Raw genomic sequence first — 113,699 nt, 5'->3', positions numbered from 1 at the left:
GTCACGCGCACCTTCGACGTGTCCCATCTGGAGCGGACCTGCGACCGCTGTGGCGAGTTCGCACGGTTCGTCCACGACGGCGTCTTCGAGCAGTTCCGGGCCTTCGAGGAGTCGCCACCGGACGGACTGGACTGGGACCGACTGGATCGTTTGGAGAAATTCTACGTCTGCAACGGTCTCGTCCGCGAAGGCAAGGAGATCGCCGATTTCGACGTACAGGATTGACATCCTCCCCGCGCTGAAGCGCGAGGATTCCAACGCGGGACAGCGGGCCGACCCCGTGTCCCCGCTGGCAACTTCTCGCCTGCCGAATGGGGTCCGGCGAGGCGATACCGGGTTCGTGCGCGATGCGTCGGCCCCGCGAGGGGTGTGGCGTGTTCGGCGTCCATTCGGACGCGGTATCCGCTTGCACCGTGCATCCCGTTCGCCTCGGAAAGACGGCGGGGATGCTCCCGGTCGCAGGTTGCCCCGCGTCCGGGCACGGGCCGTGCCATCGGCCTGCCTGCCCTTCGTGCCACGGTGGGCAGGCACAAGCGGGCGAGGGTCGCTTTTTGCTTGCCGTGTCACCACAGCCTCGGAGACGCCCTCTCGGGAACGGTGTGATGGCCTTCGTCGTCCGGGCGGACCCCAATCCAACCGCCAGTTTTTGCCCGTTGTGCTTACCGCGACATACGCTGTCAGGGAGCTTAATAGATCGTGTTTAGTTTGGAGCATTGTGCCAGCAGGCGAAGGCTTGGAGCCACGATTCGGCTGTGTCGGGTTCGACGTGGCTGAAGCAGTTCGAAAACGACGAGGTTCGGCGCTTCAGTTCTCGGAAAATCCGTTCGACAGCATTCCGATTTCCAGCGCGACACATCTGAAATCGGAGGCCAGCTCGTTGAAGCGCAGTTTGGAGATGTTGCGCGCCATCGACGAGAAATTCGGCGGTTTCGACATCGTGTTTTTGCTGGAGTTCGCGCAGGAAGATTTCGGTGAGGGCAGTCGTCGTTGTCGAGAAGAGGCGAACGTGAAGCAGGTCGTTTGTGGCGGGATCTGCGGCGGCATACAGCCAGAATTGCTGGTCGTTGATTCGAATCACTGTCTCGTCAAGCGCGATCTGATTCGGCGATCGACCTGATTCTGGCTGTAGATCGGCTTTTTGTACCCAATCGTGGATCGCTTTCCGACTGCGTTGGACACCCAGATCTTCGAGTAAATCAGCGGTATTCGACAGCGACAGCCCCGCAATATGCCATTGAATACCCTGCGCCATTATCCACTCGGGTGTCCGCTCGCGCTCCACAAAATCCAAATCAATCCACTCTCTATGACCACTGAGGCGGGTGATTTCTGCCATAGACCAGCAAGAAATTCTCCCGCCTCACTTTTCACGCTTAACTAAACACGATCGCTTAATACCGGCGGTTGTCGCCCTGTTGTCGGATTCATCCTCGCCCTGAAGAGCGGGGCTTTCTCCTCGAACTTCCGTAATCCCGGAGACTGCGGGGCGACAGACGAAATCGAACGCGAGCGAGACCATCGGCTATAGCATCTCGGCGGCGTCCTCGACGCTCAGGTCGCCCCGGTCGAGGGCGTTGAGGATGTCGAGTGTGGCCTGATCGGGACCGTCGTCGCTGCCGCCGATCTCGTCCAGTGTCACTTTCTCGCTGTGGCCGACGAACTCGTCGAAGTCCGTGCCGTCAGCGATAGCTTTCTCTTTTTTGACCCGGTAGTTGCCACCATCGGTCGTGTACAGATCGCCCGGATGAAAGAAAAACCAGTCCTCGCGGTCGAAGCGCACGCCGATGCGGGGCTTGGCCCCGAAGTTCCGCGAGAAAAAGAGCAGTGCTTCGATCTCTTCGCCGTCGAGATAGATGGGATCGCCGGCGCTCGATTTGGCTTCGATGGCGTAGAACGTTTCACCGTCGCCGGCCAGTACGTCCGGTAACTCCCGTTCGGTCGCCGACCCGCTGGCCGGTGCGCGCATCACGGCGAACCCGGCCTCGTCGAGCGCGTTGACCAGTTCGCGCTCGCGGCGGTCGCCCTTCTCGTTCGAGACTACCATTACTCGTCCGGTCGGTCTCGGGATATTTAAGGCCACGTTCGTGCGAGAGCGGCGGTCAGCGCGGTCGAGGGAGATTATTTCACGCCGTTCGGGGAGCGACAGTTTCTTTGTCGCTGACTGGATAGTCAGTCAACAATGACCACCGACGACGACATCATGGATGCGACGTTTGCGGCCCTCTGCAAGCACGGCTATGCGGATCTGACGATGCAGTCGATCGCCGACGAGTTTCCCAAGAGCAAGTCGCTGTTGCACTACCACTACGACTCGAAAGAGGACCTGATCGTCACGTTCATGGAGCACTTGCTGGAGAACTTCCTCGAAGAGTTCGACGAGGACAGCGACGACGATCCACTGGAACAGCTCCTGTGGATGGCCGAAATCGTCGTCGGCGCGGACGACGAAGACGGCCCAGACGACGTGCACATGGCGCTGCTCGGCCTGCGCGCACAGGCACCCTACGACGAGGCGCTGCGCGAACAGTTGGTGCGCAACGACCAGCACATCCGCGAGCGCATCGCCGACATCGTCCGGGCGGGGATCGAACAGGGACAGTTCCGTTCGGATGTCGATCCCGAACAGTTCGCCGCCCTCTTTCGCTCGGCCATCGAGGGCGCACAGTCCCACGACGTGATTCTCGGCGAGGACGCGCCGACCGAGATGGCACTGGCGGGGATCACGGACCTCCTGCTGGAGCGACTGGTCGTCGACGACGAGACTGTGGGGCAAACAGCGTGAGCGAGAAGCGGGCAGAACGCGATCTTACAGAGGGGTCACTGCTGCGCCCGCTGCTGGCGCTTGCGGCCCCGATCGTGTTCACACAGCTCCTGCAGGTGCTGTACAACCTCGTCGACACCTTCTGGGTCGGCCGCCTCGGACAGGACGCCGTCAGCGCGCTGTCCTTTTCGTGGCCGCCCGTGTTCGTCCTGATCAGTCTCGGCGGCGGCCTGACACTGGCGGGCAGTGTGCTGGTCGCCCAGAACAAGGGCGCAGACAGGCTCGATCGGGTCAACGAGGTCGCCGGCCAGACGCTGGCGTTCGTGACGCTGTTCTCGCTCGTCCTGGGTGCGATCGGCTACGTCATGACGCCGACCTTCCTGCGCCTGATCGGGGCCGAACCGGGCTCGTCGGTGTTTGCCTACTCCGTCGACTACATGCGCGTGATCTTCGTCGGCGTCTGGTTCATGTTCGGCTTCTTCGTCTTCCAGTCGCTGCTTCGCGGGTGGGGCGACACCAAGACGCCGATGTACCTGATGGCGGTCAGCGTCGCCGTCAACATCGTTCTCGATCCCATCTTCATCTTCGGCTTTCAGGACAATCTCCTCTTTTCGCTCCTCTCGCTGGAGGGCGTCGAGGCGTCGCTGCTGGCCGAAACCGGCTTTACCGGCATGGGCGTCCAGGGCGCGGCGGTCGCGACGATCATCTCGCGGGCGCTGGCGACGATTCCGGGGGTCGCTCTGCTCTTTTCTGGCTATCTGGGGCTGAATCTCTCACTCGGTGACCTGCGGATCGAGATGGAGACGATCCGGAAGATCGTCTCCGTGGGCTATCCCGCCAGCATCGAGCAGAGTTCCGGCGCGCTCTCCTACACGGCGATGACGGCCGTCGTCGCCATCATCGGCTCGACCGCCGTCGCCGCCTTCGGCATCACGGCCCGCTTGACCTCCTTCGTCTTCCTGCCGGCGGTCGGGATGGGGATGGCCGTCGAGACTGCCGTCGGCCAGAACCTCGGTGCGGACCGGGCCGGTCGGGCGCGCAAGAGCGTCCATCTCGCGCTGGCGATGCTGATCACCGTCTACGTCGTCGTCAGCGGCCTCGCCATCTACTTCGCCCGCCCCATCGTCGGTGCGTTCATCCAGGGTGAGGGGGCTGCCCAAGTCGTCGACATCGGCGCGGAGTACATGTGGATCGTCGCCCCCACCTTCGCGCTGATGGGCGTGTTCCACGTCATCAAGGGCGCGTTCAACGGCGCTGGCTCGACGCGGGCGGCGATGATCTTCTCGATGACCTCCGTCTGGGGGATGCAGGTAGTACCGGCCTACGTCCTCGTGCAGTACTTCGACATGCAGACGACCGGCGTCTGGTGGGCGATTGCACTGATGCACGTCGGCTCCGCCCTGCTCGTGGCCGCGTGGTTCCGCTGGGGCACCTGGACCGAGAACGTCGTCGACGAGGACGACGATCTGGTGGTCGAGGAAGCGCCCGATAGCAGCGTGGAATCGGCGGGTGAAGCGGCCGACGGCGGGGCAGTCGAACGCGAGTGTAGTGAGTGTGACTGTCGGCCGTCGGACGACTGATCCCGCCGGCGCATCCGACGACCGCTCGTCGGTCGTCGACTCCAGAGCCGGCGTGGGCGAGTGAGTACCGTGGTCAGGCGTCGTACGCGTGGGCTTCCAGCGTCTCCAGTTCGACCGAGTCAAGCACCGCTTCGTTCGTCGCCGCCAGCACGACCGGCGGCACCGTGGTCTCGGGCAGTCTGTCCCGGCGGGTCGCCTCCAGTGCCTCGACCCAGCGGCCAAGACAGAGACACCAGCGGTCGCCCGGTTCGAGTCCCGGAAACTGAAAGTCGGGTCGTGGCGTCACCAGATCGTTCCCGCGTTCCTTGCTAAACTGCAGGAACTCCTCGGTCATCACGGCACACAGTTCGTGGCGGCCACGGTCCCGGGGATGGGTCCCACAGCAGCCGTCCCGCTCGAAGCCGGTTTCGGGGTCGGTGCTACACGGTTCGAGGTCCGCCCCGAGGACGTTCTGATCGGTCATGGCGGATCGAGGGTGTGCGAGGACAAAGGGCTGGCGTCGTCACGCCGGCACGGCGACGAATCGAAGCCGTCGGTAGTCCGCGGTCCACGTCTCCGTGTCGGGATCGTACAGGTCCCCTCGAAGGCGATCTTCGACGGCTGCGACGACTGTTTCGCGTTCGTCGTCGGCCAGCGGCGCGAAGAGCGAATCCCCGAACACGTCGAGCCAGTTCGCCAGTCCGTCGGGACCGTCGAGGGCGGTCGGCCGGTCGAACAGCGTCGCGTGGCGAACCTCGAAGCCGTGCGTTTCGAGCAGGCTGGCGTGCTCGCCGACAGTCGGAAAGTACCACGGATTGTCGGCGTCGTAGCCACGGTCGTGCAGTTCGACCAGCACCGCCGCGACGATGGTCGCAACGTTGCCCGCGCCGCCCAGTTCCGCGACGAAGCGGCCGCCGGGACCGAGCGCGTCGGCGACCCACCCGGTGACGGCGTGCTGGTCCGTGATCCAGTGCAGCGCCGCGTTCGAGAACACGGCATCGAAGTGCTTGCCGTCGTCGAGCAGTCGGGCGGGGTCGAAGCCGGTGGCGTCGGCCTGTTCGAACCGAACGTCGGGATGGGAATCGCGGGCCTGCTCGACCATCGCCGCCGACTGGTCGATGCCCACGACGGTCCCGTTCTCGCCGACGCGGTCGGCGATGTCGGCCGTCAACTGTCCGGTGCCACAGCCCAGATCGAGGACGGTCTCGCCGGGAGCAGGTGTGAGCAAAGAGACGACCGACTCGCCGTAGTCGGCGACGAAACCGGTCTCGTCGTCGTATCGCTCCGAGTCCCACGTGTTGTCGACGCTGTCGGTCACGAACGCGTCTTCGCGGGGCGAGCGGAAGGTCTTTGGGTCAGACAGGCGTCGGTATCGACCGAATGGCGTCCCTGAAGTCTCAGCACCGGTCTCGCGTTCGCACGTGGGCCGAAGATTACGGCCTGCTCGTCGTCGCCCTCTCGTTCGTCGCGCTCGCGGTCGCCGGCATCACCCTGTTCGTCGTCGGCGACGAAGAACTGGCCCGGCAGTTGATCGACGACTACGGGCTGGCGGCGTTGCTGGTGATCTTCGTCCTCGAAGGCGCGATGTTGCTGTATTTCGCCCCCAGCGAAGTCCTCGTCCCGGCCGCCATCGGCACGCTGGCGACCGGCGGCGGCGGGTACGACTGGGGGATGATCGCCGCCATCTTCGCCATCGCCGTCGTCGGCGCGACCGCCGGCCAGACGACCCTCTTCGTGCTGGCACAGCGTGGCGGGCGCGAGTGGCTCCTCCAGAAGCCGTGGTTCCGTGTCAGCGAGGACAAACTGGACCGCTTCGACAGCTGGTTCGACCGCTGGGGGCAGGCTGCCGTCCCGATCAGCAACGCCTTGCTCTTTACCCGCGGGATGCTGACGGTGCCCGCCGGCGTCGCCGAGATGAACGCGCGCCGCTTCGCCGCGCTGTCGGCACTGGGCACCCTCGTCTTCGAGGGGTGGCTCGCGGTGTCGTTTTACTACCTCAACGAGGCCGGGCTATTCGAGTTTCTGTAGCTACTCCGGCTCGTCGACACGCCGTCGCACCCACTCGGCAGCCCCAGCCACCTCGTCCGGGTCCGTCCCCGTCACTTTCACCCGGCCCGGCTCGCCGCCGTGGACGGGATAGCTGCCGACGGCCACGTCGAACCGCTCCCGGACGCCTGCGAGCACGTCCTTCAATGCACCCTCGGGGGTCACGGTCGGCACGGACTCCGAGACGGCATCACCGCCGAAATCGTCGGCCACCGACTCGAACATCACGCGCAGTTCCTCGGGAAAGCCCGGGAAAACGTAGACGTTTGCCAGCACACAGCCGGGGTTGAAGCTGGTCTCGGTCTGGAGCGGGCGCGCACCCTCGGGCAGCGCCGCAGTCTCGTCCAGATTCAGGTCGAAGTCGTGGGTCTCGTAGCGCTCGGGATTGGCTTCGCGGTACTGTCTGGCCTTCTCGGCGACGTACTCGCGGACGGCGGGCTGGACGGCCATCTCGCGGTCGAACGCGTCGGCCACCGCTTCGAGGGTCACGTCGTCGGGCGTATCGCCCAGCCCGCCCGTGACGATGACGGCGTCGAAGGCTGACGCCCAGTCGCGGACGTACTCGGCGATCAGATCGCGCTCGTCCGGGATCGTCAGCGAGCGCGTGACCGTCACGCCACGCTCTGCCAGCTGGCGGGCCAGCCACGTCGCGTTCGTGTTCTCGGTCTCGCCCGCGAGCAGTTCGTCGCCCACCGTGATGATCGCGACCTCCATCGGCGCTTGGTTGGCGCGTCGTCGTGGTAATACTGCCGGCTGTCCGTCTGTCAAGAATATCGCGACAATGGGGTCGCAACTCTCTCGAAACAGTGACAGCCGGCAGTAGAAGTCTTCGTCCCGGTCGTGATGATCCAGAACGCATACGGGGGCGCGCGCCGACCACTCTGGTATGTCCGACTTTCACCACAGCGTGCAGGCAGCGTTCGAAGCGGCAGGCGCGGACGAAGCGACGGCGGCCGACGCCGCAGAGAAGCTTTCGGCCTTCCGCGAGGACCACGACGAGGCACTGACGGCCGACGATGTCGAAGCGCGCCTCGGCGAGGCGCCGCACGACGATTTCACACACGCCTACGACTGGCTCGTGGGCGACCTCGCGGCGGCCACCGAGGACTGCACTGACTCCCGTGAGTATCGGCTGGCGGGCTACGACGAGTTCGCGGCCGACCCACAGCGCGCGTGATCGTGGTGGGTCGGCGGTCACGATGAGCGACGACGACGGCGGTGAGCGAGCAGACGGCTCGCGATCCTCGTCGGACGGCCGCGCCGACGGCGGGACGTACACGCTCCTGATCGAGCGCACCGGCGACGGGCGGATCGAGGTGGGCGCGCTCGGGTCGCTGGCGTTCCCGCAGGGCTGGTACGCCTACACCGGGAGCGCGCTGGGTCCCGGCGGCTTCAGCCGGGTCGAGCGCCACGAGCGCGTCGCCGCCGGCGAGCACGACGCGCGCCACTGGCACGTCGACTATCTACTGGGCGCGCCCGACACCCGGATCGATCAGGTGGTGCAGTCGCCCGGCGTCGACATCGAGTGTGCCGTCGCAGACGAACTGGCCGGCAGTCGCATCCGTGACTTTGGCAGTTCCGACTGTGGCTGTGACGCACATCTTTCCTTCCACCCAGACCGGGCGACGCTACTGGGATCGGCGGATCGGGCACACAGAGAACACCGCGGCGACTGACAGCCCCACGGCCCAGAGATTACCGACCGGCAGCGTCCTCGGTGTCCGTCGCAGCATCGTTCAGCGCGGCGTCGCGCAGTTCCCGCTCGGCGTCGGTCTCGACGGTTAGCTCGGGGACCGGCGTCGGTTCGCCGTCGGCGAGCGCGACGAAGACGAAGTGGCCCTCCGTCGTGACCTCCGTCTCACCGGTCGTGGGGTTCTCGCGTTCGGCCCGGACACGGACTCGGACGCTCGTCCGGCCAGCGTCGTAGACGTAGGCCTCCGTCAGCGCCGTCTCGCCGACGGGGATCGGCCGCCGGAAGTTCAGGCCGTCCATCCGGGCCGTGACGCAGGGATTGCCCGCAAAGCGCATCGCCGACATCGCACCGATCTCGTCGAGCCACTTCATCACGATCCCGCCGTGGGCGGTCTCGTAGTTGTTGGCGTGATTGGGCTGGACCCGGTAGCGATTGGTGAAGTGCGTCTCAGCGAGGCGAGGCATGGCTGTGGCTTCGACGGACGATCATAAAAGGTCGTGGGCGATCAGGCGTCGACGCGCTCGACGCCGGGTTCGACGTCTTCGGTCTCGAAGGACTCGTCCCCACTCCCGCGGCGCTTGGCGACCTGACGGGCGACGACAGCGAGGGCGGCAGCAGCGAACAGGAGACCGACGACGCGCCGGCCGCGGCCGCCGGACGAACTGTCGTCCGCCGATTCCTCGGTGACCTCGATGGACTCGGTGTCGCTGTCTGGGGCCGTCTCGCCGCCGAAGGGGAGTTCTCGGAGGTTGATCTCGAACAGGGTGACGTTGTCGAATGCCATAGTAGCCGATACGCTCGCCACGAACTTATAGGTGCAACAACAGATGGTGGGCGAAACCGCCACGGTGCGGAGGCGGGACACAGACGGTCTGAAACGCGCTAGCTGATGTGGATAGCGGGCTTGTTCGGCCGGGCCGTCCGGGCGTGCTCGCCGTCGGGATCGGCCTGCCGGACGGTCACGTCGGCCCCGAACTCGTCGGTGAAGAGCCACGTCGCCTGTTCGAGGACGGTCCGCTCGCGCTCGGGCGAGAGCACTGGCTCGAATCCACCGGACCGGTCGGCCAGATCGGCGGCGTAGTCGGCGGCCGCCTCGGTCCCGGGCACGTCGTCGTCTTCCATGACAGTCCCGACGACGGGGCCGTCGGGGCTCGCGGCTTCACCGCTCGCTCGTTCCGAGGCCTCCCGCTGGTCGGCCTCGCCGGCGACCTCGCTCCCGAGTTCGTAGGCCCGGTAGCTCCACGCGGGCGCGACGACCAGTTCGATCTCGTCGGGATCGGTGATGTCGACCACGTCGGTGATCTCGCGCACGTCCGCGAGCGTCGTCCGCACGAGTTCGCGCTCGACGCGGTACTCCGGGATCGACTGGAGTGGCACGGGCCAGTCGGCGGCAGCGATCAGCCCCTCGCCGTCGAGGGCCGACCAGAGTTCTTCGGCGAGATAGGGAGCGAGGGGGGCAAGCAGTTTCGAGAGGACACGCAGCCCTCGGCTGTAGGCGAAGCGATAGGGCGTCTCGTACTCGCGATAGCGCCGGAGCAACTGGGCGAACTGCTGGATCTCGGTGACGACGCGATGGAAGCGAAAGCGCTCGTACTCGTCGGTGACGGCGGCGATGGTGCGGTCGATCTCGCGTTCGAGGTAGGCGTCGTGGGGCGTGCTCTCGGTGCGGCTCGCGGGTCGTGCCTCCCCGCTCGCTCGTCCCGAGGACTCACTGCGTTCGCCCTCGTGGCTCGCGTGTCGCTCCGCTCGCGCTCGCTCGTTCCGGGACGCTCCCTGTGGTCGCGTCCCCTGCCCCCCGTCAGCAAAGTCGGCGACCATCCCGTACACCTCCTGCTGGAACTCGTAGGCGTTGCTTACGTCGGTGGCGGTCCACTCGAAGTCCTGCCCGGGATGCGCGGCCGAGAGGACGAACAGCCGCGTGGTCTCCGCGCCGTACTCGTGGGGGGCCACGTCGTTGCCCTTCGATTTCGACATCTTCTCGCCGCTGTGCAGCACCGTGCCCTGATTGACCAGTCGCTCGACCGGTTCGCGCTGGTCGAGGAGTCCGAGGTCGGCCAGCGCGCGAGTGAAAAAGCGGATATAGAGGAGGTGGAGGACAGCATGCTCGTCGCCGCCGACGTACACGTCGACGGGGAGCCAGTCGTCGGCCACGTCGCTGTCGAAGGGTGCGTCGGCGAGGTCGGGGTTCAGATAGCGCAGGAAGTACCACGAGGAGTCGACGAAGGTGTCCATCGTGTCCGTCTCACGTTCCGCTGGCTGTCCGCAGTCGGGACAGGTCGTCTCGACGAACTCGTCGCTGGCAGCGATGGGATTTCCCGTGGTCTTGACGTACTCGGGGAGTTCGACCGGTAAGTCCTCGTCGGGAACGGGGACGTGTCCGCAGTCGTCGCAGTGGACGATGGGGATCGGGGTGCCCCAGTAGCGCTGGCGGGAGATGAGCCAGTCCCGGAGCCGATAGGTCGTCGCTGACTCGACGGCGTCGTGATCGAGCAGGCGCTCGCGGGCCGCAGAACTGGCGAGACCCTCGTACTCGCCGTCGGCGGTGACCATCCCGTCGTCGGTGACGGGTAGTTCCGTCTCACCAGCGCTGTCCAGCGGTGCGACGACCTGCTCAACTGGCAAGTCCTGGGCTTCAGCGAAGGCGTGATCGCGCTCGTTGTGGGCGGGCACGCCCATGACCGCGCCCGTCGCCACGTCGTCGAGGACGTAGCTGGCGACGTAGATCGGGATCTCCGTGCCGGTGAGGGGGTTGGTCGCCGTGAGACCGGTGTCGACGCCGGCCGTGCCGTCGGCGTCCTCGGGCAGTGCCACGTCGGCCACTCGGGCGAGGCGGTGTCCGGGCGCGACTGCGAGGTAGGTCGCGCCGAAGACAGTGTCCGGCCGGGTCGTGAACACGTCGACCGTCTCGTCCGCACCGACGGCGTCGCCTTCGATCGCGAAGGTGATCTCGGCCCCCTCCTGACGGCCGATCCAGTTGCGCTGGATCTCGCGGACGCTGTCGGGCCACTCCGTCAGCTCGTCCAGTCCGTCGACCAGTTCGTCGGCGTAGTCCGTGATCGTGAAGAACCACTGGTCGAGTTCGCGCGTCTCGACGCCCGTGCCACAGCGCCAGCAGGACCCCTCGCCGCTGGCGTGGCCGGGTGCGTCGTTACGCTGGCCGGTGTCGATGGTCTCACCGGGCTGTTCGACCTGTGCGTCGGCCAGCACCGTCTCGCAGTCGGGACACCAGTTGACCTGTGCGCCGGTGTACTCGACCAGTCCTTCCTCGTAGAAGCGCGTAAAGAGCCACTGATTCCAGCGGTAGTAGTCGGGATTGCAGGTCGTGATCTCTCGGGACCAGTCGTAGCCAAAGCCCATCCGTTCGAGTTCGTCACGCATCTGCTCGATGCAGGTGCGAGTCCACGACTCGGGATCGGTGTCGCGGTCGTAGGCCGCGTTCTCGGCGGGCAGGCCGAACGCGTCCCACCCCATCGGATGGAGCACGTCTTCGCCCGACATCCGCCGGTAACGGGCGATTGCATCCGTGATCGCGTAGTTGCGGATGTGGCCCATGTGCAGCGAACCCGAGGTGTAGGGAAACATCCCCAGCACGTAGGTCCCCGCGCCGCCCTCGATCGCGTCGTCGTCGAGTTCGTACACGCCCTCGCGGTCCCAGACGTGTTGCCAGTACTCCTGGACGCGGGCGTGGTTGTAGCGGTTCGACATCCTTGCTCCGGAGATGGGAGTGGGGCACACATCACTGTTCTGCTGGCCGGCCCGGCCGCATCATACACAATCATTCATTATATATTCGGCATCGATCACGTCGTCGTCGGCCAGATCGAGACCACGGCTGATCGGTGTCTCGTTGGGCGGTGTTTTTTGTACACTGAGCCGGAGTATACTGACAATGACCGGAGTGCCGCAGCAGGCGACGCTGGCTGATGACCGGAGTTGGGCGTTCGACGCCGTCCAGTCGGTCTCCCGGACGTTCGCGCTGAGTGTCGAGCTACTCGACGAGCCGATGACGGAGTGGGTCTGTACCGGCTACCTGCTCTGTCGGACCGCGGATACGATCGAAGACGAACCGACCATCCCGATGCAACGGCGGGCTGAACTACTGGAGACGTTCGACGCGATGCTGGCGGCGGACGACGAGACGGATGTCGAGGAGTTCCTCGCTGCCGTCGAATCGGACACGCCGGCCGACGGCGGCGACGACTGGGCCGTACTGGGCCAGACCGACCGCATCGTCCGTCTCTGGCAGTCGTTCCCGGGTCCCGTCCAGAACGGGATGCGCTCGATCACCCGGGAGATGGCGACCGGGATGGCCGACATCCTGCGCCGCCACCAGCAACACGAGGGACTGCGCCTCGAATCGCTTGACGAACTCGAAGAGTACTGCTGGTACGTCGCCGGCACGGTCGGACAGCTGTTCATGCACCTGCAGGCCGTGCAGGCCGACCCCGACGACCCGACACCCGATCCCGAGGACGCCCGCGCCTTCGCACTGCTGCTCCAGCTCGTCAACATCGCCAAGGACGTCCGAGCCGACTGGGCCGAAGAGAACAACGTCTATCTCCCGGGCGAGTGGCTCGACGAGGAAGGACTCGACCACGAGGCCGTCGCCGACCCCGAGGCGTCGACGACGGTCGCCCGCGTCGTCAATCGCGTCGTCGATCAGGCCGCAGGCTACGCCAGCGGTGCCCAGCGCTACCTCGCGACCGTCCCCGAGGAGGACAGCGGCGGGCTACTCGAAGCGACGGCGTTGCCCTACCTGCTCGCGCTCGGGACGATCCGCGAACTCCGCGAGCGAACGGTCGACGCCGTCGAACAGCCCGACGCCGTCAAACTCGAACGCGAAGAAGTCGAACAGCTGTTCGCCGAAGCAAACGACGGCTTCACACGCGAGCAGGTTCGCGACCTCGCCGAGACTGTCCGGGAAGCCCCGTACCACGAGCAGTAGTCGTCGCAGCGTCGTTTCTACGCGTCCCCGTTCTCGGGCAGCCGCGCCTCGATGGTCGCCGCCGTGACGTACTCGCTTGGGTCGCGTTCGGGGTCCCACTCGCGGATGAACTGCTCGCTGTCGTCGTCCGGTTCGATCTCGATGTCCACGAAGCCCGCATCGGCGAGTAGCGTCTCAAGCCGGTCGATCGTCGCCGCGCCGGCGATACAGGCCGACACCGAATCCGGGTCCGCTCGCACGTCCGCGGGCATCGGCGCGGTCTCGACGACGTCCGAGATGGCGACGCGCCCGCCGGGGGCGAGGACGCGAGCGACCTCGGCGAACACCTGCGCCTTGTCCGGCGAGAGATTGACGACGCAGTTCGAGATGACGGCGTCGACGCTGTTGTCGGCCACGGGGAGGTGTTCGATCTCACCGAGTCGGAATTCGACGGTGTCAAAGTCGCTGTCGGCGGCGTTCTCGCGGGCGCGCTCGATCATCTCGGGAGTCATGTCGACGCCGATCACCCGCCCCTCGGGACCGACCTCGCGGGCCGCGAGAAAGCAGTCGAACCCGCCGCCCGACCCCAGATCAAGCACGCGCTCGCCCGGTGAGAGGTCGGCGATCGCACCGGGATTCCCACAGCCAAGGCTCAGGTCGGCGGCGTCGATGGTCGCCGCGTCCTCGTCGTAGCCCAGCTGTGCCACGTCGGCGGCGACCGGATCGTCGGTCGCTTCGTCGGCCGACCCGTCACAGCAGTCACTCGCAGCCGCGTCGTCGCCACAGCAGTCGTCGGTGCTGTCGGCGATGTCTGCGTACCGCTCGCGGACGAGACTGCGCTGGTCGTCCGCGTCCAGTTCCTCGACCGTCGTCCCATCGTCGGAGTTGCTCATCACCCTATCGTTTGAACAACTATTCAGATAAGTCTACGGTCCGGAGAGTCCAGATGCGGGGAACGTTTTTCCTGACCGGCGACGAACGGCCGACAATGGATCGGCATCGATGACCGGCGTCGGATTCTGGGCACTGGTCGTGCTGGCGACGCTGACGGGACTAATCACCGCGTGGGCGCTGGGTGCCAACAGTAACTCCCCGCCCTTTGCGCCGGCGATCGGTGCCAACGCCATCTCGACGATGCGGGCGGCCTTCCTGATCGGGATTCTGGCCGCCGCCGGGGCGCTGACACAGGGCGGCGCTATCTCCGAGACCGTCGGGGCCGGCCTCATCGACGGCGTCGCGATCACGTCGCTCGCGGCGACCGCGGGGCTGCTGACGGCGACGACGTTCATGGCCTTCGGGGTCTACTCGGGCTATCCTGTCCCCGCCGCCTTCGCGACGACCGGCGCGATGATCGGCGTCGGGCTTTCGCTGGGAGGCGATCCCGCGACCGCAACGTACCAGCGCATCGCGACGTTCTGGGTGCTGGTCCCGCCCGTTTCGGGTGGACTCGCCTATCTGACGGCGACAGTGTTGCGCCGGGACGACATCCCCGAGACCGTCGGCGTCCCGCTGCTTGCGGCCGTCGTCGGCGGGATCGTCGCCAACGTCCAGCTCAGCATCGTTCCGACGCCGCCGGGTGTCGATCAGGGGTCGATCGCCAGCTTCGTCGCGCGACTCCTGTCTGTCCCCTCTGTTGGAGGGATCGATCTGGGCGTCGTCGTCACGACACTCGCCGTCGCCGCCCTCAGCTTCCAGTGGATCCGCCGTCGCACACAGGCCTCCGTCGATCGAGGCATCAAGACCTTCCTCGTGGTGCTTGGCAGCGTCGTCGCCTTCTCCTCGGGCGGGAGTCAGGTCGGACTGGCGACCGGGCCACTGGAGAACCTCTACAGCGCCGAACTCGGCCTGCCCGGCATCCTCCTGCTGGGTATCGGCGCGGTCGGCATCCTCGGGGGCGCGTGGATGGGCGCACCGCGACTCCTGCAGGCCACCTCCCGGGAGTACGCCCAACTGGGAATTCGCCGCTCTATCGCCGCGCTCGTCCCGGGCTTCATCATCGCACAGACCGCTATCGCGCTGGGTATCCCCATCTCCTTCAACAACATCATCATCTCGGGCGTCATCGGCGGCGGACTGGCCGGCGGCTCGGCGGGCGTCTCCCGGCGGAAGATCGGGGTGACGCTCGGGTTCTGGGTGATCACGCTCGTGACCAGCATCGCGATGGGCTTTGGTCTCTACCGACTGCTCTCGACGGTACTGGGGATCAGTTGAGGGAGTCCGCAGAGATGCGGCCGACGGTATCAAGCCGAAGACAGTGAAAGCCCTCGGCTCGCTAACGCGTTCTGTGGCGGATATTCTCCCTGCGGTCGAATAGTGCCGCCACAGAACGCGTTACCGCGCCTCGCCCTTTCATCCGCCAGGACGCAGCTTGGAGGACTGTCCACGAGCCTGGTGGATGAAAGGGCGAGCGTCGTTCGATCCGTCCCGGGCGACGTAAGCACCGCAGGCCGAAGGCCAAGGAGCGAAGCGAGCCCCGGACGGTCGAACGATGCGAGGGCTTTCGATGATTCGTCTCTGTGTCTGCAGAAGCGTTACAGACTCACAAAGAGCCGCCTCCAGATCACCGAACGACAGTCACCGTCACCGGCGCTTCTCGAACGACCGCCGTCGCGACCGTCCCGAGCAGCCGCTGGGTCAGGTCGCTGGCGTCGCCTCCGTGACCGCCCATCACGATCTGATCCACGTCGCTGCCCTCGGCGTAGTCGACGATGGTCTCGGCAGGATCACCCTCCTCGACGACGGTGTCGACCGGCTGGTCGTGCTCGGTCGCGCGCTGCTCGGCTTCGTCAATTACCTCGTCGGCGTACTCGCGGGCCTCGGCCTCGCGCTCGTCTCGCTCGATGACGCCGCTCTCGCTCATCGCGGCGTCGATGGGTGTGACCACGTTCAGGACCGTCACCCGACAGTCGAAGACATCCAGCGCGTGGGCCAGTGCCGCCTCCGACAGCGGCGAGCCATCCAGCGGGACGAGGACGTGGGTCGGTTGCATACCTGCCGCATCGAGTGCCGGCGGTAAAGATGGTCTGGTAGCTCAGACCGTCGACGATGTCTCGACGACACCCAGTCGATCGTAGAGGAATCCCCACTGGTCGAGTTGCTCCGAGACGACCTGTGAGACCGGCTTTCCGACACCGTGGCCGATGTTCTCGTAGGTCCGCAAGAGCGGCGGTTCCGACCCGGTCTGGCGGGCTTGCAGTCTGGCGACCATCTTCCGTGCGTGGAAGGGGTCGACGCGGGTGTCGCTCTCGGCGGTCACCAGCAGTGTCGCGGGATACGCGCGTTCTGAGACGTTGTGGTACGGCGAATACTCGCGGATGTAGCTGAAGGCCTCGGGGTCCTCCTCCGGGTTACCGTACTCGCTAGTCCAGGAGCGCCCGATCAGCGACCGATGGAAGCGGAGCATATCGAGCAGCGGCACCTTGCACAGCACAGCGGCAAACAGGTCCGGGCGCTGTGTGAGTGCCGCGCCGACAGTGAGGCCGCCGTTCGATCCGCCGAGACAGGCGAGTCGATCAGCGTCGGCGTATCCTCGCTCGATCAGATGCTCACCGGCGGCGTGGAAGTCGTCGAAGGTACGTTGTTTGGTCTCGCGCTGGGCGGCCTCGTGCCACGCCGGGCCGAACTCCCCGCCGCCACGGATGTTCGGGATGGCGAGCACGCCGCCGTCTTCGATGAAGGGGACAGTGTAGCGAAAGAACTCCGGCCGCATGCTGATCTCGAAGCCACCGTAGCCGTTGAGGATCGCGGGATTCGTCCCGTCACGCTCGACACCGGCACGGCGCACGATGAACATCGGGACCGACGTGCCGTCGCTGGACTCGAACCACTCTTGGTCGACGGCGATGTCGGCCTCGATGCCCACGTCTGGCTCGGCGACGGTCGACACGTCGTTGGACTCCCCATCGTACCGCATCACCGCCTGTGGGTGCTCGAACGATTCGTAGCTGAAGAACACCTCGTCGGACTGTGGACTGCCGTGCATCTGGTCGACCGCGCCGGTGCCGGGCAACGAGACGGTCGCGAGGTGCGTCCCGTCGTGGTCGAACGCGGCCAGTTCGGAGACGACGTCCCGGTCGTGTGTGACAAGCAGTCGCTCCGGAGTGACGGCGAATCCGCTGAGGGTGGCGTTTTGGTCCTCCGGTACGACCGTCTCGATATCGGCCGGTTCCTCGACGGTCGGTGGATCGGGGATGTCCAGTCGCGCGAGCCGATACTGCTCGGCCCCGAAACTCGTCCTGAGATAGCAGTCCGTCCCGCGAAGCTCTGGCTCGAAGATGGCGTCGTGCCCTTCGATCAACGGTTCGATCTCGCACTCCCCGTGTTGCAGCCGGTAGAGATCGGTCCGCTCCCACCCCTCGGAGAATCCGACGACGACGTGGTCGCTTTCGGGCGAAGTCCGGAGAATCGGCCACGTCTGTGGATCGAAATCGTCGTGAATCACGCGGTCGCCCTCGACATCGCTCCCCAGAGGATGGTAGCGCAGCTCCTTCTCTAGCTGGCCCTCGCCACCGACGGCACCCGTGCGGACGTAGTAGAACCCGTCATCGAACCACGCCATCATTTGCGGGCCCGTCCGACCGGCATCGGGGATCACGTCGATGTCATCACCAGTCGTCACATCCATGACGTGGATGTCGTACTGCTCGGCGCCGTCCTCGTCGACGCCGTACGCGATCCGTTCGCCATCCGGCGCCGGCACGTACCAGTTGACCGCTGTCGTCCCATCGTCGCTCAGTTCGTTCGGGTCGACCAGTGGCCGTTTCTCCTGATCGAGTTCCTCGAAGTGGTACAGCACGGGGTGGTCCTGTTCCGGATCCCGGATGCGCTGAAAGTAGCCGGATGGCATCGGCTGGATCGGATGATACTCACGAAAATCAGCCAGATCCTCGATCCGCGGCCGAAGGTGCTCTCGGATGGACTCGTCGGAAAGGTGGTCGTCCGCGTACTGATTCTGGGCCGCAATCCACGTGCGGACGGCGTCATCGTCTCCGTCTTCGAGCCACAAGTACGGGTCCTCGATGTGCTCTCCGTGGTACTCGTAGCCGGAATCTCGTCGTTCTGTCGCGGGAGGGCCACGCATGGCACCGCGTTCCCGACCCACATACAAGAATCTTGTATCCCGACGGGCGACGTTCACTTCCACCGTGGCGAGCACACGCGGTGCTCGCCGTTCGAGTCGTCGAAAGGTCCATCCTGGATTCGAAGGTGAAACAGACGTGCTCGCTGACGCTGCGCGCGACTGCTAAGGGTTCGAATCCACTCCGTCGACGATTCTGTCGCTCACGGGTTCGTTCGCGACAAGAATAGTCCATCCTGGATTCGAACCAGGGTCGAAGCCCCCAGAAGGCTTCAGGATTGGCCACTACCCCAATGGACTGGACACTTATTGGTACCCGTGTGCCGTATATCAGTGTTACGGAGACAGGAGTGCTGTGTGAGGTGTTGACAGTCGATCCGGGCGAGTCAGTCCGAGCCAGCGTCGGTCAGCGACACCGTTTCGAGTGACTCCGAGATTTCGCGGACGTGGTCGTTGAAGGCATCGACGAACTCGGGCACGTCGTCGACGTGGGCGCGCAGGTCGTGCGCAGACGGTGGCTGGTACTGCGAGAGCAGATAGATGCCGCCCTCGCCGCCGACGCGGAGGTAGCTGGCGCGGCCGTCTTCCCACTTGAGTTCCCAGCGCGAGCTATTGACCCGCGTGGAAAAACTGCCGTAGTTGTCGCCGGCGTAGCGGTGCAGTTGCCCGGCCATCTCGTCACAGACCTCGCGCAGGTCGTCCAGAATCGACTGGCGAGCGGCGACGACGGATTCGGTCGACGTGATCTCGGGGAAGTCGGTCGAGACCTCGTCCAGCACCCCGTCGAGCGAGCGGACGTGGTCGTTGAACGCCGCGACGAAGGCGTCGTAGTCGCGCATCGCCGTCGCGAGTTCGCTCGGCTCGGGCGGTTGCTGTGTCGAGACGACGTAGGTCTCGCGCCCGCCCCGTTCGAAGCGCAGATACTGTACGTCGCCGCCCTCGTACTTGAGCGTCCACGACCCGGCGTCGGTGTCGAACGTCGCCTGCCCGTAGTCGCCCCCCTCCAGCATGGAGAGTTCGCGAGCGATCTGGCCGGCGTGGTCGGTGACGCGGGCAACCACCTCGTCCCGTCGCTGCGCGGCCCCGTCGGTGCCGACGATATCGGCGTCCAGCCCCTCTATCATCGTCTACCTGGAGGGACCGAACCGATATAACGGCGGCGCTCCGGCCGGAAAGATCGACTTACTTGCCCGGGCAGTCACGTACGGTCGGCTTTCGGGACTGAACGATCGGACGCTATACCACGATGGCCGCCTTCGAATCGGCTATGGCATCCGAGACGCCCAGTCCGAGCGCCGCCCGCACCGAGACGCCGGCGGTCTCACCGACGTGGCTCCGGGGAACTGCGGCCGGACTGCTGGGCGGTCTCGGGATGGGGACCTTTCTCGCGCTGACCGCGCCGGCCGTCATCGAGGGGACCGTCCCGTCGCTGGTCGGTCTCTCGGGCCTGCTCGTCGGCTGGACAGTCCACATGCTCCTCAGCGCGCTCTTCGGTATCGGGTTCACAGCGGCCGTCGAGCGACGGCCCGATCCGCGTCCCCTTCAGGCGACGGCCGTCGTCGGCATCGCCTACGGAATCGCGCTGTGGCTCGCGTCCGGCGTCGTGATCCCGACGTGGCTCGACCTGCTGGGCGCGAACGGCCTGCCCGTCCCGTGGCTCGACCCGTCGGTGCTGGCGGGACTGCTGATCTACGGCATCGTCCTCGGAGTCGCCCACTGGCTCTTCGGGTAGAGCGGCGAATCGACACCGCCTTACTTCGAGCGCCGAACCCTCGTGTATGTACGTTGGACGGTTCGTCGTCGTCGGCCCACAGGTCGGCGCGTACCGCGTCTCGTCGCGATCGTTCCCGAACAGAGCGGCCGTCGCCCGGGACGGCACCATCACCGTCGGTCCGACCGACGATGCACCCGAGACCGACAATCCCTACATCTCCTACAACGCCGTCAGGGAGACCGACCGGGGCGTCGTCGTCGGCAACGGTTCGCACGTCGATCCCATCGCAGAGAAACTCGCACTGGGTTACCCCGCCCGCGACGCGCTCGCGGAGCCACTGCTTTCGCTCGACTTCGAGAAGGATGACTACGACACGCCCCGGATCGCCGGTATCGTCGGCGTCGATCCCGAGGACCCGACCACCCGAGCCGAGGGCCACGGTGCCGTCATCGGGACGGTCCGCCGGGACGCGCTGCTCGTCGAGGAAGTCACCGAGCCGACACTGGTGGCGACCTACGAGAAAGACAGTCCCGAGGCGTTCGCGCTGGACAGCGACGACGCCGCGAGCGTCGCTCGCGAGGTGTACGACCACGAGTTCGAACACGCCGTCTGTGCCGCTGGCGTCACCGTCGACGACGACGGCGTCGAGACGGCGATCCACAACGGGTAGGGGCGCGATTATTCCGATCACCCGGGTGCTGAAAGTCGACAGTGGGAACTAAACCCGTGCCGTCGTAGGACCCGACAATGAGGATCGGAGTCATTTCTGACCTCCACGGGAACGAGATCGCCCTCCAGGCCGTGCTCGACGATATGCCCGCCGTCGATGGGCTGGTGTGTGCCGGCGACGTGGTCGGGTACAACCCCTGGCACGCGGCGTGTGTCGAGGCGCTGCGCACCCCCGAGACGGGACCGGTGGGCAACAGCGACGCCGCCCTGCTCGATGGCACGGTGCCGACGGTCGAGGGGAACCACGACCGCGCGGTCGTGAGCGGTCACGCACCACATTTCAATCACATGGCCGAGGCCGGCGTCGAGCACGCCCGCGAGCAACTCGACGACGAGCAGTTGGCGTGGCTGGACGCCCTCCCCGAGCAGCGCCACGTCTGTGACGGTCGAGTGAAGATCGTCCACGGCCACCCCGACGACCCCGACCACTACACCCGGCCGAGCGAGTTCGGTCCCGACCTCCTCGACGGCGAGGCGGTGCTGATCATGGGCCACACGCACATGCAGCACCACGAAGTGTACGACGAGGGCATCGTCCTGAACCCCGGCAGCGTCGGCCAGCCACGCGACGGCGATCCGAAAGCGGCCTACGCCGTCGTCGACCTCGACGAGCGGAGCGTCGACGAGCGCCGCGTCGACTACGACACCGAAGCCGTCATCCACGCCGTCGAGGAGGCCGGTCTCCCTCGTCAGATCGGCTTTCGGTTGACGCAGGGACGGTAGCGACACTTAGGGGGCGGAACCGCTGGCATCCGAGCGCTTCGCGCTCGGCCTTTTTCTCCCACGTTTTTGCAAGCGAGGTGCGCGGAGCGCACCCCCCGCTGGAACAAGGTGGGTCCTAGAACACGTTCTGGACGAGTTCGAGCGCCTGTTCGCGGTCGTCCCACGGGACGAACACCGACACCGACGTGGCCGAAGTGATCACGTCGTAGAGATTGATGTGGGCGTCGGAGATCGGATCGATGACGCGCTTGACGATGCCGGGCTGGTTCGGCAGTTCGCCACCGGTCACCCGGACGACGGCGATGTCGTCCTCGACGGTGACACTGGAGAGTTCGTCGGTGTCGACGACGTGATCGTGCAGGAGTGCTTCGGCGTCGTCGGCGTCGTCGGCGTTGACGTAGAAGGTCAGTGAGTCCATCCCCGAGGAGTTGGCGTCGATGTTGATCCCCGCCTCTCCGAGCGCGGTCGAGAGTGTCCCGAGGATACCGGGACTGTTGCGGATGGCACGACCCGCGACGGTGACACAGGCGAGTCGATCCTCCTGTAAGTCGATGAGGTTCTGGAACTCACCTTCGATGGAGGTGCCGCCGGTCAGCAGGTCGCCGTGCTGGTAGTGGACGACTCTGACACCGAGGTTCCTGTCTTTGTACGACAGCGCGGAGGGCGCGACGACCTCCGCGCCCCGGAAGGAAAGCGAGCGCAGTTCGTCGACGCTGATCTCGCCGACGTTGCGCGCGCCCTCGACGACGCGGGGGTCGCCGGTCATGACGCCTTCCACGTCGGTGACGATGACGACCTCGTCTGCGTCCATGTACTTGCCCAGCATGACGGCGGAGGTGTCCGAGCCACCGCGACCGAGCGTCGTCACGTTGCCCTGCAGGTCCTGTGCGAGGAAGCCGGTGATGACCGGCACCACGTCCTTGAGCTGGCCGGCCAGCGCGTGAGCGCGCTTGACCGTCTCGTCGACGTCGACTTCGCCGTGCTCGTCGGTGATGATCGGCCACTCCTCGCTGCCGGGTTCGAGGAACATTGCCTCGACACCCCGAGCGGCGAGGGCACCCTTGAGCATTCGGACCGAGGTTCGCTCGCCCATGCTGACGATCTGTGCCCGGTCCTCGGGTTCGACCTCGTACTCGATCTCGTCCAGCAGTTCGTCGGTGGTGTTGCCCATCGCGCTGGCGACGACGGCGATCTCGTGGCCGTTCTCGACGGCCGAGGCGATGGAGTCGGCGGCGCGGTTGATCCGCTCGCCGTTGCCCAGACTCGTCCCACCGAACTTCGCGACTACGCGCATGCTACCACCCTGATCGTGCGTACGTGACTCATTATCCGACCCGTACCCCGTGGGTCGGGATAACTGTGTTCATCTGCTACGAGCCGCGACGGCAGCCGACCGCTCTCCCGCGGCCCGATGCCGCCACGGCCCACAGTATAGAAACGCCTTTGACGACACGGCACCCGGCTGTTGACGTGTCACCGAGCGCCGACGGGGAGCGCGCCGTGGCGGTCGCGGACGTGCTCCCGGACTTCGCCGACGCCTTTCCGTTCGATGAGTTCAACCGGATGCAATCGGAGACGCTGCCGGCGCTCTTAGAGCGCGACGACAACGTCGTCGTCAGCGCACCCACTGCCAGCGGGAAGACCGCGCTGGCCGAGATCGCGATCTGCAAGACCCTGCAGGCGGGCGGGACCGCACTCTTTCTGGCCCCGCTGCGCGCGCTGACCAACGAGAAAGAGAGCGAGTGGGAGCGCTTCGAGGAACTGGGCTACTCGGTGTACGTCGTCACGGGCGAGCGCGACCTCAACCCCCGTCGCGCCGAGCGGGCGGACGTGCTCGTGATGACGCCGGAAAAGGCCGATTCGGCGACCCGGAAGCACGACTCCCGGCGGTACGACTTCATCACCGACGTGGACTGCTGTATCATCGACGAGGTCCACCTGCTGGATTCGGACCGGCGCGGGTCGGTTCTCGAAGTGACCATCTCGCGGATGCGCCGCCTGTGTGACCCGCGCGTGGTCGCGCTGTCGGCGACGATGGAGAACGTCGGGGACGTGGCCGCGTGGCTCGACGCCCCGAGCGAGACCACCTTCCAGTTTGGCGACGACTACCGACCGGTGCCGCTCAACGCCGACGTGAAGACCTACAGCCACGGCGAGAACGCCTTCGCGGACAAGTACCGACGGCTGTATCGGGCGCTGGACCTCTCCGAGCCACACATCCGCGAGGAGGGACAGGCACTCGTGTTCGTCTCCTCACGACAGGACACGGTGCAGGCCGCCAAGAAGGCCAGAGACGAGATCGTCGAGCGCGACGTGCCGATGGGCGCTCGCGGCGAGTACGACTTCCACACCGACGCGGCCGAACTGGACAACGACACGCTGCGCCAGTCCGTGCTGGACGGCGTGGGCTTCCACCACGCTGGTCTCTCACGTGCGGACAAGGACCGCGTCGAGGAGTGGTTCAAAGAGGGGCTGATCCAGCTTCTCTTCTCGACCTCGACGCTGGCGTGGGGGGTGAACCTCCCCGCTCGCTGTGTCGTCATTCGCGATACGAAGCTTCACGACCCGCTGGAAGGCGAGGTCGACATGAGTCCACTGGACGTGCTCCAGATGCTCGGCCGTGCGGGTCGGCCGGGCTACGACGACATGGGGTACGCGTGGATCGTCTGCGACCGGGCGGACGCCGACAAGTATCGACGGCTCCTTCGCGACGGCAAAGAGATCGAGTCCCGACTGGCCGACGACCTCGACGCCCACCTCAACGCCGAGATCGCACTGGGCACCCTCGGTGACGTGGAGGACGTGATGGGCTGGCTCGAAACGACGTTCTACTACCAGCGCGCCCAGTCAGCGCCCGACCGCTACGCCGCCGGCAGCGACCTCCGCGAACAGGTGAGTGCGACACTCGCCGACCTCGTCGACGACGGCTTCGTCGAGATGGACGACCTCAGGGTCGACGGAACGGCGCTTGGCAGGCTTGCCTCGAAGTTCTACCTCCGATTGGCGACCGCCCGCGGCTTCAAGGACTGTGCCGACCGGGCCGCAGAGGCCCCGGATCAGTTCGACGAGCGCGCGATCCTCCGGGCGGTCGCCGGTGCGAAAGAGTTCGACAGCGTCAGCGCTCGCAGCGACGAGGAAGACGCCGTCGCCGCCGTCATCGGCTCCCGAGGCGAGGATCTCTCGGCCGGCCAGCGCAAGGTGCTGGCGATCCTGCACTCGTCGATGTCCGGCACCACGCCCTCGGAACTCCAGAGCGACGCGTGGGTCATCAAGCAGAACGCCCTGCGGATGCTCGCAGCCTTGCGGGCCTTCCTCGACCGCTTTGCCGGTGCTCGCGCGGCAAATCTGGCTCGGCGCGTCGAAGCCCGCGTCGAGAACGGCGTCAGCGAGGACGCTGCCGGCCTGACCGCCATCGACGGCGTCGGGCCGGGTCGGGCACGGACACTCGCGGCCGAGGGCTTTCGAACCCCCGCCGACGTGACCGACGCCGGCGTCTCGGGCGTGGTCGCCGCGGGTCTCTCCGAGAGCGTCGCCGAGCGCGTCGTCGACAACGCTGCCGACTTGCCCGCCGTCGTCGTCGAGTGGGGCGACTTCCCCGACCGGATCGGGCAGGGCGAGCGGGAACTCCACGAGGTGACCGTCAGATCAGTGGCCGGCAGCGCCCGCACCGGCATCCGGGTGACGGTCAACGGCCACGAGATGACGGCCAAGCCGTCGTATCTCGGGACGGCGACGGTGCCGGTCGCGGCCTTCGGCGGCGACGCCGACGAACTCGATTTCACCATCGAAGTCTCGTTCCCCGAACTCCCGATCCCGCCGGTCAGCGACACCAGATCAGTCAGCGTCGAGTAGTCGCGAGGGGTGTGTTTACATCGGCTGACAGAGTGTACACGGGGCGAACGATCGCCGAGATGTACCCTACAGTACCCGAGAGCGAACGATCTCGACCAACTCTTCGGGCGAGTCGGCCAGCAGATCCGCCCGCTCGTCCTCGCCCTCGGCAGCACCGACGCCGAAGCTGACGACAGTCATACCCGCGCGTAGCGCGGCGGACGTGCCGTGGTGTGAATCCTCGACGGCGAGTGCGTTCGCGGGGTCGACACCCAGTTCGCTGGCCGCGCGCTCGTAGATCGCCGGCTCCGGCTTGCCTGGGCCGTCGAGGTCGGCGGCGCTGACGACGGTGTCGAACAGGTCCGCGAGGTCGAACCGGTCGAGGACGATCCGGTACCACTCGGGCGGCGAGGCGGTCACCACCGCGACCGGGACGCTTGCGGCCCGCAGTTCCTCGATCAGTTCGCGGGCACCGGGCGTGAGTTCGACCTGCTCGCCGTACACCGTCTCGGCGGCCCCCTCGTACAGACTGACGAACTCGTCGTAGGAAACCGCCACGTCGTACTTCGCGGCGAGGATGTCGTACAGCTCCTCGTAGAAGATGCCGGTCACTTCGTCGATCGGTACGTCGTCGTCGGGGACGACCGTCGGAAGGACGTGCTCGCGTTCGAGTTCGATCCAGTAGTCTTCGGAGTCGACGAGCACTCCGTCCATATCGAAACAGACCGCGTCCATACCTGCACCACCCTTGCGAGAGTGATAGCTGTAGTGATCGACTACGGCGACGAACGCCCCGACTACTGCAAGGATCACCACAGCGAAACCCACGAATGGTCATGTGTTACGGTACCATACACCACCATTAAATAATTGGCTATCCAATATATTCACGCCCTCGATGCTGGGGATGGAGACCACGATCGAGCGGGGTGTGTCCCGCTCACGTGCAGCGGTCGAACGACTCCGCGCGATCCCGGCCGCCGTCGGGACCGTCCTGCGAGCGACAGCGTTCTGGCTGGCAGTCGTGTTACCGGTCGTCTACCTCCCGCTGTTGCTCGTCGAGAGCGCGTGGGCCGTCTCGGTCGTCTCGGCGCTGCTTTTCGTCCACATCCTCGCCGTCGTCGTCGGTTCCGGTCACGAGCCGGGATCACTGATACAGCGTTAGATGCCTCGATAAATTTTATCGCTCGCTCTTAGGCGCTCGAAAAACGACTGAATCGTCAGTGAATGGTGATAAAATACCGGCTACGTGGGCTGAAACGAGCTGAATTTTCCCCAACGGTTCTCCCGTTATATGGGGGTATGGGTCGTGGCAGAGAGTGAGGAGAACGCATCCATGTCCATCGCACGGCCCTTCACTTCCGACTCGCCCGCCATCGATGCACAGTCCATCCGAACGCTCGCGTTCCGACCGATCGAGACGACCGCGTTCTGGACCGCAGTCGCGCTCCCGGTCGCCTACCCCGCGCTCATGTTCGGCGGTCTCGATGGACAGGACCTGTTCCTCCTCGTCGCGACGCTCGCGCTCCACGTCACCGCACTGGGACTCGGCCGAGGCTACGGCCGCGACGAGTAACCCCGCGCTCCCGCAAACCCGGTCGATCCCCGCCTTCCGCTCCCCACCCTCCTCTCCTCGGTCCCCCACACGTCCCGCGACGACCGGCCACAGCTTCAAGTACCGAGACCCGACCAGCGGGGTCCATGCACGACGGCACGCACGTCATGGCCGGCGACTGTACGACGATGTTCGACACGGCAGGTGGACAGGCACAGCGGACACGCGAGCAGCGAGGCGACGTTGTCGTGATCGTCAAGCCAGACAACACCGTGTTGGTCCACGACGCCGACGGCTACCAGCCAGTCGCGTGGCTCACCCGCCCCGAGAGCGTCCAGATCGAGGACGGCACCGTCGTCGCCCGTGACGGCGACGACCTCCTGCGCGTGGTCACCCACGAGGAGCACGGCAACGCTCGCTATCCGGTCTCGGAGGCCGGCGTCCCCGTCGGTGACTGCCCGGACTGTACTGGCACGCTACTCCGTAGCGGCGGCGCGGTCCGGTGTACCGGGTGTCGAGAGCGCTACGGGCTACCCAGCGACGCGACGATCACCGGCGGGCGCTGTCGCGACTGTCGGTTACCGACGATCCGAACCGAGCGCGGGCAGGCGTTCGAACTCTGTCTCGACCGGGCGTGTGACTCGCTGGACGACCACGTCACCGACGCCTTCGACCGGGAGTGGGACTGTCCCGACTGTGACGGCGACCTGCGGATCGTCCGCAAGGGCGGCCTCTTTGCCGGCTGTGAGCACCACCCCGACTGTGAGGCCGCGTTCGCCATCCCGACCGGCGTCGTCGTCGACACCTGCCCCTGTGGCCTGCCGCTGTTCGAGACCGCGAGCGGCCACCGGTGTCTGGACGCGACCTGCGAGGCGCGCCGAAAGCGAGAGTCCGCAGGACTCTCCGAAGACGAACGGCGGAGCCGTGAGTCAGGCGGGCCTCGAAAGCGAGCGGGGAACGTCAGTGACCCGTGAGCAGCGAGAGCCCGAGCGTAGCGAGGGGTCTCGGAAATGCGAACGGCGAAGCCGTGAGCAGCGAGCACGATCGGCCGACAGTCGACAGGCCGACGCCCCAGCGCGCTGACCGGCCTGCCGATCCGCAGGGGCTTTACTCGCCGATGCCCAGCCACGGGTATGGATGCGACGCTTTCGGAGGGAGTCGTCCGGGCCGGCCAGCAGGCACGCGAGCGGTTCTACGATTCGAGTGGTTACGGCCGACCGGTCGACGGTGGCGACCTCGAACTCGCGCCGGTCGAGGCGGCCCACTTGCTGTACCGTGGCGACCTCGACAGCGTCGACGGGATGGATCTCAGGGAGCTTCTGGCTTCGGCGGTCGTCTCGGAGGTCGACTTCTTCGTCTACAAGGACCTGCGTGGCCGGGGGTTCTATCTCTCGCCGGCACTCCCCGGTCGGGTCGACGACCCCGGCGGCTGTGACTTCGTGGTCTACCCCCGCGGCAAGGGACCGTGGGACGACGCCGTCGCCTACCGGGTTCGGGTCGTCAGCGAGCGCGAGACCGTCGCCGCCGACGCACTGGGCGACTGCGCGCTGGCGGTCGTCGACGAGGAGAGCGAGATCAGTTACTTCCAGACCCGGCGGCCAGACGTGACCGGGACGAGTCGGACCGACGTACCCACGACCGAGGGGGACCTGCTCGCCGACCGCGTGGTCTGCTGGGATCCGCCGGCTGCACTGTACGAACAGGCGTTCTACGGCCAGCCACTCGACGAGCAGGACGCCGACGCGATCCAGCTTTCGCTCGTCGAAGCCGCCTCGCTCGCAGAGACCGGGATACTCCGGTTCGACGGCGATAGTGATGCCGAGGCCGTCGTCGAGCGCGGCCGGTCGGTCGAGGGCGAGCGCTTCGACCGTCGGCTGGCGGTCTACGAGACCCTCCGAGAGCACGGCGTCGTCCCCAAGACCGGCTTCAAGTTCGGCGCGGACTTTCGGACCTACGCGGATGTCGAGAGCGTCGACGATCTGGGCCACTCCGAGTATCTCCTGCGCGTGTTCGACACCGGGCACGTCTTCGAACCGCGGGATCTGGCGCTGGACGTACGGCTTGCCCACGGCGTTCGCAAGACGATGGTGTATGCGTTCGTCGGGGCCAGCGGGGGCGAGCGGAAGGACAGCGAAGCGATCGAGTGGCTCGCCGTCGAACGACTGACGCCCTGAGGGCGCGGAAGCGAACCCTTTTTGCGCCGACGCATACCTACGGATGAATAGATTGGCTCGCGCCAGTCAGTTCGACCATGACACGTGACGAACCTACCCACGACGAGGGATCGCTCGACGACCACAGCGTAGCGTCGGGCGCGGACTGGCGTGAGCGTGACGTGCTCCCCGATGGCGGGACAGAGGCCGAAGGGGCGGACGACGTGGCCCTCGACCCGTGGGGGTCCTCGACGGTCTCGGACTACCGCAAACTGTTCGAGCAGTTCGGCATCGAGGAGTTCGACGAGGTCCTGCCCGAAGTCCCCAGCCCACACTATCTGATGCGACGTGGCGTGATCTTCGGCCACCGGGACTACCGGCCGGTGGCCCGCGCGATGCGCGAGGGCGAGGACTTTGCCGCGCTGTCGGGCTTTATGCCGACGGGCGATCCCCACATCGGCCACAAACTCGTCTTCGACGAGATCATCTGGCATCAACAGCAGGGCGGGGACGCCTACGGCCTGATCGCCGATCTGGAGGCCCACAGCGCCCGCGAACTGCCGTGGGACGAGATCGACGAGCACGCGACGAACTACGTCCTCTCCTTGCTCGCGCTGGGCTTTGACCCCGAGGCGGGCGAACTGTACCGCCAGTCCGACAACCGCGAGGTGCAGGATCTGGCCTTCGAACTCGGCGCGGAGGCGAACTTCTCGGAGCTACAGGCCATCTACGACTTCGACGGCGAGACCGACATCTCTCACATGCAGTCGGTCGTCACCCAGATGGCCGACATCCTCTACCCCCAGCTAGAGGACCCCAAGCCGACGGTCATCCCCGTCGGACCGGATCAGGACCCACACATGCGACTGGCGCGGGACCTCGCGGCGCGGATGCGCTACTTCGGCGTCACCCGGGCCTACGCGAGCTTCGCGGCGACCGAGGACGAGCGGGAACTGCTCGGGGCGGCCTACGAGGCACTCACCGCAAACCTCGACGCCGACGAGCGAGTCCGCTGTGAGGACGCCGCCGACTGGATCGAAACCGAGATGGCCCCCGACGAGGTGCGCCAGACCGTCATCGAGAAACTTCGGACTGCAGGCAAAGAACCGCTCCGGCCCCGAACGCGCTTCCTCGACCGCAACGCCACCGACGAGGCGTTCGAGGCACTGATCGAGGCCGTATCCGGTGAGAAGCGCGTCTTCGACGAGCACATCGACGCCTTCGAGATGGACAGGGCGGACGCGTCCAATCTCGCTCGCGAGGTCGAGATCGAGCACGGTGGCTACGGCTTCCTGCCGCCGTCGTCGATCTACCACCGCTTCATGACCGGACTGACCGGCGGCAAGATGTCCTCCTCGATCCCGGCGAGTCACATCAGCCTGCTGGACGACCCCGAGGAGGGGTACGACAAGGTCAAATCCGCCACGACGGGCGGGCGCTCGACCGCCGAGGAACAGCGCGAGAAGGGCGGGAAAGCCGACGAATGCCCGGTGTACGAACTGTACGCCTACCTGCTTGCCGGCGACGACGACGAGATCGCGAAGGAAGTGTACGACGAGTGTGTCGGCGGCGAACGGCTCTGCGGTGGCTGCAAGGAACAGGCCGCAGAGATGATGGAAGCGTTCCTCGAAGACCACCAGGAGAAACGCGCGGAGTGGGCGGACAAACTCGACGAACTCGACATCGATCTGGACAGCGACCGCAAGCGGTAGGTCGCGAGCAGTCACGCTCGGCGGCGTGTGGGAGACTGCTCGCTCACCGGCACACCGTTTATTTGGGTTCGCGCCGACCATCCGGTATGGAGATCCGGGATGCCGTCGAGGCCGACGCCGAGCGTATGGGCGAGCTATCGGGGAGTCCGCCCGACGTGATGCGCAATCTCGTCCACGACCGGACAGTCCGCGTCGCCGAGGAGTCCGATGACGGCGCGGACGAGCCGTCGGTGATCGGGTTCGTCAGTTTCGACGCACGAGACAGCACCGTCCACGTGACACAGATCGGCGGCACCGAAGCGGCGTGTGCGGCCCTGATCGAGGAACCGATCGGGTTCGCCCGAGGTGAGGGAATGACCGTCGAGGTGTTGCTGCCCGAAGACGAGGCTGCGGCCCGGCGTGCGATCGTGGACGCCGGCTTCGAAGACCACGGTGCCGGCCCGCAGTTCGACGGGCAACCGACGACCCGGTACCGCCTCGAACCCGACCGCATCCAGCAGTAACGGCGACAGACAACCCCACAGCGTCACGCGCCAGACAGTTCCTTACGGCAGTCATCGACCGAGCAGCGAGAAGTTCGGTGTCAGCGACAGATATAAACGGGTGTGTAAAGTACACTTTACTGTAAAGCGTCCTTTACACTATGGGCGCGTGACACACCATGACGATGGCCGCCAGCGACCACGCCGAACACGAACAGCTCACGAAACGACGCCGGTATCGATGGCTCTTCGTCGGGAGCTTGCTGGCCGGCATGGCCGGACTGTTCGTCGCCATCGCGGCCGGCTATCCACTGGTCGGCATCGGCCTGTACTGGCTCGGTGCGCTGGGCATGCTGGCCGTGCTGTGGGGCAGTCCCATCGAACTGTTCGACGAGCGCGAGCAGGCCCTCGAACGACGTGCGAGTTTGACCACACTGAATCTGTTCGCGGGCGTGTTGATCGTCGCCGCCCCGGGTCTGGTCGCACTCGAAACGGCCGGCCTGTACCGGATCCCGCAAGCGGTATCGGGCGCCATCTGGGGATACGTCCTCCTCTACCTCGTCTTCGGCGTCGTCTACACCGGCTTCTACTATCGGTCATGAAGAGCAAGCTTCGAGCGCGCAGAACGGACGCCGGCCTGAGTCAGGCCGACCTCGCAGCGGCCGTCGGCGTCACACGCCAGACGATCAACGCCATCGAACGGGACCGCTACGACCCCTCGCTCGAACTCGCCTTCAAGCTGGCGGCGTTCTTCGAGTGTCCGATCGAAGCCCTGTTCGAACCGGAGTTCGACCGCGATCAGTTCCGCCCGCAGTGACCACGCCACCACCCCACGATCCGTCCACAGTAGACGCCCCCCGTTGCCACCCATGTCCGACACGCACGCCACCGACAGCCCCCTCGCACCGCTCGATCGAACACACCTGCGCACGGCCGCCGTCGCGACGGTCGCCTGGGTCGCCCTGGAGTTCGCCCTCCGGCGGGGTCTCGGCCCACACCTCACCGATATCACCGGCACCGGCGTCGCAGCCGAAGGACTGGTGATGCTGCTGGCGCTCCCGCTGGTCGCCGCCGCCATTGCCTGGTGGGGCGTGCGAAACGGTATCACCCCGGCCGACTGGGAGTACGACCTGTCGCTGCGAGCCGTCGGGGCAGGCGTCGCCGGGTTCGTCGCCTACTACGTCGTCTTCCTGCTCCTGATCGGTGTGCTCGTCGTCGCGTTGGGCTATCAGCTCCCCAGCCTCGATAGCACGTCGCCCGGTGGGAGCACCCCGACGTGGGCGCTCGCGCTGTTCGTGCTGGGCAACGGCGTCGCCGTCCCGCTCGCCGAAGAACTCGCCTGGCGGGGCGTGATCCAGACAGCGCTGGCCGAGTCCTACGGGACCACGATCGCCATCGTGGTCACTGCCGTCACCTTCGTCGGCAAGCACCTCGTGGTCGATCTGGCCGCGGCCCCGTTCCGCGTCGTCTCGCTTGCCGTCCTCGCCGTCGTGCTGGGCGTGCTACGCGCTCGCTACGGGACGGCCGCCAGCACCGTCGCCCACCTCGTCGGGAATCTCACCGCGACGGCGAGTCTCGCCACGATGCTGTGACTGGCGGCAGGTCTGAGCCAACGACGGCTACTCTCTGTCCCTGATCGTGACCGTCGAGATGCGTGCGCCATCGACGTCGCCGACGGTCAGCCGGTAGCCGTCGACCTCGATCTGATCGTCGATCTCAGGGGCGCGATTGAGCCGGTCGAGGACCAGACCCCCGATCGTGTCGAATTCGGGATTGACGAAGTCGGTGCCCAGTTCCATGTTGACCACCGACAGCGCGACCCCGCCGTCGACGACATAGGAGCCGTCGGCCTGTTCGTCGATCGACGGCTCACGGGCCGCCTCGTCGAAGTCGTCGCGGATGTCGCCGACCAGTTGCTCGACCACGTCCTCGACCGTGGCGATCCCCTCGAAAGTGCCCCACTCGTCGATGACGACGGCCATCTGTCGCTGCTGGCTCTGAAACTCCGTCAGGAGGTCGTTCAGCCGCGTCGACTCGGGAACGTGTGGCACCGCTCGTGCGATGTCGGCTGCCGTCGCCTCGGCGGTGTCGCCAGCATCGAGGACGCGCAACACGTCCTTGGCGTCGACGAACCCGACCACCTGCTCGTCCTCGCCGACATCGACGACGGGATAGCGCGTGTGCTTGGCGTCGAGGATGACCGACTGAAGTTCCGAGACCGGCATCGACGCCGGCACGCTCACCACGTCCGGCCGCGGGACCATCACCTCGCGCACGGGCGTGTCGTCGAACGCGAACACCCGCTTTATCATGGCCACCTCGGCCTTGTCGACGTGACCCTCGCGGCCCGAGCGATTCAGCACACGGACGAGTTCCTCCTCTTCGAGCGTCTCCTCGCTCTCTGAGGCCGGCTCGACACCGATCGCCTGCGTGAAGAGGTTCGCGGCCCCGTTGAACACGACGATACCGGGGTAGAAGATATAGAAGAAGAACTTCATCGGCGGCGCGACCAGCAGGGAGATGCGCTCGGCGTCGGCGATCGCCAGCGTCTTGGGTGCGAGTTCGCCGAAGACCACGTGGAGGAACGTGATCGAGGTAAAGCCGATCGCGAAGGCGACGAGATGGAGTGCACTCTCCGGGAGGACCGGTGCCAGCACCGGCTCCAGTAACGCCGCGACCGCCGGCTCCCCGATCCAGCCAAGCCCCAGCGAGGCGACCGTGATCCCCAGCTGGGTCGTCGCGAGATAGTCGTCCAGATGGGTCATCACGTCCTGCAACGTCCCCGCACCCGCCCGACCATCGGCCGCGAGCTGTTCGACTGACGTGGCCCTGATCCGAACGAAGGCGAACTCAGACGCCACGAAGAAGCCGTTCAGGACCACCAGGAAGAGCGCGCCGACCAACCGCGCGAGCGAGAGTACGACATCGACCATGTGGGTCGGTCCACTCCGGCCACGGTTAAACTGTCGGGGTGAAGGCACCGCGGTGTTCAGATAAGCAACCTCAGTCTCAGACTTACAGACACCGAAAGCCCTCGCGTCGTTGCGGTCCCGCGACTCGCTGTCGACCGAAAGAGCCGCAGGCTCTTTCGTGATGACGAAAGATCTCCGATCTTTCGATCCACGCGCGCTTCGCGTGCTTGCATCGTCGGGGTTCCCGCAACGACGCTCGCCCTTTCATCCACCAGGGTATAGACGGCTGAACAGCCGACTCCTGGCGGATGAAAGGGCGAGGCGCGGTAGGCGGATCTGCGGCGGCACTATTCGACCGCAGAGAGAATATCCGCCGCAGATCCGGCTAGCGTGCCGAGGGCTTTCGGTGGCTTGTTGCGACCACTCCTGGTCTCTTATCTGAACACTACCGAAGGCACAGCGCCTACGGTCCCGCGCCGTGCCGTGTGGACATGGACACTGTCTGGCGACTCCCCTCCGAGCACGACCGGCCGCTGCCCGACGTGCTCGCCTCGGACGTTCGGATGCCGCCCGCCCTCACCGAGCGACTCGTCGAGACGTTCACCGACCCCGGCGACGCCGTTCTCGACCCCTTCGCCGGGTTCGGCACGACGCTCCGGGTCGCCGCCGACTGTGGCCGCGCGGCCTACGGCGTCGAGTACGAACCGGAACGGGCCGAGTACATCCGAGCCGAAATCGACTTCGAGGGGCGACTGGTCCACGGCGACGCCCGACGCCTCGACGAGTACGACCTGCCCCAGTGCGAGACCGTCGTCACCTCACCGCCGTTCATGACCGCAGAGATGGAGCGAGATCCCCTGCAGAACTACGCCGGCGAGAGCGAGTACGGGAGCTACCTCGATGGCATGGCCGAGATCTTCGAGCAGGTCCGGGACTGCCTCGCTCCCGGCGGCACCGCCGCGCTCAACGTCTCGAACATGAAGGACGAGGGCGACGTGACGACGCTGGCCTGGGACATCGCCGACGCCGTCGGCGACGTACTCCACTTCGACGGCGAGATCGTCGTCGACTGGCGACCCAGCGAGGACCGGAGTGAAACGACCGACGGCCCCGCGGGAACGTTCGGCTACGGCTACGACCACAGCTACGTGCTGGTGTTCTCGAACTGTGATCACTGAGATGGCTTCTCGCGTGAAACAGCCGCGAAGTAGGATTGCGAATGGAGCGGGTGGTTCGGTTTGTTCGATGATGGAACGAAGTCGCTGCTGTGACCGCGAGACTGACTGACAACTGAACGCCCTCGGCCCGCTCGACGGTATCTGTGCGGGATATTCTCGCTTCGCTCGAATAGTGCCCGCGCAGATACCGCGAGGCGACCCTCGCCCGTTCATTCCGCCAGGAGAGCAAGCTCCCCGAGCCTGCGTTTACTTCGTTCACGCAGACGTCAGGACCGCACTGCACAGCACTGCAGCCACATCCCTCCCCAGCCGACTCATTCGCTTCGCTCACTCGTCCCTCGCACAGTTCCGTCGCACCACAAGGGCGCGACAGCGCGCGCCACTGCTGTCCGGTTGTGGTTCGGTTGTACTGACCGACAAGCATCCGGGCGACCGAGCGGTCCGGAGGACCCGGCAGGTCGCCCGGTCACCGTCAGAGCAAGCTCTGACGAGGAGTGCGTTCGCGTTGCTCACGCACCACACCGGAATCGCCGCCGGCGATTCCGGCCTTTTTCACCGACGTTTTTGCGCGAGGGTTCCCACAGCGAGCCGAAGGCTCGCGAGGAAACCTGAAGCGGAAAAAGGTCGAATTACATGAAATCGGCAATCCCGCTCTGTTTGTTCTTGTCGTTCTCGAACACGCGCTTGATCGACTTGTCGAGGATTTCGAGGCGCTGTTTGGTGTACTCGCGGCAGTCGAACTCCTCGGCGACCATGGTGGCGGTGTCGATGTACTTGTTCACGGAGCCTTCGTGGACGGTCAGATTCACGCGGCCGTCACACTCCCGGCAGTCACCGGAGAGGGGCATCCGGCGGTACTTCTCGCCACAGTCGAGACAGCGAACTTCCTGTCGCGAGAAGGCACGCAAATTGCCGATAAGATCGGGCAGGAAGTGGTACTCGATGATCCGCTCGGCCACGTCGGTCTCGTCGACGGCCCGGAGTTTCCGCGAGAGATCCAGTTGTGCGTCCATCTTGTCGGTCATCGACCCCAGCGTCTTGTACGCCGACAGGTCCGGTCCGAGCGCGAGGTCGGCGGTGTCGTGGGTGTGGGCAAAGTCGGTGTACTCCCGCTCGGTCCCCAGCGTCTCCTCGGCGATGGTCATGATCTCCTCGACCTCGCCGGGATCGGCCATCTCGCGGGTGGCCTCGTAGAACGCCGCTGGGTACTCCCACATGATGTCCATGTTGTGGGCCTCGTCGTCGATCTCGCTGGGGTCGATCCGGGAGGACATCACCAAGGGCGCGTCCATCTTCCCACCGCGCTGGTTCGGGAGGAAGGTTTTGGAGAAGTTGAGCAGGCCGTCCAAGAGGAGCATCACGCAGTCCTCGTCGCCGTCGCACTGCTTCGTATATATTCCTTCGAGGGCAAGGGAATGGGTGTCGGCAACAGTCAGACAGTAGACGTGATCGGTGTTGCTCTCGACGTACTCGACCGATTCCACTTCGTCGAACGGAACGCCCCCGTCGGCCGCTGTCTCGCTCGCCGTCATCGTGGTCGTCTCGCCGCCGTCGTAGGCCGGCAGTTCGTCGCCGGCCGAAAGCTCGCTAGCTGTAATCTCCTCGATACCGTCACCGCCCCGGTGCAGCATCGTGTGATCGGGCGTCACCTGCAGCGAGCGGTCGCCGACCTCGATGCGGACCATGTGGTCCGGTGCGGGGTGTTTCGACACTGCTTCGACCGGCTTCCGACACGGGCGACCATCGGCGTCGACCGAAGGGACCACCAGATCGCCGTCCAGTTCTTCGACGAGCGTCCCGAAATCGTCCTCGCGTGGGTCGTCCAGACGCTCCTCGACGAGGTCGGCGATCCGACCGTAGTGCCACTCCCCACCCTCGTCCGCGTACCAGAGCTGGGAATCGGGATGGAAACAGTTCCGTCGTTTCGCGGCGTGGAAGTACGGATGGGCGTACCCCACAGCCGCCGAGGTAAAGCCGATGACGCGGCCGACCGTCGCGGCGCTGGTGTGGGGGGCCATCCCGAAGACGAGTTCGCCGACGAGGTCCTCTCGATCCTCCAGTTCGTAGAACCGATCGAGTCCGTAGTACTGTTCGAGGAGGTCGTCGACGAACGCGGCGGTCTTGAGCATGTGCTCGGCCGCGCCGTTCGAGAGGACCACGTCCTGAACTTTGAGTTCGACGAGCTGGTCGTCGTGGCGCAGCGGATCGCCGTGCACGTCTTCCTCGTAGCCAAGCCCCCGTAGCTGTTCGACCGTGATGTCCAGTTCCGAGGCCCGGACCGACGTGACCGGCAGGTCAGTCATGTCGTAGCGGACGGTGCCGTCTTTGAACGCCGACACGTCGTGTTTGGCCCGGAGAATCCCTTTCTCCATCGGTTCGGGAATCTTCTCTTTGGAGGTGAGTCCCTCGACGCCTTTCACGAGGTCGAAAGCGGTCTCGCGTTCGCCGACCGACTGGAGCGCACCGCGGTACTCGTCGTTGAGGTCGATGGCCTCGTACTGAGTGGGATAGGCCATCGTCTCGCAGTGGGAACACTCCGCGCGGCCCGACTCGTCGGGGTCGACCTCCGAGTCACAATCCGGGCAGACGTAGACGGCGTCGGTGACGCCGTTGCAGTCGGGACAGCGTCCGCGGAAGGTGTCGCTCCCGCAGTCACGGCAGCGCCGGCGGCTGACTTCGACCTCGACCAGTCCCTGCTGGTCGTTCATCTCTTCTGCGTGTTTCGTGGCGTCGCCGACCGAGCGCTGGGCACCGCCGGCCTCGTCGATGGGAAAGAGGGTGTGGACGGCCGGGGAGAGTTCGCGCTCCTCGGATTTCTCCGGGCGGCCCATCCGGTTGCCGATCCGGGTGGGGGCGCGCTCGCGGACCCGAAATGGTGCGATCTCGTTGATGGCTTCGATGGCGTTGTCGCCCGGCTGTGGGGCGTCCTCGTCGGCCTGTTTGGCCCAGTTGGATTCCCCGTCCGTGTAGGTCCGGGCGTGCTCGGAAAGGTCGTCGACGGTCCAGTCGCGTTCGAGCGTGTCCAGATCGAATCCCAGCGTCGCGACGAGTGGCCGCCAGTCCGGGACGACCAGATCGTCCTCGCGCTGGGAGTGTTCGACCAGCAGGCCTTCGAGCGTCTCCCGCACCGTCGCCGAGCGCGGGAGGACGAGGTCGCCGGCCGTACTCGACGACGGATCGGCGGCGACTGCGCCGTCTGTGTGTGCCACACGCCCGTGCTCGATGGCACTCGCCAGCGCCGCGACGGCGTCGACGGTCACGTCGTGCCAGCAGTAGGTGTATTTCGGGTGTAGCGGCGCGTCGTATTCGCTGGCCCAATCGAGTGCTTCGTCGGCACTCGGATCGGCGAGGTCCACGTGCACGTCGTCGTCGAGCGCTTGCACGTCGCCGCCGGCGTCGGCGAACTCCTGCCGCCACCACTCGACGGTGTAGGACGCCGGGGCCAGCGGGTGGTTGTTCTCGACGAACTCGCCGTAGTTGACGAGGTACTCGCCCAGATCGAGGATCTTCTCGACGCCGTTGCGGACTTCCAGAGCCTCGGCGGGGTCGTCGATCCGGCGCACGTCGCCGTTTGCCAGCCTGACGGTCGGGCCTTCGATACTGTCGACCGGGACGACGCCGGCCGCTTTGCCGGGCCGTTCGGTCTTGATCTGGGTCCCGGTCGCGAGGAAGTCGTCGACCAGATGCATGGTCGCCGGGTGGACACCCGCCGTCGCGAAGCCGTGATTTCTCGCACGGCCGTAGCGCAGGCGAAAGCCCCCGGCGTTCGAGGGATGTGAGAAGACCGGCCGGCCGGCGATCAGGTCCCGGAGGTACTTCGTGGCCGGGTCGACGCGGGGCGGGCCGGTCGGTTCGTCGGCGTCGTCCGGGTCGTCCTCGGCCTCCTCGTCCTCGTCGCTCGCTGCCTCGTCGTCATCGCCGTCGCCCTCGGCCGTCTCGTCGTCGCTGTCCTTGCCGATGGTGCCGTCGATGAGGTCCTGCAACCACGGCCAGTCGACCTCGTCGAGATTGCGGGTGTAGCGCTGGATCTTCGGCGCTTTCAGCGCGATCCCTTCGGCGGCGACGAGACACATCCCCCCGCGGGCGGAGTTGGTGTCGACTCGTTCGAGGTCGCGAAAGCCCGACACCTCCTCGTCGCCGGTGGCCTCGCCGTCCAGCATGATCGGCATGTGCTCGGCGATGAATTTCGACTCTTTCTCTTTGGGGGAGTACTGCAGGCCGGTCTCCTTGTCGTAGAGGTCGATCTCCTCGGCGTAGCGGTTGATCTCCTCGTCTCTGGCCTTGTACTCGTCGATGCCAAGCAGCGCGCGGGCGTAGTCGGCCACGAGCACGGACAGCGCCTGTGCGGTCCCACCGGCAGAGCGGATCGGGCCGGCGTAGTAGACGTTGACGAACTGCGTGCCGTCGTCGTTGTCCAGAATCTCGACGCGGTCGATCCCCTCGATTGGCGCGGCGACGACCCCCTCGGTGAGGAGCGCGACGGCCGTCCGAACGGCCCCTTCGACCTTGCCCGCCTTCGAGTCGTAGTCACCGACCTCCCCCTCGACGAAGTCAGAGACCAGTTCGAGCGCCGCTTCCTCGCGGCTCATCTCGCCTTCGAGTTCGCGCACCCGTTCGGCGACGCCATCGATCCCGAGGATGTTCTCGACCCGGTCGGCCATGTCGCGGGCAGTCGGAATCTCGACCTCGGGAACGGGGTCGCCACCGCGCTGTTTGGCGCGCTCGGCCACGTCGAAGGCGTCTTCGAGCTGGGATTCCAGTCGTTCGAAGTACTGTTCGTCTGCCTCGCGCATCTATAGCTCCCACAGATCGAGGTCCGTCGGCTCGTCGTGTTCCCGGACGAGATCGGTGTCGAACGCCCGAACGTGGAGTTCGCCGGCGAAGACGGTGGCGCTGTTGAGATGGCCCGCGATGGCGGTGCCGTCGGGCTTCGAGAGTACAGCGTGGGTGTGGGCGAAGCGCTCGCCGTTCAGGTGCGAGACGTTCCCGATGCAGGCCGCCACCTCCAGCGGTTCGGGGAAGGTCACGGCGTCGTACGCCTGCCGTTCCTGATCGTAGAAGTAGATCTCTGCGTCCTCGACCGCCCCAAGCCCCTGAAAGAAGGCCGCGTCGATCCCCTGCTCGTCGGCGAAGTCCTCGATCTGGGCGCGCCAGTCTCGCCCGTGGTCGAGCCGACAGACGTACTCGCTCGTGGTCTCGACTTCGCGGTAGTCCATACTGGATTGGGATGGCAGGCGAGGGCAAAAGGATTGTTACCCGGTCAGCGAAACCCGCCCCGACTCTAGGTGGCGCTCGGCGTCGTAGAAGGCCAGTTCGTCGACGATCCACTCGACTGGCTCGACATCCCGGTCGAGGAGTCGCCGCGCCACGTCCGGGTCGCCCCCGCGGGCGATGGTCACGTGTGGCGTGTACTCGTCGCCCTCGACGTGCGGAACGGGATCGAACGTCTCGCACAGGTGCGCGTGAAGCTCCATCAGCCCCGGACTCTCGACGGTGAGATAGACGACCGGTCCCGGCCCGGACGTAGGCTCGGCGAACCAGTCGACATCGGCGATTCGGACGGCAACGGGTGGCTGCTCGCTCAGCACCTCCCGGGCGCGGGCCTCGACGACGGCCGGTGAGCTGTCGTCGGTCGCGAGCCGTTTGAGCACGAGCGTGTGCTCGCCGCGCTGTCGAGGCGTGGCACTGGGCACTGCACGGGCGAGATCCGTCGCCAGCCGCGCCACATCGCCCGGCAGCGGAACGTTCAGGCTGAACACGTCTCCGGGAAGGACGCCGACGCCGAAAAGGAGCGCGGTCCTGCCCGGTTCCACATTCGGCCTCAAACCATATACCGTGGGACGGCAAACACTCGGTGAGAATGAGGTCAGGCTCCGCGGCGCGCGTCGTGATCGTCGGCTGTCTGCTTGGATCGCTCGTCGCACCGGTCGCCGGGGCGGGGTTCGGTGGACTGGCCCAGGAACAGGTCGATCCCGACACGGTCGTCCTGCAGGTGGATCTGCAGGCCGACGGGGACGCCCAGTGGGCGATGATCTACCGGACGCGACTGGACGACGACAACACGACGGCGGCCTTCGAGAGCCTGCAAGCGGACATCGAGAACGACTCGACGGCGTACACCAGCGATTTCGGCGACCGGATGAACCGGACCCTGCGGACGGCCGAGAACGCGACCGACCGAGAGATGGCGCTGCGGAACCTCACCGTCACGGCCGAGCAGTCGGCGCTCCCCCAGAGCTACGGCGTCGTCACCTACCGCTTCGAGTGGACGAACTTCGCCGTCGTCGACGGCGAGCAACTGCGGGCCGGCGACGCGCTGGCCGGACTCTTCCTCGACGCCGAGAGCACGCTTCGACTGGGCTGGCCCGAGGGGTACGAGCGGGCGAGCGTCGCCCCGCAGCCGGACCGCAACGGCACCCGACAGGTCGCGTGGGACGGTCGCCGTGACTTCGGCCCCGAAGAACCGGCACTGGTCGTGACAGCAGCGAGCGGGGACCAGCAACAGAGCCAGAGCGGTGACGGGAACGCCTGGCTACTACTGGTCGCGACGGTAGCGGCGGCCGGCGGTGTCGCCACGCTCCTGCTGGTCAATCGCCGGTACGGTCTCACCGGCGGGACTGGGGCGACCGCCGAGGAGGGTGCGACGGACGACGACAGCGCTGCCGAGTCCCCGCCAGCAAGCGAAGGGGACAGTGACGACGGCCCGGCGACAGACAGCGACACGAACACGCCGCCGCCGGAACTGCTGAGCAACGAGGAACAGGTGTTGCGACTGCTCGACGACAACGGCGGCCGGGTCAAACAGCAACAGATCGCCGAACAACTGGACTGGACCGCAGCCAAGACGAGTCAGGTGATCAGCGGCCTGCGCGAAGACGACGAACTGGCGACGTTCCGCATCGGCCGGGAGAACGTCGTGACGCTCCCCGACATCGACATCGCCGACGACATCGGCGACGACGAAGACGAATCGTGACGAGGTATATATAACTATCGTCGCTTCACACGTTACCGATCCAGTTTTTCGATTTCGGAGGGGTGCAGTACTGCGGTTTTGCCCGAGTTTTAATTGGGATTGATCGGCCCCAATCCAGCCCCAACGTCGCCTCTTTATATGGAGATACTGCACCAAGGGGAGAGTACAGATGCGACGCACTACCACCGCACTGGTCGCAGTGATGCTGGTCGTCGGGAGCCTCGCGGCGTTCCCGATGGCCGGCCTCGCAGCCCAGGCGACCGACACGCAGACCGAGCGGAACAGTACCCAATCGAACGCGACCGTCTCACCCGGCGAGCAACTCGCCGGCGTGGTCGGCGTGCAGGAAGCCGAACTCGAAGGCGAAGTCGACTCGCGTGCCTACGGGATCAGGGTCGCACAGGCGGCCGGTAACGACTCGCGAGCCGCCGTCGTCGCCGAGCAACTCGGCGACGTCGAGGCGCGACTCGACAGCCTCGAACAGCGCCGACAGAACCTCGAGACCGCTCGCGAGAACGGATCGATGAGCGAGGGCCAGTACCGCGCCCGGATGGCCCGGCTGGCTGCCGAGACCCGAACCGTCGACCGATTGGCCAACCAGAGCAACGAGACCGCACAGGAACTGCCCGCCGAGACGCTCGAAGCGAACGGCATCAACGCAACCGCGATCCAGACGCTTCGAGACCGAGCGCAGAACCTGAGCGGGCCGGAAGTCGCCGAGATCGCCCGTTCGATCGCCGGTGAGAACACCGGCAACGGGTTCGGTCCCGCACAGGCCGGCGAGCGCGGCCCCGACCGCAGCAACGAGACCGAGGAACGGGAGCGTGGCACTGACGCCCGCAACATGACCGACGGGCAGGACCGGAGCAGCGAGACCGACAGCCGAGACGCCCGTGCCGGCGGACAGAACGAGACGACTGCAACTGACGGCGAAGGAGACACGACGGCAGACGACCAGCGGAATGCCGGGAGCGAGCAGGCGGCCGACGACGGAACCACGTCGACCGAGACAGTGACCGAAACCCGGCAGGACGGCAGTGAAGCAAGCGACGGTCAGGGTCGATAACGGATGAGTGGCAAAACAGCCGTCGCCACGATCGGGGTCGCGACACTGCTCCTGATCGGGAGCGTCGGCCCCGTTTCGGCGTCACACCAGCCCAGCTTCGTCGTCGACCTCGACGAGACCGGCGACGCGACGGTGACGGTCACGTACACGTACGATCTCGACGACGACTCGGAGCAGGCGGCCTTCGAAGCGCTCCGGAACAACGAGACTGCACAGGCGGTCTTCGAGCAGCGAGCCAGTGACCGGTTCGAGAGTATCGCCCGGGCCAGCGAAAACAGGACCGGGCGAACGATGCACATCGATTCGACGACTGTCGCGCTCACGCGCGAATCCGCGACCGGCGTCGTCGAGCTGTCGGTCCAGTGGAAGGGTCTCGCGGCCACGACCGACGACGGGCTGGTCCTCACAGAGCCATTCGTCAGTGGGTTCGAACCCGACCGACAGTTCGTGGTCGTCGTTCCCGACGGACACGAGGCGAGCGTGACGCCCGAACCCGACGAACGGGTCGACGGGCGACTGTCGTGGGCTGGCGGGTCCAGTCTCGACGGCTTCGAGCTGACGACGACGGCCGACGGTTCGCCGACCGCCAGTGGCGACAGTAAATCGACCGCCACCGACGGCGACGGCGAGACTGCCGGTCAGTCGGACGGCGACACGACGAGCGGGAGCGGTCCCGGCCTCGGTATGGGAATCGCGGTCGTCGCACTGCTCTCGGCAGCCGTCCTCGCACTGGCGCGACCGTAACACCTGTCAACGCCACCCACACCGCGTGTGACTCGGAACCTATTAGTACCGAAGCGTGGATATTGCCGAGTACATGCACGAGACCTCGATCGCTGGGGCACGCGAAACCACCAGCGGCGAGTCCGTCTCCCTTCTCCGACGCCGACCGCGACGACGGGGCCGTTTCTAGGCCCACACTACTCACTTCCTCGATTTACGGTTCGCTCGTCACCAAGTCACCGACCACTGTCTGTTGGTCGCATTGCAGTTCCGATCGGTCGAAATCGACAGACACACCACCCGAGAACGTAACATCCACCCATGCCAACCGAATCCGCATCAGGTACCGTCGCACTCGCCTTCTCCGGCGGGCTCGACACGACAGTCTGCGTATCGCTGCTGAAAGAAGAGTACGGCTACGACGAGGTCATCGGCGTCACCGTCGACGTCGGCCAGCCAGAGTACGAGTTCGAAGAGGCAAAAGAGACCGCCGAGGCACTCGGCGTCGAGCAGTACGTCGTCGACGCCAAGGAGGACTTCGCGGACCTCTGTCTCAAAGCCGTCAAGGCCAACGCCGACTATCAGGGCTACCCGCTCGGGACCGCCCTTGCGCGCCCGGTCATCGCCAAGGCAATCCTCGAAGTCGCAGAGGAGAAAGGCTGTGCCGGCGTCGCCCACGGCTGTACCGGCAAAGGCAACGACCAGCTTCGTTTCGAGTCGGTCTGGCGCGACTCCGATCTGGACGTGATCGCCCCTGTGCGCGAACTCGGCCTGACCCGCGAGTGGGAAAACGAGTACGCCGCAGAGAAGGGCCTGCCCGTCGAGGGCGGCGACGGCGGTCGCTACTCCATCGACACGAACCTCTGGAGTCGCTCCATCGAGGGGTCGGAACTGGAAGACCCGAGTACGATCCCCGAGGACGACATCTACAAGTGGACCGAGAACCCCTCGGGCAAGGACGCCGAACTGGTCGAGATCACCTTCGAGGCAGGCGAGGCCGTCGCCGTCGACGGCGAGGACCTCGGGAAGGTCGAACTGATCGAACAGCTCAATTCGCAGGCCGGTGCCCACGGCGTCGGGCGCACGGACATGATGGAAGACCGCATGCTCGGCCTGAAGGTCCGCGAGAACTACGAGCACCCCGCGGCGACGGTGCTGCTGACGGCCCACGAGGCCCTCGAAGGCCTCGTCCTCACGCAGGAAGAGCGTTCGTTCAAGGCCCAGGTCGACCAGGAGTGGTCCCAGAAGGCCTACGAGGGCCTGGTCGACGCGCCGCTCGTGAGCGCGCTGGAAGCGTTCGTCGACGACACGAACGAGCGCGTCACCGGCACCGTCACGGTCAAGATGGAAGGCGGCCACTGCCGCCCGGTCTCGCGTGAATCGGACTACGCCGTCTACAGCGAGTCCGCGGCCTCGTTCGACGAGGAGGACGTGACCGGCGGCATCACCCAGCAGGACGCCACCGGCGTCGCGAAGTACCACGGCTTCCAGTCGCGTCTCGCGAACAAGATCCTCGAAGACGCGAAGAAGGACGAGGCAGTTGCCGACGGTGGCAGCTACACGGACGAATCGGAGGAATAGACGATGAGCGACGGAGAGAACGGTGACGGCACAGACGCCCACGACGAGAGCGTCGTCCGCCGCGACCGCTTTTCGGGCGGCCCCGCCCGTTCGTTCCTCTCCTCGCTGTCCGACGACGAGCGCATCTTCGAAGCTGATCTGGCGGTCGACCGCGCCCACGTCGTCATGCTGGTCGAACAGGGCATCGTCGACGCCGACACCGCTGGCGAGATTCTGGCGGCGCTCGACGACATCGAGGCAGCAGGTCATGGCGACCTGCCCGACGGCGAGGACGTACACGAGGCCATCGAGTCCGCTGTGATCGACCGCGTCGGGCCGGATGGCGGGAAGATGCACACCGCCCGCTCGCGCAACGACGAGGTAGCGGCCTGTATCCGCCATCGCTTGCGCGAGGACCTGCTCGACCTGATCGAGACGACCGTCGAGGCCCGCGAGGCGCTGCTGGAGACGGCCACCGAGCACACCGAGACCGTCATGCCCGGCTACACGCACCTCCAGCCCGCACAGCCGACGACGGTGGCTCACTGGCTGGCGTCCTACGAGCAGGCCTTGCAGCGCGACACCGAGCGCCTGCTCGACGCCTACGAGCGCGTGAACCAGAATCCACTCGGTTCGGCGGCGTTCGCCGGGACACCGTTCGACGTGGACCGCGAGCGCACGGCCGAACTCCTCGGGTTCGACTCGGTGCTTTCGAACTCGATGGACGCCTCGGCGACGCGCGATTTCCTCGTGGAGACCACCAGCGCGGTCGCGACGCTCGCGACGACGCTGTCGGGGCTGGCCGAGGACGTGATCGTCATGGCGAGCAAGGGCCACGTCGAGCTATCGGACGACTACTCCTCGACCTCCTCGATCATGCCCCAGAAGAAGAACCCCGACACGCTGGAACTGGTCCGCGGACGCACCGGCGACGCGACCGCCGGGCTGAACGGGCTGTTGACGAATCTCAAGGGCCAGCCCCGCGCGTACAACCGCGACCTGCAGCGGGCCGGTCGCCACGCGTGGGACGCCATCGACAGCGTCACCGAGAGCGTGGCAGTCGCAACCGGCGCGGTGGCGACCGCAGAGTGGCCTGCCGAGGAACTCGAAGCGGCGGCGGCCGACGGCTTCGCGACCGCGACCGGCGTCGCGGACCTGCTGGCGATGGCGGGCGTCCCCTTCCGCACGGCCCACGAAGTCGTCGCGGAGGCAGCGGCTCAGACGCCGGCCGACGAAGCGGCACCCGACTACGACACCATCTCGGCGGTCGCCGAGGACGTGCTGGGCGACCCACTCGACGAGTACGTCGAGCGCTCGGCGGTCGAGGCGGCACTGGACCCGGCCGAGAGCGTCGCGATGCGTGACTCGCAGGGCGGGCCGGCACCCGACGCCGTGGAAGCACAGCTGTCAGCGGCCCAAGAGACGCTGTCGGTCGATCGCGAGGCGTTCGCAATTCATCGCGAGACCGTCGAGTCCGCGAGTGATCGCCTGCAGACGGAGGTAGGTCGGTATGTCTGATCGGCGACCAGTGATCCGGCCACCCCCGCGAGGGGAACTATTACCATAAACCTGATACCAGTTTCAGCACAATTCCGATTTTAGCCATTCTGTAGCCTTAGACCGTAGTCTGCGTTACTATTCTATTCTGATAAGTTCGAAGGGTTTAAGTGGAAGCGTGCGCGAGACAGAGGTACAATGGCAGAATGCGTCGAATGCGGGGCGGAAGTCTCCCTGCACGACAACCTCGAAGCTGGAGAGATCGTCGACTGTGCGACCTGCGGTGCCGAGCTCGAAGTCATTTCGGCGGACCCCGTCGAACTCGACTCGGCCCCCGAACTCGAAGAGGACTGGGGCGAGTAACGACCGTCAGCGGACGGCCCACCCGTCTCCTTGGAACTCATACAAATGAATGTAGGAATACTCTATTCGCGGATTCGCCGGGACGAGAAGCTCCTGCTGTCGGAGCTGCGTGAGCGTGACCACGAGGTCACCAAGATCGACGTCCGGAAACAACAGTTCAACATCGAGGAGCCACCGGCGGTGTTCGACGACGTGGACATCGTCGTCGACCGCTGTCTGTCGACGAGTCGGTCGGTGTACGCCACCAAGTTCGTCGAGGCCTACGACGTGCCGGTGGTCAACGCGCCGGAGACGGCCGAGATCTGCTCGGACAAGGTCAAGAACAGCCTCGCGCTGGTCGAGGCCGACGTGCCGACGCCGAACACGGACGTAGCGTTCACCAAAGATGCCGCGATGGAGTCCATCGAGAACTTCGGCTACCCCTGCGTTCTCAAGCCCGTCGTCGGCTCGTGGGGCCGCCTGATGGCGAAGATCGACTCGCCGTCGGCCGCCGAAGCGATCCTCGAACACAAGGAGACGCTGGGCCACTACGAGCACAAGATCTTCTACGTCCAGCAGTTCGTCGACAAGCCCGGTCGCGACATCCGCGTGCTGGCGACCGACGGCGAACCCGTCGCCGCGATGGTCCGCTCGTCGGACCACTGGCTGACCAACGCCGCCAAGGGTGCCGAGACCGACAGCTTCGGTCTCGACGACCGCGCGCTCGAACTCGTCGAGAAGGCGAGCGACGCGGTCGGTGGCGGTCTGCTGGGCATCGACCTGATGGAAGTCGGCGAGGACGAAGACGGTGAGCCAGAGGACTACACGGTCCACGAGGTCAACCACACCGTCGAGTTCAAGGCACTCAGCGAGGTCACCGACGTGGACGTGCCCGCCGAAGTCGTCGACTGGCTCGAAACCAAAGTCGAGCAGGGCCAGGAGGTGACCGCATGACCTACTCCGCGAGCGTCGTCGGTGGCTCCGGCTTTACCGGCGGGGAGCTGCTCCGATTGCTGGACGCCCACCCCGAGTTCCGCACCGTCCAGGCGACGAGCCGGTCGAAAGAGAACAAGACGGTCGGCCACGCCCACCCGAATCTCCGACACAAGGACCTGCGCTTTTCCAGCCCGGACGACCTCGAGTCCGTCGACGTCCTCTTTGCGGCGACGCCCCACGGCGTCTCGATGGAGCACATCGACGCGTTTCAGGACGCCGCCGACACCGTCGTCGACCTCTCGGCGGACTTCCGCCTCGACACCGAGGAACAGTACGACGAGTGGTACGACGGCCACTCTCGGCCGGAACTGCTCGCCGACTCCGAATACGCCCTGCCCGAACTCAACCGCGAGAACCTCGCGGGCGCGGACCTGATCGCCTCCGGTGGCTGTAACGCCACGGCGACGATCATGGGCCTGCTTCCCCTTTTCGAGAACGACATCCTCTCCGGCGACGAACAGATCGTCGTCGACGTGAAGGTCGGCTCCTCGGAGGGTGGCGCTGGCGGCGGCGAGGCCTCCAGTCACCCCGAGCGTTCGGGCACGGTTCGCCCCTACGCGCCGACGGGCCACCGCCACGAGGCCGAGATCCAGCAGTTCCTCGGCACGGACGTGTCCTTTACCGTCCACGCCGTCGAGATGATCCGCGGCGCGAGCGCGACCTGTCACGTCTTCCCCTCCGGGCCGGTCTCGAAGGGCGACCTCTGGGGCGCGTACCGCGAGGCCTACGAGGACGAACCGTTCGTCCGCATGGCCGCCGGTGGCGGGGGCGTCTATCGCTACCCCGAACCGAAGGCCGTCGCCGGGACGAACTACGCCGAGGTCGGCTTCGAGGTCGACCCCACGAACAAGCGCCTCGTCGTCTTCTCGGCCATCGACAACATGATGAAAGGCTCGGCCGGGCAGGCGGTCCACGCCGCCAACGTCGCGCTGGGCATCGAGGAGACCGCGGGCCTTGAGTTCACGGGCTTTCACCCCGTCGGATCGCCGTAATCGCAGGAGGACGTTTTTTCATGACAACAGTTATCAAAGTCGGTGGCGCTCGCGCGGTCGACCCAGCGGGTGCCCTTTCGGACGTTGCAACGCTCTACGAAGACGGCGAGGACGTGGTGCTGGTCCACGGCGGCTCGACGGCCGTCGACGACACGCTCGAACGGCTCGGTATCGAGCCGGAGTACGTCGAGACGCCGAGTGGCGTCGTCGGTCGGTTCACCGACGAGGCGACGATGGAAGTGTTCGAGATGGTCTTTGGCCACCTCAACACCCAGCTGGTCGCCGGTCTCCAGACGGAGGGCGTCGACGCAGTCGGTCTAAACGGCGTCGACGGCAAGCTCCTGCACGGGCCACGGAAGTCCGCCGTCAGAGTCGTCGAGGACGGGAAAAAGAAGATCAAGCGCGGCGACCACTCGGGCACGATCAAGGAGGTCAACACGGACCTGCTTTCGTCGCTGCTGGACGGCAACTACGTCCCGGTCGCCGCGCCGCCGATGGCCGGGGCGGACGGTGACGAGATCGTCCCCGTCAACACCGACGCCGACCGCTCGGCCGCAGCCATCGCCGCCGCGCTGGACGCGACGCTCGTCCTGTTGACCGACGTGGAAGGCGTCTACGCGGACCCCGAGGACTCGTCGACGCTGATCGAGTCCGTCGAGACCCCCGCCGAGTGGGACGACCTCGAAGCCGCCGCAGAGGGATTCATGAGCCGCAAGATCATGGCCGCCGAGGAGGCAATCGATGGCGGCGCACCCGAGGTGATCGTCGCCGACGCGAACGCCGACGCGCCGATCACGAGCGCACTGGACGGCGACGGCACACACATGTACGAGGAGGCACGCCAATGAGCGGATTCATCTTCAACGAGAAACCCATCCAGATCGAAGAGGGCGACGGCGTCTGGCTATCAGACGACGCTGGCAACGAGTATCTCGACATGGGGGCGTCCTACGCCTGTGTCCCCCTGGGTCACCGCCACCCGGCAGTCGATCAGGCAGCCAAAGCACAGATCGACAAGCTGACCTACGTGCAGGGGTCCTACCCCAACTCCGCTCGGACCAGTCTCTACGAGACACTGGCCGACACCGCGCCGGACCCCATCGACAAGGTGTGGCTCTGTAACTCCGGGACGGAAGCCAACGAAGCAGCCCTCAAATTCGCCCGCGCCGCGACCGGCGAGTCCAAGCTCGTCGCGACGATGCAGGGCTTCCACGGCCGCACGATGGGATCGCTCGCGACCACGTGGAAGAGCAAGTACAAGAAGCCCTACGAACCGCTCGCGGGCGACGTGGAGTTCGTTCCCTACAACGAACCCGAAGCCATGCGGGAGGCCGTCGACGACGAGACCGCGGGCGTCATCGTCGAACCCGTGCAGGGCGAGGGCGGGATCAACCCTGCGACGACGGAGTTCCTCGAAAGCACGCGTGAGGCCACCGACGAGGTCGGCGCGGCGCTGATCTTCGACGAGGTCCAGACCGGAATAGGCCGGACCGGTTCGCTGTGGGCCGCCGAGGAGTCCGGCGTCGTCCCCGACATGATCACCTCCGCGAAAGGGCTTGGCAACGGCTACCCCATCGGCGCGACGCTGTGTCGCGACTGGATCGCCGAGAACTACGGTTCGCACGCCTCGACGTTCTCGGGCGGGCCGGTCATCTCGGCGGCGGCCGACGCCACCGTCTCGACGCTACTCGAAGAGGACGTGCCGGCCAACGCCGCCACGGTCGGAGACTACCTCCAGACCGAACTGGAAGCCACGCTCGGTGACGAAGTGCGAGACATCCGCGGCGAGGGCCTGATGATCGGCATCGAGGTCGGTCGCGGCGCGATGGGCGCGCTCAAACAGCTCGCGATGAACGAGGGCGTGCTCGCGCTGCCGGCCGGCCGGACCGTTGTGCGTCTGCTCCCGCCGCTGACGCTCACGAAAGACGAGGCCGACCACGTCGTCGACGCACTGGAGGCGGTCGTGCTATGAGCGCGACGCTGGAGAAACCCGATCAGGAGGCCCGCGATCTGCTCGAAGCCATCGTCCGCATCCCCTCGGTCACGCCCGAAGAGCAGGCAGCGGCCGAGCGACTCGTCGACTTCTTCGAGAACCACGACCGCGAGGTCTGGATCGACGAGATCGGCAACGTCCGTGCGCCGGCCGACGACGGCGTGTTGCTTACCTCCCACATCGACACCGTCCCCGGCGACATCCCCGTCCGAATCGAGGAAAACGACGACGGGAAAAAAGAGCTGTGGGGCCGTGGCTCGGTCGACGCGAAGGGACCGCTGTGTGCGATGGCGATCGCCGCCGTCCGCACCGGTGCGAGCTTCATCGGCGTCGTCGGCGAGGAAGTCGACTCCCGTGGCAGTCGCTTCGTCATCGAGGACCGTGAGGCCGAACCCGACGCCGTGATCAACGGCGAACCCTCCGGCTGGGAGGGCATCACACTGGGCTACCGTGGCCTGCTCGCCGGCACCTACGTCGCCACGAGCGAATCGGGCCACTCCTCGCGCCCGGAGAACAACGCCATTCAGGACGCCATCGACTGGTGGAGCGCCGTCGACGCGGAGTTCGAGAAAGACGAGTGGCAGGCCGTCTTCGAACGGGTCACCTGCAAGCCCGTCGACATCGAGGGCGGTATCTCGGCCGACGGCCTGTCCGTCGAGGCGACGATGGACGTGCAACTGCGGGTGCCCCCGGAGTACACGACCGACGAGATCCGCGAGATTGCCGACGGCCACCTGACCAACGGCACCGTCCACTGGGACGACAGGGTCGAACCCGTCATGCAGAGTCCCCGGACCGACGTAGCGCGGGCGTTCCGCGTGGCGATCCGGCAGGCCGGCGGCGAGCCGCACCTGCTACGCAAGACCGGTACCGCCGACATGAACGTCTTCGCACAGGCCTGGGACTGCCCGATGGCGACCTACGGTCCCGGCGACTCCGATCTCGATCACGCACCGGACGAACACATCGTCTTGGAGGAGTACGACCGCTCGGTCGCCGTCCTCGAAGCCGTCACCGAACGCCTCCTGTAACCATGCCCACGCACCTGCTCGACGTCGACGATCTGACCACCGACGAACTGACGGCCGTCCTCGACCGCGCGGCCAAGATCAAAGCCGACGGCGCGCCCGACCTGCTTGACGGGCAAACCCTCGGGATGATCTTCGAGAAGCCCTCGACACGGACCCGCGTCTCCTTCGAGACCGGGATGACACAGCTGGGCGGCCACGCGGTCTTCCTCGGCCCCGACGACATCCACCTGGGCCACGGCGAACCGGTCAAGGACACCTCCCGTGCCCTCTCGCGGTACGTCGACTTCGTCATGGCTCGTGTCTTCGACCACGCCGACGTGGTCGAACTGGCCGAGTACGCCGACGTGCCGGTGATCAACGCCCTGACCGACGACGCCCACCCCTGCCAGACGCTCGCCGATCTGCTGACGATCCGCGAGCGCTTCGACGGCTTCGACGACGTGTCCGTCGCGTGGGTCGGCGACGGCAACAACGTCTGCCAGTCCTTCGTGCTGGGCGCGGCGATGACCGGCATCGATCTCACCGTCGCCACACCCGACGGCTACGGCGTCGACGACGACGTACTCGACCGCGCCGCCGACCTCGGATCGGTCCCGGAGACGACGACCGACCCCGACGCCGCGATGGCCGACGCCGACCTCGTGTACACGGACGTGTGGGTCAGCATGGGGCAGGAGAGCGAACGCTCGGAGAAACTCGAAGCCTTCGACGGTTTCCAGATCACCCCCGACGTGCTGGGCGAGCGCACGCTGATGCACTGCCTGCCCGCCCACCGCGGCGAGGAGGTCACCGACGCCGCCATCGAGCACGACAACGCCATCGTCTGGGATCAGGCCGAAAACAGGCTGCACGCCCAGAAGGGCTTGCTGGCGTGGCTGTCCGAGCAGGAGTAGAACGGCGAGCGACCGACGGGAGCGAGCCGCTTTTTCCCCACCGCCAGAGCAAGTGCTGGCGAGCCTCACTTCGCTTCGCTCAGTGAGACCACGTTTTTCGACGAGTGGGACACGAAGCGGGACCCCGGTGCGGTCGGGCGGTCTCCAGTCGAAACGGTACCCTTTCTGGCACCCGTGAGTACGTTTGTCATTCGTTCCGTGTGTTCGAGTCGACGAAGTGGCGGGGGAGGAGCTGTGCCGTCGTGCGGTCTCCACCCGAAACACTACCCTTTCGAGCGACGGTGAGTCCGAGAGAGGGCAACGCTTTCAGGCGCGCCACGGCTACGGAGGCGACGATGGCGTCGGCACTCGTGGCAGCCGTCGAAGACGCACTCGGAGAGACAGTTGAGGCAGTCGAATCGCTCGACGGCGGGATGGTCGGCGAGGTGTATCGCATCGAACTCGCCGACGGTGCCGTCGTGGTCGCGAAGACGGGCGAACACGACCTCTCGACGGAGGGGCGGATGCTGTCGTACCTGCAGCGTGAGTCAGACCTACCGGTGCCGGAGGTGTACCACAGCGACGCCGACCTGCTCTGTCTCGACTTCGTCGCTGGCGAGTCGCGGATCACGCCGGCCGTCGAACGCGACGCCGCGGGCCATCTGGCCGATCTGCACGCCGTCGAAGGGCGGGCCTTCGGATTCCCGTTCGACACGCTCACCGGTCCGGTACCACAGCCGAATCCGTGGACTGACCGCTGGATTCCGTTCTACCGCGACCAGCGAATCCGGTCTGTGCTGGATCGCGCTCGCGCGGGCGAGGAGCTGTCTGGGACGCTCGCCGAGCGAGTCGAGAGCGTCTGTGCGGATATCGAGTCGCTACTCACCGACCCCGACCACCCGGCACTGTTGCACGGCGACGTGTGGCGGACGAACCTCCTGACCGACGGCGAGCAGGTCACGGCGTTTCTCGATCCCGCCTGCTACTACGGGCACCCGGAGATCGAACTGGCCTACGTCGACTGGACGGAGACCTTTGGCGACCCCTTCTTCGAGACCTATCAGCGCGAACGCGGCGTCGAGTTGTACGACGGCTTCTGGGACCGGCGGCGCTTCGTCTATCGCCTCTATCCGTTACTCGTCCACGTTCACCTGTTCGGCGGCGACTACCGTGCAGAACTGGCCGAGACGCTTGCGTCGCTGGGATACTGACGGCGACGGTCGAGCGGACGCACCGACCGCGCCCGACAGCCAGTCTCAAGTCGGTGCCAGTGGAAAGACGACCCGATGAGCGAACCCCGCATCGTCACGGCCGGTGAACTGCATGTCGAGGAGCTACTCGACGCACTCGAAGCCGGCGAGCGCGTGGTCGTTCGAACGGCGTTTCTCGGGTCCGAACACGAGGTGACGCTGCGCTACGACGGCACGACGTTCTACTGCGACACGCCGACGCGCCTGCACCGCCACCAGAACCGCGCCGAGATGCGGACCTGTCTGGAGAATCAGGGCTACGCGAGCGAGTGATCCCGGCGGCGGTCACGAGTGCTGTGGCCGCCGTGACGAGGTGAGTGTGCGGTAACGCGGTGCTTTATCGGCGTGCCGGCGCAACGGACGGGTATGACTGTCGACCCCGCCCCGAATCGATTTCGGGAGTTGATGCTGGACGACGAACCGACACTCGACGAGGTGATGGCCTGTGTATTCCGCATTCAGGCCCACGAGGTACGGACCTACGAGGCACTGTGTGACCACCCGGAGAGTACGGTCGAGGAACTGGCGAACGAACTGGAGCGGGACCGGTCGAACGTCAATCGGTCGCTGTCGACGCTCCGAGAGAGGGGGCTTGCCTCGCGCCGTCGGCGGTTGCTCGACGGCGGCGGCCACGTCTACCAGTACGCTGCGACGCCACGCGAGGAAGCCGCCCAACTGATGCACGAGACACTCGACGAGTGGGCCGACTACGTCCACGACCGGATCGACGAGTTCGGGGAGTGAGACGGCGGAACCGCGCCGCCTGCCACGTGACCGGCAACCGTCCCACTTTTGCCGGTAGGGGACTTCGCCCCCGACAATGGCTGATCTACAGTTGACCGACGAGACGCCGGCGGTCGCCGACGACGGGGTCTGGCTGGCCTGCATCGAATGTGGGGAGACGTTCGCACCGTTCGACGCGATCCGGTACACCTGTGACGACTGCGACGGGCTACTGGAGGCCCGCTACGCCGACCTCCCGACGTTCGATGACTTCGAGGGAGAAGGGGTCTGGCGCTACAACGCCGCACTCCCCTTCGAAGAGGGCGTGACCCTCCCCGAGGGCCACACGCCGCTGCACCGCGTCCCGCGACTCGAAGACGAAGTCGGCGTCGACGCGCTGCGCATCAAACACGAGGGGATGAACCCGACCGGCTCGTTCAAGGACCGCGGGATGACCGTGGGCGTCCGCGTCGCACAGGAGGTCGGTGTCGACCGACTCGCGTGTGCGTCGACGGGCAACACCTCCGCCGCGCTGGCGGCCTACGGCGCTCGTGCAGATCTGGAGACGCTCGTGCTCCTGCCCGCCGGCAAGGTCGCCGCCGGCAAGGTCGCACAGGCCTCGCTCCACGGCGCGCGCATCCTCGAAGTCGACGGGAACTTCGACGCCTGCCTCGACATCGTCCAGGAGCTTGCCGGCCGCGGTGAGGCCTATCTCCTGAACTCGCTGAACCCGTTCCGACTGGAGGGCCAGAAGACGATCGGACTGGAGATCATGGAGCAGTTCAGCGACGACTACGGCGAGTTCCCCGACCGGATCGTCCTGCCGGTGGGCAACGCCGGCAACACGGCGGCGCTGTACAAGTGCTTCCGCGAACTCGTGAAAGCCGGTGCCATCGAGGAAGACGACGTACCGAAGCTAACGGGCGTGCAGGCCGAAGGATCGGCCCCGATGGTCGAGGCAATCGAGGAGGGCAACGACGAAGTCCGGCGCTGGGAGGACGTCGAGACCATCGCGACGGCCATCCGCATCGGCAACCCCGTCAACGCACCGAAAGCGCTGCCGGGCATCCGCGAGACGGGCGGCACCGCCGTCGCCGTCAGCGACGCGGAGATCACGGACGCACAGCGCTCGCTCGCGGGCGAGGGCGTGGGCGTCGAGCCGGCCTCCGCGGCCAGCGTCGCCGGCCTCCGAAAGCTCCGCGAGCGTGGCGAGGTCGACGCCGACGAACAGGTCGTCTGCCTGACGACGGGCCACCTCCTCAAGGACCCCGACGCTGCCGCCAAGGCCGGCGCGGACCCCGAACCGGTGCCAAACGACACCGACGCCATCCTCGAGCACATCGACGAGGGGTCGTCGGTCGTCGACACGGTTCGGCGCGGAGCGTCGAAGGCCGTCTCCGATTCGAAGGTCCCGCTGCTTCTCGGGGCCGGTCTCGGCGTCGCGTACCTCTACCGGAAGCTTCGCTCGAAGAAGTAGCCGAGACAAAAGTCCAGAAGCGAGTCGTCAGCGTCCGGGAGGCTACTCTCGAAGTGACAGGCCGTTCCGGTGTCAATCGAAGACGTAGCGTCCTATGCAGCGGAGTTACTCCCACAGCAGGATACACGGGAGTTCGTCCGGCTGACACAGGCGAAGATACGTGTATGCGATCCCGGAGACGCCGTGGAAGAAGCTCGGGTCGGTGATCTCGGCGGTCTCCGACAAGGTTCGGTACTGTCCGTCAGCGCGACGGCGTTCGAGGACATCACTGAGGAGACCGCGAGCTTCCCCTTCGTGGCGCTGGCGTCGACGCTGTAGTTCCAGTAGGAATTCCGCTCGTCCAGCAGAGCCACAGCAGAGATGGTCAACAGTTGCAGGACTTCGTCGTGCGATTCCCGACGCGGCCCGCTCGATGTCGCGCTCTATCGTCTCATCCGAGAGATAATCCGACATGCCCAGTCGTGCGAGACCGATCCCGGTTCGGCCATAGCACCACTGGTCGGGATTGCGGTCGATCCAAGGCCGATAGTCGGTCCAGTTCTCTGTCTCGGGGACGTAGGCGCGTCGTTCGTACGCAAGTGCCTCGGTCGCCCCGTCGAGATACGACCGGTCACCCGTCACGTCCCACAACCGAACGAGTGCGTACGCAATGCCGCTGATACCGTGTGCGATCCCCGTCAGAGGGGGCGCATCTGACAGCGTACGCCAGACATCGACACCGTCAACAGTCTGTCGTGCAGCGAGCAATCTGTCGCCACACGCCCGTGCCATCGACACCAGCGACGGGGCCTCGGTCCGCTCGTACGCACCGAGAAGCCCCAAGATGGTGCCCGCGGACCCACCGACGACGTCGTACATTTCGTCCTCGGCGATCCGTTCTTCGGGGAATCGCTCGACGACGCGGAGCGCATCTTCACGAATCGACTCGTCGTCGAGTAAGGTCCCGATGACACTGAGACCGTAGACGGTCGATCCAACACCGAGGGCACCGCCGAGATTTTCGAACGCCGGTATCGTCCGCTGGGCACGGACCGCGTCGCGAGTCGGCGCGATGGCCGAGCGAGCAAACGCCTCGTATCGGTCGTCACCGTCCACCGCGAACAGCGCCGCCCCCAATAACCCGATACCGATTCCGCCGACGTATAGCGAGCCACCGGCCGGCCGGATCGTTAGCCGTTCGGTCTCGTGATGCGGTGCGATGGTCGCCCAGTTGTACTGCCCATCGGTGGTCTCACGGGCGGTCGACCGAAGCGTTCGAAGCAGTCGCTCGCTCTCGTCGAGGAATTCACCGTTGCTACAAGATCCGCCCTGGGACGTTCCAGAGAGGGTCGCGTTGGTGTCTCCCTGTGGAGGTGCCCCGTAGCAACCTCGAATGAGTTCGAGTTGCCGGCGGAGATCGGACCGGTCGGCTCGATCAAGTCGCTCTCTGACGCGCTCGAGACCGGTTTGATCCGCCGTGATGCCGATATCAGTCCCGTCCCATCCGATGTCGTGGTCGTCCACTCGTGAGGTGAATCGAGGTGGATCGAGGCGTGTAAGTGCTTCCCGTTCGGCCTCGTACAGTGACCACGGTTTGCGTCGCGTGATGCGCCCATCAAAAAACGGCGTCGAAAGCTGCTCTATTTCGATGCCGAAACGGGCACCGTCACGCAAGCAGTCCTTAGAGGAGAGGTCGCGCAACACTCTCGCGTACTCCACGGTCGGTCGATACACCAGCCGGTTTCGAATACCCTCGAACCGGTCGAAGACAGCGATAGAGTCCTCTAATGCTCCCGAATCCCGAAGTTCGAGCATGGTTTCGTACGCGTCCCGGAAGCCGGACGCCATCGCGTCGACGTACGCTTCAGGCGGACGGTCGTCGCCGTCAACGACTGGGATCGTCCCGCCCCGGTCTAGCGTCGCCGGTTCGTCCGCGACCGACATGACATCCGTGTTTTCGGCAGTGATCCGCGGAACCTGTATCCCCTCGAGAGCCACTTCACCGGACCGTTCTCCGAAACCGGCAATCCGTTCACGCATTCGGGACGGTTCGGAATCACCATCGTACGGGAGTTCGATCTTGTACGGCAGCAACGAGGTCAGAAGGACACTTTCGTCGGTCAGTGTGCCGATATCGTCGCCCACCGGGCGCCGCTCGGCAGTGAAATGTGGATGGAAGACAGTCTCGGAATCGATCAGTATCGGCTGCTCGCCGGCCGCTTTGAGGTTCTCGAAGTGGCAGTCCGAAAACTCGAATAGATACGCGAGACAGAGCCACACGCCAGCACGGCGATAGTATCGCTCGACTTCGCCGTCGTCCGTGCACGGCTCGTGATCGATCCATTCCATCCACCCGTAGCCGTCTCGCTCCAAGTAGGTCGGAGTGGAAAATGACGGACAAGGTAGGTGCGTTTCGACCGCTTCGAGTGTCTCGTACAGCGCCTTCCCGGCGGCGACGCTCCGTGGCTTGTACACCACGCTGGTCCCCGTATTGAACGTGACACGCATTACCGCACGCCCGTCACCGTGTGTGTCGTCTGCGAGTGGTTCCAAGCCAACGACGGAACCGATATCGTCGCCATCGGCGAATCGGTCAGCCAGCAGGTCACGGTCCGAGCGGAGCCGTTGGCAAAACACTTCGAGGTGTCGCTGCCACTGTCGACACTGTGTCGTAAGGAGTCGAGCGAACATCGGATACTCCCGACAGAGATCAGCGAATCCGCCGTCGAACAGATAGTCGATGAATCGGTCGTAGTATTCAGTCGGCGGTTCCTCGAAGTCGTCCGGGTCCGCGAACACGAGGTCCTGATCGTGAGCCGCGACGAACGTCTTGAATTCCACGAAGAGGATCCGCGAAAATCGATTCTGGAACCGTGTTCTGAACCACTCACCCATCTCTGTGATGCTCTCATCAGTGAGGACATCCGCGACCTCGGTCGGGACACGGGCACACACGTAGTCAGCGAGCGCCGCGGTAAGCGCTCCGAACAAGTGACGCTCGTCGGTGCCGCCACCATCGCGGGCTCCTTCACCGACGGACGACCGGTCACGTATCGCCCCGGCGATGTCTTCGAGATAGTCGATCCACGCGGGTAGCTGTGCGTCCGCGTGTAACTGTTCGACTGCCAGTGCTCGTCGCCACTCTGACTGTGACGCGTCGGACCATTCAATTCGATTCTCGAAAGCCGTATCACTCGGAAACTGCGAGCGCCATTCGTCCCACAGTGCCGTGATCCGATCCTCGTTTTCGATGTCCTGTTCGTATTCATCGAGCGTGTTCACGCGTTCCTGTAGTGTGCGTGCCTGTCCGACGAGCAACCGTTTTTCTGCGTCGGTGAAAGGCTCGGTCATCTGTCGCTGTGTGTCTCCGTCGTCGCGGGACGTTGGACTCTACTGCGTCGCTGCGATGTCGCTCGTATTCGGCGTTGTTCGCACATACAGGTAAGATGAAATCTATACTGTGTAATGTTTTCCATTTGGAAGCTGGAACAATACGTGGGACGGCGAGAACACCACCACCGAGGGGCGGTGACAGGTCCAGTCGGCGGCACAGTCAGACCGCGACGCCGACCAGATTCCAGTAGTCACAGAGCCACAGCAGGGCAGCCGACGACGCGACGACGACGGAGTAGCGTAGTCTGTCGGTGAGCGACCAGAGAGACCGTCGCCACGCACGGGCCGTGGTGACGGCTGCGACGGCTGTCCCGACCGCACCGAACAGCGGTATCAGGAACGCGACCTGTAGCCCGGGCGGTGCTCGGTCGCCGATCGAGATACCGGTCACGCCGCTCCCGACGACGAGGATGGTGACGACTGCGAGCGCGAACACGAACGGCCAGCCGGCAGCGACGCCCTCGACGACGCTCGGACGGGCGAGCCACGTCCGGTCCGAATCGATCGTGCCCCCGATCCACACCGACCGTGCCACCAGTCGGAGGACGCTCAAGAGGCTGATCAGCATGGCGACAGCGGCCACAGCGATCTGAATGTCGTACTGTCCGGCCCAGGAGATGCGTTCGTACGGGAGGGGCATCCGACTCTCCAGGATGAGATGTTGGGTGCCGTCGTCGGCCCGCTGGAGCAACATCGTGTCGCCGCCGTCGGCTCGTCGATACAGATCAGGCCCGATCCGTATCCACTCGTGTTGGGTGTCGCCCATCTGCGTGCGTAGCGTGCCGTCGGGTCCGGTTGTCAGATCGATCGAGGGAGTCGTGAGCGCCCACACTGTCTTATCGTACGTCGTCGAGTCGGTCGCGTACACCGTTCGAAACGTCCCCGCCGGCGGAGTATCGCCCTCGGCCTGAGGACGGTCGCCCGGTGGGTCGGCGTCGGTGGCGCTCCCGGCGAACCGGTCGAGGAACGCGTCTTCGAGAGCAGTGATCGCCGCGTCCGATTCCTGGCCGTGGACGGAGACGAACAGCCCGATCCCTTGCTCGGGCGCGAACACGAGCTTACTCGAGAACCGGGGCATTGCCCCGCCGTGTTCGAGGAGGCGAACGTCGCCGTGACTGTTCTCGGCGAGCCCGAACGCCATCCCGCGGATCCGCTCGTGAGGGCTGAACCACTCTCGGTGCATGTCCTCGAACGTCGACGGCGACATGATCGGGTCCCGCGCCTCGTCGGGGTAGAGGTGGGCGTGGAGGAACTTCCCCATATCCGCCGCAGTCGAAGACATCCCCGATGCAGGTGGAACGTCGGAGTACCAGCTGAGATCGTCAGTACGCTCGGGTGCGCCCGGAACGAGACCGGGCGGCGCCGTCCCGAACGTACTCCGGGTCATCCCGAGTGGTTCGAAGACGTTCGTGTCGACGTACTCCGAGAACGACATTCCTGTTCGGTCGGCTATGAGTTGCCCGGCCAGTGCCGCAGCGTAGTTGGTGTAGACGATCATGTCGCCCGGAGATCTGACTTGGGCTGGTTTCGGCCGACGGACAGACTCGACCAACGGACGGACGTTCTCGGGGTCGCTGACCTTGTCTCCTCGCACGCGTGCCTCGAATCCCGGCGTGTGTGTCGGGAGATGCCACAGCTTCACTCGCCCGTGGCGCTGTGGGACCCTGACCGATGTGACGTGTTCAGCGACGTCGTCATCGACCGCGACACGGCCTCGATCGACCAACTGCATCAGTGCAGTCCAGGTGATCGCCTTCGAGATCGACCCGATCTCGACGAGGGTCTCTGCTGGATCCAACGGGACATCCGGAGACCGGTACGCGTGACCGTAGCCACGAGCGACCGTCTCTCCGGGACCCGTGACCAGCGAGACGGACGCGCCGTCCACGTCGTGTTCGGACAGGAGTCGCTCGACAGTATCGTCGGCGAACGCCTCGCCGGGCTGTGTCGTCCCTGCCTGTCGTTGACGCTCCGTGGGCACGCCGTCACTCGCCCCGACCACATCGCCGCCAGCACCCGCCACGCAGGCAGCCCCGAGCGAACCGAGGAACCGTCGTCTGGTGGCACTCGTGTTCATCTCTGACGTGCCCGAGTGCCGAGAAAATAGTGTATAAAACGGTGACCGTCGGCTACTCCTCGTTGCGTTCCGATCTGAGAGAGGATACGGCGAGTCATCACGACGAGAGATGTATGTCAATTTTTCTCGATTCTCCAAGAAAATTTCGGTAGACATGGAGCGGGCGGCAAAACGACGGACCGTGACATCGGCACTTCGCGTCGGTGCATACGGGAAATAGAGGGACGGAAAGAGGGTAGCGTCAGTGGGGTTGTGGGGAAGGATCGAGGGCCATAGACGGATCATCGTCGCCATGTCGATCATTCCGTCGTCGCGGTCGGACGGATCTCGTGTCGTGACCATAGCTTTGCACACGAGTGGTCGACCGTGCCTGCGTCACCCAGTTCGCAGTCACTCACCGGGCGCGACGCTCCGTGTCGGTTCCCCCATGTGCCGACAGTCTTTCAGACAAACAGATGGCTATCAAACTCCGTTCCAAATTCTGGATTCGAATCGAGGGTCGACGACAGATCACGGCGTGTTTATTACCGGCGGCAGTCGAACCGTCCGGACAGACGACACTGATGTCCACCGTACTACTGACCGGCGCAGCGTCGGGGATCGGCCGAGCCACGGCCGCGTCGTTTCGCGACAGCGGCTGGACGGTGTACGCCACCGATGTCGACACCGACGGTCTCGACGAACTGGACCGACTGGGCTGTCACACCGAGGCGATGGACGTGACCGACAGCGCCGCGGTCGAGACCGTCGTCGCGAGAATCGAGACCAACGGCGACGGCATCGACTGTCTCGTCAACAACGCCGGCTACGGGCAGATGGGACCCATAGAGGACGTGCCCATCGAGCGAATGCGCGCGCAGTTCGACGTGAACTACTGGGGCGCGATCCGATGTACCAAAGCAGTGTTGCCGGGGATGCGCGAACGGGGTGGCGGGACGATCATCAACATCGCGAGCGTGATGGGACAGGTCGCCTCGCCCGGCTGGGGGGCCTACGCCGGGTCGAAACACGCACTGGAGGGTACGAGCGACGCGCTCCGGGTCGAGGTCGCCGAGCAGGGGATCGACGTGGTACTCGTCGAACCCGCGTGGGTGCGCACCGGGTTCGCCGAGCGCGTCCACGACCTGCTCGCCGGCTTCGACCGGACGGACTGCTACGAGCGGCTGTACGAATCACTCGAAAGTGACGGCGTCGTTTCGGGTGGTCCACTGGCGGTCAGGCCAGAGCGAGTCGCAGATCGGATCGTCGCGGTCGCAGAAGGGTCCGATCCGGCGGCCCGGTACACCGTCGGACTGGGTGCATGGGGAATCGTCCGCTCGCGATTGCTGCCCGACTCGATCCGCGATTACGCCCAGCGGCTGCTGATCCGACGATTCTCGGAGGACAGATGACTCCCGACACGAGCGATCCCACGGAGACAGTGACGCTCTCGACCGGGCACACAGTTCCAGTCCCACTGACGCTGTCAGCCCGGATCACGGGGGCCGTCTTTCCGGCACCGCTGGCACAGGTGGCGGCGTTGCTCCCGGATCGACTCCGGCCGCTCCGGGTGACCCCACGGCGTGGTGCCGTCACCGTGCTGTCGGTGTCGTACGACCGCATCGGCGAGGACGTGATGGCTCCCTACGACGAGGTGAGCGTCCAGATTCCCGCCGTCGAGCGGACGGCGACGACGGTGCCGGTCCTCTCCGGCCAGAGACACACCACGAGCGGATTCGTCTGGACCATGCCAGTGACGACCGAGGCGTCGGTGGCGCTCGGTCGCGAAGTGTGGGGCTATCCGAAGACGCTAGCCGATATTTCGATCGACGCCGGCCAATCACGAACGCACACGACGGTCGATATCGACGGCCAGCGACTGCTCGCGCTGACCGTCGACCGACCGCCACGGCTACCGCTCTCGCTGTCTGGCTACACCTACACCGAACTCGACGGGACGCTCGTGCGCGAGGAGACGACGATCCGCGGGCGGGTCGGGGGCTGGCCTTACAGTGAAAAGGCCACACTGGCACTGGGCGAGCACCTACTGGCACAACGACTCGCCACGGTCGACCTCGGGACCACGGCCGTCCAGCGGCTGGCCGCCGACTGTCAGTTCACCATCTCGCCACCGACACCGCTCGACGACGACCGGTAGCAGAACCGCCAGACTGCACGGTAGCTGACGCCCGTCCGACGGGTATTTTTTGCAGTGGGAACAGTTCACATAGTCATGGTCTCTGATGCCACCCTGAAGATCGAACAGTCTTCGACGGTCGGGGGAGAGCGGCCCCGTCGCGAGCAGGTCCGCCATGCGATCGAACGCCAGCTTCTCTGCGATCGGATCGAACAGCTCGAACGGGAACTCGAACGAGAGCGGCGTCGGCGTGAACAGATCGTGACGCGGTACGAACGGCTGCTGGCCGAACGAGCGACGACGAGCGCAGTGAAAACGAGCTCCGAGAGGGGACTGCTGGATCGGCTCCTGTGAAACTGCTCGGCGGACTACTCGCCGTTGTCGAGCGAGATGTACTTCGTCTCGATGATCCGGTCGTCGCCGTTGAGCTGATCGAGCACGTCGCTCGTCGGCGGTTCGTCGAGGTTGTAGACGGAGAGGGCTTCACCGCCGATGACCTCGCGGCCGTTGAACATCCCCGCAATGTTGATGTTGGCATCACCGAGGACGGTCCCGATAAAGCCGATCGTCCCGGGTGCGTCCTTGTTGCGGGCGACGAGCATGTGGCCGTGCGGGACGGCGTCGACGCGGTGGTCGTCGATGCGGACGATGCGGGGGTCCTCGCCGGCGAACTGGGTCCCACAGACCGAGACGCTCTCGGACCCGTTGCTGACGGTGACCGTGACGAGGCTCTGGAAGTCCTCGGCCGAGCGGGTCTTGGACTCGGTCACGTCGATGCCCCGATCCTCGGCGATCTGCGGGGCGTTGACGGCGTTGACCTGCAGTTCCGAGGGGGCGAACACGCCCTTGAGCGCGCTCGCGGTCACCAGATCCACATCCTGATCGGCGATGTCACCGGCGTAGGTCACCTCAACGTTGCTAAGCTGGCCGTCGAATAGCTGGACGGCGATCTTCCCGGCCGTGTCGGCCAGCCCGATGTAGGGCTCGATCTGGGGGAACATGCTCTCGTCGATCGAGGGGGCATTGAGCGCGTTAATCACCGGCTCCTCGTCGAACGCAGCGATGATCTGGTTGGCCGTCGACGTGGCGACGTTCTCCTGTGCCGCTTCCGTCGACGCTCCGAGGTGGGGCGTGACGATGACGTCGTCGACGTCGAGCAGCGGACTGTCGTCGGGCAGCGGTTCCTCGGCGAACACGTCGACGGCAGCCCCTTTGAGGATGCCGTCCTCGACGGCCTCGGCGAGTGCCGGCTCGTCGATGATGCCACCGCGAGCGCAGTTGATGACGTAGCCGCCCTCCAGCTGGGCCAGCTCCTCTTCGCCGATCATGTTCTCGGTCTCGGGGGTCAGGGGCGTGTGGACGGTGAGGAAGTCGGCCGCTTCGAGACACTCGTCCAGCGAGTCGACGAGGTCTGCGCCGAACTGGTCGGCCCGTTCCTGACTGATGTAGGGGTCGAACGTGACGATGTCCATCCCCAGACTGCCCAGTCGCTTGGCGACTTCCTGGCCGACGCGGCCAAAGCCGACGACGCCCAGCGTCTTGTGATTGACCTCGGTGCCGAGGTAGTCGCCCTTGGCCCACTCGCCGTCTTTGAGGCGCTGGTGGGCCTGCGGGATCGAGCGTGCGGTGGCAAAGGCCATCGCGACGGAGTGCTCGGAAGCCGCCCGGACGTTGCCCTCCGGTGCGTTGGCGACGATGACGCCGTGGTCGGTCGCGGCGTCGATGTCGATGTTGTCCACCCCGATACCGGCCCGGCCGACGATCACCAGATCGGGTGCCGCCGCGAGCACCTCGTCGGTGACCTCGGTTCCGGATCGGACGATCAGTGCGTTGGCGTCGGCCACAGCATCGAGGAGCGCGTCACCCTCGACGTCGTAGGCCGTCTCCACCGTATGGCCCGCCTCTCGAAGCCGTTCGAGACCCGCGTCTGCGATGGGGTCTGTCACGAGTACCTTCATGTCTGGCAGATTCATCCCAGCGGGCATAACGTTTGTTTTCTCGCTGCGACGCGGACGACACAATCGACATAGCCGCCCCAGCAGTCGATCCGCAAGCAGACACCACAAGGCACGACTGTCAGACAGAGTGATTGCAAAACGCTTGCCAACGGATGCTGTCAGCCCTGACCCCACCCGATGAGAAATGTAACGCATCCGCTTTGACGAGACGGGGCTTCCGTAAGTGGGTCTGTGTTCTGACGTTCTCAATGAATAAAATTATACCAGCATGTACATATCATTCGGACGAATGCCCCGCAAACAACTGAAGCGACGAGCGCTTTCGATAGGGTTCGTCGGCCTGCTCCTCCTTGCAGGATGTACAGCCGTCCAGAACGGATCGGTGACAGATCCGGATGCGGTCGGTGAACACGTCCAGACGAGATACGACAGTATCGAACGGTACGAAGCGACCGTCACGAAGACGGTGAGCACGTCCGCACAGACGTCGACGGTCCGTGCGGACCTGACCGTCGAGACGGACGACTACACGCGAATCGAGTATCAGACCGGTCCCCGCGCGGGGACCGTGACCACGATCGACACGTCCGGGCCGGCGTCGAATCGACCGACGCTGTCGACCGGTGCTCGAACGGCGATGGATGGACGGATTCCGTCGTACGGCGCGCTCGCGTCTGAACTCGTCCGAACGAACAACGTTACCATCGAAGGGACGACCGTCCTCGACGGCCAGCGAACGGCGGTCGTCTCGTTCGTCCCCGAGAACGCGACGGACAGTCGAGCCACCGATGTTACGGTCGAGCGCCGGGTCTGGGTCGACACCGAGCGCCAGATCCCGCTCAAGATCGAGACCACGTGGTCGACGGCCGATGGTGAGTCCGTCACCGAGACGGTGCGCTACACCAACGTGAGCGTAACGGAACGGCCACAGACGGACGCGAATCGGGCCGAAGCGACGACGGAACGAGGTGCCACGGCGTGAGCCGATCGAACGTCGGTCGCATCGCCGTCGTCGTCGCCATCGTCGGTCTCGTCGTCGGCGCAGCGATCGCGCCGACCGTGTGGGACCGCGCGACCGAACCCGACGGGACGGTCGCAGTCATCGAACTCCACAGCACCATCACCGGCGACGCCGCGACCGAAGTGGTCGACGACCTGCGTGAAGCGCGACAGAACGACACGATCGAAGCGGTCGTTCTCGATATCAACTCACCCGGTGGGTCCGCAGCGGCCAGCGAACAGCTCTATCTCGCGGTCAAGCGCACACAACAGGAGATGCCCGTCGTGACGAGCGTAACCGGCCTCGCAGCGTCGGGGAGCTACTACATGACGGCACCGGCAGACCACATCTACGTCACGCCCGCGAGTAGCGTCGGGAGCGTCGGCGTCCGCGCGGTGGTCCCGAGCGGCGGGACGCCCGACGGCGAGATCGTCACCGGTCCCGACAAGGGATCGACGGCGACGAACGCCGAGGTCCGCCAGCGCGTCGAAGCACTTCGTCGCGCGTTCGTCGGCACCGTCGTGAGCGAACGCAGCGAATCACTCGAACTCACGGCCGCCGAACTGTCCTACGCGAAGGTGTACTCCGGCGCACGCGGGGTCGAACTCGGGCTTGCCGACTCGATCGGCGGCCTCGATACCGCCGTTCAGGACGCCGCCGACCGGGCCGAACTGAACGACTACGATGTCGTCCGCATGGAATCACCACAGCCGAACCTCGTGAGCCAACTCGGACTCCGCGCCGACGGCCAGTCGACCAGTACGTCGGCCGGAACACAGGCGACGTTCGACTATCAGGGCGTCGATACGGTACAGTATCTCATGTTACACGGATCACTCGCAGCGCCGGACACGGAGGTGAGCGCAAATGAATCTCGGTAAGGGACTCGGTATCGTCGGCGTGTTCGTTCTCGCCGTCTTGCTCGTCGTCGGTGCGACGACGGGCGTCGCCGTCCTCACCGAGACGGGCACGGAGGCGACGGAACGGCCGGACGCACCGACCTTCGAGAACGACACGCTGCTACCAGAAGCGGTCGCCGACACGGGCGCAGTCGCGGCGGCCGAGACGGACACCGAAAAGACCGTCGTCGTCGACCTGAGTCACGGAAACGACGTGACGCGGGCCGAGATGCAGCCGCTCGTCGACGCGCTCGTCCGTGGCGGACACGACGTGCGCTTTTTCACCGGTGGCTCCGGCAGTGGCAGTTTCACCAGCAGTACCGGCTCGTCGGCACTGAACGAGTCGCTTCGCGGTGCCGACGCGTTCGTCGTCGCGAACCCCGGGACGGCCTACTCCGGGAGCGAAGTCGATGGGATCGAGGCCTTCGCCGACGGCGGCGGCCGCGTCCTCCTGCTTGCCGACACACCGACGAGCGGATCGTCGTCGTCGGTCCCGTCGATCGTCCCCAGTATCGGGAGTGGCAACAGCGTCTCCGCATCGGGTCAGCCGACGAACGTGGCCGGCCGCTTTGGCATCACGTTCGGATCGGGCTACCTGTACGACATGACGGAGAACGCCAACAACTTCCAGTACATCTACGGATCGACGGCTGGCGAGAGCCGTCTCGGAACCGACGCGGAACGGACCGTGTTCCGCGCGGCCGTACCCATCGTCACCAGCGACGAGTCGGAGACACTGCTGACTGGCGAGGACGTGCGCCACTCCTCGACGCGCAAGAACGGGACCTACGCCGTCGCCGTGCGCAACGGCAACGTCACCGCCATCGGTGACACGTGGTTCCTCTCGCCCGAAGCCGCGACGCTCGCGGACAACGAACATCTCGTCGGCAACGTCGCCACGTTCCTGACGGACGGTCACAAAGCGGCTGGCGTGCCCCAAGCGAGTGATAGTTCGTCGTCGTCGGACGTGAGTTTCCCGAGCAGCGGGATCACGACGCCGATAGCGACACCGACGAACGAGACCAGCGACACGAACGCGACCGGGACACCGACAAACGAGACGGAGACGGCGACCTGAGCCGTCACACGCGCTTCTTTCGCGTCGGACCGCTCGTGCCTGATACGGTCTGAGATCGGGACCGGTCCGTAGTCGGCGTCGCTATCACTGCTGATATTTGGCGAGGCAAGAAGGACTGTCAGCACCGCGAATCGGGGTCGTCGTTACCGCCAGGCGGGCAGCGAGGCGGCGTCGTCGAGGTCGAGCGTGAGGTAGGCGTCGTCGGTTGTTACGTCTGCGATGATGAAGGTGTCCGTCTCTCCGTGTTCGACGGATGCCATCACTTCTGCGTCCGCTGCCACCTCCGCTTTGGCGACCGTGTCCGGCTCCATGCATGACAACATGTAACAACCGCATATAAACGTGCCGAAACCGACGGACGAAAGCGAGGATTTCGTTAGCAAACCGACAACATAGGAGGCAATAATCTCCGACTCGGAAGTGTGGGTCCGGGTCGATACCCCGAAAATATTGGGTGTTCCTGTATCCGCCACGACTGGCGCAGGGCCGAAGACGGTGGCGCGCGCACTTCTCGGGCCGTCAGAGGCAGACGCCGTCCGTCCGATTGGCACCGTCGCTACCGAAACGAGCCGAAGGGCAGGACTTAGTACGCGTGAGCAGGACAAAGGATAGTATGAACGTCGCAGACGCCATGACGCCGCGCTCGGACGTCGTCACTGTCGAAATTCCGGGTACCCGTGACGACGTGCTCGAGTACCTGCAGGAACGAGCCTTCTCCTCCGTACCGGTGATCAAGGAGACCGACGACGGCGAGGAGTTCCGTGGGATCGTCTCGCGTGACGCCCTGATCAATCATCCCGACGAAGACCAGCTGGCCCTGCTGACCGAGGACGCCCCGACGGTCACCGCGGACACCAGCATCGAGGACGTGGCGGCGCTGATGGTCGCCGAACGCGCCCGCCGAGTGCCGGTCGTCGACGGTCGCCTCGAAGGGATCATCACCGTCACCGACGTGATCCGCGCCATCGCGACCGGCGACGCCGACGGCGACACGTCGGTCGACGAACTCGCCCGTCGCGACGTGAACTGCGTCTACGCCGAGACGCCCCTGACCGTCGCCGAGCACGAACTCGACTACGCGCGCGTGCCCTACGGCGTCGTGCTCGACGACGACGGCGAGATGTGCGGGATGCTCACCGAAGTCGACATCATCGACGTGGCTCGCGTCGTCGAGGGCGAAGCCGAGACCGGCGAAAGCATGGCGAGCGACGACGACGACTGGAAGTGGGAGAGCGTCAAAGCCGTCGGTGGCACCTACATGCCCACTCGCAACGTCGAGATTCCCAAAGAGCCGGTCAGCGAGTTCATGACTGCCGACGTGCTGACGGTGAGCAAGCGCCAGACCGCACAGGACGCCGCTCAGTTGATGATCGACAAGGACATCGAACAGATCCCGCTGGTCTCGGGCGACGACCTCGTCGGCATCGTCCGTGACATGGATCTGCTGGAGGGTCTATGAGCGACGACAAGGACCTCGTCGAACTGGCGAAACGCCGTGGCTTTTTCCTCCAGTCGGCCGCCGCCTACGGCGGCGTCTCCGGCTTCTACACCTTCGGTCCCGCCGGTGCAGCACTCAAGCAAAACATCGAAGACACGTGGCGCGACCGCTTTACCATTCAGGAGGGCAACATGGAGGTCGACGCCCCGACGGTGATGCCCGAACCCGTCTTCGAGGCCTCCGGGCATCTGGACGGGTTCGACGACATGCTCGTCGAGTGCCCCGAGTGTGGCGAGAGCCATCGTGCGGACCACATCGTCGAGGACAACACCGACATCGAGGAAGCCGAGTCCATCCCGGTCGCGGAAGTCGAGGAACTCATCGCCGAGTACGAACTCGTCTGTCCGACCTGCGGGACCGGTCTCGCCGGGCAGGCCATCGAGGACTTCAATCTGATGTTCGCGACGAACATCGGTCCCGGTTCCTCCGATCCGGGCTATCTCCGCCCCGAGACGGCACAGGGCATCTTCATCGAGTTCCCACAGCTCGCAGAGTACGCCCGGAATCAGCTTCCCTTCGGCGTCACCCAGATCGGTCGGGCCTACCGCAACGAGATCAGCCCGCGCAAGTCCCTCTTGCGGGTCCGGGAGTTCACGCAGGCCGAACTGGAACTGTTCATCGACCCCGAGGAAGACGAGCCGGACCTGTCGGCCGTCGCAGACGTGACTGCGCCCTTCTACCCGGCGAGCGATCAGGAGGACGAGGATGGCGAACCCTACGAAGCGACCATCGGGGAGGTCGTCGAGGATGGCATCGTCGCCAAACCCTGGATCGCCTACTACCTCGGCGTCGCAAAGCAGTGGTACGAATCGATCGGTGTCGACATGGATCGGTTCCGCTTCCGCCAGCACCTCTCGGGCGAGCGCGCCCACTACGCCGCCGACTGCTGGGACGCCGAGGGCGAGGTCGACGGCGACTGGATCGAACTCGGCGGCTTCGCCTACCGGTCGGACTACGACCTCTCGAAACACGACGAGTACTCCGACGAGGAGTTTACCGTCTTCAAGCAGTACGACGAACCCGTTACCGTCGAGCGGCCGACAGTCGACCCGGACATGAGCTACCTCGGACCGGAGTTCGGTGGGTCGGCTGGAGCGGTCGCCGAGGCGCTAGAAGCACTGGCCGAACGCGACCCAAGCGCGTTCGAGAACGCGGACGAGGACGGCGAGGTCACCGTCGAGGTCGACGGCGAGGAAGTCACCGTCCCCGTCGCGAAGACCGGCTTCAGTTTCGAGAAAGTCACCGAGTCCGGCGAGCACATCACGCCCCACGTCGTCGAGCCGTCGCTCGGGATCGACCGCGCGCTGTACACCGCCCTCGATCACGCCTACCGACAGGACGAGGTCGACGGCGAGGAGCGCACCTACCTGCAACTCCCACAGGAAGTCGCGCCCACGACCGTCGGCGTCTTCCCGCTGATGGATCGTGACGGCATGGGCGAGTACGCCCGCGACCTCGCGCGTGAACTCCGCCAGGCCGGTCTCTCCGTGAGCTACGACGACTCCGGTGCGATCGGCCGCCGGTATCGTCGACAGGACGAGGTCGGGACGCCGTTCTGTGTCACCGTCGACTACGCGACGCTTGGCGAGGCCCGCGAGGACGAAGCCGATGCCGAGCCAGACACCGTCACCGTCCGCGAACGTGACACGACCGCACAGACACGCGTCGCCGTCGCGGACCTCGCCGACCGCCTGACGGCGCTTCGCGACGGCGAGATCGAGTTCGACGACCTGTAGATGGCCGACGAGATCGCCCGACGACTGGTCCACGCCAGTGGCACCGGCTTCCCGGCGCTGTACCTGCTCGATCTAACCTCGTGGACGGTCGTCCAGTATCTGCTCGTCCTCTCGGCAGGCGTCGCGCTGTTGCTCGAAGCACTGCGGCTGTTCGTCGGGCTGGACTGGGCGATCTACGACCGGCTCACCCGCGAGTACGAGCAGGACAATCTCGCTGGCTACGCGCTGTATCTCATCAGCGCCGCCGGCGTTGCCCTGCTTGCACCACGGGTCGTCGCCATCCCCGCAATATTGATGTTGACTATCGGCGATCCCATCAGTGGGCTGCTCGGGTCGGGGAACCTGACCAAGGAGACCTACGTCCTGCTGGCGATGTTCGGGGTCTGTACCGGCATCGGCTCTTTCTTCGTCGGCTGGCTCGCGGCCGCACTCGGCGGGCTGGCGGCGACGGCAGCCGACGGTCTCAAGCCCGTCGTCGCCGGCTACGTGTTAGACGACAACCTCACCATCCCGCCCGCAGCGGCCGTAGCGATGGTCGTCGGGATGGAACTGATGGCGATGGTCTCGCTCTAGCTGGCACGATCCAGCACGGGCGCGAGCCGATCCGTGACCACAGTCGCGTACTGGATCAGGACGGTGCCAAGCACACTCATCACGAGGACATAGCCCACCGCGAAGGCGGTGACGACCGGCGCGAAGTCGGCGAGCACGTCGCTCCCGGTGCCGATGGCACCGACGACGAGCGCCGCGATGATCAGCGAGAACTCACCACGCGGGACGAGCGCGAGACCGGTCCTGAGCGATCGAGTCGCGTCGAGACCGTAGACGCGGCCGGCGACAGTCCCGCTTGCGAGCTTCGATCCCGTCGTGCAGACGACCGCGACCGCGAGCAGGCCGCCGACGGCCGGCAGCAGTGTCACGTCGGTCTGCAGCCCGATGGCGAAAAAGAAGAACGCAGCGAACAGATCACGCGCGGGCGCGACGACCTGCTCGATACGCTCGACGTGGCTCGTCTGGCTGAACGCCGTCCCCACGAAGAAGGCCGCGACCGCCTCGCTGATCCCGAGCGCGAGCGCGGTCCCGGCAATCAGGGTCGTGACGCCGAGTACGTGCAACAGGAACAGTTCGTCGGAGTCCAGATCGAAGGCCCGCTCGACCTGCTCGGTGGCGTACCACGCCAGCACCGCCAGCCCACCGAGGAAGGCAAAGGCACGCGCCACGTCGCCGGCCGCGCCGGCCAGCCCGCCGGTCCCCGAAACGACCGCCGCGACCAGCGCCAGATAGACAGCGATCAGCAGGTCCTCGAAGACGAGCGTGCCCAGTACGGGATCGGCCTCCGGGTTCGCGATCCACCCCTGCTCGATCAGTGACTTCGTGACGATAGCACTGGATGAGATGTAGACGATCCCGGCCAGCAGGACGGTTTCGAGCGGTGTGCGGCCAAACGCGAGACCGATGAGGACACCGACCCCGAAGTTCACGAGGAAGTCGACGCTCCCGGCGGCGACGATGCGACGGCGGTCGGTCAGTAACTGTCCGACAGAGAACTCCAGTCCGAGAAAAAAGAGCAGGGCGACGATCCCGAGTTCGGCGGCGACCTGCACGAACTCGCCGTAGGTCACCAGTTGCAGGGAGACGCCCAGTACGTCGGTCGGCGGGTTCGGGCCGACGAGGATGCCGACGACGATGTAGGCCGGGATCACCGACAGCGAGAGGCGATTGGCGGCCAGCCCAGCGAGTGCGAGCGCCACCAGCGCGATGCCGATTTCGAGCAACGCCGCGGCCATCAGTCGTCGAGGATCTCCCCGACGGCCTGCTGTTCCTCACGGGTCCCCAGCGCGACGAGCGTGTCACCGGCCGAGATCCGCTCGTCCGGGTCCGGGTTCGGGACGGTCTCCGCCCCGCGCTGGATCGCGACGACCGAGACGCCAGTCCGGTCACGGAGGCCCGATTCGGCAAGCGTCGACCCGGCGACGGAACTGGTCTCGCCGACTTCGTACCACTCGATGATCGCGTCGCCGAGGGGTACCTTCACGTCGTCGAGTGCGACGGGCTGAAAATACGCCCCTTCGAGGATCGATCCCAGCCGACGGGCCTGCTGGGCCGACAACGAGAACAGTTGCTCGCTGTCGGCATCCGGATCTGGCCGTCGGTACACGTCCCGTTTCCCGTCGTGGTGGATAATCACCACGAGGCGTTCGTCGCCGTCGAGTTCGAGTTCGAACTTGTGCCCGACGCCGGGAACCTCGGCCTCGTAGATAGTCATTACCGCCTGATTCGAGCGTGCGGGACTTAATGCTGTACCGGCCCCCGACGAGACCACTTTCACCGCGGTACGCGAACGCTTAAACTGATTCCCGGCCAAAGCCCGCACAGATGGCCCAGTCCGACGCCGACGCCGGGAGCGACGACGCCCGCGTGGAGCATCCCCTGATCACGCCGGGCCTGCTCGAACGACGCCAGTACCAGCGAACGCTGGCCGAGCAGGCGCTTGACGACCACACCCTCGTCTGTCTCCCGACCGGGCTGGGCAAGACGACCGTCTCCTTGCTCGTCACCGCCGAGCGGATACAAGATGCGGCGTGGAAGTCCCTCCTGCTCGCCCCGACCAAACCGCTCGTCCAGCAACACGCCGAGTTCTACCGCGAAGCCCTGCAGGTGCCCGACGACGAGATCGTCGTCTTCACCGGGGACGTGCGCCCGGCCAAACGAGCCGACCTCTGGAACGACGCCCGGGTCGTCATCGCGACCCCACAGGTCGTCGAGAACGACCTCGTCGGGAATCGCATCTCGCTTTCCTCGGTCACCCACTGTACCTTCGACGAGTGTCACCGCGCCACGGGTGACTACGCCTACAACTACATCGCCGAACGCTACCACGAGGACGCCGACGACCCGCTCGTGACGGCGATGTCGGCCTCGCCGGGTGGCGACGAGGAAGAGATCCTCACCGTGTGTGAGAACCTCGGGCTGCGCGAGGTGGCCGTGATGACCGAGGACGACGCCGACGTGGCGAAATACACCCACGATACGGACGTCGACTGGAAACGCATCGAGTTGCCCGAGACCGTCATCGAGATCCGCGACGCGATCAACGACGTGGTCAAAGACCGCCTGACAAAGCTCAAGGAACTGGGCGTCACTTCGACGACCCAGCCCGACGTGTCCGAACGCGAGATACAGAAGATACAGGGTCAGCTGTCGGAGCTGATGGACAACGACCAGAGCGAGGGCTACAGCGGCATGAGCCTGCTCGCGGAGATCCGCAAGCTCAGGACCGCCGTCACCTACGCCGAGACCCAGAGCGTCGAGGCGCTGCGCCGATACTTCGAGCGCCAGAAGGAGGCAGCCCGCTCCTCCGGTGCGTCGAAGGCCGACCAGCGCCTCGTCTCCGACCCGAAGGTGATGGAGGCGATGCGGAAAGCCGAGAACTTCACCGACCTGCACCCGAAGTTCCGCCGCACCCGGATGTTGCTGGCCGAGACACTGGGTATCGAGAACGGCGAGCGCGTCATCGTCTTTACCGAATCGCGGGACACCGCCGAGACGCTGACCGATTTCCTCTCCGATCACTTCGAGACCCAGAAGTTCGTCGGCCAGAGCGACACCGACGGCAGCGACGGGATGACCCAGAACGAACAACAGGAGACGCTGGATCGGTTCCGCGCCGGTGAGTTCGAGGTGCTGGTCTCGACCTCCGTCGCCGAGGAGGGACTGGACGTGCCCGAGGTCGATCTGGTCCTCTTTTACGAACCCGTCCCCACCGCGATCCGGTCGATCCAACGCAAGGGCCGAACCGGTCGCCAGACCGAGGGCAACGTCGTCGTGTTGCTCGCCGAGGACACCCGCGACGAGGCCTACTTCTGGAAGTCACGACAGGACGAGAAACGCATGGAGAGTGAACTGCGGACGCTGAAAAACGTCGCCGGCCAACTGGAGTCGAAACTGGGGGTCGAGCAGGCCGATGTCGAAGAGTTCGAGGACAGCGAGGCGCGCGACGAGCGCAGCGAGGAGGGGGCCTCGGAACAGCGAGCGGGAGCGAAGCGACACGCGAGCAGCGAGGACGACCAGCGGGAGTCCTCGGGTCGTGCGAGCGGGGCGGAACGACCCGCGAACGACGAGGCGCGCGACGAGGCGACTGACACGACCGCGGGCCAGCAGAGCGACGACGAGGGGCAGGCCGGTCTCGATGCCTTCAGTGGAAGTGAAGCGTCGGAGTCGCCATCGGGCGAAAGCGACGGCGAGAGCGACAGCAGCGACGACACTCCATCGGAAACGGAGGGGTCGACGCCGGAACCCCACGCCGACGGCGAGGACGTGGCAATCGTCGCCGACCAGCGCGAACTAGACTCGACGATCGCACGGGATCTCTCGACTCGCGAGGGCGTCCGGACCGAACTGGAAACGCTGGCGGTCGGGGACTACGTTCTCTCTGATCGGGTCGTCGTCGAACGCAAGACCGTCTCGGACTTCCTCGATACACTGACCGGCGGCGACCGCTCGATGTTCGAGCAGGTCGGCGACGCCACCCGCTACTACGCCCGCCCGGTCGTCGTCATCGAGGGCGAGAACCTCTATGGCGAGCGCAACGTCCACCACAAAGCGATCCAGGGCGCACTGGCGTCGCTGGCGGTCGACTTCGGCGCGAGCATCCTTCGGACGAGTGACGAGGGCGAGACCGCCGACTTACTGGAGACGATCGCCCGCCGCGAGCAAGACGAGTCCGATCGAGAAGTGAGCGTCCACGGCGAGAAGCAATCCAAGACCCTGACCGAACAGCAGGAGTACGTCGTCACCTCGGTCGCCGAAGTCGGTCCGGTGACCGCGCGGGCGATGCTCGAACACTTCGGCAGCGTCGAAGCCGTGATGACCGCCGACGCCGAGGACCTGATGGAAGTCGAAGGTGTGGGTGAGGTGACCGCCGAACGGTTTCGGGAAGTCGTGGGCAGTAGGTTCGAGGGATGATTCGCCCAGCGAGCGCGTTCATGCGCGAGGCGTGGATCATTCCGAGTTGAGGGATGATTCGCCCAGCGAGCGCGTTCATGCGCGAGGCGTGGATCAGCCCTGTGTCGATCGCCACGCTGGACTAGGTTTAAGATCGTTTAGTCAGCACTTGTTCTCGGGGGTCACGAGAGCGTGAGCACGAGCCAGACAGTCGGAGATGTATCGCTCGAATTTACACTGCCCGACGCTACTGCGGGGGGAGCACTGCTCTCGTCGTCTGCTCTCGCGGCAAACCACGACGCTGTGCTGGTCGTCCTCCTGCGAAGTCACTACTGTCCGCTCTGTCGTGAGATCGTCCAATCGCTCGCGGACGCGTACCAGTCCTTCGCGGCCCGGTCGACGGCCGTCGTCCCGGTGTTGCCAGATCAGGTCGAACGGGGGCGGTCTGGCAACGGCGCTACGAACTGCCGTTTCCGTTCCTGGCCGATCCCGACCCGTCGAGCGACGAAGACCGGTTCGATACGTTCGATCAGTATCAGCGACACCTGCGAGAGCTGCCGGCTGCCGTCCTGTGCCGGACCAGCGAGGACGGGGACGGGGATCTGACGGCGGTCAGGGCGTTCGGTGGAGACACGCCACAGGAGTTCCCAGCAGTCGAAGAGATCGTCACGGCAATCGAGACCTGCACACACGACGGGGCCACCACGGAGGCAGGCCCACGAGCGGATTCCTGATCGCCCGGTGGAGTCGTCGATCCTCAGAAGCCGGTCTCGTCGAGCGTCGCAGCGGCCTCGCGGGCGGCTTCGAGATATTCCAGTGTGGCTCGCGGGCTGTCGGCGTCGCGGGCACGCTGGGCGTAGGTCTCGATCGTCTGGGCGAGGAGCGTCTGTGCGTTCGCGAGGTGCTCGCTCGCTGCCGTCGCACCGCTCGACGGTGCCGGCGCTGCGGATTGGTCGGTCGACGGCGCGGTGTCCGTCGTCGCCGGATCGACCGACGGTGCCGAGTGGGGCTGGCCGACCTCGCCCGACGGCTCCCTGGTCGCTGCTGGGGACTGTGGGTCCGGTGTTGACTGTGCGGTTCCGTTCGTCTGTGCCGACGGCTCCGGCTCGTCGGCCGTCTCGGATTGGTCGCCAAAGTGGACCGTCGCGTCGTCGCTCGGGGTCGTCATCTCGATGTTGTCGCCAGCGTCCTCGGTGCCTGCCTCGCCCCGGTCGACCGGGCGCTGACAGCTCGGACAGAACTCCTGCCCGTCGTAGCGAAAGATCGGATCGCCACAGTTGTTGCAGTGGGCGTTGGTCATCGTCGCGCCCTTCAACAGTAGTTCGCTCATCTGTTCGGTCGCCGCACGGTCGTCCTCGTCGTCGCCGTACTTCTCGCGAAGTTTCTCGCGTTCGGCCTCTTTGTCGAAGTCGCTCATATCCGTATCCTGGCCGTCAGGGCGAAAAGGGTTTGCGGGAAAGACTCATCGTCCGGCGTGAACAACGGGGGGACGTGTCCTTCGTGAGCGCGCTCGTCGTGTTTCTGGTCGGCTACGTGTCCGGTCGAATTACGCTCTGGCTGGCCGAACTCGCCGCCATCGTCGCACTCGTACTGGCCGTTCTCGGTCTCACCGCCCCCACCGTCGTGAGCGGGGTCGTCGAAGGTGTCCTGACGGCGTACTACGCCGGCAACGAACTCCTCTTTCTCTCGGGGTTCCTGTTCGGTGTCGCACACGACCAGTACGACGACACGTCGTCGTAACGCTGTGTCCCCCAATTCGACGGGAGAGACACCGCACGCGTGTTGCACGCTCCGACACGTTTTTCGTTCAGCCGTCCGGTGGTATCAAATGCCATGACAAAGGTAAGCGTCGTCGGCGCGGCTGGTACCGTTGGTGCCGCAGCGGGCTACAACATCGCCTTGCGCGACATCGCGGACGAACTCGTCTACGTCGACATCCCCGATCAAGAGGACGTAACGATCGGACAGGCCGCAGACACCAACCACGGGGTCGCCTACGACTCGAACACCACGATCCGGCAGGGCACCTACGAGGACACCGCTGGCTCGGACGTGGTCGTCATCACGGCCGGCATCCCACGCCAGCCCGGACAGACACGGATCGATCTGGCGGGCGACAACGCGCCGATCATGGACGACATCGGCTCGTCGCTCGCGGAGTACAACGACGACTACGTGACGATCACCACCTCGAACCCGGTCGACCTGCTGAACCGTCACCTCTACGAGACCGGTGATCGGGCCCGCGAGAAAGTGATCGGCTTCGGCGGGCGACTCGACTCGGCGCGTTTCCGATACGTGCTTGCCGAACGGTTCGACACACAGGTCCAGAACGTCGAGGCGACCATCCTCGGCGAGCACGGCGACGCACAGGTCCCGGTGTTCTCGAAGGTCCGCATCGACGGCGAAGATCCCGACTTCTCCGAGGACGAACGAGCGGAGATTCTCGGCGAACTCCAAGAGAGCGCAATGGACGTGATCGAACGCAAGGGTGCGACCGAGTGGGGGCCGGCGACCGGCGTCGCCCACATGGTCGAGGCGGTCCTGCGAGATACCGGCGAGGTGCTGCCCGGCTCGGTCGTGCTGGACGGCGAGTTCGGCTACGAAGACACCGCCTTCGGCGTCCCGGTCAAACTCGGTTCGAACGGGGTCGAGGAAGTCGTCGAGTGGGACGTAGACGACTACGAACGAGAGCTGATGGCCGAGGCCAGCGAGAAGCTCAGCGAGCAGTACGAGAAGCTGTCCGAGTGACAGTCTCTGATCGGTGGTGGGACGACGGGTGCTGAGCGGGCACCGCCACGGCGAACCGAGCGCCAGCGGACCACCGTCGCCCCTCCAGAACTGATTACCGGGTGTTTTCGTACATCCCCAGGGCCTTGAGCACTCCAGCTTGTGTCGTCGCGACCGTGCTGTATCCGAGGCCACCCCAGTTGTACATGACCTTGTGGACCGGCCACGAGCCGTCCGACTGCTGGGTTTCGACGAGGTAGTCGACCCCTCGCTCGACTGCGGGCGCAGCCGGATCGACGCCCGCGGCGAGGAGTGCCTGTAGGGCCCACCCGGTCTGTGTCGGTGTCGACGCAGCAGTCTGGTAGGACACATCGAGTGGATTCGGTTCGCTCGCGTCGTACGCGCTGTCCTCGCCCCACCCACCGTCTTCGTTCTGTCGTGCTCGGAGGGCTTGAGCGGCGTCGGCAACGAGCGGCCGGTCGGCGCCGACGCCGACCTGCCTGAGACCACGGAGGATGCGGGCCGTTGCGTAGGTGAACCCCTGGCCCCAGACACCGATCCACATGTCGTTGGCCGCCCGCGCGTCGTCGAGGAACGAAACGGCGGCGCGGATCTGTTCGTTGTCGATCGAGTAGCCCAGTTTCCCGAGTGCCGAGAGCGCACCACCGGTCACGTCCGGTGATCGATTGCTGCCGAAAAACCGCCGGTAGAGGCCGTCGTCGATCCTCGGTTTGACGCGTTCGATCTCCGCATCGTCGAGCGGGTCGAAGTCCGTGGTAAACGTCGACCAACTGCCGTCGCTGTTCTGCACATCGAGCAAGAACTGCCCGTGTTCGGAGAGTGGCGTGCCCGCGAACGAAGAGAGCACCTCGACTGCGATCGACGTGTCGTCCCAATCCGAGTAGATGTGGGGCATGTAACCCCAGCCGGCACCGTGATGCGTCCGGAACGGGGCAGGCTGGCGATCGAGCGTCGTCCCGTCGGGATCGACCGACGACTGCGGGTTACGGGCCTCGTAGAGCCATGCAGCGGCAGCGCGGAGCCGCGAATCGTCCGTGTCGATACCGGTCTCGTGGAGCGCGTCGATCGCGTGGGCGGTGTCCCAGACCGGGAGCCGCCAGATTTCGACCCGCCCCGCCTCAGTGAGTCTGTTCTCAGCGATCCAGTCGACGGGGTACCGTACCACGTCACTGGACCCGTCGTAGCCACGTGCTGAGAGCGCAAAGGTCGCGAGCACCGTCACTGTCGACGTGCCCCAGGCGCCGTTCGTGAGTCGGCGACTGCGCAGGACGCGTTCGAGGCATCGCTGTAGCTTCCGCTCCCGGCGCCCGAGTGATCCCTCGTAGGCGGCCGACCCGATCAGGTAATCGGCGCTCATGACACCGATGAACGGGTCCCGAATGATATTATCCTGCGCGGCAATCGTCGCTCCCTCGAACGCTTCGGTGTAGGAGAGTAACCGACCGATCTGGAGCGGGGCGTCCCGGGGGAACAGCTCCTCGTAGGTGTACTCGTTCGACATCACGGCGTAGATGAGCCGGAGGTCGTAGGTCGCACCGGTGTCTGCGGACGGATCGTCGCGTGCGATCGCTGGTACGAGTCGCTGTTCGTCAGCTTCGATCTCGGTTTCTACCTCCGTCAGCAACCGGTCGTACTCGTCGTCCAGCCGGTCGAACAGTAGGAGCGCACCGTAGTTCGTGACGCGGTCCCCCCATCCTGCCCCTGACGAGCGCTGATCGAGCAGATAGGACACGCACCGTTCTTTCGCGGCCGGTCGTTCGTCGAGGTGCGCCAGTAACAGCGCATAGTAGAGCGTCTGCCGCAGATGCCCGAACTCACCCGTCCCCCGAACCGTCGTATCCCAGTGGGCCTCGTCTTCACCGCGTCGGTTGTCGAACAGCCAGGAGCGAGCGGCCTCGATCGACCGACCGACGCGATCATCGGGAAGTGGAGCAGTCTCTTGATCACCCGTGTCTGATCCGGAGTTCGACACGACAGGGGCGACAGATGCCACCCCACTCAAAAATTCGCGCCGCAGCAGTGTCGAAATGTGGTTCACGCGACAAGCTTTCGATATTATATACCTAAATCTTATGGTGTAATTTAGCACCAGTCACAAACAACGATGGCCCCGCTATCACGCGGCGAGATCACCGGTTCCGGCAGGAAACACGTCACATCGACGGACCGAACTTGTCGAGAACGGCGTTGATTACCTTCGCCTCGGCCTTCTGCAGGTGGTTGCTCACTGTCACCGGCGCACACCCGAGTTCGTCGGCCACGTCTTCATGGGTCGCCCCACGAGGCTGCTCGTAGTATCCCAGCGCGTGAGCGATCTCGAGCGCTTCCCGCTGTCGCTCGCTCAACGTCGAGACCGGATCGTCGAGTGCACCGTTGAAGCGGCCGATCTCGTCGATCTGGATGTCGAGCGAATCGGGCGTATCGTCGAGGGCCTGCTGGAGGGGTTCAGGGTCACCGACGCCGCGCCCGTACATTTTGCCGTCACGGTAGATGAGGGGGGTGCGAAGCACGAGCCCACCCTGGGAACTCGCTCGCTGGAGCGCATCGTACATCGGTGTCTCCAGCGAATTGACGACGACGACCGCGTAGGTGACTCCCTCCTGGGTGTCCGAGAGCGTGACCGACGTGACGCCCGGCGTGTCTGTCGCCGTGTCACCGAAGGTCGTCGGATCACCGTGGATTGCGAACAGATAGTTGTCGACCCCATCCAGCGTCGTGTTGACATCGAGGACACGGGCTTCTTCGATCTCGGCCGAGTTCGCGAGCAGATTGAAAAGCGGCGGTGCCCGCTCCGGATCGATGCGCACAGTCGCCTGGATGTATTTCATATATCTCAGAGTTTCTTCTGTATTAATAAAACCCCTGTCTATACCTCACAAAATACTATTCAACGAGGGTTTAGAGTGACGTAACCAACGTATGGCAGAGTCTGCGGGACCCAACAAGACAGCGCACAGAACAAACGAACGTCTGCTCTCGGTCGACGTTGAGGATCTCCGTCTGACCTACTCTGACGGGACGGAAGCCGTCAAGGAAATTTCCCTTTCGATCCCCGAAGGTGAGTTCTTCGGGTTTCTCGGTCCGAACGGCGCCGGGAAGACGACGACGATCAAGATGCTGGCGACGCTCCTCGAACCGACCGGGGGGGAAGTGACCATCAACGGCTACGACGCCACGACCGAACAGACCGCCGTCCGAGGGACGATCGGCTATATGGCACAGGAGATCAGCGTCGACGAGGAACTGACCGCCCGTGAGAATCTCCGATTCGCGTGCGAGGCCTACGGCGTCCCACGAGGTGACCGAGGTGACCGCATCGAGGAACTGCTCGACCTCGTCGACCTCGTCGATGTCAGCGACACCCCCGCCGAGCAGTTCTCCGGCGGGATGAAAAAACGGTTGGACGCCGCTACCGCCCTCGTCCACGATCCAGCACTGGTGTTCCTCGACGAGCCTACGACTGGACTCGACCCCAAGGCTCGAAACCGGCTGTGGGACTACTTCGAGCGCATCAACGACGAAGGGACCACGATCTTCCTCACCACGCAGTACCTCGAAGAAGCGGACGCACTCTGTGACCGCCTCGCGGTCATCCGCGACGGGGTCATCGTCGAAGACGGCTCGCCAGACGATCTGAAACGTCGCGTCGGCGGTGAAATCCTCGATATCAACGTTGAGGGGGGGACCGACGCCGTGGACTCGGCCGCCGAAATCGCTCGAGGAAGCGATCTGTTCGAGGCAGACGCGACGGTCGAAACGACGACCGACGGTGTCCGGGTGACGACGGAGAGGGCGAGTACGCACGGGACGGATCTGTTGGTCGCCCTCCGCGATGCGGACGTGACCGTGACTGGATTCGACATTCAGGAAGCCTCGCTGGACGACGTGTTCCTCGCCATCGCCGACGACCGTGTCGACGATCTCGACGTGAACGGAGACACAGAATGAGCACGCCGAACCTCGACGCCGAAGGGAGCCGACAGACGCCCGCGGGGAACAGTTTCCTCGGCGACATCTGGGTCAATTTCAAGCGCTGGAACCGAAAGGCGATGCGGAATCCGACCGCCGTCTTCATCGATGTCGTCATGGCAGTGCTCTCGCTGCTGATGTTCACCGCTGTGTTCGGCGAGGCCGGTGCCCTGGCGATAGAGCAGAGCGGTTTCAGTGATATCAGTTACGTGACCTTCCTCGTCCCAGCCGTCGTCGTGCAGGTATCGATGGCGTCGTCGATCTCCTCGGGCATGGGGCTGGTCGAAGACCTCCAGAGCGGAATGTTCGAGAAAGTCGTCGTTACGCCGATGGGGTGGACCGCGGTCTTCGCCGGCAAAGCCGCCGCCGAACTCCTCCGGATCGTCCTTCAGGTCCTGATCGTCCTCGGCCTCGGTGTGGCGATGGGTGGCACCATCGAGACCGGCGTCTTCGGTGTCGTCGGCATCGTCGCCGTCTGTCTCCTCTTCGGAACCTGGTACATGTCGGTCGCGAACATCATCGCGTTGCTGACGCGTGATCAGGAGGCCCTCGACGGGGCCGCGTACGCACTCCTGTTCCCACTGCTGTTCATCTCGTCGGCGTTCCTGCCGGTGTCGACGCTCTCGGGAATCCCGCAGGTCATCGCGAAAATCAATCCTGTCACCTACGCCGTCGACGCGGTCCGTGCGATCGTGCTGGATCGCGACGTGATGACAGTACTCGCCGTCGATCAGTTCGGCGGGCTGTACGATACGCTCGTCCCGGCGGTTGCCGTCCTTCTCGTACTGAACGTCGTCTTCGGGGCGGCGACCGTCGTCCTCCTGTCGCGGGCGAGCAGCTCACAGGCCGACTGATCACCACGGTTGTTCACAGGGTAATAAAACCCCCAGCTATACCTCACAGAACCCTCTCGGACGTAGACCGGGTCCACCGAAACAATGCCAACGGACCCACGTACGAACGTCGACGGGCTGACCCGTTTGACTCGCTGGGAGTCGACAGGACGGGCCGCCCGGCGTTCGCTCGAACAGAACCGATCGACGACAGCGAGCGGCGTCATGCCGGTGAGAAGCTGATGTCGGTGATCGATCGCATCGCTTCGGCCGTCACCGAGTACAGTTGGGCGGTTGTTCTCCTGATGGTGCTGACGACCGCCGTCCTCGGTGCCGGCATGAGCGGTATCGAACAGTCCTCCGGTACCAGCGGTCTCGACGGGGAGTCCGAGGCCGCCGCGGCGTACAGCGAGATCAGGAACCACTTCTCGACGCGTCCGGCCAACACGACAGTGACCATGATTGCGGTGGAAAACGAGAGCGGGAACGCCCTCTCGAAGGCGTCGCTGATTCGCACACTCGAGTACCAGCGCGCCTTGCAAAACAACCACACCGTGAACCGCACGCTCGTCGACGACGACGCGACGGTCAGCGTCGCGAACGTGGTCGCGCGAGCGGCCATCGCCAGGGAGCGACGCCAACGGCTGTGTGACTGCGTCATCACAGGCTGGAACGGCTCGACGGCCCAATCGCGGACCCAGCCATCCACAGCGAACGGGACGGGTTCGGTGAACGCGACGACCGGGGGGAGCACCGCGACCGAACCGCCGACACTGGACGAACAGATCGAGCAGTTACGCTCGATGGATGGAGCGACGGTCGCAGCCGTCGTCGAACAGGTCCTCGATCCCGACCGTGAGACGGCAGCGCGACGGGCGGCGTACCGACTGCTCCCGCGTGACTACGAGCCCGGGACGGCGACCGCAGACACGCACCTACTGGTGATGACCCAGCAGACAGACGGCACTGTCCAGGTCGATGTCGCGCTCTCCGATCGCGTCGCGGACGGGCAGCGCGCCGCACGGTCCATCGCCAAAGATCAGCCTGCCACGGAGAACTACTACGTCTTCGGGGGCGGGCTGTTGAGCGGTCAGCAGTCACAGGCCATGGCTGACAGCCTCTCGATCCTCGGTCCGCTGGCGCTCCTGTTCGTCCTGTTGGCGCTGACGATCGCGTACCGCGATCCGATCGACATTGCGCTCGGGCTCGTGGGCGTCCTCGTTGTCCTGATCTGGACGTTCGGAGCCATGGGTTGGCTCGGGTTCAAGTTCAATCAGACGATGATCGCGGTCCCGATACTACTCATCGGGCTCTCGGTCGACTACGCGCTCCACGTCGTCATGCGATACCGAGAGGAACGCGAAGGCGACGACGACGGACCACGGACCGCGATGCGGCGTGCGCTTGTCGGTGTCGGCCCAGCACTCGTGCTCGTCACGGCGACGACCGCAATCGGGTTCCTGGCGAATCTCACGAGCGCCCTCCCCGATATCCGGGTGTTCGGGATCGTCTCCGCTGTCGGTATCGTCGCCACACTGTTCGTCTTCGGTATCTTCGTTCCGGCACTCAAGACCGCAGTTACCGCTCTCCTCTCCCGCTTCGGACTCGACCGGAGTGCCTCGTCGCTCGGCTCCACCGGACCGATCCGCCGAGTGCTAGAGGGCGGGGCTTCGATCGCGAACCACGCACCACTGGCGCTGGTCGTCGTCGCGGTGCTCCTGACGGCGGGGGGTGCCTACGGCGCGAGCCAGATCGACATCGCGACCCCGGAAACGGCGTTTATGGCGGACGAACCGCCGGAGTGGACAGAGGAGCTCCCAGAACAGGTCCGTCCGGGCGAGTTCTACCTCAAAGAGAATCGCCAGTTCATCTACTCGACGTTCCAGGCACCGGACATGCAGGGATACGTCTTGGTCGAGGGGAACGTGACTGACCCCGCAGTGCTCGATCGAACGGGCGCTGCCACCGATACCGCAGCGGCGTCGGACGCCGTCTTGCGTGGTCCGAACGACTCGCCCGAGATCGAAACACCGCTCACGGCGATGCAGCGTGCAGCACGGCAGAACGACAGCTTCAACGCGACCTTCCACCAGGCCGACACCGACGGTGATGGAGTTCCCGACCGCGACTTGGTGAGCGTCTACGACGCCTTCCACGCGGCGACGCCAGATCTGGCGACGCGAACACTGCGCCAGAGCGACGATGGCGAATACACTGCGATGCGACTTCGGATCGCGGTGGACGGCAACGTCGGCCGTGACGCAGCGGTCGCCCCGCTCGACGACGCAGCGGCCACGATGGAAACAGGCACCGATGTGGACGCCACGGCCACAGGCCCCCCCGTCATCGCGAAGAACCTGAACGACGGGCTGGCGACGACGCTCATCGAAAGTCTGAGCGTCACCCTCGTCGTCATCCTGGCGCTACTGACGATCGTCTTCCGGGTGACGAGAGGGAGCCTCACGCTCGGAGCGATGACGCTCGTTCCGGTCTTCTTCAGCGTCATCTGGCTCCTCGGCACGATGTCGTTCCTCGGCATTCCGATCGGATTCATCACGGCGCTCGTGGGGAGCATCTCGGTCGGTCTCGGCGTCGACTACGCCATTCACGTCAGCGAGCGGTTCGCCGAGGAGTGGCACGCGACGAAAGACGTCAACGTCGCACTGGTCCGTACCGTAACCGGCACCGGCAGCGCGCTGATGAGCAGTGCCGTGACGACGGCCGCCGGCTTCGGGGTACTGTCGTTCTCGCTGTTACCAGCGCTCCAGCAGTTCGGGATCGTGTTGGCACTCGGGATCGTGTACTCGTTCGTCGCGAGCGTGTACGTCCAGCCGAGCCTCCTTGCGCTGTGGAGTAAATACGAGACTGACGCCCCCACCACGTCCGGCGCCGGCGTGCCCGCCGGAGACGACTGATCGGAGAGGGTATCGATCTTCCGGGGGGACACTACCTACCATCCATTATAAAATTATTATTTATACATACATATCGGAAGTAATTTATCGTACTAATTTCCGAAAACTAGTGCGACAAATATGAGACAAGTACGGGTTGAAAGCAAGTCCCACGAGGCGATTGTTCGATCCAGCTGGAGACAGGACGGAACGGAGGCGATAGCCACAGTTGAACGGCCCGCCCGATTGCGTAGGGGGCGGTAATGTGAACGATAGATACACGGTGGCGGACATCTATAACCTATTCGTCAGTTGTAACCTTTATCTCAACGTCAACTCGGCACTCATCATCGTTATCGCCGCGTTGTTTCTCGGCGGTCGACCGCTCGACGCGGGAATCGGCCTCCTCACAGGGATATCGCTGATGACGTTCGTTTACATCGCCGATCGGATCAACGTCACCAAGGAAGATCGGATCAACAATCCTGGTCGGACTGCACTCGTAGAGAAGTACCGACGGGAACTGTTCGCCATCGCTGGGCTCGCGCTGCTCGTGTTCGAACTCTCGCTGGGTGTCACCGTATTCACACCGGATCCGAACGGACTGGCACGCGTAGCGCTGGGACACCTGCCGCTGATCGTGTTGCTCGGATACGACGAGATCAAGAACGTCCCATTCCCGCTCGATTCGCTCGCAGTCGCGTTCACCTGGGGATACATGCTCGTTTTCATTTACGTGTTCATCTCGGACCTGACGGTCACACCACTCGACGGGGGAGTGCTGTTCGCGAGCTGGTTCCTGATCGTGTTTGCGGGGCTCGAAGCGCGGAACGCGAAAGACATCGAAGGTGACAGAGAAGCTGGGAAAGTAACGATTGCGGCGCTGTGTGGACGACGAACCACCAGATACGTCGAAGTCGCAATCAAGTTAACCGGCGCTGCCGTCCTCGTCGCGGCCTCGAAAGACGTGTTCGTGGCTGTACTCCTGCTCGTACACTTGCTGTCACTACAGCTCTACAGCGTTCTGGAAACCGGGTTTCGGAACGAGCAAACGACCCAGCAGCCGAGCGCCTCGATAGAATAACCTGCAGAAACGAACGAGACTAATCACAATGACAGATACGACCACACTCCATACGCCCAATAGCGCTCCGGTGCTCGGACACGCGCTCGAGTACGCACGGGACCCGGTCGCTGCCATCGAAAAGTACGGAAGACGAGGGGATATCGTCGAGATCGAGACGCCAATTCAATCGTTCTATCTGGTGACCAGTCCGGACGTTATCCAGGAAATATTGGTTGAAAAACATGACCATTTCACTATCGGACCAGCCCAACAAGGGAGCTTCTCGGGGATTACCGATACTGCCGTCAACATGTCGACAGGTGACGACTGGAAGCAGCGTCGCAAGGCGATTCGGCCGTCGTTTACCGGTGATACCGTCGAAGCGTATCGCAGTCGCATGATCGACGAGGCCGTCGCGTCGGTCGACGAGTGGACGGAGGGGGAGACCTTCAGGTTGAAAGAACGGATGCGGGTGGTTACACTCCGGATGCTCGCCGACACCCTCCTGGGCATCGACATTCGGGGCGACGAAGATGTGGTCCTGAACGCGTCTGACGCGTTGATCGAGCGAGCGAACCTGCGACGGATCGGTCGGTATCTCCCCGACTGGATCCCGACACCCACTGCGCGACGGTTCGAACAGCGGGTGCAAGAACTCGACGCCTACGTTGATCAGTGTATTGACCCGGAACGTACCACTGACAGTCGAGACGACGTCTGTTCCGTACTCATGCGAGCGGCTGCACAGGGAGTCCTCTCAGAGACGGAGGTTCGGCACAACATCGTCGGGATGCTGTTGGCAGGGAATTCTTCCCCGGGGATCGCTCTGACACACGTCTGGCGACTGCTGAACGAACACCCGTCGGTGTACGACGCGTTGCGCTCTGAGTACGAGCGTCACGTGGACGGCGACCGACTCACGCCAGCGACTGTCGACGAACTATCCCTCACAGAGAACGTCATTTCCGAGGCGCTGCGACTGTATCCACCCACGGTGGGAGTCAATCGGATGGCCACCGCCTCCGTGACAGTCGGGGGATACGATTTCTCGGACGGAGCGCAGTTCCTCCTCCCGCAGTGGGTCCCTCATCGTGATCCACAGTTCTGGGACGAGCCAGAGACGTTCGATCCGTCCCGCTGGGAAGACGATGCGGACCGGCCACAGTTCGCGTACTTCCCGTTCAGCGGCGGTCCCCGGTTTTGTCCGGGGCAGAAAGTCGCGCGCCAAGAGATGAAGATCGCCCTCGCCGTGATGGTCGGTCGAACCCGTCTCGACGTTGCCGTCGACGGTCCACTCTCGTTTACGCCATCGATGACGCTCAGACCGACGACGACGCACCGCGCCACCGTCACCAGCGTCTGAGGGTGCTCGCGCGCCTCACAGGAGGTGTTGAATCGTCGGCAGCAGCGTGCCGAAGAATATTTATTTATTAGATTAGATAGTATAAGTAAATAGTGCTCGGAATAATACGACGCAGGTTCCAGAGACTCGGGGATTGCCCCGGACACGGGGAGCGACCCACGCTGACGGGTGGCCTCGAACGGGGAGCCACCAGCATACGCTGGAGGAGTGATCGCCGATGAGCGCTCGCGACCTGGGACTCGACGCCGAGCAGTCGAGTGATCGGGCCGGCAACACCGTTCTCGGGGACGTCTGGACGAACTTCAGACGATGGCATCGGAAGGCACTCCGCAACCCGTTCGTCGTCGTCGTTTCGTTACTCCAGCCCATCGTCACACTCCTCACGTTCGGTCTGCTGTTCGGGACCGCCGCGACGACCGTCATCGAACAGGCCGGCTTCGAGGGTGTCGACTACCTATCGTTCATTCTCCCGGTCGTCGTATTACAGGTGTCGTTGGGTTCGGCCCTCACATCGGGGATCGGTTTGGTCGACGACATCGAGAGCGGGATGTTCGAGAAGATCGGCGCCACACCGATGAGCTGGGGCGCCGTCTTCGCCGGCAAGACCGCCGCCGAACTCCTCCGTATCACCGGTCAAGTCGTGATCGTTCTCGGCCTCGCGGTCGCGCTCGGTGCCACCATCGAAACCGGACTCGCCGGAGTCGTGGGGATCGTATTCATCTGTCTGCTCGTCGCGATCTGGTTCACCGCCGTCTCGAACGTACTGGGACTGGTGACCCGTGACAGAGCGTCGATCAGCTCCAGTACGACGGTCCTCCAGTTTACCCTCCTCTTTCTCTCGTCAGGATTCCTGCCGCTGTCGGTCCTGCCGACCTGGATTCAGCGGTTCGCAGTGATCAATCCGGTCACCTACGCTGCCGACGCCGTCCGAGCACTCGTGCTCGATCGCGACGTGATGACTGTCCTCTCGATGGATCGATTCGGCGGCGTGTACGACACGCTCGTCCCAGCGCTCGCGATCCTGTTCGCACTGACAGTGGTGTGGTGCGGACTCGCGGTACTGCTCGCTCTCGGGGAGATCGACGGTAAACACAGCTGATGCTCACAGACCGTCCCACGACGGACCATGGCCGTTCGTTCGCGCCGAACAAATCCCGAAAAGGAGCCTGAAGGAAAGATTTGTTCCAAGATAGTAAGCGATGTAACTCTGCTTCGAGTGGTCGAAATATGTTCACGAACGCCGCCTACGGTATCGTCGACACGGTTACACAGCCGCGAGTGCTCCTCCCGGCACTCTTTCCCGTTATGGCGTATCTCGGCTGGAGACGCGACCAGACTGGCACGCTCCGATCACACCTCCTGGCAGTCCTTTGCATCGACGTTTTCGGATTCGTTCTCGTGATGGCGCTCGAATCTCTCCCGCTTGCCCCGGGAGTGATCAACGAGCTACAGGGGCTGGCACTGGTACTCGTCGCCGTCGTGATATACGCCGTCTGGACGTACAACGGATGGTCTCCCTTCATTCGGGGGTGGGCGCTCGTCGCGGCTGCGAGCGTCGCTCTCTGGCTCCCGGCTCGGACCATCCTCGTGCTCTCCGGCGGGCTACTCGTCCCGACCGCCTCGTTCATCTATCTTGCGTGGGCGGATCGGCGCCTCTCGGTGTTGTTCGTTCTCACTGGTTTCAGAATCGTGGCTGGGACCGGTGAGAACGGGACGAACGGGGTGCAAATTGTCGCCGCCCTGGCGCTCGCCGTCCTCGCAGTGCTCGCTGTCCGCGCGTTCTGGATCGACGGAGAATGGCGAGACAGACCATCACTGACGGGGTGGCTCCAGTGAAGCTCACTGACCAGGTGGCCCAATGAAGCTCACTAACGAGGTGGCCCAATGAAGCTCACTAACGAGGTGGCTCCAGTGTAGCGAGGTTGGAGGCCGATAACCGAGGCGCCTGGTGGCAAGATGGCGGTCCGAAACGACGGCGTCGGTGTCACGGAGCCAGAGAGTAGAGTGTAATCGTAAGAGGTTTAATTCAAAGAGATATGTGTATTGTACTAGAACTGTGTCAGCAGCAGACAGCCGAATCGACGACCGCCAGCGAATCTGTCCACGCCAGTGTTGTTCGATCGGGCCCGCCGAAAAGAAGGGGGTTCGGTCGAAGGGGTGTCCGCGATGAGTAGATCGGTAACTGACAGCCCAACCGGGCCACCGGCTGCTTCCCGCAAGGACACCGTTGTCGGTGATATCTGGACGAATTTCAAACGGTGGAATCGGAAAGCACTCCGCAACCCGTTCGTCATCGTCGTCGCCGTCGTCCAACCCGTCGCGTTTCTCTTACTGTTCACACAGGTGTTCAGTGCCGTCGGCGTGGCTGCGCTGGCCCCGTCTGACCTGAGTGGCGTCGACTACGTCACCTTTCTCGTTCCAGCCGTCGTCGTGCAAGCATCGCTGGCGTCGTCCATCGCCTCTGGTGTGGGCCTGGTCGACGACATCGAGAGCGGGATGTTCGAGAAGATCGGCGCCACACCGATGAGCTGGGGCGCCGTCTTCGCCGGGAAGGCCGCCGCCGAACTCCTCCGGGTCGCGCTGCAGGTCGTGATCGTTCTCGGCCTCGCGGTCGCGCTCGGTGCCACCATCGAAACCGGACTCGCCGGCGTCCTCGGAATCGTCCTGGTCTGCTTCGTCTTCGCGATCTGGTTCATGATCGTGTCGAACACGCTCGCCCTGATCACGACAGACCAGACAGTGATCACGATCGGGACGAATCTGCTACAGGCACCCCTTCTGTTTCTCTCATCGGGACTCTTACCGCTGGACGCGTATCCCACGCGGGTCCGTCCGCTCGCTGCAATCAACCCGGTGACGTACGCGGTTGACGGAGTTCGGAGCGTGATCGTCGGCCGGGACGTTGGATCCGTCGTCACTGTTGAATCCTTCGGTGGACTGTACGACACGCTCATCCCGTCTATGGCGATCCTCGTCGTACTCACTCTGGTATCCGTGGCGCTTGCGCGATCGCTCGTGACGCGCGCAGGTCACGACGCATTCCGCTGAGGGGGCAGCGACTGTCGTCGATCCGTGTCAGCGAGGGCTTGGAAAGGAGACACTGGGAGTGCCGTACAGCAGGTAACCGTGAGCGAGCTGAGGGCTCAGTTCTGCTCGGTGTCGCTGAACATCCGGGTTTGCCCCTCTGGCTCGACGAGATCTTCAGCCAGACCTTCACCGAGCAAGGAAGCCCATTCGTCGAGATGGGAGGGGTCGCGTCGGAGCATGACTGTACGCGTTGTGACTCCGGGCGAGAATATAACGATTGTGCCTGTTCCCACGAAGAAGGAAAAGGCGGTGTCGACGAGCCTCACTGCTCAGCCATCGGTAGCCCGGTGATAGACCGGAGAACGTATTCGGCGACGCCAAGAGCAGTCATCGCTCCGAGCGAGAACAGTAGACCGAACATGTTCCGCACGTACGGATTGCCGAGAGACTGCGAGTCGGGCTGAACGATATCGAGCGAGAGAAGTGCGATGATGATGACAGGTGTCACGAGGGAATACTTCGTCCAGAGATAGCCGACGAGACTCGCAACCTCGATCAGGAATAGGATGTGCAACAGCGCCAGCACCGTCATCCCGAGTGGTGATTCCACGAACGCAGCAACCGGGTTCTGTCTCGCCTGCACCATCATCACGATGCCGCCAATCACACCGTACAGCAGACCGAACCGGAGTGCCGCTCTCGTATTGCTGGTATCGATCCGATCGAGATGGAGGGTCACGACGCAGTTGTTTCGCGCGGTGGCACAAAAATTGCCACCACGTAACTGTGGATTCAAGGTAGTCTCGGATCAGTGTCGGGTCCGTATCGTGGTCGAAGAACCCCGTGCACTCCCGGAGTGACTGCGTGGGCTACAAGAGCGGGTCGTGAGAGATGTAGGGCGCCACATGGCGGACAAGGAACTCGCCGAAGCCGACGACGGCGAGCGCGGCGAGGACGTACATGTGGACGATGGGGTTCGAGTACAGTGCGATGAACGGCTCCATGCTTCCACGGTCGACGAACGCGAACCACGTCAGGAACCCGCTGATCGGTAGCGGTGACACGATTCGATAGCGGACCAGCAGATATCCGGGGACTGCCCCCAGAAGAAACGGGCCGAGAAAAACGATCGGTGCCGTGAGGACGAGTACTATTCCGCCGTCCGAGAACATCTGCGGGTCGATGTTCCAGTGTGCCAAGAGGAGAACGACGACGTTTGCGATACCTACCGCGGCGGCGACGATAGTGTACCGATTCACATGGAGCATCTCTTTAAATATAACGTCGGGATTCTTGTTCATAATTTTGGATGTACGTATACTGCAGACGGTATGATGGGTTCGGTTTGGGCTGTTCGGCGGATTCTACTCGAACGCTACGCCGAACGTGCGAAGAGAGACGGCTCCAGAAAGTCCATCATCGAAACACGTCCGACCAGGACAGCACTCTGGCAAGTGTAGCTTCGCCGTCAGGTGAAAGATAGGGCTGCGCACGATCAGTTCCGGAATCTTCGTCAAACGAGCGGCTCGTGTGAGAGGAACGGGACCCACTCCCGCATGTAGTATTCGATGACGGCGAGAACGACGGCAATGCATAGAGCGTAGAAAGGGATGAATGGATTGACATAGATATTGGCGATGCCCCGAGCAGTGAGATTGACAATGGTCAAGAGCCCACTCAAGGCGAGTGGGGTAACGAGCCGATAGCGTAGACAGAGGTATACCGGCACTCCACCCATGAGTGCGAGACCGGGGATATCTGCGAGTGGTTTCCCGAAGTAGGGGGAGCCCTGTGCAGTGGGTTTGTAAACATATAATGAAATCCACGCAGCCACAGTGTTGAGTGCGCCTGCGATGGCAGCTCCGATGGTGTATCTGTTCAGATCCATACTCTCGAATATTAATGTTTTATCGTCATAATTGTGTTCAGGGTTGTATCATGCTGTGTGCAATCAAAGCAACGCTCTGAAATCAACAATGTGCTACACAAGAGTGTATGCAAGATGTCGGTGGTCTGTGGGTGGTGACATCGGCCATGAGAGGACAGTGGAGTATCGGAGCTGTAGCCAGCGACTCGGTCGTCAACGCGTGGCACCCCAACGAACAAATCGCTCGCAATGCGTTTCGTGCTCATACTGCCGGCTGTAACTGTTTTAAGATATTCGCGACCCCGGGGTCGCGAAATTCTTCACAGACGTACAGCCGGTAGTATCAGTCCCGGAAGTTCTCGGGGACCTGAATGGAGTAGCGGCCGTCCTCTTCGAGGGCGATGATGTACTCCTCGCGGTCGTACAGCTCCATCAGATTCAGTTCGTACTGGCCCGGCTGTAAGACCTTGATGCTCTCGAACTGGTCGTTGAGTTCCGCGCGCAGTTCCTCCAGTCCCGGTCGTTCCTCGGGGGACTGCTCCGGGGTAGCGGTGGTGGCCGCCGTGTCGGTTGGGGGTGCAGTGTCAGCGTCTGCCTCGCTGGCGGACGGGGCCGTCCTCTCGGGGCCCCCTGTGTCGTCGTCGATGTCGCCCGGTGAGACCGGCTGGAAGTGGTGGTCGTCGTCGACAGGCTCCGACGGAAGTTCGTCGGCCGTCACGACATCGGTTCGGGCACTCGCCTGTGCGGTATCCTCTGGAGTCGTCCCAGTGGCGCTGTCGATTCCGGCAGCCGAACGAGGTTCCGATCGCTTGGTGTTCGCTTCGGACTCAGTCGTACGACGACGCTCGTCACTCGATCCACCGACCAGATCCTTGACCGTCGACGCGGTCTTGCCGACCGTCTGAGCGACCGACGAACCGGAAGGTTCCGGTGGCTCGGGCGGTTCGGCCGAGCTGTCGGCTGTCTCGGCTCCCGCGGGCTTGAACTGGAACTTGTTGCCGCCACAGTCCGGACAGCCAGAGAGCATCTCCTTGGAGCCGTCCGAGAACGTGCGGTCGCAGTTCGTACACTGGTGTGGCATTATTTCCGGGAGACGAGCGCGCTGATGAGGTTTTCGTCCTTGTGCAGCGTCTCGATCTGATTTGCGGGACCGATGACGGTGAGTTTCTTCGTCGATTCGGTGCCCATCAGTCGGTCGAGGAAGCTCGCGTCGGCGGTCTGAGAGCGGGGGTAGGTCTCGATCTCGATGCCGTTGAACTCGTCGGGGCTGATCTCGGTCATCGTCACTTCGATCAGTCGGGACTCCTCGTCGGGCGAGAGACCCTCTTCGAGGATGACGATGTTGCCATCGCGCACCCCATCGAGGATGGTTCGAATCTTCTCCATGGAGGTCAGTCCGTCCATGCGCTCGCCGCTGATGAGGTCGATCTGAACGCCGTCCTGTGGTTTTGCTTCAGCCATCCTCGTTCACCCGAAGTACTCCGCGATCTTGTCGTACACTTCGTCCATGTTGTCCCCTTCGAGCGCCGAGAGCGGAATGGTCTCGTGCTGTGGGAAGGCGTTTCTGATCCGCTGGACCGACGACTCTTCGAGGTCGGTCTTGTTCGCCAGAATGAGGACTGGCAGGTCCTGACTCTCGATGATCCCGATCAGCATGGTGTTGACCTGCGTGAACGGGTCTGTCGAAGAGTCGAGTACGTAGATGACGCCATCGACGTCCTCGCGAAGCCAGTGCATCGCCTCGGCGACCCCCTCTGTCGCTTCCCGGGAGCGACGCACTGCGTCGTCTTTCTCCATATCGTGATCGAGGAACTCCTCGTAGTCGACTTTCGTCGTCACGCCCGGCGTGTCGACGATATCGATGTTGACCGTCGCGCCGTTGCGCTCGATCTCGATGTCTTCTTTCCGGCGTGCGCGCCGTGTTTCGTGTGGAATGTGACTTTCCGGGCCGACCGCGTCACCGGTCCAGTCACGGGCGATTCGATTAGCGAGCGTCGTCTTCCCGGCGTTCGGCGGGCCGTAGATGCCGATCCGCTTGGGGTTCTCTTCGGAGAACAGCGACGATGCCGCGCGTGAAATGCTGTCTTTGAGATTCGTGAGCAGTCCCATCCTCGTTCCTCCCGCCCGAACGTCCGTATTCGGGGGCTTGAGCGTAGTAGACAGGCCGATTCACTTAAGCCTACGTCAGACAACCATACCCGATTTGATAGTACAGCGAAAAATACAGCGGCGAGAGGGGTTGAGAAAGCACGACCGTAGCCGGGTGTGCGTGGGCGAGGACGAGCGTCCGCGAGTGCACGACGGAGAGAAGGATCGAAGAAACGGATTGCCAACGTGGGACGACTGCGAGCGCTGGACGAGTTGTGAACAACATTCAAGTTGTGGTAATATGCCCACAATTCAACTGATGGTTCGAACACCCCCACCCCTTCGTTTCGGGTGGAACCGCTCGGACCCGTGGGGTCAGACGGGACGGATTCGAGTGGAAACGGACGGGCGGTGGGGAGTCCGCGAAACTGGATTTCCACTCTAGAGATGGTCCTAGTCCACTAGAGAGAACTCTAGAACAACAACATCAGACTAGAACCCTCCTTTGTTTCTAGTGCGGCTTTGGTTCTATTGGTCAGTACTTAACTCTTTCCGTCAATAGTAGTGGACTCGAAATCCTGCTCACCCCCCACCCACCTCTTGTAGTCGTTCCACCCGAAACGAAGGGGTGGGGGGGTTACTTTCACTTGGTAACACTGGACACTCCTGTTGTCGTGGTGGTCCCTCTCGTGGGCCGTCTCAGACACGCTCTCCTTCCTGTCGGGTGAACGCTCGACCCCCGCCCGTTTCCCGTCCACAGCACTTCCCACTGAACCACTCCCATCGATCGAAACCCGATCTTGTCACTGTCACAGGTCAAATATTACCACAGCCGGAACTCCGTCGTGGGCGTCGCCTCGTCATCCTGAGCCTGAGCATCTGACTCTGTTTCTATCACCTTCCCGACCATTGAGGACCGGAATGTTTAATATTCCATCACCCACGGGTTCTTGTGGTTCAACTGGACACGCATGCCTCGTCGAAATCCGGGCACAGTACGTTTCCTACGGCTTTCCGGGCTGATGACGAAGTGCGCACCAGTCCTTCCACCTGAAACAGGGGGGTACTGGAGACGACAATGACTGACACAGGCAACGACACGGATGCTGCTGGCGGTGCGTCAGACGGGTCGTCGGAAGACCGTTCGACAGCCGACGAACCGGCGGACAACGACAGTCTCGGGACCGATCTCGACGATGTCGTTCTCGACGACCTCGACGCCGACACGGACGGTGAGGCCGACGAAGCGTCCCGCGGACTGTTCGACGATCTGCTCAGCGGCGAGCCGATCTTCGAGAACAAGGAGGTGCTTCGCCCCTCCTACACGCCCCACAAGCTCCCGCACCGTGAGGAACAGATCAACAATATGGCGACGATCCTCGTTACCGCACTCCGTGGGGACACGCCGTCGAACATCCTCATCTACGGGAAGACCGGGACCGGCAAGACTGCCAGTGCCAAGTTCGTCAGCGAGGAACTCGAGACGACCTCCCAGAAGTACGAAGTCCCGTGTACGGTCGAGTACATCAACTGCGAGGTGACCGACACCCAGTACCGGGTGCTGGCCCAGCTCGCAAACAAGTTCATCGATCAGAATCGGGCGTACATCGACGACCGGATCGACGACCTCGGCGACCTTCGCGAGCGCGCGCGTTCAGACTCGAACGCTCTCGCCGACACCGAGTTCGCTACCGTCGAGGAGGTCACCGCCGAGATCGAGTCACTCGAAGCCGACCGCGACGGGTTCGAGGAAGTTCCGATGACCGGGTGGCCGACCGACCGGGTCTACAGTTCCTTCTTCGACGCTGTCGACTATCACGAGCGGGTGGTCGTCATCATGCTCGACGAGATCGACAAACTCGTCGAGAAGTCCGGCGACGACACGCTGTACAATCTCTCGCGGATGAACTCCGAACTCGAACGGTCCAGGGTCTCGATCATGGGCATCTCGAACGACCTGAAGTTCACCGACTTCCTCGATCCCCGTGTCAAGTCGAGTCTGGGCGAGGAAGAGATCGTCTTTCCACCCTACGACGCCAATCAGCTCCGGGATATCCTCGACCATCGCTCCGACGTCGCGTTCAAGGCCGAAGCGCTGACCGACGACGTGATCCCGCTGTGTGCCGCCTTCGCTGCACAGGAACACGGGGACGCCCGGCGTGCGCTCGACTTACTTCGGACCGCGGGCGAACTCGCCGAGCGCGACCAGACCGACTGCGTCGAGGAAGATCACGTCCGGCAGGCCCAGGAGAAGATCGAACTCGACCGTGTCGTCGAGGTCGTGCGCACGCTGCCGACCCAGAGCAAGATCGTCCTCTTCGCGATCATCCTGCTGGAAAAGAACGGCGTCCACAACATCAACACCGGCGAGGTGTTCAACATCTACAAGCGCCTGTGTGAGGAGATCGACGCCGACGTCCTGACCCAGCGCCGCGTCACCGACCTCATCAGCGAACTCGACATGCTGGGCATCGTCAACGCCGTCGTCGTCTCGAAGGGTCGCTACGGCCGGACCAAAGAGATCAGCCTCTCCGTTCCGATCGACGAGACCGAGGCCGTGTTGCTCTCCGATTCCCGACTCGGGGACATCGAGGACGTTCAGCCGTTCGTGCAGGCCCGCTTCGACAACTGAGACCGACGAGGATCACTGTTTTCGCCTGATTCGGACTTCTTCTGCGGTCACTGATCGCCGTCCAGTCGACGGCGTTCCAGTCGAAACTGGGGGCGATGAGTGGATCATCTGGTAACCACGGCTCCGAGACGCAGGCGGATGTTCCCGAGCCACGGAATGCGTGCTTCGGCAGTCCCGACGACCCATTCGGGCTTGACTGGCTCGGAGAGTGGGCCACCCACTCCACCGACCTGATCGTACCGCTGGTTCCAGTCGCCTTTAGTGATGAAGCCACTCGTGTTCGCCGGGCAGTTTGCCAGTTCCGTACAGTTGTCTGCGTCGATGAACTCCGTGTTCGCTCGCTCGTACCAGCGTTCGTTCTCCTCGACCCAGAACATCGCCCGGTGGATCACCGGCGTCCGTCTGTCGCTCCCGTTGGGCTGGAAGACGATCACATCACCCGGTTGCTGAAAGCTCGTGTAGCCGGTTCGAGTGCCCGCCTGTGCCGTCACGACGCCCGTCTCGCCGTGGGCACCCGCGCCTGCGAACCGTTGTTCGTCCATCACGAACACGAGATCGTTGGTCTTGATGTGTGGCTCCATGCTCCCGGATTCGATCGCGACCAGCGGCGGCCACACGCCGCTGATCGCAAAGAGCAGGCCAGCCACGAGCACGACCGAACCGAAGACGCTCACCATATCGGTCGCGAACAGCACCCACTCTGACTCGTCTGGCTCGTCGGCCCCATCGGGTGGCGTCGCCTCGTACGACGCCTCCGGTGGCTCGTCGCTCATTACACTCGCTTGGGACTGAGCGCCGTATCAACCTTCTGGGTGCGCGAACGCCCGCTGAATCTGGAGTCTCACGTTCCCGAGGAAGGGGACGCGTGATTCGGCGGTGCCGACGATCCACTCCTTTTTGACCGGCTCACACGGTCCCTCACAGCTCCTGAGCGCACTCGCCTGATCGTAGCCCCCGTTGTTGTCGCCCTTGGTGATGAAGCCACCGTGATCCGGTCGACAGCTGGCGAGTTCGTCACAGCTATCGGCGCTACCGACGTACTCGGAATTTGCCTTCTGATACCAGTTTTCGCTCTCGTTGACCCAGAACATCGCTCTGTGGATCACCGGCGTCTCGGATTCGTCCCCGTTCGGATAGAAGACGATCACGTCACCCGGTCCCTGAAAGCTCGTGTAGCCCGTGGTCGCGCCGTTGCTCGCGGGCACGACGCCGGTCTCGGCGTGGCTTCCCTCGCCTTCGAAGCGATCCTCGTCCATCACGAACACGAGGTCGCCCGTGTCGATGTGTGGCTCCATGCTCCCGGATTCGATCGCGACCAGCGGGGGAAAGAGACCGCTGATCGCAAAGAGGAGCGCGCCCACCAGCACCACCGCACCGGCACTGCTGACAAGGTCGAGCACGTAGACGATGGCTCCCGATCGGTCCTCGGTCGCCGGGGGATTGGGGCCTCGATCCTCGCTCATCGTGCATCAATGGGACGAAAACGCGTATCAACCTTCTGCCTCGGAGTCCGCTACGTTTTTCTCGTCGCCAGACCAGATTCTGGTGTGCCCCTGGAGACGCCGGCACGGATCGTCAGCGAACTCGCCAGCCGCGGGTACAACGCCGAGCGTGAGGCGGTGACGTTGCTGGCCGACGCGTCCGATTCCGACGCTGCGCTCGACCGTGCACTGGAAACGATTCCCGGTGACGCGCTCGTGCTCACTGCCGAGCACGTCAGGGAGTCACTCGATGCGTCTTCACCGACCGATTCTACGGCTGTCCCACACGACACGGACGGGTCTTCGACACCGCAACGAGACCCCTCCGTTTCGACTGGAAACGACCCCACAGCGTCCCCCAGTTCGGACGGGTCGGCTCCAGTCGAAACAGGGGGGTCAACGGAGGACGGAGCGGGACGGTCGGCCGATCCCGACAAGCGTTCGATCGAGGTCCACAACGACATGACCGGTCAGTCCACCGGGACCGGCGAGTACAGCGACTTCGTCTCCGTCTTTCGGGATCGCTACGAGAAACTCTCGAAACAGCTCCGCGGGCGGGTGAACCACCGGCCGACGGACGCCCTCGAACGGATGAGCGGCGGCGAGGAGGCGGCCATCGTCGGGATGGTCTCGGACATCCGCTCGACGGCCAGTGGTCACTGGCTGATCGAACTCGAAGACACCAACGGGACCTTCCCCTGTCTGGTGATGAAAGACCGCGCCATCGCCGACCTCGTGCAGGAACTCCTCTACGACGAGGTGATCGCCGTCGACGGAACGCTGGCCGACGACAGCGGCATCCTCTTCGTCGACTCGCTGCACTTCCCCGACATTCCCCGAACGCACAAACCCTCGACCGCTGATCGCCACGTGCAGGCCGCCCTCATCTCGGACGTGCACGTCGGCAGTCAGGAGTTCATGGCCGACGCCTGGCACCGCTTTGCCGACTGGCTTCACACCCCAGAGGCAGAACACGTCGAGTATCTCATGATCGCTGGCGACATGGTCGAGGGCGTCGGCGTCTACCCCGATCAGGACGAGGAACTCGACGTGGTCGACATCTACGAGCAGTACGAGCGCTTCAGCGAGTACCTCAAGGAGGTGCCGGGCGACATCGAGATCCGGATGATCCCCGGCAACCACGACGCCGTCCGCCTCGCCGAACCACAGCCGGCCTTCGACGAGGAACTGCGCGATATCATGACCGCCCACGACGCGCAGGTCCACTCGAACCCCTCGCTCGTCACCATCGAGGGCGTCACCGTCCTGATGTACCACGGCGTGTCGCTGGACGAGGTGATCGCCGAGCTACCGGACGACAAGGCCAGCTACGACGAGCCACACAAGGCGATGTACCAGCTTCTCAAGAAGCGCCACGTCGCTCCGCAGTACGGCGGTCACACCCGCCTTGCACCCGAAGACCGCGATTACCTCGTGATGGAGGAGGTGCCGGACGTGTTCCACACCGGCCACGTCCACAAACTCGGCTGGGGGAAGTACCACAACGTGCTGGCCCTGAACTCTGGCTGCTGGCAGGCCCAGACCGACTTCCAGAAATCCGTCAACATCGACCCCGACGCCGGCTTCGCCCCCATTTTGGACCTGGACACGCTGGATATGACCGTTCGGAAGTTCACGTAACGACTCTTGGCCTCGACTGAGTTTGCTGGTAATTCGAGTCGCCACTGTGACCGCCTCGTCCACGGCCAGTCGTTTCAACTGATAGCCAAATTCGGAATCTATATCTGAACATCCTTCGATTCAATTTTTATAAATGTTCGAACTGGCAGAGCTTCGGGAACACAACGCGGTACAGGCGACTGTCGTGCTTGTGGCAGGTGTCCTCGTCGCCGCGTACTTCCTGTATCTGGTGCCCGTGATCGGGGCCGCGATACTATATCTCGGCATCTCGTGGTATCGAACGGGAAGGCCTGCGAGACGGAGAGTCGGTCTCCTCCTCGTCGCTGGTGGTGCGGTCCTGCTGGCACTGTCTCCGTTCGTCTACGCCGGCATCGTCCGACAGCCGGGATTTGAGATGGTTCGATAATCCGGTTTGAATACTGGGATCGAACCAGTCGTCGGAGAGTGGTCCGTAATATCAGATCTTCTCCCACGGCTCCGGGAGTCGCGCCGCTTACGGACTCGTACCGGTTCTGGATCTGGACACGCTGGATATGACGGTGCGGAAGTTCGTCTGACCGTCCTCGGTCACGAATCGCCCTCGTCACCGCCGACGAGGCGAGCGACGACCACGCCGACAACCCCACTCGGAAGCCAGACGGCGAGGGTCATGGGCACCAGAATCTGCGCACCGTTGCCGGGGTCGAACCCGGCCGTCGCGTTCAGGATCGCGGCGGAGACGGGGATCGCCAGCAGTGTGGCGGCGACCGTCGGGACGTATCGAGAGTCCCGAGCGAGCAGATAGCCCAGACAGAGGCACCCGATCGCAACTGCCGGTGCGCCGTACGCTGCCGGTAACAGGTAGCTCGTCTTCGAGGTCGGCGGGAGGGTGACGACGGTGGCGGCGACGATCACGAGGCCCGGCGAGATGCCGAGGAGACGATGGCGCGTGTCGGACGCTCGAAACTGCTGGAGCCACGAGCGAAGCGCTCGATCACTCCCGTACCGCAGGACGACGCCGAGTGCGACCACGGCGGGCCCGAGACTCGCGACCAGATCGGCCAGCAGTGTCGGCCCCGCCCAGCCGAGGACGTAGGCTCCGATGTGGACGTTCGCGCCACCCCTCGAAAGCGCAGATCTGTCCGGTCCGGCGACGATGTACGTCTGCCAGTCGATCGCATCGCCGTCCTCGGCCTGCCAGACGACGGATCGACCGTCGTCGGTGACAGCCGCTCCCCGAGGTGTGTTCGCGATCGTCATTCCCTCCGGCGCAGTAATCCGGACCCGTTCGGCTGTCAGCCGGTAGGCAAGTCCGTGCGGTTCGTCGTGCTGGTCGAAGCTCTCGACGAGGAGGTACTGTCCGCGCGTGGTCGCGAAGTCGTCGACGCGGAATGTCACCAATACCGTTCCGTCCCGAGCCTCGCCGACGACGTTGTCGGTCTGTCCGTCGTAGGGTGTGATCATGTCTTGGTCAACGAAGTGCTGGATCTCGTCGGCCATCGATTCGGCCCGCCTGTCCGCGGCAGCGGGGGGACCGTCGTATGGGACGCTGATCGTCCAGCGAGCCGAGCCGTTCTCGTAGAGTTGCACGTCGACGGTCCCGATGCCGTCGCCGTACATCTCGCCACAGACGTCACAGACGACGTACCGCTGTGACGGGCCATCACAGCCTGCCAGCGCGAGCAGAGCGAGCAGTGCTCCCAGTGCGAGGAGTCGTCGCCTGTCGACCGGAAGCCGCCCGGTGCCGTTCGATTCGCTCATGATCTCGTGAAAGAACCGCCCACAGCGACTGCTGTATGTCTTGTGATCCGGTCGACAGATACTGCATCCGGTCGGCCGCCGTCCGCTGGGGACGTCAGGGAGCCAAACGCGTTCGTCGTCCACCCGAAATACCGCCGCTATCCCGGACAGCAGGTGATCTCGACCGATGTCGGCGGGACTTATCATGTGGGCCGCCGAGAGTGTGGTATATGAGCGACGACGACCGCGGATTCGAGACCGACGCACTGCACGTGGGACAGGAGGAACCGGAGTCACACGCACGGGCGCGCGCCCCACCGATCTACCAGACGACATCCTACGTCTTCGAGGACGCAGAGGACGCCGCCGCCCAGTTCGCCCTCGAAAAGCCCGGCCACATCTATTCGCGACTGATGAACCCGACCTGCAACATGTTGCAGGAACGCATCGCCGCACTCGAAGGCGGGGTCGGTGCGGTCGCGACCTCCTCGGGCATGGCGGCGCTCAACCTCGCGACCTTCCTGCTTGCCGACGCCGGTGACAACATCGTGACGGCCTCCTCGCTGTACGGGGGCACCTACACCTACTTCACCCACACCGCGCCGCGCAACGGCGTCGAGGCCCGCTTCGTCGACACGCTCGATTACGATGCCTACGAGGAGGCGATCGACGAGAACACCGCCTACGTCCACTTCGAGACCATCGGCAACCCCTCGCTGGTGACGCCGGACATCGAGCGACTGGCCGACATCGCCCACGACAACGGCGTCCCACTCTTTGTCGACAACACCTTCGCGACGCCGTACCTGTGCAATCCCCTCGAACACGGCGCGGACCTCGTCTGGAACTCCACGACCAAGTGGATCCACGGCCACGGCACGACCGTTGGCGGTGTGCTGGTCGACGGCGGCAGTTTCCCGTGGAGCGAGCACGCAGAGAAGTTCCCCGAGATCGCACAGGAGAACCCAGCCTACCACGGCGTGAACTTCGACGAGACGTTCGGCCCGGCGGGCCTGACCTACGCCGCCATCGCGCGCGGCCTTCGTGACATGGGCAATCAGCAAGCGCCCTTCGACGCCTGGAACACGCTGCAGGGCCTCGAAACCCTCCCCGTGCGGATGGAGCGCCACTGCGAGAACGCGATGGCCGTCGCCGAGCACCTCGACGACCACCCGGAAGTCTCGTGGGTCACCTACCCCGGTCTCGACGATCACGAGACCCACGACACCGCCAGCGAGTACCTCGATGGCGGCTACGGCGGCATGATCACCTTCGGCCTCGAAGCCGGCTACGACGCCGCCCGCAGCACGGTCGAGTCCACGGAGATCGCCTCCCTGCTCGCCAACGTCGGCGACGCCAAGACGCTTATCATCCACCCCGCCTCGACGACTCACCAGCAACTCACCGACGAGGAGAAACAGGCCGCGGGTGTCACGAACGACCTCGTGCGCCTCTCCGTCGGCCTCGAATCGGCCGACGACATCATCGCCGACCTCGATCAGGCCATCGAGCAGGCGACGAACTAAGCAGACGACACTCCGTTTTACAGACGACCCAGTACGCTCACCCCACCGGCCACGAGCGGGACGAGCACGGCGAGGTAGACGAACGCCGAGACGGCCCAGTCGCGGGTGATCGTCGAGACGCGCTGGCGGGCGAGGCCGGGTCGTGGGAGTACGACCACGGCGAAGAAGCCGACCATCAGGACCAGCAGGACGGCAGCCGTCACCAGATACGTCGCAAGGCCGCCACCGAGCACACCCCCGACGAGCAACAGCACGGTCACGTACAGCGGGCCGGTGAGCCAGCCAGCGACGTGGTGGACGACCGCGGCGAGTCGTGCCGGTGCGGTGTCCGGGTCCTGTTCGGTCAATACCCCGGCGGCGACGAAGGGCGGCGTCTCCCCCTCTGGCAGTCGAGCCATCACCACGTCCATCGCTCTGGTCGCGATCATACCGGCGACGACGCCGAACGCGATCAACAGCGGGACACCCAGCGACACCGACGAAATGATCGTCATGTCTCTTGCTGGAGTCGCCAGCGACTTTGAACCGATACCAAACGAGTGCTACAGCACGCCTTCGCTTTCCAGCGGATCGTGCAGTTCGGCCATCGTCTCGACGATGGTGTCACACGACGGCGCGACGGCCGGTTTCGGGTCGAAGCCGACGGCGAGGCTGGCGACTTCGAGCAACCATAACGGCCAAACCAAGCTTTTTGACGGATGAATACTAGTTCAGGGATCTATCCTATAGAGTACACGCTCCTCGATCTCCTAAGTCAGAATTAAGACATGTGATTAGACCATCACTATATTCATGGGTTAATTCAATGTATATATGTCTTCAATTCAAACAAAATAGATTTATATGGATCTAGCTTTTGTACTAATAAAATTGCGTGGAAAAACTCACCAAATAAACCTTCTAATTAGATATATGAATATCGCGATGAGTGATAATATTACGATTATCATGAATATCGCAACTGGCGGAACTCCTATTGTGTGTGTCATCAGACATGGGTAGAAATTCTTCTCATTAATATATTTCGACATTCAATATCAAATCAACAGCTCTAAAAATTTGTTTTGATAGCGTATCTGAGTAACTCTCAGCCTTGTCTTTTGATATACACCTCGCGAATTCGATGCGCTCTGAAGTACTGTGTTTGCTTGTATTTAGGGATGCCTCTATTAGGTGAAGCCCAGCGTTACACCTGCGATCGGTGGGTCTGTTAGAAATTGACGTACACTTTACCGTTAGAGGGTGTCATAGAACGGTTGGCATGGTTTTCTGACACCGATCGAGAGGGCTGCTGTTGCTACTTCTGAACACCGGCAATTTTCTTCAGCTCTCAGATACCGCTTTTCGGGAAGCTACTGAGGTATGTGAGTTGTTCTATGACTCCCTGTACACAGTTTACAACACGCCTTCGCTTTCCAGCAGATCGTGCAGTTCGGCCATCGTCTCGACGATGGTGTCACACGACGGCGCGACGGCGGGTTTGGGATCGAAGCCGACGGCGAGACCGGCGACTTCGAGCATCGGGAGGTCGTTTGCGCCGTCGCCGACAGCGATGGTGTCCGCTCGATCCTCGCCGACGATGGTCGTCACGATGTCTAAGGCGTCGTCCTTGGTCCCCTCGATGAGCGGTCCCTCGGCCGCACCGGTAAGTTTCCCGTCAGCGACGGGCAGGCGGTTGGCGACGATGGCGTCGACCTCGACCCCCTCCGCTTCGAGTGCAGCCTCGACACCACGCTCGAACCCGCCGGTGAGGATGCAGACGTAGACGCCCGCCGCGCGCAGGGCCGCGATCACGTCGGCCGCGCCGGGGCGAAGCTGGACCTGCTCGAAGGCCGTCTGTGCGGTCTCGTCGTCCATCCCCTCTAGCAGCGCACATCGCTGGTAGAGACTTTCGGCGTACTCGATCTCGTCGTTCATCGCCCGTTCCGTGATCTCGGCCATGTCGTCGGCCGTGTCGTTCTGGTTGCCAAGCAGGACCGTCATCTCCGAGTCCGAGAGGGTCCCGTCGAAGTCGAACGCGACTAGCATTGCTCCGTTATTCTGTGCGAGGGGTTTCAAATGGTGTGATTCGCGGGAGCGGTCTTAACCAACAGCTCCGGGCAAGGGACGGTACAGTTGGTTAAGACCGCTCCCGCGCTGGCCCCTCCGGGACGATTCGACCATGCCGCTGCGATCCGTGTCGTGAAGCCGGCGTTACCGGTGAGTCTGCTCTCGTTACTGGCGTGGCCCACCGCCGTCGGCGGCAGTGGCCGGGCGAAGTAATGCCACGTATCTGGAGAGTTGTGTTACCTTCTCGTGTCTTTCGCCGAGCCAAACCGGCGCGGTCCGATCTATAACAAAGTGTGGCACTGTCCCACATGCCAGTATGGTTCCCGATCAGAACCGTCGACGATTTCTTCGAACTGCATCGCTTGCTGGCATCGCTGGTCTCACCGGGATCGGCGACGTAAGCGCCACTCAGGAGACCCGCCTCTCGTGGCACGCTGGTGGGACAGGCGGGACGTACTTCCCGCTCTCGAACGAGATCAAGACGCTCGTCGAGGACAGCACCGACTTCAGGCTGAACGTCCAGTCGACCGGTGCGAGCGTCGAGAACGTCGGCAACCTCGGCTCTGGCTCGGCCGATTTCGCGCTCATTCAGAACGACATCGCCTTTTTCGCCCGGAACGGCACCGGTATCGAGGTGTTTCAGGACAACCCCATCGAGAACCTCCGCGGGGTCGCGACCCTGTACCCCGAGACGATCACCATCGTCACGCTCCAGAACACCGACATCGAGGAGCTAGCGGACCTCGAAGGTGCGACGATCAACACCGGTGACCTCGGGAGTGGCACACAGGTCAACGCGCTTCAGATACTGGAGGCCGTCGGTATTCAGGACTTCGAGGAGCAAAACGCCTCGTTCTCACAGGCGGCCGATCAGCTTCGGAACGGGGACATCGACGCCGCGTTCGTCGTCGGCGGGTGGCCCGTCGGTGCGATCGCGGACCTCGCGACGACGAACGACATCAGGATCGTGCCGATCTCGGGCGAGAACCGCGAGGCCGTCAAGGAGGCCGCCACGTGGTTCTCCGACGACACGATCCCCGGCGGGACCTACGACGGCGTCCAGGATGACACCGAGACGATCGCAGTCCAGGCGATGATCGCGACGCGGGCCGACCTGTCGGCCGACACGGTCGAGGCGATCACAGCCGCGATCTTCGACAACGTCGATCAGCTAACGATCAAGTCCGAGTTCATCAGCGCCGACTCCGCGCTGGACGGAATGTCGATCATCCTCCATCCCGGTGCGGCCGCGTACTTCGATGTCAGTACCGCCGTCCCCACGGCGACCGGTGGCACGGGGACGGCGACGAACGAAACCGAGACCGGGATGAACGAGACGGCGGCCGAAACGGAGACTGAGTCCCAGTAGTTCGTGGCATGGCTCGGAGACTGGCCGCGCTGGTCCTGACTGCGTCACTCGTCCTCGGCGCCGGGGTGGTCGTCTCGGGGGCCAGCACCGGTGTGTCCGCGGTCGAAAGCGATGGGATGGCTCCATCTGCAGACGACGGCGCCACTCCCGTCACCGACCCGGCGAACGGTTCGACGACGTACGTGCTCCTCGTCGTCGACGTGGAGACGGGCCAGCGGTATCTCACTCAGCCCATCGCGAACGGGACCCACGTCGCCCTCGAATACAACCACAGCGTCGAGCAGTCGCGCGTCTACGAGCAGTACACCGTCCGCGGTGACCGCCTCGTCGAGACCCGGATGGAGTTCGAGTCCTACGGCTGGGGGCTGCCCGCCGACGCGAACGTCACCGAGGTCGACGGTACGTTCGTCTACGACCCGCCCGGGGCCTTGCGGCGACTGACCGTCGCACCGGGCGACATCGCCGACCACCGCCTGCACGTCGGATCGGCCGCGTACGATCTCGTCGCGCTGACCGACGGACGGTCGGTCGACATCCATCTGGTCCGCCAGTGCAGCGCCACGACAGCACCTGACGACGAGGGCGACGGATGAGTGACGCTCGTGACGACGGTCCGATCCCCGACGCCGGAACCGACGAGCCGACCGAACCGGACACAGAGACGATCCTGCAGGAGATCGAACGCAAGCGCACCGTCCGGGGGAGCCTCGCGGTCGTCGTCTCCCTGATCGGCATCAGCTTCTCTGCGTATCAGTTGTGGTTCGCGGCACGCGGCTTCGAGTTCGCGATCACTCTCCCGGTCGTCGGGCGGTTCGAACTGGCGACGCTCCAGTTGCTCCAGATCAACGCCGTCCACGTCGGGTTCGCGCTCGTCCTGACCTTCCTCCTGTATCCCGGGACGACAGGCGACGGCCCGATCACCCGCCGGTCGTCGGCGCTTGCGGCCGGCTTTCGGGACCGCTTTGGCGAGACCAGCGTCATCACCCGAACGACCGAACGGGTCGGCGGCGGCCTGCGGTGGGCGGCCGTCGACCCCGACTTCGATCGGGTCACTCCGGCCGACCTCTTGCTCATCGCGGTCACCGTCCTCTCCGTGGCGTACTTTATTACCGACTTTCAGGAGATCCAGCGGATGCGCGCGCTCGGGCTACAGGCCGGCCGCCCCATCCACGAGGTGTTTACGTTCCTCGAACCGATCGCTGGCCTGCTCGGGCCACTCGCCGACACCTCCTATGCGTTCGTGCTGGGCGTCCTCGGCGTCCTCCTCGTCCTCGAAGCGACGCGCCGGGCGATCAGCCTCTACCTGATGGTCATCGTCGCTGCGTTCATCGTCTACGCCCACTGGGGCTATCTGATCCCGCTCAACGCGCCCTACGTCGGCGTGCTCTCGATCCCCGAACTTTCCTGGGCCGCCATCGTCCAGAACCTCTGGTACAACACGGAGAACGGCGTGTTCGGCATCCCGGTCACCGTCTCGGTGCAGTTTATCTACATCTTCATCCTCTTCGGGGCGTTTCTGGAGATGTCCGGCGCGGGCCAGTGGTTCATCGACCTCGCGTACGCGGCCACCGGGACGCGCAAGGGCGGCCCGGCGAAAGCGTCCATTCTGGCGAGTGGGTTCATGGGCACCATCTCGGGGTCCTCGATCGCCAACACGGTGACGACGGGCGCGTTCACCATCCCGCTGATGAAACGGTCGGGCTACAGCGCGGAGTTCGCTGGCGGCGTCGAGTCCTCGGCCTCCTCGGGGGGCCAGATCCTCCCCCCGGTGATGGGTGCCGCGGCCTTCCTCATCGTCCAGTACACGGCGACGCCCTTCGCGGACGTGATCGTCGCCGCGGCCATCCCCGCCATCGTCTTCTTCTTCGGCGTCTGGGTGATGGTCCACTTCGAGGCCTCCCGTGTCGGCATCGGCGGTCTCGATCCGGCGGACCTCGTCGACATCCGCACGCACCTCACGCGCGGGTGGTTCTATCTCGTCCCGATCGTCCTGCTGCTGTACTACCTCATCGTCGTGCGCCTCTCGGTGGCCCGCTCGGCGTGGTTCACGCTGATCGCGATCACCGCGCTCCTCGCGCTCGTCGCCGCCTACAGCGACGAGACACGCGGTCGCCTCGTCGCCGTTTTCGCCGTTCTCGTCGGCGGGGCCTTCGTCTGGAATCTGCTGGCGGACGCTGGCGGCGTCGTGGCGGCGGCCGGGGCGACGCTCGGCCAACTGGGCTGGCTGGCGATGGGGGCGGGCGTCCTCACGATGGCTTCGAAGCCGCGCCACGACGCGCCGCTGCTTGAGTTCGACGAGCAGGTCGAGGCGTCGGCAGCGACCGTGGCCGATGCCGTCTCCCGCCCCGATATGCACGACAACGGCCTGTTCCGCTTCCTGACGTTCGTCGGCAAGTCCATGGACGAGGGGGCACGCACCGCGGTCCCCATCGTCATCGCCGTGGCTGCCGCAGGCATCATTCCGGGCGTCATCAGCGTCTCCGGTCTCGGGCCGAACCTCGTGGCCCTGATTCGTGCCGTGGCCGGGGGGTCGCTCGTCCTCCTGCTGGTGATCACCGCCATCTCCTGTATCGTCCTCGGGATGGGGATGCCGACGACCGTCACCTACATCATCCTCGTCTCGATGCTCGGGCCGGCGCTCACCGGCTTCGGCCTGCCCGAACTGGCCGCACACCTGTTCATCCTCTATTTCGGCGTCATCGCCGACATCACGCCGCCGGTCGCCGTCGCGGCGTACGCCGCCTCGGGGGTCGCCAAGTCGGACCCGTTCCAGACGGGCATCGAGGCGTTCTCGCTGTCGCTCAACAAGGCGATCGTTCCCTTCGCGTTCGTGCTCACCCCCGGAATCGTCCTCCTGCGTGAACGGCCGGACGCCGCCGACCTACCCGCCGGTGACAAATTCCGCGTCATCAACGCGGCCGATCTGGCCGATCTGGTCTGGCTCGTCCCGGAGGTACTCGTCCCCGTCACCGGCGTCTTCCTCGGCGTCATCGCGCTCGCAGCGACGGTCATCGGCTTCGTCTACACCAACGTTTCCCGGCCCGAACGAGCAGCCTTCGCACTCAGTTCGCTCCTGTTGATGGCACCGAGTCTGCTCGTTTCGGGGACCTACGACGTGCTCGCCCTCCTCGGCGTCGCGAGCGGACAGGTGACGCTCGTCCTCGACCTGTTGCTCCGGGGTGTCGGACTGGTACTGTTCGTCGGTCTCCTCGCACTCAATCGACGGCGTGAGACGGTTGGTGACGATCCCGGCGGCTCTCCAGAAGCCGCCTAGCCTCTCCTCAGACGACGCTCCGCCCTCGACGGCGGCGAGTCGACTGCTCAGGGCGTGGGCGGTGGCCCATCGTAGCCTCCGAGATCCTGATAGAAGTTCAGCATCGCGAACTTGAGTTTGTCGGGGTCGATATCGAGCATCTCGCGGCGTTCCTCGGGCGGGAACGTGCCCCGGACGGCGTAGTCGTGCATCTCCATCTCGGCGGCCTGCGTGTAGCGTTTGTCAAGCAGAACGCGGACGCCGAAGTCCTCGGGCGAGCGGACGACCCGGCCAAGCGCCTGTCGGGTCTTGCGGATCGTCGGAATCTCGACGGCGTAGCGCCAGCCGGCCTCGTCGTCGTCTTCTCCGCCGAAGCTGGTGTCGTAAGCGTCCTGCACGGCGTCCATCCGGTCGTCGAGGTGCGGATAGGGGACGCCGACCACGACGACGGTGCGGGCGTCGTCGCCATCGTAGCTGACCCCCTCGGAGAGGGTGCCCCACAGCGAGGTAAAGAGGATGCCGTCGTCGTCGTCTTCGACGAACGACTCGCGCAGGTCTCGGGCCTGTGTGCCGGGCTGGTCGAGGTAGTAGGTCCCTGCGACCGTGACGCGTTCGTGGTACCGTTCGGCCTCGGCGTAACTCGGGAAGAAGGCGAGCGTGTTGCCCGGCGTCATGCGGGCGGCGTCTTCGAGCACTCCCGCGATGGTGTCCTGTGTCGACGGATCGTCGCGGTTGCTGGCGAACAGCGCCGGTCCGTCGACGGCGTAGGTCCGGCGACGGTCCTCGGGGAACTGTGCGCCGTAGGCCATCGTGGTGGGATCGTCCAGCCCCAGCACGTCCCGGGTCACGTCGAAGGGTCGAACGGTCGCGCTCATCAGCACCGCGGCGTGGAGGTCCTCGAACAGGTCCCGGGTGACGTTCGAGGGGATGCAGGTGTACAGTTCGG

General features: G+C 64.6%; 106 protein-coding genes, 1 tRNA gene and 2 pseudogenes (2 of these 109 only partly in view). 66 read left to right on the top strand and 43 right to left on the bottom strand.

Going from position 1 to position 113,699, the window contains the following annotated elements; translation table 11 throughout:
- Positions 1-225, top strand: partial view of a hypothetical protein gene (locus tag AC5FRW_RS04730; RefSeq protein ID WP_493567275.1) — the 3' portion only. Its footprint begins 45 nt before the window's first position; only the last 225 of its 270 coding nucleotides appear in the window; its start codon lies off the left edge, out of view; the stop codon is at positions 223-225.
- Between the two features lie 475 nt (positions 226-700).
- Here AC5FRW_RS04730 and AC5FRW_RS04725 read toward each other — a convergent pair whose 3' ends face one another.
- Positions 701-1,336, bottom strand: a complete 636-nt coding sequence (locus AC5FRW_RS04725) for an IS6 family transposase (protein WP_493567274.1) — start codon at positions 1,334-1,336, stop codon at positions 701-703.
- A gap of 186 nt (positions 1,337-1,522) precedes the next feature.
- Entirely contained in the window at positions 1,523-2,044 is a 522-nt protein-coding gene (gene hjc / locus AC5FRW_RS04720) for a Holliday junction resolvase Hjc (protein WP_493567273.1), read from the bottom strand.
- 135 nt (positions 2,045-2,179) lie between these two features.
- On the opposite strand from hjc, the gene AC5FRW_RS04715 reads away from it, so the two are divergent.
- The gene (locus AC5FRW_RS04715) at positions 2,180-2,782 is read left to right on the top strand and encodes a TetR/AcrR family transcriptional regulator (RefSeq protein ID WP_493567272.1); all 603 of its coding nucleotides are present in this window, start codon (positions 2,180-2,182) and stop codon (positions 2,780-2,782) included.
- Positions 2,779-4,341 (top strand): MATE family efflux transporter, encoded by a 1,563-nt coding sequence (locus tag AC5FRW_RS04710; RefSeq protein ID WP_493567271.1) that lies wholly within the window; start codon positions 2,779-2,781, stop codon positions 4,339-4,341. Before AC5FRW_RS04715 ends, AC5FRW_RS04710 begins: the two co-directional genes overlap by 4 nt.
- A 73-nt stretch (positions 4,342-4,414) precedes the next feature.
- Here the strand turns inward: AC5FRW_RS04710 and AC5FRW_RS04705 are convergent, their stop codons facing one another.
- Together AC5FRW_RS04705 and AC5FRW_RS04700 are read right to left on the bottom strand one after the other, a co-directional pair.
- Positions 4,415-4,804: a DUF2237 family protein gene (locus AC5FRW_RS04705; protein ID WP_493567270.1), complete on the bottom strand. Its 390-nt coding sequence runs from the start codon at positions 4,802-4,804 to the stop codon at positions 4,415-4,417.
- 39 nt (positions 4,805-4,843) lie between these two features.
- Complete coding sequence (locus AC5FRW_RS04700) at positions 4,844-5,638, bottom strand: class I SAM-dependent methyltransferase (protein ID WP_493567269.1); 795 nt, start codon at positions 5,636-5,638, stop codon at positions 4,844-4,846.
- Between the two features lie 62 nt (positions 5,639-5,700).
- Here AC5FRW_RS04700 and AC5FRW_RS04695 point away from each other — a divergent pair, with 62 nt between their 5' ends.
- Positions 5,701-6,348 (top strand): DedA family protein, encoded by a 648-nt coding sequence (locus AC5FRW_RS04695; RefSeq protein WP_493567268.1) that lies wholly within the window; start codon positions 5,701-5,703, stop codon positions 6,346-6,348.
- On the opposite strand, the gene AC5FRW_RS04690 is transcribed toward AC5FRW_RS04695, so the two are convergent.
- Positions 6,349-7,080, bottom strand: coding sequence for a competence/damage-inducible protein A (locus AC5FRW_RS04690; protein WP_493567267.1), 732 nt, complete (start codon positions 7,078-7,080; stop codon positions 6,349-6,351).
- A 172-nt stretch (positions 7,081-7,252) separates the two neighbouring features.
- Here AC5FRW_RS04690 and AC5FRW_RS04685 point away from each other — a divergent pair, with 172 nt between their 5' ends.
- Positions 7,253-7,543: a hypothetical protein gene (locus tag AC5FRW_RS04685; RefSeq protein ID WP_493567266.1), complete on the top strand. Its 291-nt coding sequence runs from the start codon at positions 7,253-7,255 to the stop codon at positions 7,541-7,543.
- A gap of 22 nt (positions 7,544-7,565) precedes the next feature.
- Positions 7,566-8,042: a GIY-YIG nuclease family protein gene (locus AC5FRW_RS04680; protein ID WP_493567265.1), complete on the top strand. Its 477-nt coding sequence runs from the start codon at positions 7,566-7,568 to the stop codon at positions 8,040-8,042.
- Positions 8,043-8,061: 19 nt separating this feature from the next.
- On the opposite strand, the gene AC5FRW_RS04675 is transcribed toward AC5FRW_RS04680, so the two are convergent.
- The 3 genes from AC5FRW_RS04675 to leuS form a co-directional block, all read right to left on the bottom strand.
- Complete coding sequence (locus tag AC5FRW_RS04675) at positions 8,062-8,523, bottom strand: acyl-CoA thioesterase (protein WP_493567264.1); 462 nt, start codon at positions 8,521-8,523, stop codon at positions 8,062-8,064.
- A gap of 41 nt (positions 8,524-8,564) precedes the next feature.
- Positions 8,565-8,843, bottom strand: coding sequence for a hypothetical protein (locus tag AC5FRW_RS04670; RefSeq protein WP_493567263.1), 279 nt, complete (start codon positions 8,841-8,843; stop codon positions 8,565-8,567).
- A gap of 98 nt (positions 8,844-8,941) precedes the next feature.
- A complete protein-coding gene (gene leuS, locus AC5FRW_RS04665; RefSeq protein ID WP_493567262.1) occupies positions 8,942-11,764 on the bottom strand; it encodes a leucine--tRNA ligase in 2,823 nt (940 codons plus the stop codon).
- Between the two features lie 184 nt (positions 11,765-11,948).
- On the opposite strand from leuS, the gene AC5FRW_RS04660 reads away from it, so the two are divergent.
- Positions 11,949-13,004 carry a phytoene/squalene synthase family protein gene (locus AC5FRW_RS04660; protein WP_493567261.1) on the top strand — a complete coding sequence of 352 codons (1,056 nt, stop codon included), beginning with the start codon at positions 11,949-11,951 and terminating at the stop codon, positions 13,002-13,004.
- 17 nt (positions 13,005-13,021) lie between these two features.
- Here AC5FRW_RS04660 and arsM read toward each other — a convergent pair whose 3' ends face one another.
- Positions 13,022-13,876 carry an arsenite methyltransferase gene (gene arsM, locus AC5FRW_RS04655; RefSeq protein WP_493567260.1) on the bottom strand — a complete coding sequence of 285 codons (855 nt, stop codon included), beginning with the start codon at positions 13,874-13,876 and terminating at the stop codon, positions 13,022-13,024.
- A 109-nt stretch (positions 13,877-13,985) separates the two neighbouring features.
- On the opposite strand from arsM, the gene AC5FRW_RS04650 reads away from it, so the two are divergent.
- On the top strand, positions 13,986-15,194 hold the full coding sequence (locus tag AC5FRW_RS04650) for an inorganic phosphate transporter (RefSeq protein ID WP_493567259.1): 1,209 nt from the start codon (positions 13,986-13,988) through the stop codon (positions 15,192-15,194).
- Positions 15,195-15,543: 349 nt separating this feature from the next.
- On the opposite strand, the gene AC5FRW_RS04645 is transcribed toward AC5FRW_RS04650, so the two are convergent.
- The 4 genes from AC5FRW_RS04645 to AC5FRW_RS04630 form a co-directional block, all read right to left on the bottom strand.
- Positions 15,544-15,972 carry a universal stress protein gene (locus AC5FRW_RS04645; protein WP_493567258.1) on the bottom strand — a complete coding sequence of 143 codons (429 nt, stop codon included), beginning with the start codon at positions 15,970-15,972 and terminating at the stop codon, positions 15,544-15,546.
- Positions 15,973-16,014: 42 nt separating this feature from the next.
- Positions 16,015-18,063: a prolyl oligopeptidase family serine peptidase gene (locus AC5FRW_RS04640; RefSeq protein WP_493567257.1), complete on the bottom strand. Its 2,049-nt coding sequence runs from the start codon at positions 18,061-18,063 to the stop codon at positions 16,015-16,017.
- A 224-nt stretch (positions 18,064-18,287) separates the two neighbouring features.
- Positions 18,288-18,360: transfer RNA gene (locus AC5FRW_RS04635), tRNA-Gln, on the bottom strand.
- An 86-nt stretch (positions 18,361-18,446) separates the two neighbouring features.
- Positions 18,447-19,184, bottom strand: a complete 738-nt coding sequence (locus AC5FRW_RS04630) for a profilin-fold protein (protein ID WP_493567256.1) — start codon at positions 19,182-19,184, stop codon at positions 18,447-18,449.
- 143 nt (positions 19,185-19,327) lie between these two features.
- On the opposite strand from AC5FRW_RS04630, the gene AC5FRW_RS04625 reads away from it, so the two are divergent.
- The 3 genes from AC5FRW_RS04625 (at position 19,328) to AC5FRW_RS04615 (ending at position 21,226) form a co-directional block, all read left to right on the top strand.
- Positions 19,328-19,792 (top strand): hypothetical protein, encoded by a 465-nt coding sequence (locus AC5FRW_RS04625; RefSeq protein ID WP_493567255.1) that lies wholly within the window; start codon positions 19,328-19,330, stop codon positions 19,790-19,792.
- A gap of 46 nt (positions 19,793-19,838) precedes the next feature.
- The gene (locus tag AC5FRW_RS04620; protein ID WP_493567254.1) at positions 19,839-20,444 is read left to right on the top strand and encodes an IMP cyclohydrolase; all 606 of its coding nucleotides are present in this window, start codon (positions 19,839-19,841) and stop codon (positions 20,442-20,444) included.
- 77 nt (positions 20,445-20,521) lie between these two features.
- Positions 20,522-21,226, top strand: coding sequence for a metallophosphoesterase family protein (locus AC5FRW_RS04615; protein ID WP_493567253.1), 705 nt, complete (start codon positions 20,522-20,524; stop codon positions 21,224-21,226).
- Between the two features lie 115 nt (positions 21,227-21,341).
- On the opposite strand, the gene AC5FRW_RS04610 is transcribed toward AC5FRW_RS04615, so the two are convergent.
- Positions 21,342-22,520, bottom strand: coding sequence for an aspartate kinase (locus AC5FRW_RS04610; RefSeq protein WP_493567252.1), 1,179 nt, complete (start codon positions 22,518-22,520; stop codon positions 21,342-21,344).
- Positions 22,521-22,726: 206 nt separating this feature from the next.
- On the opposite strand from AC5FRW_RS04610, the gene AC5FRW_RS04605 reads away from it, so the two are divergent.
- Positions 22,727-25,078: a DEAD/DEAH box helicase gene (locus tag AC5FRW_RS04605; protein WP_493567382.1), complete on the top strand. Its 2,352-nt coding sequence runs from the start codon at positions 22,727-22,729 to the stop codon at positions 25,076-25,078.
- A 66-nt stretch (positions 25,079-25,144) separates the two neighbouring features.
- On the opposite strand, the gene AC5FRW_RS04600 is transcribed toward AC5FRW_RS04605, so the two are convergent.
- Positions 25,145-25,792: an HAD family hydrolase gene (locus tag AC5FRW_RS04600; protein ID WP_493567251.1), complete on the bottom strand. Its 648-nt coding sequence runs from the start codon at positions 25,790-25,792 to the stop codon at positions 25,145-25,147.
- Positions 25,793-25,964: 172 nt separating this feature from the next.
- Here AC5FRW_RS04600 and AC5FRW_RS04595 point away from each other — a divergent pair, with 172 nt between their 5' ends.
- The 9 genes from AC5FRW_RS04595 (at position 25,965) to AC5FRW_RS04555 (ending at position 32,551) form a co-directional block, all read left to right on the top strand.
- Positions 25,965-26,222: a DUF8028 family protein gene (locus AC5FRW_RS04595; protein WP_493567250.1), complete on the top strand. Its 258-nt coding sequence runs from the start codon at positions 25,965-25,967 to the stop codon at positions 26,220-26,222.
- 171 nt (positions 26,223-26,393) lie between these two features.
- Positions 26,394-26,633, top strand: coding sequence for a DUF8028 family protein (locus tag AC5FRW_RS04590; RefSeq protein ID WP_493567249.1), 240 nt, complete (start codon positions 26,394-26,396; stop codon positions 26,631-26,633).
- Between the two features lie 125 nt (positions 26,634-26,758).
- The gene (locus tag AC5FRW_RS04585; protein WP_493567248.1) at positions 26,759-27,586 is read left to right on the top strand and encodes a PDDEXK family nuclease; all 828 of its coding nucleotides are present in this window, start codon (positions 26,759-26,761) and stop codon (positions 27,584-27,586) included.
- A 159-nt stretch (positions 27,587-27,745) separates the two neighbouring features.
- Positions 27,746-28,786 (top strand): tRNA-intron lyase, encoded by a 1,041-nt coding sequence (gene endA / locus AC5FRW_RS04580; protein ID WP_493567247.1) that lies wholly within the window; start codon positions 27,746-27,748, stop codon positions 28,784-28,786.
- Between the two features lie 77 nt (positions 28,787-28,863).
- Entirely contained in the window at positions 28,864-30,477 is a 1,614-nt protein-coding gene (locus tag AC5FRW_RS04575; RefSeq protein ID WP_493567246.1) for a tryptophan--tRNA ligase, read from the top strand.
- Positions 30,478-30,563: 86 nt separating this feature from the next.
- Positions 30,564-30,980: a hypothetical protein gene (locus AC5FRW_RS04570; protein ID WP_493567245.1), complete on the top strand. Its 417-nt coding sequence runs from the start codon at positions 30,564-30,566 to the stop codon at positions 30,978-30,980.
- Between the two features lie 158 nt (positions 30,981-31,138).
- Complete coding sequence (locus AC5FRW_RS04565; protein ID WP_493567244.1) at positions 31,139-31,561, top strand: DUF2178 domain-containing protein; 423 nt, start codon at positions 31,139-31,141, stop codon at positions 31,559-31,561.
- Positions 31,558-31,776: a helix-turn-helix transcriptional regulator gene (locus AC5FRW_RS04560; protein ID WP_493567243.1), complete on the top strand. Its 219-nt coding sequence runs from the start codon at positions 31,558-31,560 to the stop codon at positions 31,774-31,776. The genes AC5FRW_RS04565 and AC5FRW_RS04560 overlap by 4 nt, the downstream gene beginning before the upstream one ends.
- A 52-nt stretch (positions 31,777-31,828) precedes the next feature.
- The gene (locus AC5FRW_RS04555; RefSeq protein WP_493567242.1) at positions 31,829-32,551 is read left to right on the top strand and encodes a CPBP family intramembrane glutamic endopeptidase; all 723 of its coding nucleotides are present in this window, start codon (positions 31,829-31,831) and stop codon (positions 32,549-32,551) included.
- 27 nt (positions 32,552-32,578) lie between these two features.
- Here the strand turns inward: AC5FRW_RS04555 and AC5FRW_RS04550 are convergent, their stop codons facing one another.
- Positions 32,579-33,892, bottom strand: coding sequence for a hemolysin family protein (locus tag AC5FRW_RS04550; RefSeq protein WP_493567241.1), 1,314 nt, complete (start codon positions 33,890-33,892; stop codon positions 32,579-32,581).
- Between the two features lie 470 nt (positions 33,893-34,362).
- Here AC5FRW_RS04550 and AC5FRW_RS04545 point away from each other — a divergent pair, with 470 nt between their 5' ends.
- Positions 34,363-35,049, top strand: coding sequence for a TRM11 family SAM-dependent methyltransferase (locus AC5FRW_RS04545; RefSeq protein ID WP_493567381.1), 687 nt, complete (start codon positions 34,363-34,365; stop codon positions 35,047-35,049).
- Between the two features lie 629 nt (positions 35,050-35,678).
- On the opposite strand, the gene AC5FRW_RS04540 is transcribed toward AC5FRW_RS04545, so the two are convergent.
- The 3 genes from AC5FRW_RS04540 to AC5FRW_RS04530 are packed head-to-tail and all read right to left on the bottom strand — an operon-like array spanning position 35,679 to position 40,808.
- Positions 35,679-39,842, bottom strand: coding sequence for a DNA-directed DNA polymerase II large subunit (locus AC5FRW_RS04540; protein WP_493567240.1), 4,164 nt, complete (start codon positions 39,840-39,842; stop codon positions 35,679-35,681).
- Complete coding sequence (locus AC5FRW_RS04535; protein ID WP_493567239.1) at positions 39,843-40,265, bottom strand: PPC domain-containing DNA-binding protein; 423 nt, start codon at positions 40,263-40,265, stop codon at positions 39,843-39,845.
- 36 nt (positions 40,266-40,301) lie between these two features.
- Positions 40,302-40,808: a 2'-5' RNA ligase family protein gene (locus AC5FRW_RS04530; RefSeq protein ID WP_493567380.1), complete on the bottom strand. Its 507-nt coding sequence runs from the start codon at positions 40,806-40,808 to the stop codon at positions 40,302-40,304.
- A 101-nt stretch (positions 40,809-40,909) separates the two neighbouring features.
- On the opposite strand from AC5FRW_RS04530, the gene AC5FRW_RS04525 reads away from it, so the two are divergent.
- From AC5FRW_RS04525 to thrC, 16 genes are all read left to right on the top strand, one after another.
- Positions 40,910-42,025: a helix-turn-helix transcriptional regulator gene (locus AC5FRW_RS04525; RefSeq protein WP_493567238.1), complete on the top strand. Its 1,116-nt coding sequence runs from the start codon at positions 40,910-40,912 to the stop codon at positions 42,023-42,025.
- Between the two features lie 169 nt (positions 42,026-42,194).
- Positions 42,195-43,091 carry a hypothetical protein gene (locus AC5FRW_RS04520; RefSeq protein ID WP_493567237.1) on the top strand — a complete coding sequence of 299 codons (897 nt, stop codon included), beginning with the start codon at positions 42,195-42,197 and terminating at the stop codon, positions 43,089-43,091.
- Positions 43,092-43,094: 3 nt separating this feature from the next.
- Positions 43,095-43,835 (top strand): DUF7345 domain-containing protein, encoded by a 741-nt coding sequence (locus AC5FRW_RS04515; RefSeq protein WP_493567236.1) that lies wholly within the window; start codon positions 43,095-43,097, stop codon positions 43,833-43,835.
- 300 nt (positions 43,836-44,135) lie between these two features.
- Positions 44,136-45,395 (top strand): argininosuccinate synthase, encoded by a 1,260-nt coding sequence (locus AC5FRW_RS04510; RefSeq protein ID WP_493567235.1) that lies wholly within the window; start codon positions 44,136-44,138, stop codon positions 45,393-45,395.
- 3 nt (positions 45,396-45,398) lie between these two features.
- Positions 45,399-46,892, top strand: a complete 1,494-nt coding sequence (gene argH / locus AC5FRW_RS04505; RefSeq protein WP_493567234.1) for an argininosuccinate lyase — start codon at positions 45,399-45,401, stop codon at positions 46,890-46,892.
- A gap of 177 nt (positions 46,893-47,069) precedes the next feature.
- Positions 47,070-47,234, top strand: a complete 165-nt coding sequence (lysW, locus tag AC5FRW_RS04500; protein WP_493567233.1) for a lysine biosynthesis protein LysW — start codon at positions 47,070-47,072, stop codon at positions 47,232-47,234.
- 45 nt (positions 47,235-47,279) lie between these two features.
- Positions 47,280-48,167 carry a lysine biosynthesis protein LysX gene (gene lysX / locus AC5FRW_RS04495; protein WP_493567232.1) on the top strand — a complete coding sequence of 296 codons (888 nt, stop codon included), beginning with the start codon at positions 47,280-47,282 and terminating at the stop codon, positions 48,165-48,167.
- Positions 48,164-49,201, top strand: a complete 1,038-nt coding sequence (argC, locus tag AC5FRW_RS04490; protein WP_493567231.1) for an N-acetyl-gamma-glutamyl-phosphate reductase — start codon at positions 48,164-48,166, stop codon at positions 49,199-49,201. Before lysX ends, argC begins: the two co-directional genes overlap by 4 nt.
- A 20-nt stretch (positions 49,202-49,221) precedes the next feature.
- Positions 49,222-50,049: an acetylglutamate/acetylaminoadipate kinase gene (locus AC5FRW_RS04485; RefSeq protein WP_493567230.1), complete on the top strand. Its 828-nt coding sequence runs from the start codon at positions 49,222-49,224 to the stop codon at positions 50,047-50,049.
- The gene (locus AC5FRW_RS04480) at positions 50,046-51,173 is read left to right on the top strand and encodes an aspartate aminotransferase family protein (RefSeq protein WP_493567229.1); all 1,128 of its coding nucleotides are present in this window, start codon (positions 50,046-50,048) and stop codon (positions 51,171-51,173) included. Before AC5FRW_RS04485 ends, AC5FRW_RS04480 begins: the two co-directional genes overlap by 4 nt.
- The gene (locus AC5FRW_RS04475; protein WP_493567228.1) at positions 51,170-52,225 is read left to right on the top strand and encodes a [LysW]-lysine hydrolase; all 1,056 of its coding nucleotides are present in this window, start codon (positions 51,170-51,172) and stop codon (positions 52,223-52,225) included. The genes AC5FRW_RS04480 and AC5FRW_RS04475 overlap by 4 nt, the downstream gene beginning before the upstream one ends.
- 2 nt (positions 52,226-52,227) lie before the next feature.
- On the top strand, positions 52,228-53,118 hold the full coding sequence (argF, locus tag AC5FRW_RS04470; RefSeq protein ID WP_493567227.1) for an ornithine carbamoyltransferase: 891 nt from the start codon (positions 52,228-52,230) through the stop codon (positions 53,116-53,118).
- 335 nt (positions 53,119-53,453) lie between these two features.
- Positions 53,454-54,308, top strand: coding sequence for a fructosamine kinase family protein (locus AC5FRW_RS04465; RefSeq protein WP_493567226.1), 855 nt, complete (start codon positions 53,454-53,456; stop codon positions 54,306-54,308).
- 75 nt (positions 54,309-54,383) lie between these two features.
- Positions 54,384-54,620, top strand: coding sequence for a DUF8001 family protein (locus AC5FRW_RS04460; RefSeq protein WP_493567225.1), 237 nt, complete (start codon positions 54,384-54,386; stop codon positions 54,618-54,620).
- A 93-nt stretch (positions 54,621-54,713) separates the two neighbouring features.
- Positions 54,714-55,091 (top strand): helix-turn-helix domain-containing protein, encoded by a 378-nt coding sequence (locus AC5FRW_RS04455; protein ID WP_493567224.1) that lies wholly within the window; start codon positions 54,714-54,716, stop codon positions 55,089-55,091.
- Positions 55,092-55,167: 76 nt separating this feature from the next.
- Entirely contained in the window at positions 55,168-56,547 is a 1,380-nt protein-coding gene (gene thrC / locus AC5FRW_RS04450) for a threonine synthase (RefSeq protein ID WP_493567223.1), read from the top strand.
- Between the two features lie 105 nt (positions 56,548-56,652).
- On the opposite strand, the gene AC5FRW_RS04445 is transcribed toward thrC, so the two are convergent.
- Positions 56,653-59,877 (bottom strand): type 2 lanthipeptide synthetase LanM family protein, encoded by a 3,225-nt coding sequence (locus AC5FRW_RS04445; protein ID WP_493567222.1) that lies wholly within the window; start codon positions 59,875-59,877, stop codon positions 56,653-56,655.
- A 202-nt stretch (positions 59,878-60,079) separates the two neighbouring features.
- The gene (locus tag AC5FRW_RS04440; protein WP_493567221.1) at positions 60,080-61,996 is read right to left on the bottom strand and encodes a serine hydrolase domain-containing protein; all 1,917 of its coding nucleotides are present in this window, start codon (positions 61,994-61,996) and stop codon (positions 60,080-60,082) included.
- Between the two features lie 563 nt (positions 61,997-62,559).
- Between AC5FRW_RS04440 and AC5FRW_RS04435 the strand changes: the two genes are divergently transcribed.
- The 3 genes from AC5FRW_RS04435 to AC5FRW_RS04425 all read left to right on the top strand — a co-directional run bounded on the left by AC5FRW_RS04435 (position 62,560) and on the right by AC5FRW_RS04425 (position 64,466).
- Complete coding sequence (locus tag AC5FRW_RS04435; RefSeq protein WP_493567220.1) at positions 62,560-63,387, top strand: SDR family oxidoreductase; 828 nt, start codon at positions 62,560-62,562, stop codon at positions 63,385-63,387.
- Entirely contained in the window at positions 63,384-64,133 is a 750-nt protein-coding gene (locus AC5FRW_RS04430) for an acetoacetate decarboxylase family protein (RefSeq protein ID WP_493567219.1), read from the top strand. The genes AC5FRW_RS04435 and AC5FRW_RS04430 overlap by 4 nt, the downstream gene beginning before the upstream one ends.
- 75 nt (positions 64,134-64,208) lie before the next feature.
- On the top strand, positions 64,209-64,466 hold the full coding sequence (locus AC5FRW_RS04425; RefSeq protein ID WP_493567218.1) for a hypothetical protein: 258 nt from the start codon (positions 64,209-64,211) through the stop codon (positions 64,464-64,466).
- 14 nt (positions 64,467-64,480) lie between these two features.
- On the opposite strand, the gene serA is transcribed toward AC5FRW_RS04425, so the two are convergent.
- Positions 64,481-66,070, bottom strand: coding sequence for a phosphoglycerate dehydrogenase (serA, locus tag AC5FRW_RS04420; RefSeq protein WP_493567217.1), 1,590 nt, complete (start codon positions 66,068-66,070; stop codon positions 64,481-64,483).
- Positions 66,071-66,359: 289 nt separating this feature from the next.
- On the opposite strand from serA, the gene AC5FRW_RS04415 reads away from it, so the two are divergent.
- Genes AC5FRW_RS04415 through AC5FRW_RS04405 form a run of 3 tightly spaced genes read left to right on the top strand, consistent with a single transcriptional unit; the run spans position 66,360 to position 69,047 of the window.
- Positions 66,360-67,052, top strand: a complete 693-nt coding sequence (locus AC5FRW_RS04415) for a LolA-like protein (RefSeq protein WP_493567216.1) — start codon at positions 66,360-66,362, stop codon at positions 67,050-67,052.
- Positions 67,049-67,951, top strand: a complete 903-nt coding sequence (locus tag AC5FRW_RS04410) for a S49 family peptidase (RefSeq protein WP_493567215.1) — start codon at positions 67,049-67,051, stop codon at positions 67,949-67,951. Before AC5FRW_RS04415 ends, AC5FRW_RS04410 begins: the two co-directional genes overlap by 4 nt.
- Positions 67,938-69,047, top strand: coding sequence for a DUF4350 domain-containing protein (locus AC5FRW_RS04405; protein ID WP_493567214.1), 1,110 nt, complete (start codon positions 67,938-67,940; stop codon positions 69,045-69,047). The genes AC5FRW_RS04410 and AC5FRW_RS04405 overlap by 14 nt, the downstream gene beginning before the upstream one ends.
- A 143-nt stretch (positions 69,048-69,190) precedes the next feature.
- Here AC5FRW_RS04405 and AC5FRW_RS04400 read toward each other — a convergent pair whose 3' ends face one another.
- Entirely contained in the window at positions 69,191-69,358 is a 168-nt protein-coding gene (locus AC5FRW_RS04400) for a DUF7556 family protein (protein ID WP_493567213.1), read from the bottom strand.
- A gap of 302 nt (positions 69,359-69,660) precedes the next feature.
- Between AC5FRW_RS04400 and AC5FRW_RS04395 the strand changes: the two genes are divergently transcribed.
- The 3 genes from AC5FRW_RS04395 to AC5FRW_RS04385 are packed head-to-tail and all read left to right on the top strand — an operon-like array spanning position 69,661 to position 72,854.
- Positions 69,661-70,506 (top strand): CBS domain-containing protein, encoded by an 846-nt coding sequence (locus AC5FRW_RS04395; RefSeq protein ID WP_493567212.1) that lies wholly within the window; start codon positions 69,661-69,663, stop codon positions 70,504-70,506.
- Complete coding sequence (gene glyS / locus AC5FRW_RS04390; protein WP_493567211.1) at positions 70,503-72,281, top strand: glycine--tRNA ligase; 1,779 nt, start codon at positions 70,503-70,505, stop codon at positions 72,279-72,281. Before AC5FRW_RS04395 ends, glyS begins: the two co-directional genes overlap by 4 nt.
- Positions 72,282-72,854 (top strand): dolichol kinase, encoded by a 573-nt coding sequence (locus tag AC5FRW_RS04385; protein WP_493567210.1) that lies wholly within the window; start codon positions 72,282-72,284, stop codon positions 72,852-72,854.
- On the opposite strand, the gene AC5FRW_RS04380 is transcribed toward AC5FRW_RS04385, so the two are convergent.
- Both AC5FRW_RS04380 and AC5FRW_RS04375 read right to left on the bottom strand, forming a co-directional pair.
- A complete protein-coding gene (locus AC5FRW_RS04380; RefSeq protein WP_493567209.1) occupies positions 72,851-74,068 on the bottom strand; it encodes a cation:proton antiporter in 1,218 nt (405 codons plus the stop codon). The genes AC5FRW_RS04385 and AC5FRW_RS04380 overlap by 4 nt on opposite strands.
- Complete coding sequence (locus AC5FRW_RS04375; RefSeq protein WP_493567208.1) at positions 74,068-74,547, bottom strand: cation:proton antiporter regulatory subunit; 480 nt, start codon at positions 74,545-74,547, stop codon at positions 74,068-74,070. The genes AC5FRW_RS04380 and AC5FRW_RS04375 overlap by 1 nt, the downstream gene beginning before the upstream one ends.
- Positions 74,548-74,657: 110 nt before the next feature.
- Between AC5FRW_RS04375 and AC5FRW_RS04370 the strand changes: the two genes are divergently transcribed.
- Together AC5FRW_RS04370 and AC5FRW_RS04365 are read left to right on the top strand one after the other, a co-directional pair.
- On the top strand, positions 74,658-77,246 hold the full coding sequence (locus AC5FRW_RS04370; protein ID WP_493567207.1) for a DEAD/DEAH box helicase: 2,589 nt from the start codon (positions 74,658-74,660) through the stop codon (positions 77,244-77,246).
- A 171-nt stretch (positions 77,247-77,417) separates the two neighbouring features.
- Positions 77,418-77,603: pseudogene (locus AC5FRW_RS04365) on the top strand (redoxin domain-containing protein); the annotation flags it as partial.
- Positions 77,604-77,650: 47 nt separating this feature from the next.
- On the opposite strand, the gene AC5FRW_RS04360 reads toward AC5FRW_RS04365, so the two are convergent.
- Positions 77,651-77,917 (bottom strand): hypothetical protein, encoded by a 267-nt coding sequence (locus AC5FRW_RS04360; protein ID WP_493567386.1) that lies wholly within the window; start codon positions 77,915-77,917, stop codon positions 77,651-77,653.
- 65 nt (positions 77,918-77,982) lie between these two features.
- Positions 77,983-78,642, bottom strand: a complete 660-nt coding sequence (locus AC5FRW_RS04355) for an Sjogren's syndrome/scleroderma autoantigen 1 family protein (RefSeq protein WP_493567206.1) — start codon at positions 78,640-78,642, stop codon at positions 77,983-77,985.
- 83 nt (positions 78,643-78,725) lie between these two features.
- Between AC5FRW_RS04355 and AC5FRW_RS04350 the strand changes: the two genes are divergently transcribed.
- Together AC5FRW_RS04350 and mdh are read left to right on the top strand one after the other, a co-directional pair.
- Complete coding sequence (locus AC5FRW_RS04350; RefSeq protein WP_493567205.1) at positions 78,726-78,965, top strand: hypothetical protein; 240 nt, start codon at positions 78,726-78,728, stop codon at positions 78,963-78,965.
- A gap of 93 nt (positions 78,966-79,058) precedes the next feature.
- On the top strand, positions 79,059-79,976 hold the full coding sequence (gene mdh / locus AC5FRW_RS04345; protein ID WP_493567204.1) for a malate dehydrogenase: 918 nt from the start codon (positions 79,059-79,061) through the stop codon (positions 79,974-79,976).
- 94 nt (positions 79,977-80,070) lie between these two features.
- Here mdh and AC5FRW_RS04340 read toward each other — a convergent pair whose 3' ends face one another.
- A complete protein-coding gene (locus tag AC5FRW_RS04340) occupies positions 80,071-81,948 on the bottom strand; it encodes a hypothetical protein (protein ID WP_493567203.1) in 1,878 nt (625 codons plus the stop codon).
- A 181-nt stretch (positions 81,949-82,129) separates the two neighbouring features.
- Positions 82,130-82,804, bottom strand: a complete 675-nt coding sequence (locus AC5FRW_RS04335; RefSeq protein ID WP_493567202.1) for a helix-turn-helix domain-containing protein — start codon at positions 82,802-82,804, stop codon at positions 82,130-82,132.
- Positions 82,805-82,895: 91 nt separating this feature from the next.
- On the opposite strand from AC5FRW_RS04335, the gene AC5FRW_RS04330 reads away from it, so the two are divergent.
- The 8 genes from AC5FRW_RS04330 to AC5FRW_RS04295 all read left to right on the top strand — a co-directional run bounded on the left by AC5FRW_RS04330 (position 82,896) and on the right by AC5FRW_RS04295 (position 93,149).
- On the top strand, positions 82,896-83,924 hold the full coding sequence (locus AC5FRW_RS04330) for an ABC transporter ATP-binding protein (protein ID WP_493567201.1): 1,029 nt from the start codon (positions 82,896-82,898) through the stop codon (positions 83,922-83,924).
- Positions 83,921-84,799 carry an ABC transporter permease gene (locus tag AC5FRW_RS04325; protein ID WP_493567200.1) on the top strand — a complete coding sequence of 293 codons (879 nt, stop codon included), beginning with the start codon at positions 83,921-83,923 and terminating at the stop codon, positions 84,797-84,799. The genes AC5FRW_RS04330 and AC5FRW_RS04325 overlap by 4 nt, the downstream gene beginning before the upstream one ends.
- Before the next feature lie 221 nt (positions 84,800-85,020).
- Positions 85,021-87,693 (top strand): efflux RND transporter permease subunit, encoded by a 2,673-nt coding sequence (locus tag AC5FRW_RS04320; RefSeq protein ID WP_493567199.1) that lies wholly within the window; start codon positions 85,021-85,023, stop codon positions 87,691-87,693.
- Positions 87,694-87,901: 208 nt separating this feature from the next.
- Positions 87,902-88,756, top strand: a complete 855-nt coding sequence (locus AC5FRW_RS04315; protein ID WP_493567198.1) for a UbiA family prenyltransferase — start codon at positions 87,902-87,904, stop codon at positions 88,754-88,756.
- Positions 88,757-88,784: 28 nt separating this feature from the next.
- A complete protein-coding gene (locus AC5FRW_RS04310; protein WP_493567197.1) occupies positions 88,785-90,101 on the top strand; it encodes a cytochrome P450 in 1,317 nt (438 codons plus the stop codon).
- A gap of 217 nt (positions 90,102-90,318) precedes the next feature.
- Complete coding sequence (locus AC5FRW_RS04305; RefSeq protein WP_493567196.1) at positions 90,319-91,200, top strand: ABC transporter permease; 882 nt, start codon at positions 90,319-90,321, stop codon at positions 91,198-91,200.
- A 128-nt stretch (positions 91,201-91,328) separates the two neighbouring features.
- Entirely contained in the window at positions 91,329-91,937 is a 609-nt protein-coding gene (locus AC5FRW_RS04300; RefSeq protein WP_493567195.1) for a hypothetical protein, read from the top strand.
- Between the two features lie 330 nt (positions 91,938-92,267).
- Positions 92,268-93,149, top strand: coding sequence for an ABC transporter permease (locus tag AC5FRW_RS04295; protein ID WP_493567194.1), 882 nt, complete (start codon positions 92,268-92,270; stop codon positions 93,147-93,149).
- A 95-nt stretch (positions 93,150-93,244) separates the two neighbouring features.
- Here AC5FRW_RS04295 and AC5FRW_RS04290 read toward each other — a convergent pair whose 3' ends face one another.
- From AC5FRW_RS04290 to AC5FRW_RS04260, 7 genes are all read right to left on the bottom strand, one after another.
- Entirely contained in the window at positions 93,245-93,367 is a 123-nt protein-coding gene (locus tag AC5FRW_RS04290) for a hypothetical protein (RefSeq protein ID WP_493567193.1), read from the bottom strand.
- An 83-nt stretch (positions 93,368-93,450) separates the two neighbouring features.
- Positions 93,451-93,867, bottom strand: a complete 417-nt coding sequence (locus AC5FRW_RS04285) for a hypothetical protein (RefSeq protein WP_493567192.1) — start codon at positions 93,865-93,867, stop codon at positions 93,451-93,453.
- Positions 93,868-93,997: 130 nt separating this feature from the next.
- The gene (locus tag AC5FRW_RS04280; RefSeq protein WP_493567191.1) at positions 93,998-94,429 is read right to left on the bottom strand and encodes a hypothetical protein; all 432 of its coding nucleotides are present in this window, start codon (positions 94,427-94,429) and stop codon (positions 93,998-94,000) included.
- A 212-nt stretch (positions 94,430-94,641) separates the two neighbouring features.
- Positions 94,642-95,016, bottom strand: a complete 375-nt coding sequence (locus tag AC5FRW_RS04275; RefSeq protein WP_493567190.1) for a hypothetical protein — start codon at positions 95,014-95,016, stop codon at positions 94,642-94,644.
- A 322-nt stretch (positions 95,017-95,338) separates the two neighbouring features.
- On the bottom strand, positions 95,339-96,076 hold the full coding sequence (locus tag AC5FRW_RS04270; RefSeq protein ID WP_493567189.1) for an OapC/ArvC family zinc-ribbon domain-containing protein: 738 nt from the start codon (positions 96,074-96,076) through the stop codon (positions 95,339-95,341).
- Positions 96,076-96,456, bottom strand: coding sequence for a DUF2073 domain-containing protein (locus AC5FRW_RS04265; protein ID WP_493567188.1), 381 nt, complete (start codon positions 96,454-96,456; stop codon positions 96,076-96,078). The genes AC5FRW_RS04270 and AC5FRW_RS04265 overlap by 1 nt, the downstream gene beginning before the upstream one ends.
- 6 nt (positions 96,457-96,462) lie before the next feature.
- Positions 96,463-97,104, bottom strand: a complete 642-nt coding sequence (locus tag AC5FRW_RS04260; RefSeq protein ID WP_493567187.1) for an Era-like GTP-binding protein — start codon at positions 97,102-97,104, stop codon at positions 96,463-96,465.
- Between the two features lie 1,057 nt (positions 97,105-98,161).
- Between AC5FRW_RS04260 and AC5FRW_RS04255 the strand changes: the two genes are divergently transcribed.
- A complete protein-coding gene (locus tag AC5FRW_RS04255) occupies positions 98,162-99,715 on the top strand; it encodes a Cdc6/Cdc18 family protein (RefSeq protein ID WP_493567186.1) in 1,554 nt (517 codons plus the stop codon).
- A 104-nt stretch (positions 99,716-99,819) separates the two neighbouring features.
- Here AC5FRW_RS04255 and AC5FRW_RS04250 read toward each other — a convergent pair whose 3' ends face one another.
- On the bottom strand, positions 99,820-100,392 hold the full coding sequence (locus AC5FRW_RS04250) for a S26 family signal peptidase (RefSeq protein ID WP_493567379.1): 573 nt from the start codon (positions 100,390-100,392) through the stop codon (positions 99,820-99,822).
- A 123-nt stretch (positions 100,393-100,515) separates the two neighbouring features.
- Positions 100,516-101,178, bottom strand: coding sequence for a S24/S26 family peptidase (locus AC5FRW_RS04245; protein ID WP_493567185.1), 663 nt, complete (start codon positions 101,176-101,178; stop codon positions 100,516-100,518).
- 84 nt (positions 101,179-101,262) lie between these two features.
- On the opposite strand from AC5FRW_RS04245, the gene AC5FRW_RS04240 reads away from it, so the two are divergent.
- A complete protein-coding gene (locus tag AC5FRW_RS04240) occupies positions 101,263-102,837 on the top strand; it encodes a DNA-directed DNA polymerase II small subunit (RefSeq protein ID WP_493567184.1) in 1,575 nt (524 codons plus the stop codon).
- Positions 102,838-102,970: 133 nt separating this feature from the next.
- Complete coding sequence (locus tag AC5FRW_RS04235; RefSeq protein WP_493567183.1) at positions 102,971-103,243, top strand: hypothetical protein; 273 nt, start codon at positions 102,971-102,973, stop codon at positions 103,241-103,243.
- A 161-nt stretch (positions 103,244-103,404) separates the two neighbouring features.
- On the opposite strand, the gene AC5FRW_RS04230 is transcribed toward AC5FRW_RS04235, so the two are convergent.
- Positions 103,405-104,577, bottom strand: coding sequence for a hypothetical protein (locus AC5FRW_RS04230; protein WP_493567182.1), 1,173 nt, complete (start codon positions 104,575-104,577; stop codon positions 103,405-103,407).
- A gap of 209 nt (positions 104,578-104,786) precedes the next feature.
- Between AC5FRW_RS04230 and AC5FRW_RS04225 the strand changes: the two genes are divergently transcribed.
- A complete protein-coding gene (locus tag AC5FRW_RS04225) occupies positions 104,787-106,082 on the top strand; it encodes an O-acetylhomoserine aminocarboxypropyltransferase/cysteine synthase family protein (RefSeq protein ID WP_493567181.1) in 1,296 nt (431 codons plus the stop codon).
- A 17-nt stretch (positions 106,083-106,099) separates the two neighbouring features.
- On the opposite strand, the gene AC5FRW_RS04220 is transcribed toward AC5FRW_RS04225, so the two are convergent.
- From AC5FRW_RS04220 to serB, 3 genes and pseudogenes are all read right to left on the bottom strand, one after another.
- The gene (locus tag AC5FRW_RS04220; RefSeq protein WP_493567180.1) at positions 106,100-106,576 is read right to left on the bottom strand and encodes a hypothetical protein; all 477 of its coding nucleotides are present in this window, start codon (positions 106,574-106,576) and stop codon (positions 106,100-106,102) included.
- Positions 106,577-106,624: 48 nt separating this feature from the next.
- A pseudogene (locus AC5FRW_RS04215) lies at positions 106,625-106,750 on the bottom strand (phosphoserine phosphatase SerB); the annotation flags it as partial.
- 727 nt (positions 106,751-107,477) lie between these two features.
- Positions 107,478-108,110, bottom strand: a complete 633-nt coding sequence (gene serB / locus AC5FRW_RS04210) for a phosphoserine phosphatase SerB (protein WP_493567179.1) — start codon at positions 108,108-108,110, stop codon at positions 107,478-107,480.
- A 337-nt stretch (positions 108,111-108,447) separates the two neighbouring features.
- On the opposite strand from serB, the gene AC5FRW_RS04205 reads away from it, so the two are divergent.
- Genes AC5FRW_RS04205 through AC5FRW_RS04195 form a run of 3 tightly spaced genes read left to right on the top strand, consistent with a single transcriptional unit; the run spans position 108,448 to position 112,774 of the window.
- Positions 108,448-109,500, top strand: a complete 1,053-nt coding sequence (locus AC5FRW_RS04205) for a TAXI family TRAP transporter solute-binding subunit (protein WP_493567178.1) — start codon at positions 108,448-108,450, stop codon at positions 109,498-109,500.
- An 8-nt stretch (positions 109,501-109,508) separates the two neighbouring features.
- Complete coding sequence (locus AC5FRW_RS04200; RefSeq protein ID WP_493567177.1) at positions 109,509-110,093, top strand: DUF1850 domain-containing protein; 585 nt, start codon at positions 109,509-109,511, stop codon at positions 110,091-110,093.
- Positions 110,090-112,774, top strand: a complete 2,685-nt coding sequence (locus AC5FRW_RS04195; RefSeq protein ID WP_493567176.1) for a TRAP transporter permease — start codon at positions 110,090-110,092, stop codon at positions 112,772-112,774. The genes AC5FRW_RS04200 and AC5FRW_RS04195 overlap by 4 nt, the downstream gene beginning before the upstream one ends.
- Before the next feature lie 47 nt (positions 112,775-112,821).
- Here the strand turns inward: AC5FRW_RS04195 and AC5FRW_RS04190 are convergent, their stop codons facing one another.
- Positions 112,822-113,699: the final stretch of an ATP-dependent DNA helicase gene (locus tag AC5FRW_RS04190; RefSeq protein WP_493567175.1), read on the bottom strand. It continues 1,336 nt past the right edge of the window; the window shows 878 of its 2,214 coding nt (coding positions 1,337-2,214); its start codon lies off the right edge, out of view; its stop codon occupies positions 112,822-112,824.

It is taken from the genome of Halomicrobium sp. HArcht3-1 (assembly GCF_058933345.1).
The sequence above is the reverse complement of the archived record's forward strand: the minus strand, read 5'-3'. Positions and strand labels throughout refer to the sequence as shown.

Excerpts from the sequence above, each read along its gene's own strand:
- AC5FRW_RS04725 (WP_493567274.1), bottom strand. The coding sequence starts at position 1,336 with ATGGCAGAAATCACCCGCCTCAGTGGTCATAGAGAGTGGATTGATTTG.
- hjc (WP_493567273.1), bottom strand. The coding sequence starts at position 2,044 with ATGGTAGTCTCGAACGAGAAGGGCGACCGCCGCGAGCGCGAACTGGTC.
- AC5FRW_RS04715 (WP_493567272.1), top strand. The coding sequence starts at position 2,180 with ATGACCACCGACGACGACATCATGGATGCGACGTTTGCGGCCCTCTGC.
- AC5FRW_RS04705 (WP_493567270.1), bottom strand. The coding sequence starts at position 4,804 with ATGACCGATCAGAACGTCCTCGGGGCGGACCTCGAACCGTGTAGCACC.
- AC5FRW_RS04695 (WP_493567268.1), top strand. The coding sequence starts at position 5,701 with ATGGCGTCCCTGAAGTCTCAGCACCGGTCTCGCGTTCGCACGTGGGCC.
- AC5FRW_RS04690 (WP_493567267.1), bottom strand. The coding sequence starts at position 7,080 with ATGGAGGTCGCGATCATCACGGTGGGCGACGAACTGCTCGCGGGCGAG.
- AC5FRW_RS04685 (WP_493567266.1), top strand. The coding sequence starts at position 7,253 with ATGTCCGACTTTCACCACAGCGTGCAGGCAGCGTTCGAAGCGGCAGGC.
- AC5FRW_RS04680 (WP_493567265.1), top strand. The coding sequence starts at position 7,566 with ATGAGCGACGACGACGGCGGTGAGCGAGCAGACGGCTCGCGATCCTCG.
- AC5FRW_RS04675 (WP_493567264.1), bottom strand. The coding sequence starts at position 8,523 with ATGCCTCGCCTCGCTGAGACGCACTTCACCAATCGCTACCGGGTCCAG.
- AC5FRW_RS04670 (WP_493567263.1), bottom strand. The coding sequence starts at position 8,843 with ATGGCATTCGACAACGTCACCCTGTTCGAGATCAACCTCCGAGAACTC.
- leuS (WP_493567262.1), bottom strand. The coding sequence starts at position 11,764 with ATGTCGAACCGCTACAACCACGCCCGCGTCCAGGAGTACTGGCAACAC.
- AC5FRW_RS04660 (WP_493567261.1), top strand. The coding sequence starts at position 11,949 with ATGACCGGAGTGCCGCAGCAGGCGACGCTGGCTGATGACCGGAGTTGG.
- arsM (WP_493567260.1), bottom strand. The coding sequence starts at position 13,876 with ATGAGCAACTCCGACGATGGGACGACGGTCGAGGAACTGGACGCGGAC.
- AC5FRW_RS04650 (WP_493567259.1), top strand. The coding sequence starts at position 13,986 with ATGACCGGCGTCGGATTCTGGGCACTGGTCGTGCTGGCGACGCTGACG.
- AC5FRW_RS04645 (WP_493567258.1), bottom strand. The coding sequence starts at position 15,972 with ATGCAACCGACCCACGTCCTCGTCCCGCTGGATGGCTCGCCGCTGTCG.
- AC5FRW_RS04640 (WP_493567257.1), bottom strand. The coding sequence starts at position 18,063 with ATGCGTGGCCCTCCCGCGACAGAACGACGAGATTCCGGCTACGAGTAC.
- AC5FRW_RS04630 (WP_493567256.1), bottom strand. The coding sequence starts at position 19,184 with ATGATAGAGGGGCTGGACGCCGATATCGTCGGCACCGACGGGGCCGCG.
- AC5FRW_RS04625 (WP_493567255.1), top strand. The coding sequence starts at position 19,328 with ATGGCATCCGAGACGCCCAGTCCGAGCGCCGCCCGCACCGAGACGCCG.
- AC5FRW_RS04620 (WP_493567254.1), top strand. The coding sequence starts at position 19,839 with ATGTACGTTGGACGGTTCGTCGTCGTCGGCCCACAGGTCGGCGCGTAC.
- AC5FRW_RS04615 (WP_493567253.1), top strand. The coding sequence starts at position 20,522 with ATGAGGATCGGAGTCATTTCTGACCTCCACGGGAACGAGATCGCCCTC.
- AC5FRW_RS04610 (WP_493567252.1), bottom strand. The coding sequence starts at position 22,520 with ATGCGCGTAGTCGCGAAGTTCGGTGGGACGAGTCTGGGCAACGGCGAG.
- AC5FRW_RS04600 (WP_493567251.1), bottom strand. The coding sequence starts at position 25,792 with ATGGACGCGGTCTGTTTCGATATGGACGGAGTGCTCGTCGACTCCGAA.
- AC5FRW_RS04595 (WP_493567250.1), top strand. The coding sequence starts at position 25,965 with ATGGAGACCACGATCGAGCGGGGTGTGTCCCGCTCACGTGCAGCGGTC.
- AC5FRW_RS04590 (WP_493567249.1), top strand. The coding sequence starts at position 26,394 with ATGTCCATCGCACGGCCCTTCACTTCCGACTCGCCCGCCATCGATGCA.
- AC5FRW_RS04585 (WP_493567248.1), top strand. The coding sequence starts at position 26,759 with ATGCACGACGGCACGCACGTCATGGCCGGCGACTGTACGACGATGTTC.
- endA (WP_493567247.1), top strand. The coding sequence starts at position 27,746 with ATGGATGCGACGCTTTCGGAGGGAGTCGTCCGGGCCGGCCAGCAGGCA.
- AC5FRW_RS04575 (WP_493567246.1), top strand. The coding sequence starts at position 28,864 with ATGACACGTGACGAACCTACCCACGACGAGGGATCGCTCGACGACCAC.
- AC5FRW_RS04570 (WP_493567245.1), top strand. The coding sequence starts at position 30,564 with ATGGAGATCCGGGATGCCGTCGAGGCCGACGCCGAGCGTATGGGCGAG.
- AC5FRW_RS04565 (WP_493567244.1), top strand. The coding sequence starts at position 31,139 with ATGACGATGGCCGCCAGCGACCACGCCGAACACGAACAGCTCACGAAA.
- AC5FRW_RS04560 (WP_493567243.1), top strand. The coding sequence starts at position 31,558 with ATGAAGAGCAAGCTTCGAGCGCGCAGAACGGACGCCGGCCTGAGTCAG.
- AC5FRW_RS04555 (WP_493567242.1), top strand. The coding sequence starts at position 31,829 with ATGTCCGACACGCACGCCACCGACAGCCCCCTCGCACCGCTCGATCGA.
- AC5FRW_RS04550 (WP_493567241.1), bottom strand. The coding sequence starts at position 33,892 with ATGGTCGATGTCGTACTCTCGCTCGCGCGGTTGGTCGGCGCGCTCTTC.
- AC5FRW_RS04545 (WP_493567381.1), top strand. The coding sequence starts at position 34,363 with ATGGACACTGTCTGGCGACTCCCCTCCGAGCACGACCGGCCGCTGCCC.
- AC5FRW_RS04540 (WP_493567240.1), bottom strand. The coding sequence starts at position 39,842 with ATGCGCGAGGCAGACGAACAGTACTTCGAACGACTGGAATCCCAGCTC.
- AC5FRW_RS04535 (WP_493567239.1), bottom strand. The coding sequence starts at position 40,265 with ATGGACTACCGCGAAGTCGAGACCACGAGCGAGTACGTCTGTCGGCTC.
- AC5FRW_RS04525 (WP_493567238.1), top strand. The coding sequence starts at position 40,910 with ATGAGGTCAGGCTCCGCGGCGCGCGTCGTGATCGTCGGCTGTCTGCTT.
- AC5FRW_RS04520 (WP_493567237.1), top strand. The coding sequence starts at position 42,195 with ATGCGACGCACTACCACCGCACTGGTCGCAGTGATGCTGGTCGTCGGG.
- AC5FRW_RS04515 (WP_493567236.1), top strand. The coding sequence starts at position 43,095 with ATGAGTGGCAAAACAGCCGTCGCCACGATCGGGGTCGCGACACTGCTC.
- AC5FRW_RS04510 (WP_493567235.1), top strand. The coding sequence starts at position 44,136 with ATGCCAACCGAATCCGCATCAGGTACCGTCGCACTCGCCTTCTCCGGC.
- argH (WP_493567234.1), top strand. The coding sequence starts at position 45,399 with ATGAGCGACGGAGAGAACGGTGACGGCACAGACGCCCACGACGAGAGC.
- lysW (WP_493567233.1), top strand. The coding sequence starts at position 47,070 with ATGGCAGAATGCGTCGAATGCGGGGCGGAAGTCTCCCTGCACGACAAC.
- lysX (WP_493567232.1), top strand. The coding sequence starts at position 47,280 with ATGAATGTAGGAATACTCTATTCGCGGATTCGCCGGGACGAGAAGCTC.
- argC (WP_493567231.1), top strand. The coding sequence starts at position 48,164 with ATGACCTACTCCGCGAGCGTCGTCGGTGGCTCCGGCTTTACCGGCGGG.
- AC5FRW_RS04485 (WP_493567230.1), top strand. The coding sequence starts at position 49,222 with ATGACAACAGTTATCAAAGTCGGTGGCGCTCGCGCGGTCGACCCAGCG.
- AC5FRW_RS04480 (WP_493567229.1), top strand. The coding sequence starts at position 50,046 with ATGAGCGGATTCATCTTCAACGAGAAACCCATCCAGATCGAAGAGGGC.
- AC5FRW_RS04475 (WP_493567228.1), top strand. The coding sequence starts at position 51,170 with ATGAGCGCGACGCTGGAGAAACCCGATCAGGAGGCCCGCGATCTGCTC.
- argF (WP_493567227.1), top strand. The coding sequence starts at position 52,228 with ATGCCCACGCACCTGCTCGACGTCGACGATCTGACCACCGACGAACTG.
- AC5FRW_RS04465 (WP_493567226.1), top strand. The coding sequence starts at position 53,454 with ATGGCGTCGGCACTCGTGGCAGCCGTCGAAGACGCACTCGGAGAGACA.
- AC5FRW_RS04460 (WP_493567225.1), top strand. The coding sequence starts at position 54,384 with ATGAGCGAACCCCGCATCGTCACGGCCGGTGAACTGCATGTCGAGGAG.
- AC5FRW_RS04455 (WP_493567224.1), top strand. The coding sequence starts at position 54,714 with ATGACTGTCGACCCCGCCCCGAATCGATTTCGGGAGTTGATGCTGGAC.
- thrC (WP_493567223.1), top strand. The coding sequence starts at position 55,168 with ATGGCTGATCTACAGTTGACCGACGAGACGCCGGCGGTCGCCGACGAC.
- AC5FRW_RS04445 (WP_493567222.1), bottom strand. The coding sequence starts at position 59,877 with ATGACCGAGCCTTTCACCGACGCAGAAAAACGGTTGCTCGTCGGACAG.
- AC5FRW_RS04440 (WP_493567221.1), bottom strand. The coding sequence starts at position 61,996 with ATGAACACGAGTGCCACCAGACGACGGTTCCTCGGTTCGCTCGGGGCT.
- AC5FRW_RS04435 (WP_493567220.1), top strand. The coding sequence starts at position 62,560 with ATGTCCACCGTACTACTGACCGGCGCAGCGTCGGGGATCGGCCGAGCC.
- AC5FRW_RS04430 (WP_493567219.1), top strand. The coding sequence starts at position 63,384 with ATGACTCCCGACACGAGCGATCCCACGGAGACAGTGACGCTCTCGACC.
- AC5FRW_RS04425 (WP_493567218.1), top strand. The coding sequence starts at position 64,209 with ATGGTCTCTGATGCCACCCTGAAGATCGAACAGTCTTCGACGGTCGGG.
- serA (WP_493567217.1), bottom strand. The coding sequence starts at position 66,070 with ATGAAGGTACTCGTGACAGACCCCATCGCAGACGCGGGTCTCGAACGG.
- AC5FRW_RS04415 (WP_493567216.1), top strand. The coding sequence starts at position 66,360 with ATGCCCCGCAAACAACTGAAGCGACGAGCGCTTTCGATAGGGTTCGTC.
- AC5FRW_RS04405 (WP_493567214.1), top strand. The coding sequence starts at position 67,938 with ATGAATCTCGGTAAGGGACTCGGTATCGTCGGCGTGTTCGTTCTCGCC.
- AC5FRW_RS04400 (WP_493567213.1), bottom strand. The coding sequence starts at position 69,358 with ATGGAGCCGGACACGGTCGCCAAAGCGGAGGTGGCAGCGGACGCAGAA.
- AC5FRW_RS04395 (WP_493567212.1), top strand. The coding sequence starts at position 69,661 with ATGAACGTCGCAGACGCCATGACGCCGCGCTCGGACGTCGTCACTGTC.
- glyS (WP_493567211.1), top strand. The coding sequence starts at position 70,503 with ATGAGCGACGACAAGGACCTCGTCGAACTGGCGAAACGCCGTGGCTTT.
- AC5FRW_RS04385 (WP_493567210.1), top strand. The coding sequence starts at position 72,282 with ATGGCCGACGAGATCGCCCGACGACTGGTCCACGCCAGTGGCACCGGC.
- AC5FRW_RS04380 (WP_493567209.1), bottom strand. The coding sequence starts at position 74,068 with ATGGCCGCGGCGTTGCTCGAAATCGGCATCGCGCTGGTGGCGCTCGCA.
- AC5FRW_RS04375 (WP_493567208.1), bottom strand. The coding sequence starts at position 74,547 with ATGACTATCTACGAGGCCGAGGTTCCCGGCGTCGGGCACAAGTTCGAA.
- AC5FRW_RS04370 (WP_493567207.1), top strand. The coding sequence starts at position 74,658 with ATGGCCCAGTCCGACGCCGACGCCGGGAGCGACGACGCCCGCGTGGAG.
- AC5FRW_RS04355 (WP_493567206.1), bottom strand. The coding sequence starts at position 78,642 with ATGAGCGACTTCGACAAAGAGGCCGAACGCGAGAAACTTCGCGAGAAG.
- mdh (WP_493567204.1), top strand. The coding sequence starts at position 79,059 with ATGACAAAGGTAAGCGTCGTCGGCGCGGCTGGTACCGTTGGTGCCGCA.
- AC5FRW_RS04335 (WP_493567202.1), bottom strand. The coding sequence starts at position 82,804 with ATGAAATACATCCAGGCGACTGTGCGCATCGATCCGGAGCGGGCACCG.
- AC5FRW_RS04330 (WP_493567201.1), top strand. The coding sequence starts at position 82,896 with ATGGCAGAGTCTGCGGGACCCAACAAGACAGCGCACAGAACAAACGAA.
- AC5FRW_RS04325 (WP_493567200.1), top strand. The coding sequence starts at position 83,921 with ATGAGCACGCCGAACCTCGACGCCGAAGGGAGCCGACAGACGCCCGCG.
- AC5FRW_RS04320 (WP_493567199.1), top strand. The coding sequence starts at position 85,021 with ATGTCGGTGATCGATCGCATCGCTTCGGCCGTCACCGAGTACAGTTGG.
- AC5FRW_RS04310 (WP_493567197.1), top strand. The coding sequence starts at position 88,785 with ATGACAGATACGACCACACTCCATACGCCCAATAGCGCTCCGGTGCTC.
- AC5FRW_RS04305 (WP_493567196.1), top strand. The coding sequence starts at position 90,319 with ATGAGCGCTCGCGACCTGGGACTCGACGCCGAGCAGTCGAGTGATCGG.
- AC5FRW_RS04300 (WP_493567195.1), top strand. The coding sequence starts at position 91,329 with ATGTTCACGAACGCCGCCTACGGTATCGTCGACACGGTTACACAGCCG.
- AC5FRW_RS04295 (WP_493567194.1), top strand. The coding sequence starts at position 92,268 with ATGAGTAGATCGGTAACTGACAGCCCAACCGGGCCACCGGCTGCTTCC.
- AC5FRW_RS04290 (WP_493567193.1), bottom strand. The coding sequence starts at position 93,367 with ATGCTCCGACGCGACCCCTCCCATCTCGACGAATGGGCTTCCTTGCTC.
- AC5FRW_RS04280 (WP_493567191.1), bottom strand. The coding sequence starts at position 94,429 with ATGAACAAGAATCCCGACGTTATATTTAAAGAGATGCTCCATGTGAAT.
- AC5FRW_RS04275 (WP_493567190.1), bottom strand. The coding sequence starts at position 95,016 with ATGGATCTGAACAGATACACCATCGGAGCTGCCATCGCAGGCGCACTC.
- AC5FRW_RS04270 (WP_493567189.1), bottom strand. The coding sequence starts at position 96,076 with ATGCCACACCAGTGTACGAACTGCGACCGCACGTTCTCGGACGGCTCC.
- AC5FRW_RS04265 (WP_493567188.1), bottom strand. The coding sequence starts at position 96,456 with ATGGCTGAAGCAAAACCACAGGACGGCGTTCAGATCGACCTCATCAGC.
- AC5FRW_RS04260 (WP_493567187.1), bottom strand. The coding sequence starts at position 97,104 with ATGGGACTGCTCACGAATCTCAAAGACAGCATTTCACGCGCGGCATCG.
- AC5FRW_RS04255 (WP_493567186.1), top strand. The coding sequence starts at position 98,162 with ATGACTGACACAGGCAACGACACGGATGCTGCTGGCGGTGCGTCAGAC.
- AC5FRW_RS04250 (WP_493567379.1), bottom strand. The coding sequence starts at position 100,392 with ATGGTGAGCGTCTTCGGTTCGGTCGTGCTCGTGGCTGGCCTGCTCTTT.
- AC5FRW_RS04245 (WP_493567185.1), bottom strand. The coding sequence starts at position 101,178 with ATGAGCGAGGATCGAGGCCCCAATCCCCCGGCGACCGAGGACCGATCG.
- AC5FRW_RS04235 (WP_493567183.1), top strand. The coding sequence starts at position 102,971 with ATGTTCGAACTGGCAGAGCTTCGGGAACACAACGCGGTACAGGCGACT.
- AC5FRW_RS04230 (WP_493567182.1), bottom strand. The coding sequence starts at position 104,577 with ATGAGCGAATCGAACGGCACCGGGCGGCTTCCGGTCGACAGGCGACGA.
- AC5FRW_RS04225 (WP_493567181.1), top strand. The coding sequence starts at position 104,787 with ATGAGCGACGACGACCGCGGATTCGAGACCGACGCACTGCACGTGGGA.
- AC5FRW_RS04220 (WP_493567180.1), bottom strand. The coding sequence starts at position 106,576 with ATGACGATCATTTCGTCGGTGTCGCTGGGTGTCCCGCTGTTGATCGCG.
- serB (WP_493567179.1), bottom strand. The coding sequence starts at position 108,110 with ATGCTAGTCGCGTTCGACTTCGACGGGACCCTCTCGGACTCGGAGATG.
- AC5FRW_RS04205 (WP_493567178.1), top strand. The coding sequence starts at position 108,448 with ATGGTTCCCGATCAGAACCGTCGACGATTTCTTCGAACTGCATCGCTT.
- AC5FRW_RS04200 (WP_493567177.1), top strand. The coding sequence starts at position 109,509 with ATGGCTCGGAGACTGGCCGCGCTGGTCCTGACTGCGTCACTCGTCCTC.
- AC5FRW_RS04195 (WP_493567176.1), top strand. The coding sequence starts at position 110,090 with ATGAGTGACGCTCGTGACGACGGTCCGATCCCCGACGCCGGAACCGAC.